Source organism: Flavobacterium anhuiense (assembly GCF_050990855.1).
In the GTDB taxonomy this organism is placed as follows: Bacteria; Bacteroidota; Bacteroidia; order Flavobacteriales; family Flavobacteriaceae; genus Flavobacterium; species Flavobacterium anhuiense_C.
The window spans coordinates 4,922,034-5,037,376 of sequence record NZ_CP158861.1; the positions used below are offsets into that span (position 1 = coordinate 4,922,034).

At 33.7% G+C, this 115,343-nt stretch carries 87 protein-coding genes, 1 tRNA gene and 1 other RNA gene (2 of these 89 cut by a window edge); 43 read left to right on the plus strand and 46 right to left on the minus strand.

Going from position 1 to position 115,343, the window contains the following annotated elements; all coding sequences use genetic code 11:
* Both ABTV69_RS21300 and ypfJ read left to right on the plus strand, forming a co-directional pair.
* Positions 1-2,070 carry the 3' portion of a PAS domain S-box protein gene (locus ABTV69_RS21300; RefSeq protein WP_433832424.1) on the plus strand. Its footprint begins 1,983 nt before the window's first position, so the window shows 2,070 of its 4,053 coding nt (coding positions 1,984-4,053); its start codon lies off the left edge, out of view; its stop codon occupies positions 2,068-2,070.
* Positions 2,071-2,199: 129 nt separating this feature from the next.
* Positions 2,200-3,054 (plus strand): KPN_02809 family neutral zinc metallopeptidase, encoded by an 855-nt coding sequence (gene ypfJ / locus ABTV69_RS21305; RefSeq protein ID WP_433832426.1) that lies wholly within the window; start codon positions 2,200-2,202, stop codon positions 3,052-3,054.
* Between the two features lie 243 nt (positions 3,055-3,297).
* Here ypfJ and ABTV69_RS21310 read toward each other — a convergent pair.
* The 4 genes from ABTV69_RS21310 to ABTV69_RS21325 all read right to left on the minus strand — a co-directional run bounded on the left by ABTV69_RS21310 (position 3,298) and on the right by ABTV69_RS21325 (position 5,756).
* Positions 3,298-3,371: transfer RNA gene (locus ABTV69_RS21310), tRNA-His, on the minus strand.
* Between the two features lie 79 nt (positions 3,372-3,450).
* A complete protein-coding gene (gene bshB1, locus ABTV69_RS21315) occupies positions 3,451-4,167 on the minus strand; it encodes a bacillithiol biosynthesis deacetylase BshB1 (RefSeq protein ID WP_433832428.1) in 717 nt (238 codons plus the stop codon).
* An 89-nt stretch (positions 4,168-4,256) separates the two neighbouring features.
* On the minus strand, positions 4,257-5,321 hold the full coding sequence (locus ABTV69_RS21320) for a chorismate-binding protein (protein WP_433832430.1): 1,065 nt from the start codon (positions 5,319-5,321) through the stop codon (positions 4,257-4,259).
* A 3-nt stretch (positions 5,322-5,324) separates the two neighbouring features.
* Positions 5,325-5,756, minus strand: coding sequence for a PaaI family thioesterase (locus tag ABTV69_RS21325; RefSeq protein ID WP_026730337.1), 432 nt, complete (start codon positions 5,754-5,756; stop codon positions 5,325-5,327).
* 309 nt (positions 5,757-6,065) lie between these two features.
* On the opposite strand from ABTV69_RS21325, the gene ABTV69_RS21330 reads away from it, so the two are divergent.
* The 5 genes from ABTV69_RS21330 to ABTV69_RS21350 all read left to right on the plus strand — a co-directional run bounded on the left by ABTV69_RS21330 (position 6,066) and on the right by ABTV69_RS21350 (position 17,023).
* Positions 6,066-7,577: a hypothetical protein gene (locus ABTV69_RS21330; RefSeq protein ID WP_433832433.1), complete on the plus strand. Its 1,512-nt coding sequence runs from the start codon at positions 6,066-6,068 to the stop codon at positions 7,575-7,577.
* Positions 7,578-8,174: 597 nt separating this feature from the next.
* Complete coding sequence (gene purL, locus ABTV69_RS21335; RefSeq protein ID WP_433832435.1) at positions 8,175-11,828, plus strand: phosphoribosylformylglycinamidine synthase; 3,654 nt, start codon at positions 8,175-8,177, stop codon at positions 11,826-11,828.
* Positions 11,829-12,077: 249 nt separating this feature from the next.
* Positions 12,078-14,489 (plus strand): TonB-dependent receptor domain-containing protein, encoded by a 2,412-nt coding sequence (locus ABTV69_RS21340; protein ID WP_433832437.1) that lies wholly within the window; start codon positions 12,078-12,080, stop codon positions 14,487-14,489.
* Positions 14,490-14,635: 146 nt separating this feature from the next.
* Positions 14,636-15,067 carry a hypothetical protein gene (locus ABTV69_RS21345; protein WP_433832439.1) on the plus strand — a complete coding sequence of 144 codons (432 nt, stop codon included), beginning with the start codon at positions 14,636-14,638 and terminating at the stop codon, positions 15,065-15,067.
* A gap of 177 nt (positions 15,068-15,244) precedes the next feature.
* Positions 15,245-17,023: an AMP-dependent synthetase/ligase gene (locus ABTV69_RS21350; protein WP_433832441.1), complete on the plus strand. Its 1,779-nt coding sequence runs from the start codon at positions 15,245-15,247 to the stop codon at positions 17,021-17,023.
* 270 nt (positions 17,024-17,293) lie between these two features.
* Here ABTV69_RS21350 and ABTV69_RS21355 read toward each other — a convergent pair whose 3' ends face one another.
* The 3 genes from ABTV69_RS21355 to ABTV69_RS21365 form a co-directional block, all read right to left on the minus strand.
* The gene (locus tag ABTV69_RS21355; protein WP_433832443.1) at positions 17,294-17,800 is read right to left on the minus strand and encodes a hypothetical protein; all 507 of its coding nucleotides are present in this window, start codon (positions 17,798-17,800) and stop codon (positions 17,294-17,296) included.
* A gap of 1,567 nt (positions 17,801-19,367) precedes the next feature.
* Complete coding sequence (locus ABTV69_RS21360; RefSeq protein WP_433832445.1) at positions 19,368-24,434, minus strand: DUF4132 domain-containing protein; 5,067 nt, start codon at positions 24,432-24,434, stop codon at positions 19,368-19,370.
* A gap of 133 nt (positions 24,435-24,567) precedes the next feature.
* Positions 24,568-25,002: a hypothetical protein gene (locus ABTV69_RS21365; protein ID WP_433832447.1), complete on the minus strand. Its 435-nt coding sequence runs from the start codon at positions 25,000-25,002 to the stop codon at positions 24,568-24,570.
* A gap of 273 nt (positions 25,003-25,275) precedes the next feature.
* On the opposite strand from ABTV69_RS21365, the gene ABTV69_RS21370 reads away from it, so the two are divergent.
* From ABTV69_RS21370 to ABTV69_RS21390, 5 genes are all read left to right on the plus strand, one after another.
* Positions 25,276-27,081: a type VI secretion system Vgr family protein gene (locus ABTV69_RS21370; protein ID WP_433832451.1), complete on the plus strand. Its 1,806-nt coding sequence runs from the start codon at positions 25,276-25,278 to the stop codon at positions 27,079-27,081.
* A gap of 10 nt (positions 27,082-27,091) precedes the next feature.
* Positions 27,092-27,262, plus strand: a complete 171-nt coding sequence (locus ABTV69_RS21375) for a hypothetical protein (protein ID WP_433832453.1) — start codon at positions 27,092-27,094, stop codon at positions 27,260-27,262.
* Positions 27,263-27,299: 37 nt separating this feature from the next.
* A complete protein-coding gene (locus tag ABTV69_RS21380) occupies positions 27,300-28,676 on the plus strand; it encodes a T6SS phospholipase effector Tle1-like catalytic domain-containing protein (RefSeq protein WP_433832455.1) in 1,377 nt (458 codons plus the stop codon).
* Positions 28,677-28,711: 35 nt separating this feature from the next.
* Positions 28,712-29,770, plus strand: a complete 1,059-nt coding sequence (locus ABTV69_RS21385) for a DUF2931 family protein (RefSeq protein WP_433832457.1) — start codon at positions 28,712-28,714, stop codon at positions 29,768-29,770.
* A 91-nt stretch (positions 29,771-29,861) separates the two neighbouring features.
* Positions 29,862-30,665 carry a hypothetical protein gene (locus tag ABTV69_RS21390; protein ID WP_433832459.1) on the plus strand — a complete coding sequence of 268 codons (804 nt, stop codon included), beginning with the start codon at positions 29,862-29,864 and terminating at the stop codon, positions 30,663-30,665.
* A 227-nt stretch (positions 30,666-30,892) separates the two neighbouring features.
* On the opposite strand, the gene ABTV69_RS21395 is transcribed toward ABTV69_RS21390, so the two are convergent.
* The 6 genes from ABTV69_RS21395 to ABTV69_RS21420 all read right to left on the minus strand — a co-directional run bounded on the left by ABTV69_RS21395 (position 30,893) and on the right by ABTV69_RS21420 (position 38,969).
* Positions 30,893-31,168, minus strand: a complete 276-nt coding sequence (locus tag ABTV69_RS21395; protein WP_433832461.1) for a hypothetical protein — start codon at positions 31,166-31,168, stop codon at positions 30,893-30,895.
* 336 nt (positions 31,169-31,504) lie between these two features.
* Positions 31,505-32,665, minus strand: coding sequence for an HNH endonuclease (locus ABTV69_RS21400; protein ID WP_433832463.1), 1,161 nt, complete (start codon positions 32,663-32,665; stop codon positions 31,505-31,507).
* On the minus strand, positions 32,652-34,976 hold the full coding sequence (locus tag ABTV69_RS21405; RefSeq protein WP_433832465.1) for a hypothetical protein: 2,325 nt from the start codon (positions 34,974-34,976) through the stop codon (positions 32,652-32,654). Before ABTV69_RS21405 ends, ABTV69_RS21400 begins: the two co-directional genes overlap by 14 nt.
* 209 nt (positions 34,977-35,185) lie before the next feature.
* Positions 35,186-35,983, minus strand: coding sequence for a TatD family hydrolase (locus ABTV69_RS21410; RefSeq protein ID WP_433832467.1), 798 nt, complete (start codon positions 35,981-35,983; stop codon positions 35,186-35,188).
* Between the two features lie 242 nt (positions 35,984-36,225).
* Entirely contained in the window at positions 36,226-37,647 is a 1,422-nt protein-coding gene (locus ABTV69_RS21415) for an RtcB family protein (RefSeq protein WP_433832469.1), read from the minus strand.
* A gap of 224 nt (positions 37,648-37,871) precedes the next feature.
* On the minus strand, positions 37,872-38,969 hold the full coding sequence (locus ABTV69_RS21420; RefSeq protein ID WP_433832471.1) for a slipin family protein: 1,098 nt from the start codon (positions 38,967-38,969) through the stop codon (positions 37,872-37,874).
* A gap of 802 nt (positions 38,970-39,771) precedes the next feature.
* Here ABTV69_RS21420 and ABTV69_RS21425 point away from each other — a divergent pair.
* The 8 genes from ABTV69_RS21425 (at position 39,772) to ABTV69_RS21460 (ending at position 49,642) form a co-directional block, all read left to right on the plus strand.
* Positions 39,772-40,395 (plus strand): HD domain-containing protein, encoded by a 624-nt coding sequence (locus ABTV69_RS21425; protein ID WP_433832473.1) that lies wholly within the window; start codon positions 39,772-39,774, stop codon positions 40,393-40,395.
* 143 nt (positions 40,396-40,538) lie between these two features.
* Positions 40,539-41,576: a helix-turn-helix transcriptional regulator gene (locus ABTV69_RS21430; RefSeq protein ID WP_433832475.1), complete on the plus strand. Its 1,038-nt coding sequence runs from the start codon at positions 40,539-40,541 to the stop codon at positions 41,574-41,576.
* Between the two features lie 221 nt (positions 41,577-41,797).
* Entirely contained in the window at positions 41,798-42,256 is a 459-nt protein-coding gene (locus ABTV69_RS21435) for a MarR family winged helix-turn-helix transcriptional regulator (protein ID WP_433832477.1), read from the plus strand.
* Positions 42,257-42,311: 55 nt separating this feature from the next.
* The gene (locus tag ABTV69_RS21440) at positions 42,312-44,702 is read left to right on the plus strand and encodes a 3-hydroxyacyl-CoA dehydrogenase/enoyl-CoA hydratase family protein (protein WP_433832479.1); all 2,391 of its coding nucleotides are present in this window, start codon (positions 42,312-42,314) and stop codon (positions 44,700-44,702) included.
* A gap of 105 nt (positions 44,703-44,807) precedes the next feature.
* Positions 44,808-45,989 carry a thiolase family protein gene (locus tag ABTV69_RS21445; RefSeq protein WP_207295242.1) on the plus strand — a complete coding sequence of 394 codons (1,182 nt, stop codon included), beginning with the start codon at positions 44,808-44,810 and terminating at the stop codon, positions 45,987-45,989.
* Positions 45,990-46,116: 127 nt separating this feature from the next.
* Positions 46,117-46,467: a four helix bundle protein gene (locus ABTV69_RS21450; RefSeq protein WP_433832482.1), complete on the plus strand. Its 351-nt coding sequence runs from the start codon at positions 46,117-46,119 to the stop codon at positions 46,465-46,467.
* A gap of 58 nt (positions 46,468-46,525) precedes the next feature.
* Positions 46,526-48,316: an acyl-CoA dehydrogenase family protein gene (locus ABTV69_RS21455; protein WP_433832484.1), complete on the plus strand. Its 1,791-nt coding sequence runs from the start codon at positions 46,526-46,528 to the stop codon at positions 48,314-48,316.
* 231 nt (positions 48,317-48,547) lie between these two features.
* The gene (locus tag ABTV69_RS21460) at positions 48,548-49,642 is read left to right on the plus strand and encodes a glycoside hydrolase family 18 protein (RefSeq protein WP_433832486.1); all 1,095 of its coding nucleotides are present in this window, start codon (positions 48,548-48,550) and stop codon (positions 49,640-49,642) included.
* 52 nt (positions 49,643-49,694) lie between these two features.
* On the opposite strand, the gene ABTV69_RS21465 is transcribed toward ABTV69_RS21460, so the two are convergent.
* From ABTV69_RS21465 to ABTV69_RS21480, 4 genes are all read right to left on the minus strand, one after another.
* Positions 49,695-50,186: a hypothetical protein gene (locus tag ABTV69_RS21465; protein WP_433832488.1), complete on the minus strand. Its 492-nt coding sequence runs from the start codon at positions 50,184-50,186 to the stop codon at positions 49,695-49,697.
* A gap of 84 nt (positions 50,187-50,270) precedes the next feature.
* Positions 50,271-51,191, minus strand: a complete 921-nt coding sequence (locus ABTV69_RS21470; protein WP_433832490.1) for a transporter — start codon at positions 51,189-51,191, stop codon at positions 50,271-50,273.
* 44 nt (positions 51,192-51,235) lie between these two features.
* A complete protein-coding gene (locus ABTV69_RS21475; protein ID WP_433832492.1) occupies positions 51,236-51,754 on the minus strand; it encodes a DUF4251 domain-containing protein in 519 nt (172 codons plus the stop codon).
* Positions 51,755-51,758: 4 nt separating this feature from the next.
* Positions 51,759-52,187 carry an META domain-containing protein gene (locus ABTV69_RS21480; RefSeq protein WP_433832494.1) on the minus strand — a complete coding sequence of 143 codons (429 nt, stop codon included), beginning with the start codon at positions 52,185-52,187 and terminating at the stop codon, positions 51,759-51,761.
* A gap of 213 nt (positions 52,188-52,400) precedes the next feature.
* Between ABTV69_RS21480 and ABTV69_RS21485 the strand changes: the two genes are divergently transcribed.
* Positions 52,401-52,928, plus strand: a complete 528-nt coding sequence (locus tag ABTV69_RS21485; RefSeq protein WP_433832496.1) for a superoxide dismutase family protein — start codon at positions 52,401-52,403, stop codon at positions 52,926-52,928.
* A 109-nt stretch (positions 52,929-53,037) separates the two neighbouring features.
* A complete protein-coding gene (locus tag ABTV69_RS21490) occupies positions 53,038-54,240 on the plus strand; it encodes an LETM1-related biofilm-associated protein (RefSeq protein WP_433832498.1) in 1,203 nt (400 codons plus the stop codon).
* 41 nt (positions 54,241-54,281) lie between these two features.
* Here ABTV69_RS21490 and can read toward each other — a convergent pair whose 3' ends face one another.
* From can to ABTV69_RS21505, 3 genes are all read right to left on the minus strand, one after another.
* Positions 54,282-54,917 (minus strand): carbonate dehydratase, encoded by a 636-nt coding sequence (can, locus tag ABTV69_RS21495; protein ID WP_184160776.1) that lies wholly within the window; start codon positions 54,915-54,917, stop codon positions 54,282-54,284.
* 120 nt (positions 54,918-55,037) lie between these two features.
* Entirely contained in the window at positions 55,038-56,678 is a 1,641-nt protein-coding gene (locus ABTV69_RS21500; protein WP_433832500.1) for a SulP family inorganic anion transporter, read from the minus strand.
* A 487-nt stretch (positions 56,679-57,165) separates the two neighbouring features.
* The gene (locus ABTV69_RS21505; protein ID WP_433832502.1) at positions 57,166-57,645 is read right to left on the minus strand and encodes a Dps family protein; all 480 of its coding nucleotides are present in this window, start codon (positions 57,643-57,645) and stop codon (positions 57,166-57,168) included.
* Positions 57,646-57,752: 107 nt separating this feature from the next.
* Between ABTV69_RS21505 and ABTV69_RS21510 the strand changes: the two genes are divergently transcribed.
* Entirely contained in the window at positions 57,753-58,700 is a 948-nt protein-coding gene (locus tag ABTV69_RS21510) for a LysR substrate-binding domain-containing protein (protein WP_433832504.1), read from the plus strand.
* Positions 58,701-58,725: 25 nt separating this feature from the next.
* Here ABTV69_RS21510 and ABTV69_RS21515 read toward each other — a convergent pair whose 3' ends face one another.
* Together ABTV69_RS21515 and mnmD are read right to left on the minus strand one after the other, a co-directional pair.
* Positions 58,726-58,923: a hypothetical protein gene (locus tag ABTV69_RS21515; RefSeq protein WP_008468486.1), complete on the minus strand. Its 198-nt coding sequence runs from the start codon at positions 58,921-58,923 to the stop codon at positions 58,726-58,728.
* A 165-nt stretch (positions 58,924-59,088) separates the two neighbouring features.
* Positions 59,089-59,751, minus strand: a complete 663-nt coding sequence (mnmD, locus tag ABTV69_RS21520) for a tRNA (5-methylaminomethyl-2-thiouridine)(34)-methyltransferase MnmD (RefSeq protein WP_433832506.1) — start codon at positions 59,749-59,751, stop codon at positions 59,089-59,091.
* 308 nt (positions 59,752-60,059) lie between these two features.
* Between mnmD and ABTV69_RS21525 the strand changes: the two genes are divergently transcribed.
* The 3 genes from ABTV69_RS21525 (at position 60,060) to ABTV69_RS21535 (ending at position 62,227) form a co-directional block, all read left to right on the plus strand.
* On the plus strand, positions 60,060-61,130 hold the full coding sequence (locus ABTV69_RS21525) for a branched-chain amino acid aminotransferase (RefSeq protein WP_433832508.1): 1,071 nt from the start codon (positions 60,060-60,062) through the stop codon (positions 61,128-61,130).
* Positions 61,131-61,222: 92 nt separating this feature from the next.
* Positions 61,223-61,801, plus strand: a complete 579-nt coding sequence (locus ABTV69_RS21530; protein WP_433832510.1) for a Crp/Fnr family transcriptional regulator — start codon at positions 61,223-61,225, stop codon at positions 61,799-61,801.
* A 69-nt stretch (positions 61,802-61,870) separates the two neighbouring features.
* Entirely contained in the window at positions 61,871-62,227 is a 357-nt protein-coding gene (locus ABTV69_RS21535) for a DUF4406 domain-containing protein (RefSeq protein ID WP_433832512.1), read from the plus strand.
* 45 nt (positions 62,228-62,272) lie between these two features.
* Here the strand turns inward: ABTV69_RS21535 and ABTV69_RS21540 are convergent, their stop codons facing one another.
* Positions 62,273-62,653 carry a nucleoside triphosphate pyrophosphohydrolase family protein gene (locus tag ABTV69_RS21540; RefSeq protein ID WP_198856490.1) on the minus strand — a complete coding sequence of 127 codons (381 nt, stop codon included), beginning with the start codon at positions 62,651-62,653 and terminating at the stop codon, positions 62,273-62,275.
* 418 nt (positions 62,654-63,071) lie between these two features.
* Here ABTV69_RS21540 and ABTV69_RS21545 point away from each other — a divergent pair, with 418 nt between their 5' ends.
* The 4 genes from ABTV69_RS21545 (at position 63,072) to ABTV69_RS21560 (ending at position 65,824) form a co-directional block, all read left to right on the plus strand.
* Positions 63,072-64,262, plus strand: coding sequence for an SRPBCC family protein (locus ABTV69_RS21545; RefSeq protein ID WP_433832514.1), 1,191 nt, complete (start codon positions 63,072-63,074; stop codon positions 64,260-64,262).
* Between the two features lie 79 nt (positions 64,263-64,341).
* On the plus strand, positions 64,342-64,884 hold the full coding sequence (locus tag ABTV69_RS21550) for an RNA polymerase sigma factor (protein WP_433832516.1): 543 nt from the start codon (positions 64,342-64,344) through the stop codon (positions 64,882-64,884).
* 33 nt (positions 64,885-64,917) lie between these two features.
* Complete coding sequence (locus tag ABTV69_RS21555) at positions 64,918-65,337, plus strand: hypothetical protein (RefSeq protein WP_433832518.1); 420 nt, start codon at positions 64,918-64,920, stop codon at positions 65,335-65,337.
* Between the two features lie 31 nt (positions 65,338-65,368).
* Positions 65,369-65,824: a sensor of ECF-type sigma factor gene (locus tag ABTV69_RS21560; RefSeq protein ID WP_433832520.1), complete on the plus strand. Its 456-nt coding sequence runs from the start codon at positions 65,369-65,371 to the stop codon at positions 65,822-65,824.
* 71 nt (positions 65,825-65,895) lie between these two features.
* Here the strand turns inward: ABTV69_RS21560 and ABTV69_RS21565 are convergent, their stop codons facing one another.
* A complete protein-coding gene (locus ABTV69_RS21565) occupies positions 65,896-66,957 on the minus strand; it encodes a WD40/YVTN/BNR-like repeat-containing protein (protein ID WP_433832522.1) in 1,062 nt (353 codons plus the stop codon).
* Positions 66,958-67,204: 247 nt separating this feature from the next.
* Between ABTV69_RS21565 and ABTV69_RS21570 the strand changes: the two genes are divergently transcribed.
* The 3 genes from ABTV69_RS21570 (at position 67,205) to ABTV69_RS21580 (ending at position 71,980) form a co-directional block, all read left to right on the plus strand.
* Positions 67,205-68,515 (plus strand): hypothetical protein, encoded by a 1,311-nt coding sequence (locus ABTV69_RS21570; protein ID WP_433832524.1) that lies wholly within the window; start codon positions 67,205-67,207, stop codon positions 68,513-68,515.
* Between the two features lie 134 nt (positions 68,516-68,649).
* Positions 68,650-70,623, plus strand: coding sequence for a KUP/HAK/KT family potassium transporter (locus ABTV69_RS21575; RefSeq protein WP_433832526.1), 1,974 nt, complete (start codon positions 68,650-68,652; stop codon positions 70,621-70,623).
* Positions 70,624-70,759: 136 nt separating this feature from the next.
* Positions 70,760-71,980 carry an RsmB/NOP family class I SAM-dependent RNA methyltransferase gene (locus tag ABTV69_RS21580; RefSeq protein WP_433832528.1) on the plus strand — a complete coding sequence of 407 codons (1,221 nt, stop codon included), beginning with the start codon at positions 70,760-70,762 and terminating at the stop codon, positions 71,978-71,980.
* A gap of 152 nt (positions 71,981-72,132) precedes the next feature.
* On the opposite strand, the gene ABTV69_RS21585 is transcribed toward ABTV69_RS21580, so the two are convergent.
* Positions 72,133-73,176: an AMP-binding protein gene (locus ABTV69_RS21585; RefSeq protein ID WP_433832530.1), complete on the minus strand. Its 1,044-nt coding sequence runs from the start codon at positions 73,174-73,176 to the stop codon at positions 72,133-72,135.
* A 4-nt stretch (positions 73,177-73,180) separates the two neighbouring features.
* Positions 73,181-74,113 (minus strand): lysostaphin resistance A-like protein, encoded by a 933-nt coding sequence (locus tag ABTV69_RS21590; protein WP_433832532.1) that lies wholly within the window; start codon positions 74,111-74,113, stop codon positions 73,181-73,183.
* A 117-nt stretch (positions 74,114-74,230) separates the two neighbouring features.
* On the opposite strand from ABTV69_RS21590, the gene arsC reads away from it, so the two are divergent.
* Together arsC and ABTV69_RS21600 are read left to right on the plus strand one after the other, a co-directional pair.
* On the plus strand, positions 74,231-74,575 hold the full coding sequence (gene arsC, locus ABTV69_RS21595) for an arsenate reductase (glutaredoxin) (RefSeq protein WP_433832534.1): 345 nt from the start codon (positions 74,231-74,233) through the stop codon (positions 74,573-74,575).
* Positions 74,576-74,667: 92 nt separating this feature from the next.
* On the plus strand, positions 74,668-77,121 hold the full coding sequence (locus tag ABTV69_RS21600) for a TonB-dependent receptor domain-containing protein (protein WP_433832536.1): 2,454 nt from the start codon (positions 74,668-74,670) through the stop codon (positions 77,119-77,121).
* 290 nt (positions 77,122-77,411) lie between these two features.
* Here ABTV69_RS21600 and ABTV69_RS21605 read toward each other — a convergent pair whose 3' ends face one another.
* Entirely contained in the window at positions 77,412-77,585 is a 174-nt protein-coding gene (locus tag ABTV69_RS21605) for a hypothetical protein (RefSeq protein WP_111288649.1), read from the minus strand.
* Positions 77,586-77,925: 340 nt separating this feature from the next.
* Here ABTV69_RS21605 and fumC point away from each other — a divergent pair, with 340 nt between their 5' ends.
* Positions 77,926-79,311, plus strand: a complete 1,386-nt coding sequence (fumC, locus tag ABTV69_RS21610; protein WP_433832538.1) for a class II fumarate hydratase — start codon at positions 77,926-77,928, stop codon at positions 79,309-79,311.
* Between the two features lie 142 nt (positions 79,312-79,453).
* On the opposite strand, the gene ABTV69_RS21615 is transcribed toward fumC, so the two are convergent.
* A complete protein-coding gene (locus ABTV69_RS21615; RefSeq protein WP_433832540.1) occupies positions 79,454-80,656 on the minus strand; it encodes an NAD(P)-dependent oxidoreductase in 1,203 nt (400 codons plus the stop codon).
* Positions 80,657-80,897: 241 nt separating this feature from the next.
* On the opposite strand from ABTV69_RS21615, the gene ABTV69_RS21620 reads away from it, so the two are divergent.
* The 3 genes from ABTV69_RS21620 to ABTV69_RS21630 all read left to right on the plus strand — a co-directional run bounded on the left by ABTV69_RS21620 (position 80,898) and on the right by ABTV69_RS21630 (position 83,707).
* The gene (locus ABTV69_RS21620; protein WP_433832542.1) at positions 80,898-82,100 is read left to right on the plus strand and encodes a serine hydrolase domain-containing protein; all 1,203 of its coding nucleotides are present in this window, start codon (positions 80,898-80,900) and stop codon (positions 82,098-82,100) included.
* 293 nt (positions 82,101-82,393) lie between these two features.
* Positions 82,394-82,791, plus strand: a transfer-messenger RNA (tmRNA) gene (ssrA, locus tag ABTV69_RS21625).
* 169 nt (positions 82,792-82,960) lie between these two features.
* Positions 82,961-83,707 (plus strand): hypothetical protein, encoded by a 747-nt coding sequence (locus ABTV69_RS21630; RefSeq protein ID WP_433832544.1) that lies wholly within the window; start codon positions 82,961-82,963, stop codon positions 83,705-83,707.
* 348 nt (positions 83,708-84,055) lie between these two features.
* Here the strand turns inward: ABTV69_RS21630 and ABTV69_RS21635 are convergent, their stop codons facing one another.
* The 4 genes from ABTV69_RS21635 to ABTV69_RS21650 all read right to left on the minus strand — a co-directional run bounded on the left by ABTV69_RS21635 (position 84,056) and on the right by ABTV69_RS21650 (position 87,170).
* Complete coding sequence (locus tag ABTV69_RS21635; protein ID WP_433832546.1) at positions 84,056-85,189, minus strand: DGQHR domain-containing protein; 1,134 nt, start codon at positions 85,187-85,189, stop codon at positions 84,056-84,058.
* Between the two features lie 4 nt (positions 85,190-85,193).
* On the minus strand, positions 85,194-85,649 hold the full coding sequence (locus ABTV69_RS21640) for a hypothetical protein (RefSeq protein ID WP_433832548.1): 456 nt from the start codon (positions 85,647-85,649) through the stop codon (positions 85,194-85,196).
* A gap of 5 nt (positions 85,650-85,654) precedes the next feature.
* Positions 85,655-86,482 carry a DNA adenine methylase gene (locus tag ABTV69_RS21645; RefSeq protein ID WP_433832550.1) on the minus strand — a complete coding sequence of 276 codons (828 nt, stop codon included), beginning with the start codon at positions 86,480-86,482 and terminating at the stop codon, positions 85,655-85,657.
* A 268-nt stretch (positions 86,483-86,750) separates the two neighbouring features.
* Positions 86,751-87,170, minus strand: coding sequence for a hypothetical protein (locus ABTV69_RS21650; protein WP_433832552.1), 420 nt, complete (start codon positions 87,168-87,170; stop codon positions 86,751-86,753).
* A 189-nt stretch (positions 87,171-87,359) separates the two neighbouring features.
* Between ABTV69_RS21650 and ABTV69_RS21655 the strand changes: the two genes are divergently transcribed.
* A complete protein-coding gene (locus ABTV69_RS21655; RefSeq protein ID WP_433832554.1) occupies positions 87,360-87,617 on the plus strand; it encodes a HigA family addiction module antitoxin in 258 nt (85 codons plus the stop codon).
* A gap of 21 nt (positions 87,618-87,638) precedes the next feature.
* Here ABTV69_RS21655 and ABTV69_RS21660 read toward each other — a convergent pair whose 3' ends face one another.
* The 3 genes from ABTV69_RS21660 to ABTV69_RS21670 all read right to left on the minus strand — a co-directional run bounded on the left by ABTV69_RS21660 (position 87,639) and on the right by ABTV69_RS21670 (position 90,047).
* A complete protein-coding gene (locus tag ABTV69_RS21660; RefSeq protein WP_433832556.1) occupies positions 87,639-88,040 on the minus strand; it encodes a hypothetical protein in 402 nt (133 codons plus the stop codon).
* 437 nt (positions 88,041-88,477) lie between these two features.
* Positions 88,478-89,686 (minus strand): primase-helicase family protein, encoded by a 1,209-nt coding sequence (locus ABTV69_RS21665; protein WP_433832558.1) that lies wholly within the window; start codon positions 89,684-89,686, stop codon positions 88,478-88,480.
* Positions 89,687-89,765: 79 nt separating this feature from the next.
* Positions 89,766-90,047 (minus strand): helix-turn-helix domain-containing protein, encoded by a 282-nt coding sequence (locus ABTV69_RS21670; protein WP_068842921.1) that lies wholly within the window; start codon positions 90,045-90,047, stop codon positions 89,766-89,768.
* 198 nt (positions 90,048-90,245) lie between these two features.
* On the opposite strand from ABTV69_RS21670, the gene ABTV69_RS21675 reads away from it, so the two are divergent.
* Positions 90,246-91,346, plus strand: coding sequence for an IS3 family transposase (locus ABTV69_RS21675; protein ID WP_433832560.1), 1,101 nt, complete (start codon positions 90,246-90,248; stop codon positions 91,344-91,346).
* A 29-nt stretch (positions 91,347-91,375) separates the two neighbouring features.
* Positions 91,376-92,542, plus strand: coding sequence for an IS3 family transposase (locus ABTV69_RS21680; RefSeq protein ID WP_433832562.1), 1,167 nt, complete (start codon positions 91,376-91,378; stop codon positions 92,540-92,542).
* Positions 92,543-92,598: 56 nt separating this feature from the next.
* Here ABTV69_RS21680 and ABTV69_RS21685 read toward each other — a convergent pair whose 3' ends face one another.
* From ABTV69_RS21685 to ABTV69_RS21705, 5 genes are all read right to left on the minus strand, one after another.
* A complete protein-coding gene (locus ABTV69_RS21685; protein ID WP_433832564.1) occupies positions 92,599-93,345 on the minus strand; it encodes a hypothetical protein in 747 nt (248 codons plus the stop codon).
* Between the two features lie 11 nt (positions 93,346-93,356).
* Positions 93,357-94,619 carry a tyrosine-type recombinase/integrase gene (locus ABTV69_RS21690; protein WP_433832566.1) on the minus strand — a complete coding sequence of 421 codons (1,263 nt, stop codon included), beginning with the start codon at positions 94,617-94,619 and terminating at the stop codon, positions 93,357-93,359.
* A 411-nt stretch (positions 94,620-95,030) separates the two neighbouring features.
* Positions 95,031-95,789, minus strand: a complete 759-nt coding sequence (locus ABTV69_RS21695) for a hypothetical protein (protein WP_433832568.1) — start codon at positions 95,787-95,789, stop codon at positions 95,031-95,033.
* Between the two features lie 47 nt (positions 95,790-95,836).
* On the minus strand, positions 95,837-96,355 hold the full coding sequence (locus ABTV69_RS21700) for a hypothetical protein (RefSeq protein ID WP_433832570.1): 519 nt from the start codon (positions 96,353-96,355) through the stop codon (positions 95,837-95,839).
* A gap of 24 nt (positions 96,356-96,379) precedes the next feature.
* On the minus strand, positions 96,380-96,991 hold the full coding sequence (locus ABTV69_RS21705; protein ID WP_433832572.1) for a hypothetical protein: 612 nt from the start codon (positions 96,989-96,991) through the stop codon (positions 96,380-96,382).
* A 521-nt stretch (positions 96,992-97,512) separates the two neighbouring features.
* On the opposite strand from ABTV69_RS21705, the gene ABTV69_RS21710 reads away from it, so the two are divergent.
* Positions 97,513-98,919, plus strand: coding sequence for an alkaline phosphatase (locus ABTV69_RS21710; protein ID WP_433832574.1), 1,407 nt, complete (start codon positions 97,513-97,515; stop codon positions 98,917-98,919).
* 364 nt (positions 98,920-99,283) lie between these two features.
* On the opposite strand, the gene ABTV69_RS21715 is transcribed toward ABTV69_RS21710, so the two are convergent.
* From ABTV69_RS21715 to ABTV69_RS21740, 6 genes are all read right to left on the minus strand, one after another.
* Complete coding sequence (locus ABTV69_RS21715; protein ID WP_433836740.1) at positions 99,284-101,224, minus strand: OmpA family protein; 1,941 nt, start codon at positions 101,222-101,224, stop codon at positions 99,284-99,286.
* 13 nt (positions 101,225-101,237) lie between these two features.
* A complete protein-coding gene (locus ABTV69_RS21720; RefSeq protein ID WP_433832576.1) occupies positions 101,238-102,149 on the minus strand; it encodes a PorP/SprF family type IX secretion system membrane protein in 912 nt (303 codons plus the stop codon).
* A 65-nt stretch (positions 102,150-102,214) separates the two neighbouring features.
* Entirely contained in the window at positions 102,215-110,668 is an 8,454-nt protein-coding gene (locus ABTV69_RS21725) for a DUF7507 domain-containing protein (RefSeq protein ID WP_433832578.1), read from the minus strand.
* Positions 110,669-110,997: 329 nt separating this feature from the next.
* Entirely contained in the window at positions 110,998-112,605 is a 1,608-nt protein-coding gene (locus tag ABTV69_RS21730) for a helix-turn-helix domain-containing protein (protein ID WP_433832580.1), read from the minus strand.
* A gap of 411 nt (positions 112,606-113,016) precedes the next feature.
* Positions 113,017-113,538 (minus strand): DUF3347 domain-containing protein, encoded by a 522-nt coding sequence (locus tag ABTV69_RS21735; protein WP_433832582.1) that lies wholly within the window; start codon positions 113,536-113,538, stop codon positions 113,017-113,019.
* Positions 113,535-115,343, minus strand: partial view of a zinc-dependent metalloprotease gene (locus tag ABTV69_RS21740; RefSeq protein WP_433832584.1) — the 3' portion only. The gene runs 627 nt beyond the window's last position; 1,809 of the gene's 2,436 nt are visible here — the last part of the coding sequence; the start codon falls outside the window, past its right edge; the stop codon is at positions 113,535-113,537. The genes ABTV69_RS21735 and ABTV69_RS21740 overlap by 4 nt, the downstream gene beginning before the upstream one ends.

Here is a 115,343-nt window from a genome sequence, read left to right on the forward strand (position 1 = left end):
CTTTTGTCTGCGCTTTCCCTTTGTACAGAAAAGTTTTTACTGAGCAAAACGACGCACCAAATGTTTCAGGAAACGTACAACATTATCGGAAAAGCAGCCAAGGTAGATCATATGTATTACTACGAAAAAGATGTGATCTACAATACGGTAAGTCAAAAATACAAGTGGTCACGTGACGGCGTTACCCATCAGATTACGCCATTGCGCCATATGACCGAAGAAAATCTTCAAGAGATTTACGATGTCGCATCACAAAGAAAAATATTAAATACAATTACGCGAAATCTGAATGACAGCTTCTTTAAAAAACTTCTGATCGAAAATGAAATTCAGTCTATTCTTATTTTACCCATTTATATTAATGATATTTTCACCGGCTTTATAGGCTTTGATGACTGTACAGCAGAAAGAAAATGGACTGAAGACGAAATTAATATCTTTCAGGTACTAGCAAACAATATTTCATCTGCATTAGAAAGAAATCGAAATGAAACTAAAATTATTGAAAGCGAAGAAAAATTCAAACTGATTGCAAACAACATTCCTGGAACGGTTTATTTGTCAAAATTTGATGCTTTTTCGACCAAAATATTCTTAAATGACGAAGTTTTAAATCTTACTGGATATTCAAAATCCGAGTTTATTGAAAATAATTTATCCTTTCTGTCGTTAATTCATCCTGATGATAAAAATGAAGTAATAAACAATCAAATCGATAATCTACAAAACGGAATGCCATTGCACAATGTATATCGCATTCAGCGCAAAAGTGGCGAGTTTATATGGATAGAAGAATTTGGAGACGTAATTAAGCGAGATGATGAAATTGAATTTGTCGGCGGAATTTATTTTGACATTACCAGTAAAAAAGAAATAGAAGACGCCATAAAAGCCAAACAATTGGCAGAAGCCGCAAACAAATCAAAATCAGACTTTTTAGCTAATATGTCTCACGAAATCAGAACTCCTTTAAACGGAATTATTGGTTTTACACACTTATTAATGAAAACGGATTTGGAAGAAATTCAAGAAAAATACATGACCACCATCAACCAATCGGCGCATTCTCTTCTTGAAATTATAAATGACATTTTGGATTTCTCAAAAATTGAAGCAGGAAAACTAGAACTTTTTATTGACTTATATGATATTAAAAAAATTCTAGGTCAAGTCTTTGACTTAATTGTTTACGAGTCCAATAAAAAAAACCTGGAACTTGAATTAAACATTGATCCTGACGTTCCTAAATACATTTGGACAGACATTGTTCGCCTCAAACAGATTTTAATTAATCTGCTTTCAAATGCAGTTAAATTTACAACTGAAGGCTCAATCAAACTAAATGTTTCCGTTTTAGAAAAGAAACACAACAATAACTCTTTGATACGTTTCGCTGTAATTGACACGGGAATCGGAATTCTTGAAAAAAATCAGAAGAAAATTTTCAAGGCTTTTTTACAGGAAGACAGCTCTACAACTAGAAAATTTGGAGGAACAGGATTGGGTTTAACTATATCTAATCAATTGCTGGCTTTAATGGAAAGCCGTTTACAGCTGCAAAGCAAAATTGACGAAGGAAGCACTTTTTTCTTTGACTTAAATTTAAAAACAAGCAATCAAAGCATTAATGACAAATACAACGCCGAACTTAAAAGCTTAAATATCCATTTGGATTCTGACGAGATTGAAAACAACGGCAACAATATTACTTTTTTAATTGTCGAAGACAATAAGGTAAACATGCTTCTTCTTAAAACAATTATAAGAAACCTATACAATAATGCTTTTATTTTTGAATGCGAAAATGGATATGAAGCTCTTCAGCAATTTGAAGAAATCAATCCGACCATTATTTTCATGGACATTCAGATGCCTATCATGAATGGCTATGAAACGGCAAAAGCAATCCGAAATACAAAAAAAGGACGTGATGTGCCGATAATTGCTGTGACAGCAGGCGCTGAAAAAGAAGAACGAAATAAATGCATTTCTGCCGGAATGGACGATTACATTTCTAAACCCATTATGAAAGGAAGCGTTGAAGAAGCTTTGGTTAAATGGCTTGGGTAATTTCGTTTTCAATCGCAATTACAGTTAAATGCTTTTACTAAAAACTAAATGATGCAATTGAAAAATTTATCATAAAAAATCTATAAATTAGTACAACGTTTTAAATAACAAGTATAAAAACAATTTACTATGAAATGGCAAGGCAGAAGACAAAGTGATAATGTAGAAGACAGACGATCAATTTCTGGCGGTGGAAAAGCACTAGTCGGCGGTGGCGTTATTGGAATTATCATTTTACTGCTAAATGTGTTTGGCGGTGAAACAGGTCAGCAAATAGCCCCAATTTTAGAGCAAATGCAAGGCGGACAATCACAACAAACAGAAGCTGCTGCACCTTTAAGCGAGGAAGACAAAAAAATGGGTGAGTACGTAAGGACTTTACTAGCTTACAATGAAGATACATGGACAAAGATTTTTGCCGAAAATGGAATGACCTATGAAAAACCAAAACTAGTTCTTTTCAAAGGTGCTGTACAAACCGCTTGTGGTGGAGCATCTTCTGCTTCTGGCCCTTTTTATTGCCCAGGCGACCGCAAAGTGTATATGGATCTAGATTTTTTTGAAGAACTGCAAACCAAATTTGGCGCAAAAGGAGGCGATTTTGCGATTGCATACGTTATCGCGCATGAAATTGGCCATCACATTCAAACTTTAACGGGAACATCATCTAAAATGCGTCAGATGCAACAAGGAAAAAGCGAAGCTGAAGCCAATAGATTATCGGTAGCCTTAGAATTGCAAGCTGATTTTTATGCAGGAGTTTGGGCACATGATAACCAGAAAGATCTTGACGTTGGCGATATAGATGAAGCTTTAAGTGCAGCAAACGCAGTTGGAGATGATGCCATTCAAAGCAAAATGCAAGGACATGTTGTTCCTGATTCTTTTACGCATGGAACTTCAGAACAAAGAATGTACTGGTTTAAAAAAGGTTTTAAAACTGGAGATATAAACCAAGGAAATACATTTGAAGAAATTCGATAATACACAAACCAATTATAATAACCAACCAAAAAAGCACAACTTGACAGTTGTGCTTTTTTATTAAATTCCAATATTAAAATTCCAAATTCCAATCTCTTTAAGATAAATTCCAATAAAATAAAAATTCCAAACTGCAGTGAGCTGGAATTTGGAATTTGGAATTTCAAAAAATTGGAATTTGTTTTTTTTTGTTTTCGCCAAAAAACAAAAAAAGCCTTGAATTTCTTCAAGGCTTTCTATCTGGGTGGCTGACCGGGTTCGAACCGGCGACCCGCGGCACCACAAACCGCTACTCTAACCAGCTGAGCTACAACCACCATTTTTCTGCTTAGCGAGTGCAAATATAGAACAAAGGTTGAGTTCTACAAAGAAAAAAATGAAAAATTTTCATAAAAATTAAATCAAATTTTCTAAACTATTGACTGCCAAACATCTTTCAACTGTAAAACCTTCTGCAAAATCTTTACCAACTAGCCTTCCTAAGTCTTGCGCACGATAATTTAAGCTTTCAAAAAAGTTTTTACTCGTAATTGGCGTCGCAGGTTCATTCGAATTCGGATCGTAAAATTGGGTTTTATAAGCCATAATTGCTTCAATCTTCTTTTCTTCAAATCCTGTAATATCTACAACGAAGTCTGGAGTGATATTTTTCCATTGAATATAATGATACACTACCTTAGGTCGCCACGCTTCTTGTTTTACACCATCAATCGAAGTTTCAATTTTCATCAACCCAGATAAAAAGCAAGCATCAGAAACTAATTTGCTTCCTTTTCCATGATCGATATGGCGATCGTCAATTGCATTGCACAATACAATCTCAGGTTTGTATTTTCGAATCATTTTAATGACCTCTAATTGATGTTTTTCATCATTAACGAAAAAACCATCGCGCATCGCTAAATTTTCGCGAGCAACAACTCCTAAAATCTTTGCTGCATCTTTCGCTTCCTGATCTCTGGTTTCCGCCGTTCCGCGTGTTCCTAATTCACCACGCGTTAAATCTACAATCCCAACTTTTTTCCCAAGGGAAACTTCTTTTAAAATGGTTCCAGCGCAACCTAATTCTACGTCGTCTGGATGCACCCCGAAGGCTAATATGTCTAGTTTCATTTTTGTTTTTTGTTTTTTGTTTGTTTTGTTTCAGGTTTCAAGTTTCAAGTTGTCCGCAGAACGTGTAACCTGAAACCTGAAACTTTAAACTATTTCTTCAATACTCTCTTCATCGTCATTGATTTATTGACGCTTTCTTCCCATTCTTTTTCGGGAATACTTTCTTTTGTAACACCGCAACCCATATACAAAATCGCTTTTTCTTCCTGAATTTGCATACATCGTAAATTTACAAATAAATCAGAACTCGAATTATTTCCTGCAAACGTGCTGTTTAATTCGCCTAAAAAACCTGTATAGAAAGTTCGATCGTAATTTTCATTTTCTAAGATAAATGTTTTTGATTTTTTCTTTGGAAGTCCGCACACAGCTGGTGTTGGATGCAAAGTATCGATTACTTCCTCTAAGGTCGAATTCTCTGTTAAAACTCCAGAAATATCCGTTTTAATATGCCAAATCGATCCTGCTTTTAAACTGTAAGGCTCAGAAACTACAACCGAAGCTGTAAATTCACGAAGGCGTTTCACGATAAAATCAGTCACAAACTGTTGCTCGTCTTTTTCTTTTTGCTGCCAAACGATTTCAGTTTGCAAATTATCTTTCTGCGTTCCTGCCAAAGCCATCGTTTCAAAAACATTTCCATTTGCTTTCAACAGCTTTTCAGGCGTTGCTCCCATCCAAAGTCCGATTTTAGGATGAAAAAAACAATAACAGAAAGTTGCAGGATATAACTGAACCAAGTGCTGGAAGGTTTCAATAAAATCGAATGCTGCTAAAGGCACTTCTTCACTTCGGGATAAAACTACTTTTTTAAACTCTTCCTTTTTTATAGCTTGAACTCCTTGCGCTACTAAATATTCATATTGAAATTTCGCTTCAGGATCAAAACTCAAATCATCAATTTCGATTGGCTCAAATGAAGTGTTTTCTTTTTCAGAAGTAATAATCTCCGATTCGTTTTCAGGAATCAGGATTAATTGCTTTTCATCAAAAGAAGCGAAAACAAATCCTTTTTCGCTGTAATCTGAAACCGTGTGTAAAATATTATTTTGCTGTAAAATCCCAATGTATTTTTCTGAATTGGGTTTTGAATAAAGTACAAAAGGTAAATTTTGCTCTTTATGATTTTTAATTTTTAAGAAAAATGGATTCATAATTTATTCACTTTTCTTTCTATCCAAAACCATATTCGTCAATTTGCAAAGCGAAACCAAATTTCCTTCTTCATCGGTAATTTTGATTTCCCAAAGATGAAGGCTTCTTCCTTTGTGAATAATTCTGGCTGTTCCAAAAACATAACCTTCACGAATACTTTTTAGGTGATTTGCCGAGATCTCGATACCTCTTACCTCCTGCTCTTTCGGATTGATAAAAAAGAAAGAAGCTGCACTGCCGACGCTTTCTGCCAAAGCAACAGAAGCACCTCCGTGCAACAATCCCATTGGTTGGTGAACGCTTGGATTTACAGGCATTTTTGCAGTTAAAAAATCTTCTCCGGCGTCAATATATTCAATTTTCAGCGTTTCCATTAATGTGTTTTTTGAAAACTCATTACAGCGTGCCAAAATTTGTTCTTTTGTATGATTCATTTAAACTAAACTTTAAAAACGTAAAATTAAAGAAAGATAATACATAAATCTAAATCCTCTCGAAATTTCGGGACTAAAAATTAAAATTCGACTCCAAACCTGTAGGTTTTTTGTTATTTTTACAAAAACAATCAAAAATAAATCTTTGGCTTACTTTTTTGCCACAGATTACACAGATTATATGGATTAATTTTATGTCACAAATTTCACCAATTTGTACTAAATAAATTCGAGAAATTAGTGAAATTCTTGGCGGAAAATAATCATTTTAATTCCTTTAATCTGTGGCTATAAAAACTTAAATAATCAATGCGTCAATACTTTGCACTCTCCATTATTGGTCTAATTTTAGTTTTCAGCTCATGCCGAACTGACTTTGACACCGTTGCCAGTACTGGAGATTTAAAGTTTTCAAAAGACACTGTTTATTTGGATACTGTTTTTAAAAATATTGGTTCCAGCACTTATCAATTAAAAGTGTACAATCGAAGCAAAAATGACATTTCTATTCCGATTATTCAATTTAAAAAAGGTTTAAGTTCTAAATACCGTATGACAGTTGACGGAATGAGTGGCGCAAATGGAAAAATTTTTAAAGATGTTACGCTTTTGTCGAAAGACAGTTTGTATATTTTTATAGAAACCACAGCCGATATTACTGATGCCAATCCAACTGATTTTTTATATACTGACGAAATTCAGTTTGACAGCGGTGCCAATTTGCAAGAAGTGGCTTTGGTTACTTTAATTCAGGATGCTGTCTTCTTGTATCCAAACCAAAATCCTGATGGAACCAAAGAAAAAATCAAAATCGACGGCAAAGATGTGGATGGGTTTTATTTAAGTGAAAGTGATCCTGTAAATGGAAATGAGCTTCTTTTCACTAAGCAAAAACCTTATGTAATTTATGGTTATGCCGGAGTTCCAGAAAACAAAATAGTTACTTTTGAAGCTGGCGCGAGAGTTCATTTTCACACCAATTCCGGATTGTACGTCGGCAAAAATGCATCGCTACAAATAAACGGAACGGCTTCTTCAACTGATAAACTTGAAAATGAAGTGATTTTCGAAGGAGACCGTTTAGAATCTCTATATTCGGATATTCCTGGACAATGGAAATCGGTTATTTTGGAGAAAGAAAGTGCCAATCACTTTATCAATCATTTGACCTTAAAAAATGCTATAACAGGTTTAGATATCAGAATTGCACAAAATCCGATTGAGATTAAAAACATCCAAGTTTATAATTGTGTGGAATACGGGATTTTAGCTCAAAATGCACAAATTACAGGAGAAAACATTGTTATAAATCGCGCTGGAATATCAAGTTTATCTTGTATTTATGGTGGAAATTATAAATTTACACACTGTACATTTAATAACAATTGGTCGGGCAGTTCTCCGTTTGCGGTAAATTTAAGCAACTCTTTGGCAGGTGCAAGTCCAGAAACCAATCCGCTTACTCAGGCTACTTTCAACAATTGTATTATATATGGTTCGGCTACAAACGAATTTAACTTAGATAAAAATACAAAAGCGCCATTTGTTTATCAGTTGAATAATTGTTTATTAAAATTCAGCAGCACAACCACCGATCCGAATTACCAATTTAAAACCGATACAGCACATTATACCAATATTATTCTGAATGAGAATCCGAAATTCTACAATGTTTCTCAGAATAAATTCAATATCGATAAAACTTCTGCCGCTTTCGCGAAAGGGAATCAGGCATATATAATCCCGACAGATATTTTAGGAATTATGAGAACTTCTCCACCAGATTTGGGCGCTTATCAGAGTAAAGATTTCCCGAAATAGATTGTTTTGCCACGAAGGCGCTAAGACACAAAGGTTTTTTACACAAAGTATATCGTAGAGACGCACTGCAGTGCGTCTACGCAACGAATATCCACAATATGTTAGACGCACTGCAGTGCGCCTCTACGGAATATTGGAACGAAAATCGAATCTTTGTCGATTTTTAAATATGATTTTCTTCGCCAATTCATATCACTCGGGTTTCGCTCCTTGAAATGACAAACTACACTTAAAAACAAGAAAAAACAACATTTTTTTATCCTAAAAACCTCATTTCCCTTCAAAATATCCTTTTTTAATAATTTGCCTATTTCGTAAATTTTGCAAATCTGCTCTTTAAAAAAATCGAAATTTATGCAGTTTCCACTTCACTATTTTCCCTTCTAAAAGTTTAATATTACAGAACATATCAAAAAAGAAATTTTACTAAATCTTTAAATTTTTCAAAAGATCGAAACCTATTGATATTGCGTCTTTTTGGTAGAAAAAATGCAAGAAAAAAGCAATTTCATTTTTTTTGAAAAGAGATGGTTTTCAAATTTGCGCTTACTATTTATTTACACTAAATTTGCACCTTCAAAACAACAAACTACACAAATGATCCATTTCTTTGAAAACCAAAGCAAAACTGTTTTTGCCGTACAAACGCAAAACGAAATTTCAGCTCAAGACATTTCAAAATTAAACTGGCTTTTTGCCGATGCGAGCAAAATCGAAAAATCAGCATTGTCTGGTTACTTCGTTGGTCCGCGCGCTACTATGATTACCCCTTGGAGTACAAATGCTGTAGAAATTACTCAAAATATGGGTATTTCAGGTATTATCAGAATTGAAGAATTTCACCCGGCAACGGAAGATTTCAATGATTTTGATCCAATGCTTTTCCAAAAATTCAACGAATTAGATCAAGAAATCTTCACTATCAACATTCAGCCAGAACCAATTTTGGAGATTGATGATATTGCAGCTTACAACAAAGTGGAAGGTTTAGCTTTAAGCGAAGAAGAAGTTGAATACCTAAATAATCTTTCGACTAAACTTGGAAGAAAATTAACAGATTCTGAGATTTTTGCTTTCTCACAAGCAAATTCAGAGCACTGTCGTCACAAAATTTTCAACGGAACATTTGTGATCGATGGCGAAGAAAAAGAAACTTCTCTTTTCAAATTAATCAAAAAAACATCTCAGGAAAATCCTAACGATATTGTTTCTGCTTACAAAGACAACGTTGCTTTTGTAAAAGGACCAAAAGTGCAGCAGTTTGCACCAAAATCGGCTGATAAACCTGATTTTTACGAAATAAAAGAATTTGATTCGGTTATCTCTTTAAAAGCCGAAACACACAATTTCCCTACAACTGTTGAGCCTTTCAACGGTGCTGCGACTGGATCAGGAGGAGAAATCCGTGACCGTTTAGCAGGCGGACAAGGTTCATTGCCATTGGCTGGAACTGCAGTTTACATGACTTCTTACTCTCGTTTGAAAGAAGACCGTAAATGGGAAAATGCAGTTGAAGAAAGAAAATGGCTGTACCAAACTCCAATGGATATTTTGATCAAAGCTTCAAACGGAGCTTCTGATTTCGGAAATAAATTTGGACAACCTCTTATTACAGGTTCTGTTTTAACTTTCGAACACGAAGAAGAAAACAGAAAAATTGGTTACGACAAAGTAATCATGCAAGCAGGTGGAATTGGTTATGGAAAATTAGATCAATCGATTAAAAAGAAACCACAAGAAGGCGATAAAATCGTTATTCTTGGAGGTGAAAACTATAGAATCGGAATGGGTGGTGCTGCGGTTTCGTCTGCAGATACAGGAGCTTTCGGTTCAGGAATTGAGTTGAATGCAATTCAGCGTTCAAATCCAGAAATGCAAAAACGTGCTGCAAATGCTATCCGTGGTTTAGTAGAAAGCGACAATAATCCAATTGTTTCGATTCACGATCACGGTGCGGGTGGGCACTTAAACTGTCTTTCTGAATTAGTCGAAGAAACTGGAGGCTTGATCGATTTAGACAAATTGCCTGTTGGAGACCCTACTCTTTCTGCAAAAGAAATTATTGGTAACGAATCTCAAGAAAGAATGGGATTGGTTATTGGTCAAAAAGATATCGATACCTTACAAAGAATCGCTGACAGAGAGCGTTCTCCAATGTACGAAGTTGGAGATGTGACGGGAGACCACCGTTTTACTTTCGAATCAAAAACTAATGGTTCTAAACCTATGGATTATGCTTTGGAAGATTTCTTCGGAAGTTCTCCAAAAACGGTTATGACCGACAAAACTATCGACAGAAAATATGCTGACGTTTCGTACTCTGCAAATGATTTCGAAAGTTATTTAAAAGACGTTTTACGTCTAGAGGCTGTTGCTTCAAAAGATTGGTTGACAAACAAAGTGGATCGTTGTGTTGGAGGAAGAGTAGCGAAACAGCAAAATGCGGGTCCGTTACAATTGCCTTTGAACAACGTGGGTGTAATGGCTTTGGATTTCTTAGGAAAAGAAGGAATCGCAACTTCTATCGGGCACGCTCCTATTGCGGCTTTGATTGATCCTGTTGCGGGTTCTAGAAATGCTATTGCAGAATCGTTATCTAATATTATCTGGGCTCCAATCAAAGATCAGTTAAAAGGAATTTCACTATCTGCAAACTGGATGTGGGCTTGTAAAAACGAAGGTGAAGACGCTCGTTTATATGCTGCTGTTGAAGGTTGTTCTGAATTTGCAATCGAATTAGGAATCAATATTCCAACTGGAAAAGATTCGCTTTCAATGAAACAAAAATATCCAAATGATGAAGTAATTGCGCCGGGAACGGTTATTATTTCGGCTGCTGGAAACTGTACTGATATTAAAAAAGTAGTTGAGCCTGTTTTACAGAAAAACGGAGAATCAATCTACTATATTAATTTGTCTCAAGATGATTTCAAATTAGGAGGATCTTCTTTTGCACAAATCAGAAATACAATCGGAAACGAAACTTCTACTATTAAAGATGCAGCTTTCTTCAAAAATGCATTTAATACGATTCAAGATTTAATCGGCGAAAGCCAAATCTTAGCAGGTCACGATATCGGAAGCGGTGGTTTGATCACGACTTTATTAGAAATGTGTTTTGCTGATGTAAATCTTGGAGCTAAAATTGATTTCAGCGCTTTCGCAGAAAAAGATTTGTTGAAAATCCTTTTCGCAGAAAACATCGGAATTGTATTCCAAGCAAAATCAGATGCAGCTGTTGAAGCTAAATTAAATGCTAACAATATCGAATTCTTCAAATTAGGTTCTGTTCAAGAATCGGCAGTTTTGGAATTTGGTACTTATAAATTGGATATTCCAACTTACAGAGATGTTTGGTTTGAAACTTCTTATTTATTAGATCAAAAACAATCTAAAAACGGAACTGCAAAGGCACGTTTCGAAAACTATAAAAATCAGGTTTTAGAGTATACTTTCCCTGCACACTTTACAGGAAAAGCGCCAGTAATTGACAACTCTAAACCAAGACCAAAAGCTGCGATTATTCGTGAAAAAGGAAGTAATTCTGAGCGTGAAATGGCAAACGCAATGTACTTGGCTGGATTTGACGTAAAAGACGTTCACATGACCGATTTAATTTCAGGTCGTGAAACGCTAGAAGATATTCAGTTCATCGGAGCTGTTGGAGGATTCTCTAACTCTGACGTCTTAGGTTCTGCTAAAGGTTGGGCTGGAGCTTTCTTGTACAACGAAAAAGCAAAAACAGCTTTGGATAATTTCTTCAAAAGAGAAGATACTTTATCGGTTGGAATCTGTAACGGATGCCAGTTGTTTATGGAATTAGAAGTAATTAATCCAGAACATGAAGTTCACGGAAAAATGCTTCATAACGACAGTAACAAACACGAAAGTATCTTTACTTCAGTAAAAATTCAGGAAAACAATTCGGTAATGTTATCTACTTTGGCAGGAAGTACTTTAGGAGTTTGGGTTTCTCACGGAGAAGGTAAATTTAATTTACCAATGGGCGAAGAAAACTACAACATTGTTTCTAAATATGCTTATGAAGGATATCCAGCAAACCCTAACGGTTCTCATTATGACGTAGCTATGATGTGTGACAAAACGGGAAGACATTTGGTTACAATGCCTCATATTGAGCGTTCTACTTTCCAATGGAACTGGGCTTATTATCCAAATGACAGAAATGACGAGTACACGCCATGGCATGAAGCTTTTGTTAATGCAAGAAAATGGATTGAGAAAAACTAAGAAATATATTTTTAAGAAAGCGCCCGAATTATTGGGCGTTTTTTTTTGCCACAGATTAAACAGATTGCCACAGATTAAACAGATTTCCACAGATTCTCCTTCCCTTAGCATAAAAAATCATTTTAATCCTTTTAATCCTTTTAATCTGTGGCTAACAAAAACACTATTTAAAACGACTCTAAGATTAATTTAATGGTATCTTAAGACAGTTTAAGCAAGCACAAACTTTCGAGTAAATATCTTTGTCTCATGAAAAAATGGAAACAAAATTTACTCGCTGCAATTCTCTTATTTGCTATAAGCCAATACTCTTTTAGCCAAAAAACAAACTCTATAAACGGAACGGTATCTGATGGAAAAAATCCAATCGAGTTTGCCGATGTAGTTTTAAAACCTGTCATTGATACAACCAAAACAGTAGCTTATGCTACTACTAATTCTTCTGGAAAATTCATTCTTGAAAATATAAAACCCGCAGAATATATTTTAAAATTTCATCTAATTGGTTTTAAAACTTACAATCAGAAAATAAAATATACTGGTTCTCCTATTTCGCTTAATAATATTGTTTTGCACGAAGATGCCAATCTTTTAAATACAGTTGTAGTGCAATCTGAAAAGAAACAGATTCAGAAAACGGCTGAAGGTTTTGTTTTTAATGCGGTTTCAAACATTTCACAATCGGGCGGAACAGCAATTGATATGTTAAAAAGCATCCCGACAGTCTCGGTTGATGCTGATGATGCCATTTCGTTAAGAGGAAAAACACCTTTGATTTTAATTAATGGAAAAAATTCTGCCATTACAGACATGAATCAGATTGCAGCGAGCAGTATTGAAAGCATTGAAATTATTACAAGTCCAAGCGCAAAATATGATGCTAATGCTGAAAGTGGCATCATTAATATCAAACTAAAAAAAAACAATCTAAACGGAATAAATGGTGCCGCAGTTCTAGGCGGTGGTTTTGGTGCCAAAGGAAGATTAAGCAGTTCTGCTCTTTTAAATTATAAAAATGATAAATGGAATGTTGGTTTGGCTTACGACAATCGTTTTGCAGGAAGAACCAAAAGCATAAAAGGCGAAAGAACCAATTATTTTATTGATGATGAACATTACATTCTTCAAACCAGACATGACGAACGAACAGAAGGTTTGCAGAACTTAAAATTCAATCTTGATTTTTCGCCAAACGAAAGAAATACATTTTCATTTGAAGCTTTAGGAAATTTGGAAAACAAAGACAATAATGAAACTTTAAATACGGCTATTTTCAATAGCTCAAATCAGTTTTATTCTGCTAATCAACGTCATTCATTAGAAATACAAAAAGCAAAAGCGGCAGAAATGGCATTCAATTATGACCGCAAATTTTCTGATGATAGAAAAAGTTTAAATGCCAACATTACCACTTCTTTCAATTTTGATAAAGAAAACACGGATATCGACACTAATAATTATGATGAAAATGGCGCTATGACGGGTGATACTTTTTGGCAAAAAACTCATAATTACGAAAAAGAAAATATCTCGAATGCTATTCTAAATTACACTTTTCCTATTTCGCAAAAATCAACAATCGAAACAGGTTACAAAGGAACATTCAGATTTTTTAACTCCGATTTTCAAAGCGCTGATTTAATTAATGGCGATTATGTTGTAAATCCTCTTACGAGCAATATTTTTGATTTTAACGAACAGATAAATGCTTTTTATGGAGTTCTTAATTCTTATTCTGGAACAAAAGAAAATGAGAAATGGAAATATTATTTAGGATTGCGTGCAGAACAGGTTTCAAACAATGGAAAAACAGAAAATGGAAGCGATAATTTTTCTAATAATTATGTGAAGTTCTTCCCTTCTGCATCAATTCAATTAAACTTACAATCTGATGAATTTTTAAAATTTGGTTATAGCAAACGTATCAATCGTCCAGATTTAGATGATTTGAATCCTTTTGTTGATATTACCGACGCTTTAAATCCGCATGGCGGAAACCCATATTTGAAACCTGAAATCATTCATATTGTAGAATTGAATTACAACAAAGAATGGGATAAATATTCGTTGTCTGGAAATGCGTTTTATAGAAATGCAAACAATACAATCAGACAATACTCTATTCTTCAAGACGATGGCTCGGTTTTATTACAACCTCAAAATATCGGACATATGGTTACTTACGGAATTGAAGGTATTTTTAGTCTAAAACCATTTTCTTTTTATGATGCTAATATCAGCTTAACTGCTTTTCAGCAAAATATTGGCGGAACCAATTTGCCAGGATCGGAAGATGTAGTTAATAGCGCCTTCAGCTGGTACGGAAAAGTAATCAATAACTTTATTCCATGGAAAGGCGGAAAATTGCAGATCATTGGAAATTACAATTCTGCTGTAGCCACTCCGCAAGGAAAAAGAATTCCGATCTATAATGTAGACATGGGATTTCAGCAAAAACTTGGAAAAGGAAATGCTCGTTTAGGATTAGTAGTAACTGATATATTCAATACTTTAGAAAGCGGTTATAAAAACAATACAGCATTATTTAGAAATAGCAGAACTTCAAAATCAGACACGAGAGCTTTGATGATTACATTTGCTTACACTTTTAGATCGGATTTTAAAGAAAAACTATTAGAAAATCAGTTTTCAACGGAGTAAAAACGGCTCTTTAATCCTAAAAAAAGAAAAATTTCATTCTTGTATTTTTAAGCGATACTTCTATTGAAAAATTGAGTTATATTCGCCGAAAGAAAATCAGCCCGACGGATTTCCAACGACCCAAAAAACACTTAATCCTACATAGAATGAAATTTTTACATTTATTAGTGGCGACACTATTTTTCACTGCCTTTCAATCACATTCGCAAGTCCACGTTGACCAAATTACTCATAATTCAAAAGAACGCTATATTACCACGACAATCGGTTATCCAGTTCCAGGAACTTATGCTCCATTAAACCAAAAACAGCCCATTACCGTTTTAAATCCAGACGGAACAGGTTTTATTCAAGCCGATGATTTAAGCAAACAAAAAATCAATTGGGGAATTGAATGTACAGACGAAGGTGTTGCTGTTTTTAAAGAAGGATTTAACAGCGCCTCTTATACTTTTTGGTACCGCCCAAATGACAGCGAGGAATGGTACTATTCTCAATTCTCCATTCACTTTGCCAAGAAAAAAATGTTTTTAATGGGCGAAAGAGTAAAAGTCTACGAAGATTATAACGTACAATAACGTTTAAAAAACATCTTCAAATTAAATTTTTCTTGATTTTTTAGAAATTTCACGGCGAAAAAGAAAACGTTTTCGTTGATTTTTAATAGTCTCTATAAATTTTCCCATTAAATTTTATAAAACTGAAAATCATACCCAAATTTTATTTAATTTGCAATAAAATTCAATATATTAAACATGGTTTCAATCACACGCCTTTTTGATTTTCCCTATTATCAACAAGAAACTTACAATCTTCCGGTTGCTCTAGCGACTAAAAAAAACGGAGTCTGGGAAAAAACATCTAGCCAGGAATATATTGCAAAAGCAAATGCTGTTTCGAGAGCATTATTGCGTATGGGCGTTCAGAAAGATGATAAAATCGCATTAATTACTTCGAATAACAGAACGGAGTGGAATATAATGGATATTGGTATTTTGCAGACTGGTGCTCAAAATGTTCCAATTTATCCGACCATAGCAGAAGAAGATTACGAATATATTTTAAACCATAGTGGCAGTATTTACTGTTTTGTTTCTGACGAAGAAGTGTTGCAGAAAGTAAATGCCATAAAAGCCAATGTACCGACTTTAAAAGAGGTATATTCTTTTAATGAAATTTCAGGATGCAAACACTGGACAGATCTTCTTGCACTTGGCGAAGATGAAAGCAATCAAAGCGAAGTTGAAGCTAGAAAAGATAGCATCAAAACGGATGATTTGGCGACTATCATTTATACTTCTGGAACAACAGGAAGACCTAAAGGCGTAATGCTTTCGCACAAGAATATTGTATCAAATGTATTGGACAGCGCGCCAAGAATTCCGTTTGATCCAGGAAAAAGTACTGCCTTAAGCTTCTTGCCTATCTGTCATATTTTTGAAAGAATGATTTTGTACATCTATCAATATTATGGTGTTTCGGTTTACTTTGGAGAATCAATTGACAAAATTAGTGACAACTTAAAAGAAGTACGACCAACTGTAATTACAGCTGTTCCAAGACTTTTAGAAAAAGTTTACGATAAAATTTATGCAAAAGGTGCTGAACTAACAGGAATTAAGAAAAAACTGTTTTTCTGGGCTATTGATTTAGGTTTAAAATACGAACCTTATGGAGCAAATGGCGCTTGGTATGAATTCCAATTAAAAATTGCCCGCAAACTGATTTTCAGCAAATGGAAAGAAGGTTTAGGCGGAAATTTAGATTTAATGGTTTCTGGAAGTGCTGCTTTACAGCCACGTTTAACAAGAGTTTTTGCTGCTGCGGAAATTCCAGTTATGGAAGGATACGGTTTATCTGAAACATCGCCAGTAATTGCGGTTAACGATCAAAGAAACAGAGGTTTCAAGATTGGAACGGTTGGAAAACCAATTCGTAACCTTGAAGTTAAAATTGCTGAAGACGGAGAAATTTTACTGAAAGGACCAAATGTAATGTTAGGCTACTACAAAGATCCAGAAAAAACAGCCGAAGCGATTATTGACGGTTATTTCCACACAGGAGATATCGGAGAAATTGACAGCGAAGGTTTCTTAAAAATTACAGACCGTAAGAAAGAAATGTTTAAAACTTCTGGAGGTAAATATATCGCTCCGCAAATGATCGAAAATGCGATGAAACAATCTCGTTTTATTGAACAGATTATGGTTATTGGGGAAGGCGAAAAAATGCCAGGTGCTTTTATTCAGCCAAACTTTGAATTTGTAAAAGAATGGGCTAAAATCCATAAAATTACAATAGGAAACACAGACGCTGAGATTGCATCAAATAAAGATGTTATCAAACGAATTGATGAAGAAGTAGAAAGCATCAACAAAAAATTTGGTCATTGGGAACAAGTAAAACGTTTTGAGCTAACTCCAGATGTTTGGTCTATTGATGGTGGACAACTTACTCCTACTCTAAAATTGAAACGAAAAATTATTAAAGAGATTTACAAAGATCTTTACGCTAAAATCTACGGGAATAATTAATAAATCAAAATAATATAACCAAAACGAAAAGGCTGTCTCAATGAGACAGCTTTTTTTTATGCTTTTTAATAAAAAAAAACTGCAGATACTTGGTTTACCTGCAGTTTTATACAACTATCAACTATATGATAACTGCGATTTAACAAATTAAATTCTAATTTTATGCAAACTCTAAGTTTAGTTTCACGCCCATTAAACCGTTTCAAGCTGATTTTTTTTATAAATCTTTTATCATTTATCCCGATGGCTATCGGGATTGTGGCAAAATGCCTAGAAGAACATGCTTTTGAAATCTAGAAAGAAACTTCTTTTCTTAGACTTTTTTTCTGCCTTTTCTTTTTTAGCACTGTCCATCTTTTTCTCAAAAACCATTTTAGCTTTCTCAAACTTTTTAATAGGTTTTATTTCTTCTTTTTTAGAAGTTTCATAGAACTTTTTGAAAGGTCTTGGCTCAAAATCAACCAAAATAGCTGCCATGTTGATAGCATCAAGGTTGGAGGGATCTGTTTCACCTTTGAAGAACGTTTCAATAGGACGGAACTTATCTTTTTTCTCCTTAAACTTGTTCTTTTTGCTGTGATCGAAATCTAATCCCAATAGATTCTTGAAAACATTCAAGTCATCTTGAGTTGGGTTGTTTTCGAAAATAAGCCAGCACAAATCACGAAGCTTACCACGAGATGGCTTGTACAAATAATCAAAATATTGACCGCCTTTTTCTATCTCGTATTTTTTTCTAATCTCTTTTTTATATTTATCTAGTGTATTGTTTTGCATGATGTTTTACTTTTTTTTGTAATTCTTGGAATCTCAGGAAATCGAAGGCTTTTCTGGGAAATCCAATATCACAAAAGTTCAAAGCACCCTTGCTTTACCAGAGAAATACCTCTAAATGATATATACCATTTCCCTAAAATTTACCTTTTCATTCCATAGGCTAGTGCATTCTAAATCTGCTCGTTTAATCGAGGCAAAAGAAGATTCACTTAACTCCACTGTATCTGTTTGACCGGTATGAAGACCAGACGAAAATCCTATTTCTTGATTCATCCTTAAATTTTTATTATTAAACTTTATTTTTTTTAAGCTTCTGAGCTGCTAAGATGCTAAGCAGCTATTTTTTTTTAATTTGCTTGCGACTTTGTGCCTTTGTGGCCAGTAATCGGCATAAAAAAAGCACCCGATAAAAGGTGCTTCATAACAAATAAGATATCACTATCCTATTGCTTGTATTGATGCACCAGCATATATAACCATTCACTACCTAGTGTCGAGGCTGCTACTCTTAGGTTATCTATGTTTGATTTAAAACTCATTTTATATATTTTATTTACTAAAATCATTTTGTTGTTGTTGTTGTTGTTGTTGTTATCTGAAACTCATTGTTTCAATTTTGTTTGGCAAAGATATGATGGAAAAATTCATATTTCCAAATTATTTTTAACATTATTTTATTGACAATCAATTAGTTATACCAAAAATAAAAACAAAGAAATTCCTGTCCGCATACTAGTGCAGATTTCTCTTTTGTATCAAATGACTGTCGCTCATCGGGTTACTCTCCAAGACTATATTTCGCTATTTTGATTAATCATTAAACATTTTGTCAAATTATTTTTTTGATTTTTTTTAGTTATGGTTTGATTTTCTATCATTTTCTTGTGCTAGTAAGCGAATTTGAATTCGTTAAAAACAAAAAAAGCGTCCTATAATGAGGACGCTTTTCTATTTTATGATGAGTTTGACTCTATTTTTTTACAATTCGTTTTCATAAAAATACATATCGCATCCTGATACATTAACTGGAAGTTCTCCGGCTAAGTGGTCAAAATATTTTGCTATTGAAATTCTCATATGTATTTTCCTGTTTATTAATTATCGGTACAAATATAATATATTTTCGTAATTTAACAAAAAATGTTAAAAATGTTAAAATTATAATTTCAGAAAAGAGCTGTTTTAAACATGCGTTTTTTATCAATATGCCTTAAAATAAAACTCGAATCAGACGCGGATTTTACTGATTCGCTTTAGCTAAAACGCAGATGTAAACGGATTTTATTTTCTTGATCTGTCATTTTAAACATTTCCCACGATTTTCAACCGTGGGAAACGTTATGTTCTGATTGCGTCTCAATGGTTGAAACCATTGGCTATACTGTACAAACCCGTAAACCTATTATTTTTTTATCGATCAATTTATCAATGTGATTTAAAATGATAAGCCTCAAATCAGACACGGATTTTACTGATTCGCTTTAGCGAAAGCGCAGATGCAAACGGATTTTTTTTCACACCTCATTTAAAAACATTGTCAACGGTTTCAACCGTGGGAAACGTAATATTAAGCATACGTCTTATCAATCTGACTCAAAATCGTCGGATCTTGAATTTCATCGTCTTTTGCAAATAATAAAACTTTAGACATCACCTCAGCCGATTTCGGATCATCATCTGCAAACGGAAGGAACAAACGTCCTCTGTGCTGTGAATGAATAGGAAGAACCGACAAATATTTACCAGGAAGCTGATGCACAACCGCACTTCCTAAATGCACGCTGTACTCTCCCAGTTTGCCTTTTATGATGGCGTGGTTTTCTTTGATTTCAACATTTTTAACTTTAAACAATCGCAATGTTTCTCTCAATAAAACGCCTCTCATTTCTATAGAAGAATGGCTCGCTTCTGGATCTACTCCACCAACATGGGCAACGCTTACCACTAAATCAATATCGCGCATTACTTCTGAGAAAATTCTCGGATTGATATCTTCAAAAGCAATGTTTTTATAATCTTTTAAAGAATGGAATTCAATAGTTTCTAAAGTCGGACTTTCTACATCTGCTGGCGAAAACCAATCGGCCATGGCATACATTTTTACCTGATAGCCTTCTTTATGGAAGACTTTCTGCAATCCTTCTTCGTAATCTACTTTCCAGCCTCTTGTTTTCAATAAAGCCAAAGTTTGATTCGGCTGGACTTGATGTCCTGCATAACGTCTTGAAATAGATTTCTCTTTCAACTCGTCTGGCGTTGGAACATACAATTCTCTGAAAACTTGCTTGAATGGTTGCTGTAATTTAGTATCAAAACAATATTTCTGGTAATCTACCCAAACATTATTTTTATGCAAATCAAAACAGTGAGCGATTCTAAACGTTTGTTTTTCGTTTAACGAAATCATTTCTCCTAAACCAGTCACCAAACTTCCATCTACATAAAAACCAATTTTATCGTCATTCGAAATAAAAACTAATTTTTCCAGATGTTTTGAAATAATGGGATGTTCAAAAAGGTTTTGCATTTCTGCGAATAAAAACTCATCGCCACGAATCATACTTTCTTCCAAACCTTTTCTAGAACGTGTCCATTGCTCACGCATGGTTTTTCTATAATTCGTTAATTCCAAAATACCTTTGTCTTTTTTGTATTTCGGCGGAATCGATTTTAACTCTTTTCCAGCTTTGTACGTAACCAAATCGGCTTTTCCTTCATTATTAATAACCAAACTAATCGTCACATCATCTAAAACCACTTCGGTTTCTTTTGATAAAATATTTTGAACTTGCTTCGTTTCCATTGCCCATGTCAAACGAACAGGATCTGGATAACCCGCATTTCTTGCTAAGTTTTCTAAAGCCACACGAATCGCCAAAGCTTCGCTCGCCTGTTTCATCGAACCGAATTCTTTACTTTCTTTTTTAAACTGCTGTAAATATTCGTAGCGCGCCAAAATATCTTTTTCTGGACTCGCTTTACTTAACGGAACCAACCCGTAAACTCTTAAGTAATCCTGATCGCGTTTGTCTTTTACTTTGGCCGTAACTTCTCTAATTTTTAAATCTCCTGTAATCGTATCAGCGTACAATCTCGCACGTCTGTGTCCGTTTCCATCTGTTACGTATTTCGCAGATTCGTATAAAAGTTCCCATTTTGCTTTTCCTAACTTTTTGTAAGCCGATGTAAACCAATCTTTATCCACAGCTCCATCTTTAAAATCTTGCAAGTCTAAAGTCGAAAATCTCGCTGCTTCACTTTCTAATTCTGAATTGGTAGCGCTGTAAGACGCTGTTTTGGTATGCGCGTGAAACCACCAAATTCCTTCATCTAGACCATTCCAATCCAAATAACTGCTGATGAACTTTTGCCATTGCGGCGCGTAAATCGCAGTCTGAATCAATCTTTCTTCAGAGATTTTAGCTTTTTTAATTAAGGCATTAAAACTCTCCTGCGTATCTGTCGCTACAGGATAACATCTTTTCAGTAAGAAACTGAATAATTTCTGCTTCGTTAAATCTGTGTAGCTCCATGAATAAATATAACCTTTGTACAAACTTGCTTTTCCAAGTGCTGTAATCAATTCGACCAAGCGGTTGGCACCAAAAATCTTCTGGAAACTCTGTACCAAATGCGTAACCGAAGTATTAGAATCTCCTCTTTTAACCTCAACATCCAAAAACGTTTCTCTGATTTTATCAATCATCGGAACTAGGAACGGAAACTTCTTAATTAACTCCTCACTTCCAAAATGTCTGTAATGTTTGGTTTCGCTGGTTAAAACAGAAATTCTTTCGCTTTCCAAAATACCTTCGTACAATTCGCCTTCGGAAATTAATTTTTGTTCAAAGGCAACGCAATACAAATGAATTGGCGGTTTCGCAAACGATCTGTTTTTTTCCAATCCGTTCAATTGTCTCCATCTGTACAGATTCCAAACTTTAGCATTTTGTTCTTCCGTTAAATCAAGCAAACCAATTTTATTCAAATAAATATCAAAAAAGCCTTGACTTTGCCAACCGTTTCCGTTGTTATTGTTGTAATAATATTCATTTTTACCTGGCACATATTCAAACTCTTTTACAGAATCTGGAAGATCTGCATACAAAGTACTGCACGCATCGATTAAGAAATCGGCTTTTTCTTCAAAAACGTATTTTATCTGCAACGCATTCAGAATATTCAAAATCGCATTATCCCAATCGTACCCCCTTTTGTTTGGATGAGGCAATAATTCTTTAAAGTAAAAAACATGTTTTTCTAGAAAATCTCTCCATATTTTTCGATCGCAATTGTTTATCATTGTCATCAAAAACAAATCTCTATTGGCAAGACCCGATTTTGTAAACCATTCTTCCCAAACTTCGTACAACGGATAATTAGTTGCTGCTAATTCTGAATTCTTTTCCTCTTTCAGGTTTTTTAATGGTCTAAAAGAATTTCCCAATAAAACAGTCGATCTGCTGTTATCGTAATTTTCAATTTCGTATTCGTAATTTCTGTTTTCTTCAAACAATTTATAAAGCTTCGCAATTTCATCTTTAATATGCGACATCGATTTGGAGAAACCGTATTGATGTTCTTTTACCGCTTTTGCATATAAAGAACTGGCGTTTGGTTTTGGCAATTCATAAGCCGAAATTTCGTTTGGCGTAAAAAATCCGTAACCGTTTTCTGCGCTTAAAAGATCTTGTTTTTTTGAAGGTTCTAACTGCTCAATAAACTTGATTTCTTTCTCGGTAATTTTGGGTCTTTTTAGATATTCTTTTACCCAATCGTTAACCTTATCCGTCAGTTTATTGTTTTTCTGAAGCTGCAGCATAACATCCAACATAGACATACGCTGTTCCAAATCGCCTTTTTCTATAGTTTGGTCAACGAAATTAACTACTTTTTGATCTTCTTGTTTAACAAGAATCGCCGTTAAGTTTTTCTTTAAATTAGAATTTTTACGTTTAAATAATTCCTGAAAAACAGCCAATTCCTCTTCCGTTAAACTCAAATCTTTTAAAACATTAACCGCCGAAGCCACAAGAGATTCTCCCCTATCTTTTATAATTCGTAAGGCAAAATTTCTTTGAAATTCAGTCGGTTCTGTTTTGTTTTGATTGTTTTGATTGTTATAGTAAGAATAGCTGTAAAAATTACCCAATAAATTTCTGGTCAATTTCTCTCTTAAGTTGATTGAGAAACCTTCAAAATGCTGTAAAACAGCTTCTAATCTTTCGTTGTTATCGCCAACCAAATTAATGGCTGCGGAGTAAAGCGTATCTCTTTCGAACTTCGCAGTCATCCATGAAAATACTTTACCTTCAAAAGATTTCTCTTTCTCGGTAATGCTTTGTGCAAGATTGTAAACTTTATCAAAGAAGTTCGGATAATCTGCATTTTCGATATAGAATTTCGATTTTGCATTCGCTTCTAGCAAAGCATCCATTCTCGGAGCCGCAAAGGCTAAAACTTGCAGATTTGCATCGTCTAATGCTTTAAAATAAAGAGGCATCTGAATGTATGGATCACACGTTTCTCCAGCAAATTTCAATGCCAAAGATTTCTTTTCGGCCGAACCTTTTTCTAATAATTCGTGCAGATACGGAACCGTTTTCTCCACATCCAAAACACCTTGAACCCAAAGTGCCATGTAGACTTCGTTGTTGTTTTTGCTTTTTACGCCTGTCGGAATCGTTTCTGGTTTTGAAAAATAACCCGAAGCCAATTCAATAATATTACGAACAACCGTTTCTTTTTCTGAATCCCAACCCAAACCTGTCCACGTATCGATCGCTCTTACGACAGATGAAAAACGAGTTAGTTTGTTATCTATAAGCACTTTGATCATGTATTGCAAAGCGCCAATACTTGTTTCGTCTAAAGCTTCTAGAATCGTCTGGCGCAGACCTTCCTGACGTTGCGCAGCCAAAAGCAGTTTTTCTACTAACTCCCAATTCTGCTGTTTTTCGCTGTTTAAAAGCGCTTTGATGATATTTCTAGAAACTTTTCCGTGTGAGTCTTTATTGAAAACAATATCTTCAAATAATTGATAAAGTCCTTCTTTTCCAGCATCTAAAGCAGCAGACCAAACCATAAATTTATTAATGCCGTTTGAAATCTCGCTATCGTATCGAATTTCGTCTTCAATACTCAAATTATAGTAAAAAGTACTGCTATCCTGATAATTGTATTTATAAGGTCCGTTTAGCAGAGAACGCAGAAAATTGATCTGATTGACCAGCAAATATTTCTGATGATTTGGTGCTCTAAAAGCTCTTCGCGTATAACCCGTCTGATACATTTTTTGAGGCAGTCTGTTCCAAGCTTCTTTTACGTACCCAGCGTTTTCTTCGCCAAAAAAGTAAAGCAAAAGATCGTAGTAATTTTTATCTTCCCATATATTCTCTTTTACCAAAGCCGCAAACTTTTCGGCTTCCGCAGAACCCAAAGAAATATAAGTACTATAATAATTGTCTTGAAGTTTCAATAGTTCCAGACCAAACTCCGCCACTTCTTTTTTTAGTTTCGATCCAGAAAATAATTTCGTAACCAAGCTGCTGTTTACAATTTCTTCCAGTTCTTTTTTAAATCTCTTAATTGGATTTTCAATTACTTTACTTTTTAAAAGATCTTCTATCGTCATAATTATTTTAGATTTTAGATTGTAGATTTTTGTTGAGAAGTGAAATGTTAGAAGTGAAATGTTAGAAGTGAATTGTAAAAAGTTCTCACATTTCACATTTTACAATTAACAATTCACCATTAACAATTTACAATTACCAATAGCTTCCCGCCAAGAAAGTCAGCCTGATAAAAGTGAGGTTTTTATTTTGAGATAAATCGATTTGTTCGGTTAGTGTTTCCAGCTGGTCGTCTCCGTAGAAAACAGCGTACATTCCGTCTTCAAAAGCTTGGATGGCATTTTCCTGCGCTTTAGCCAAATCGACTTGATTGTGGTTGTACAGCGCGCCGAAACCTACTTTTCCGGTATCGGTCAGAATGGGTAAATAATGTTCTTTTGGAAGATGAATTTTGTCTTCGTCTTCAAACTCAAATGAAGCAGAACGGAACAATTGTACCTGATGATCCACAATCGATTCTATGAGTTTTTGTGTGGTAATAACAGGGCTTTCTAGCGCTAAAGCGATATTTTTTTCCTGAAGAAGCGGATGTTTTTTTCCTAATTGTTTAACTGAGATGCTTAGATTCATCTTTACTGGCTTTTATTTTGAAGCTGTAAAATAGGAATTTTACATTATTTTTTTCTTAAAATAACATCTTTTAACTGTTAAAAAATCTTGCGAATTAAAAGTACGATTTGATTGCAAAAAAAACACCTTAACAATTCGTATTGGCAGAGTTTAGGTTTTATTGGTTCCTAGATAAAAATTGTCTTATTGTAATAGATTAATGACTTTTAAGGATGGAGTATCTAATACATATAAATGTACTTTACAAGCATTAGAAACTATAAGCCAAAAAATATGTCAAAATTCTCAGAACAAGTTCATATTTCGATCAGTTCTTTCGAAAAAAATATCATTTATTACGATTTTAAGCTTTCGCAGAAAATGGCCGATCACCATTATTTTTCGTTTACTTGGCAGTACACCGGAAAAGCGATAATTGACCCAGAAGATCAGGAAAAAGCCATCAGCAAACATATTGGCAGCGAAGTCATTTTTACATTCAAAGTCGGCAGCATCAGACTGATGTCAAAAGGAATTATTAAAGGATTAAAATCAGTCGATCTTCATGGAAGTCCGGCGGGACTTCATGTTTACGGAATAAGCCATACCGTTTTTTTGGATGATAATGAAAAATCCAGAATTTTTCTCAACCGAAACCTTCAGCAGATTGCGCTGGAAATCTTTGCCGAAACCAACTCAGGAGAGTTTTATCAGCGTGAAGCAATTGTTCCCACTTATAAAAAAGAGTTTTCGAATAAGCCGCAGTATAACGAAACCAGTTTTAATTTCTTAAAAAGGCTTGCCACGCGATACGGACAATGGTTCTATTTTGACGGAATGCGCATGCAGTTCGGCCAGACTAAACAGAGCCAAGTAAAGCTTATTAACGGATCATCGCTCCATCAATTTACGATTGAAACCAATTTAGTTTCCCATAAAACCTCTTTTGGCGGGTATGATTACAGTACAGCATCTAGTATCCGCAATTCAGAAGAAAAGACCAATACTGGAAGCCGTGATAGATTTGCCGTTTCAATGAGGTTCAACCAATCGTCTGTCGCGCCCCGAAATCGTGGCGTTGGGAGCTATACTAACAACGCAAATGACAAGGAAGAGATTGAAGAAATGGTCAGACTGCAGACTCAGGCTAAAGATGCAAACAGCGTATTCTATAGTGGCATTTCATATTATCCAATTGGCGTTGGGCAGGTTTTTACGCTTCAAAACAAAATAGTCGAACATGAATTGATTGCCATAGAAGTGACACACCATTCTGAAGTAAACGGAAATTACAGCTGTGAATTTAAAGCTATTCCCGAAGATGTGGCAGTGCCGCATTATACTAATCCAAAAACAAATGCAAATGCTGAAAACCAGTCTGCAAAAGTAACTGACAATAATGATCCCGAAAAATTAGGACGTGTAAAAGTCGATTTTTATTGGAACGGCTGGGGAAATAGCAGTGATTGGATGCGTATGATTCAGCCTCATTCTGGCTCAGGGAAAGGATTTTATTTTATCCCCGAAATTGGTGAGGAAGTACTTGTAGGGTTTGAAGGTGGCAATGTGGAACGTCCTTATGTGATGGGGACGCATTACAATGGTGAACAAATTCCCGATTTTTTTGAGGAGGACAACAGCATTAAAGGTTGGAAACTTCGTTTTGGGCAGTTATTCAAATTTGTAGAAAAAATTGGCATTTGGCTTTCTGATCCTAGTGGAAATGAAATTCAACTTGATGAGGAAGGTAAAAATATTAATGTGACTTCTCCTGAAACTATAACGATTCGCGCTAAAAAAATTGTTTTTGAGGCGAGTGAGAGTATTACATTAAAAGCGGGAACTGATATTGATATCATTGCAGACAACAATATGACGCAGGAAATAGGAAATAGTATTTTTATCAGTGCTGAAGGAAATATTTCTGAAAGAAGTGACAACAAGACAGAAACAATAAGAGACAACTATACTAGAAGCTCACACGAATCTACACAGTTTGCTGAAGAAGTTACAATCACCAGTACAAGTGAAAATATGCTTTTAGAAAGTTCACAAAAAAGAGTTGATATAAACAGTGCGGAATCCTCTAATTTATTTTAAAATCATTCATATGGCAATTTATAAATCAGCTAAAAATTTGAATATAAAAATCAAAAACACATATATCTCTTTTGCAAAAGTAATGGATGAAACAAGCGGAAAAGTAGAGATTGTTGCTACAAAAGAAAACTTGACTTTGATTTCAAACAAAAAAATAAACATAAGAGGTAATAAATCATAATAGTATGTCAAATATAGCATTTGGAGAACCACGTTTTGTGCCTCCTAAAGAAGATGATAAAGAAGTTTACAATGTTTATATAGGCGTTTTTTTTGATGGAACCTCAAACAACAGAGAAAACATCGAAGGGAGACGAAAAAACCCGAGCTTAAAAAATACTTATGCATCCAACAAAGACGGTTCGAATACCAGCTATGGGAACGACAATACCAATGTAGATAGATTAGAAAAAGCTTATTTGAAGGATAAAGATAAACACTATTACTCTGTTTATGTTGAAGGTATTGGCACTAAAAATCCAGACAAAAATAAGGATGGAACACTCGATTATTATGGTGATTTTACACGCGGACAGGGATATGGTAAAGGGGAAACTGGGCTTTTTGAGAAAGTAGAAAAAGGATGTTTTGATGTTGTTGCAAAATTACAAGAGAAAAAAGAGAAAAAGATAAATACTTTATATCTAGATGTTTTTGGTTTTAGTCGTGGAGCTGCTGCGGCGCGAATTTTTGTAAATGAATTGAACCAAAAAAAAGTTGTAAGCAATAAAAAAAGCTATAATTGGGGCGGTTTAGGCAAAGCTTTTAAAGAACTGAATTACAAAGAAAAGCCTAATCGAATAATAGTTAGGTTTGTAGGTATCTTTGATACGGTATCCTCCTATGGAAACAATGTTTTTGACGATGTTGACAAAGATAAAGTCCCTCTTACCATTCCAAATGTGGGTTTTACTGTGCACTTGACCGCTGAAGATGAATTCCGTAAAAATTTCCCATTGACCACTATTGCCAGTGCAGGAGTTAATAGCATAGAATTAACATTGCCTGGTTGCCATTCAGACATTGGCGGAGGATACAAAAGCGGATCAGAGACAGTAAGTCTTACAGAAACAGCCTCTAAAATTGCCGAAGAAAAAAAATATTTGCTTGAACAGGGCTGGTTTGTGCCTAGCGAATTAAAAGAATTACCGAGTTTGATTCCTTATTATTTACAAGGAGATCGAGTTCTTAGTAATGGATACACTTTTGTTATTTTACATTTAATGGCTGAGTTTGGAAATCTTAAATGTAAAATTCTTTGGAATGAAAAAATGTTAGAAAAAGATTATGCTATTCCTTCACCGAATGATGATATACTTGAAACGATTAAAAAAAGGATTCATGCCTACGCATTTGAAGGCAAGCAAAAATTAAAATTTTATACCAATAAAGAAATTGAAGCAAAAAGGAAAAAGATATGGCAAACCCAAAAAGAAGTAGATGATTTTAATACTATGGTGGGAGATCATAATATCTTATTAAAGTTACGAAACAAGTACTTGCATTACTCTGCCAATATGGATGGTGTAGGTATGGAACCTCAAATGGACAATCAAAGTAATATTATTAGAAAACGACTAACAATAAGAGGATAATTATGGACAAATATTTTAAATTATCGATACTAATAATGCTGTTAAACATAACACTTACCTCATGTCAAAATAAGATGAAAGAAAAACAATATTCTTGGGTTGCCGCAGTCTGCACTCCTAAAAACTACCCAGCTGAAATTTTTTCGGGACATTTAATAGTTGGGAATACCCCTAAAAGCGACTATGTTTATATGCCATTTGATAATATCATTAATAGTTATGACTTAGGTGACAATGATGGCTCTTCGTCAGGTACTGCAGAAGGTATATCTCCTAAAATGCTAGATATCACTTGGATGTCTTATACAGAAAACAAAAGCTACTCAGGAATTTTCAAACTCGATTCAGATAAAATAGAATCCTTAATGATAAAAGGCAGTGAGCGCCCTTATTGGGATGAAGAAACCAAGAAAATTGGAGTAGTTGTAGATAAGCGTTTTGTTGTTAACGCTGGCTTGTTTCCTGGGGGAATGGTTGTATTATATGTTTTTAGTCAATCTAACATGACTATTGTTGGGCGTTATCAGGCACATGAAGATAATAATGTCGACTGGAAAATTGCACACCCTTCAATGAAAGATAAAGCTGGCATTAAAGATTATGTTGACTATATGAATGAAGATTTGCCAAAAGAAATATTAGATCAGATTAAAAATGGCACAATTCCATTTGGGTATTGGGAAACTCTTTTTAGAGAATATAATTTAACTCCTCAGGTTAAAGCAGAGGATAAAGTAGAAACGATTCTTGTAAATTATATTAATGGAGAATTTGAGTCTATTTTCTTGAGTTTAAATGGAAATATAATGCCCGTAAAAAAACGTGCTATTCCACGTAAAGTAAATATCGTTTGGCACGATGTAAACGATAGACGCATGGAAAGTGACGTGTTTTTTGATGAGAAGAAATCAAAAGCCATATTTGAGAATCTTAAAGAAGGAGAAAAAATAAGTTTCATAATTGGAATAGACCGAAACACAAAACCAAGAGAAACTAAAGGGATTACTGTAAAACTAAAAACAGCATCCTGCGAAATTGATATGAAAGATGCAATTGTGTCGCAGGAATCATTTACTAAATCTAGACCATACTAGGAAATGAAAAATTAGCATCCGTAAAAATTAATATAAAACAAACTATCGTTTTGCTGAAATAATTACAAAATCAAACCCTATTATATTTAAAATGAAAAAAATAAAATTCTATTTCACTGCAATATCATTACTACTTTTTATTAGTTCAATTGCTCAAAAAAAAACAAACATTGTTGGGAATTATAACGAAAATGGAGCAACTTACTTTATACAAAATGACAACACATTTATTATTGTTGGATATGCAACTTTAATAACAGGCAAATGGTATGTTGAGAACAATTTATTAAAACTTATTCCAAAAAATCCTGATTTTCCTTTTATTTTATATGGATATCATAATCCATCTGTAAAGGGCACAAAAATAATGTTTTCAGGATTTAACAATGATGACACTTTTGTAGGACTAAATGAGTCTCACGCCATTCAAAGAGTTTTTAATGAAGATGTAAATTGTACAACCTTTCCAAATGTTCATCTATTTAATCAATCTGCGTCACAAATATCTTTTTCTTATGGATCGGAAAACACTGGAGCCAAAGGCAGAAAAATGTATGTATATAATAACAATAATAATTTTAATGACTTTGTCGCATGTTATATTTCACAATCAAATTTTCGCGAACCAATTGTAATTACGATAAATGGAAATCGTCTTAGAAATCAATTTGATCAAGAATTAACTAAAATTGAAAAATTAAGCAATGAAGATTTAGAGATGATAAAAGAGATAAATAAAGCTTCTGACATAAAAACAGATGTGGTATATTATAACCCATCTTATAAGTATATTTCTCTAAATGAAGCTAAACTTGATGAATATAATTTTAACGAATCTAAAAACGCCTATTTGTTGAAAAAAAACAAACATTTGATAATTCGTATCATGATGTAAATATACTTTATCAGTATCATAAAGTTCAAAATTTGCAAATTTCCAATGAGAAAAAGACAATTTTAAAAAAACCGCTATTCCATTTTCAATGTAATGACCAAGAAAATGAAATTTGGGTTAAGTGATGCTTAGCAATTAACCCTTTTAGTATAAGCTTCCTGTCAAACAATATTTTAATAAAATATAAAAAACCCTGCAAATACCAATTCGCAGGGTTTTCTATTTTATTAATTTATTTTTAAATTGGCGCAAGCCTTATGAATTTGCTTGTCTGAAAACGGAGCTAGAGTTTCTGCCAGATTTCTGCTTGTTCGTAAACAGCTTAGCATTTTTTGCCTTAAATGTTGATCGTCGCCAAATTCTGTATGCATGAGGAGCTCGAAGATTTCCTGCAAATACATGGGCTGTTCTTTGTAATCTCCATCAAACATTTCGTCTGAAAGGAAATTAAGTACGGATGGCACTACATCACGATGTGTTGGTTTTTGATTTTCTTTTGACATTTTCGAAAATATTTAAACGCACGAAGCCCTCATCTTCGGTTGTGTCAAAACACTACAAGGAGTGGAATTAGGGCTATCACTAGCTCCAGCAACGTGAATGAGGGCTCGTTTATGTTAACTTATTTACTAAGTTTCGGATTTCTCCTTGTATTGTATTTTGACATTACAAAGGTATTCTTTTATTTTAAAAAGAAAGAAAAAACTTACTTAAATAGAATAAAAATATTAAATCAAAGTTGGAAAGCAAAGATAGGGATTATTATTAGTGCGCTAATTACTCTAACTAAGTTGTATGTATTCCAAAAATGAAACACACTTTTTGTTTCTTACAATAAATTATTTAATTAGTCCTAATTGTCGGGCTATATCTCTTTTATATTTTTCAAATGGAGCATTATTCTCTTCAAATAATTCTTTTCCAAAAATATCTTTTTTTAAAGAATCGACACTCTTTAATATTCCTTTCTCTAAAAAAAAATCAGATATTTCTTTTATATTTGAATCAGAATACAACTTTCTATTTTCTATCATTTCTAAAGAAATATATTTATGAAATTCATATCTTGATTTAAGTTTAAATATTTCTATAAATTCATCAACACCTAACAAAGAGTATGTATTATCAATCTTGATTTCTATATCTTTAACTTCCTTAATTTCGTTAATTTTTCTTTCAAATTCTGGATCATTTATGTCAAATTTTAATTTAAAATTCACTAAATCATCCCATTCAAAATTATGAGACGAAGGACAAATTTTGGCTAATTCATTGTTTACAGTAAATTCTTTTTGGTGTTTAAATTTAGAATTACAAGAATTACAGGATGGAACTAAATTGAATATACTCAATGAAAGAAAATTATATTCACTTTTTGGCAAAACATGATCCAAAGTAAAATGATTTCTCTTAATAATAATATTTCTTAAATCTAGGCCTTGACTCTTTCTTGTCTTATACATTTTGTAAAGTCTATCATAAATAGAATCATTAAGTAAATTACTCCATTTTATAATATGAGAACGTTTTCTATATTTAATTATTCTTTTGGCCGTATCCTTTTTAATTTCTTTTATTAACATCAATACATCATATGGAGCATAAAGCACGAAATCTTTTATAGAATTAAATTGATAGTGTTCTTCAGTAATATTTATAAAATCAATGTTGCAATAATGACATGTATTCAATTCCATATTTTTTTCCATTAAAAATGAAGAAATCTTTAATTGGCAATTATCATACAAGTACTCACTCTTTTTAGTAAAAAAAGGTTTTATTTTTTTTTCATATTTAGAATTTTTAATTTTTTTACTAATGGTCATTAATTCTGGAAAATCATCTGTCAAAATCTTTTTTAATGTGTAATCACTATCAATCTTTTTTAAAATAGTATCAATTTTTACCACATCAAATTTATTCTTTAAAAGATCATAATAATCATCTTTGAATTTGTCTTTTTGTATATTATCACTGTAAGGATATTTAATTCTTCTCATTTTCAATTTTTTTCTTAATTGCATCTAGCTCATTTTCTAAAAGAGCCCTTTTTTCCTCAAGTTCGATTACTGATAATTCTTTCTCAAACACAATTTCAAAATGATTATATAATTCTTGCAATTGATTTTCTAATATCTTTCTAACAAAGTCTTCTCCTACTAAACAAATTAAATTTTTAAAAAAAGGTCCCTTTTCTCTTTCAAAAACTTCCTCTTCACTTTTATATTTTTCGGTTCCTTTTTTTAATTGAATTGCAATTCTATAATATTCCAAAAATTCATTAATCTTTGATATGGCAAATGCACTTTTAGTAGATTCCATAAAAAAGCCATTTGTTAGCATTTCATGAATATTTGCCCCAAAAGTATTATCTCCTTCATAAATACTAGGCTTAGATTTTCCTGTTTCATCTTCAATTTCTAGAAACAATATATTTTCTTTTGGAATATCTGATAATATAAATGGAGAATGCGTAATAAAAATAATATTTAAAAAATAGCCTTTTAAATTCAAGGTTTTCAATGAATACAATAAATCATTTACAAAAATTCTTTGAAAATCTGGATGGGCATATAATTCAATTTCATCAAACACTATATTAATGTTTTGATAAGTGAGTAATTTCTGAATTTCATTTTTTAATCCAACCACATTATTTTCTGCAACAGATATGAGATTTCTCAAATGATATATTACAGAATGTATACTGAAAATCTTTTGTTTTTCACCTGAACTACAATTTGAAAAATTATTATCTGTTATTTCATTTTGAAAATAAAATTCTGTTTTAAAAATAGAAGGCAATGAATGTTGTAAGCTAAATTTACCCACATGTAAATCCTCAAATAATTTCTTTTTAAAAATTTCATCTTCTGTTTTATCAAATTTTTCGATTGCTCGTTCTAATGATTTTTTATATGCTAAGTTTATCCAATTATAAAGTTCATCAAGATCAATCACTTTGATTTTATCATTATCTGAAATATCGCTTTTATCTAAATAACAATATTGCAAAAAGAATAATGTCTGTTTAAGTTTATGAGTAACATGACTAAAATTTGACATTAGTGAATCTAAATAACTCACAAACAAATCATTAGCTATAATCTTAAACTGCTGTATTTTTTCTCCTTGAAATTCAATTACACTTTCTTCAAAACAACTCCGATATTGATTGTAAATTTGATAATTACTAATTTTTCTTAATTTTATCAAAAGATAATCAAATGCGAACCAAAAAAAATAATTCTCTTTATTTTTAGTTACATCATTGTCAATATAAAATCTTTCAAAAATTAGTTTAAGAATTAGATCTTTTTCTTCTCTTGTATTATTTATTCTTTTGTCACCATAACTGCGCATATCCCACAAAAATTTGGAATGATCCAATTCGATAGTAAGATGTGTAATAATTTTATTTGTCTGGATAGTACGTAATTTTTCTTCTTGTAAAATATTTACAAGAAATCGTGATTTAACAAGCTCTTTTTCAATATTAACATCAATATTTCCTTTATGTCTATATGGATTTATAACAACCGGTAATTGATAACCGTCATTTTTATGAAAAATTCCTTTTACCCATTCACCAATTTCATTAGTGTTAAATCCATAATGAGAATAATTGATTACCATTGTATAGAATAGATCTTTTAGGAAATAAAAAAGCTCCTGACTAATTTGCTGATTATATGGATTTAAATCATCTAAATCATTTAGAGAAAAAAAATTAATTGATTCATTAATTTGATCATAAATAAAAATTTCTTCATCAATTAATTGAATACATCTAATTTTTAGAATGTTTCCACTATTATAAGTTTTAACTTTTCCAGATTTATTTATTCCTGCAACTTCTGTTTTATGCTGATAATAAATTTCAGCTCTTAAATTACTTAAATCATACTTAAAACTATTATTGAACCTTTTTACATCATCTTCAAATCTATTATTGTTTTCGTCCTTATAATACAATTCTTCAGAATTAATAAAACCTTTGTCCACAATCATAGAAACCTTAGCAATAGTTGCAATAAGTAATTCTATCAAGGCACTTTTCCCACTACCATTTTTTCCAACTATTGCAGAAACATTGATATTATCCCCATACAAGTTTTCAGGGACATTTGTTTCTTTTTTTTTGACCAATTTTGCATATTTCGATTCTGGATAATCTTTTATTCTCGTAGCTATTCCATCAACAAATTCGTAATCATTATAAAATTTATAAATTTGATTCTCTTTTAGGTTCTTCAACAACTTTTTGTTACATCTCTCAAGCGGTCTAATTGCTAATAGTTTAAAACTCATATTTTTTTATTTTTTGTATCAAATTACTTAAATGGATTAATTTTCATTCTTTAGTCGAAATTGGATAAAAATCCGCAGTATATTTTACGGTTTTCCACAATTTTTACTATTTTCTAGTTATTAGTCTCAAATATATATAAACAAAAAGCCCTCAAACCAAGTACAAACCCCTGATTTAAAAGCCAACAAATAATCTTTATAATTAAGATCTAAATCCCAAAAAAGCTCTTAGCATTCCTCGTCGTTTCCTCTGCAACTTTATCCAAAGCAATACCTTTAAACTGTGCGATAGTTCCCGCTACATAAGGCAGAAAAGACGGTTCGCATCGTCGTTCGTGGCATTTCTTCAAAAGGCTGTTCGGGACATTTTTAGGAAGCATAAAAGGCGCATCGGTTTCAATCATCATTCGGTCGAGCGGTACGTACTGAATGACTTCTTTTAAATGGCTGAAACGTTTGGCATCTGAAATCGCTCCGGTAAAACCCAGATAAAATCCGTTATCGAGATAGGTTTTGGCTTCTTGCAGACTTCCTGTAAAACAATGTACAACGCCTTTGGGCAGTTTCGGCAGATAGTCTTTTGTGATATTCATAAAAGAACTAAAAGCGGCTCTTTCGTGCAAAAACAAAGGTTTCTGAACTTCAATTGCCAATTCTAACTGGGCTCTATAACATTCTTCTTGTTTGTTTCGGGGCGAAAAATCACGATCAAAATCGAGTCCGCATTCGCCAACAGAAACTACGTGTTTCTGCTGTAATAAATTCTTTAGTTTCGAAATGCTCTGCGCATCAAAACTCTTCGCATCATGCGGGTGAATTCCTGCCGTCGCATACAACACGCCTGGGTATTGTCGCGCAATCTTTGCGGATTCTTCGCTATTTCGTACGCTCGTGCCTGTAAGTATCATCTGCGATACATCTGCATCGATTGCGTCTTGTACGACATCGTCTATGTCGTTTTGGAATTGTTTGTTGGTCAAATTAATCCCGATATCTATATATGTCATTTTCTTAAAGTTGTTAAGGTTCTGAGAAGCTAAGATGCTAAGTTTTTTCCTCTCAGTTGCCTTAAAATTATTTTTTTAGATTTTGTAGAAGAAAGAAGCAAGAGGCAAGACTTTTTATCTTTCTTCTTTTCTCTTGTCTCTTGCTTTTCTCTCTTGCTTTTCTCTCTTTTCTACACATTCATAAAATTTCAGAAGAAGAAAACAAAATCTTAAAAGTCTTGCCTCTTGCTTCTTTCTTCTCCTTAGTCTTCTCGGCTCCCATCATCCGCCATTCTCACTAACTTCGGTGTAAACTTGGCTACAACATCCACTAAATCTTGTTGGGCTTCCATGACTTGATTGATATCTTTATACGCCATTGGGGCTTCGTCTAGTCCAGCACCGATAAGCGTAACGCCATGATCTCTCAAGATGGATTTCATCTCGGTTTGTGTAATGTTTTTTATGGCTTGCGTTCTGCTCATTTGTCTTCCTGCTCCATGCGAAGCGGAGTTTATTGCATTTTCTTGGCCTTTTCCTCTCACCAAAAATCCTGGTGCGGTCATACTTCCTGGAATGATTCCCATAACGCCTTTTCCGGCTGGAGTTGCTCCTTTTCTATGTACGATTACTTCTTCGCCGTTCCAGATTTCTTTCCAAGCGAAATTATGGTGGTTTTCGACTTTAGCTAAAATCGTTGCTCCTAAAGCTCTTTCCATTTTGTTATGGATAATCTCGTGGCAAGCCGAAGCATAATCTCCCGCCAAATTCATCGCCAACCAATATTCCTGACCTAATTGTGAATTCATATCCAAATAAGCCAAATTTCTCGCCACTTCTGGAAGTTTACATTCGTCTTTGGCAATTTTAGTGTAATGTCCAGCGATTGTTGCACCCATTCCGCGTGAACCAGAATGCGTCAATAAAGCCACGTATTTTCCTTTTGGAATATTCAAAACCGCATCGTCTTTAGAAAATTCCATAATTCCGAATTCCACAAAATGGTTTCCACCACCCGAAGATCCTAATTGCGACCAAGCTTTATCTTTCAAATTCTTCACAAACGGATTCATATTGAAAGTCTCGTTCTCCAAAACCGCATGATCTGATTTGTACTGACCGTGAAATCCGTGGCCTGCTCCAAAAATCGAATTCGCGATTAATTCTTTTTTGAATTTAGCTTCGTTTTCAAAGTAAAAATCTTCTGGAATATCGTAAACCGACAAAGCCATTCTACACCCAATATCAACTCCAACTCCATACGGAATAATAGCGTTTTTAGTGGCTAAAACTCCGCCAATCGGCAATCCGTAACCTTGATGCGCGTCTGGCATTAAAGCGCCCGCAACCGTAACAGGAAGTTTCATGGCAACCTCCATTTGTTTTCTCGCACCGTCTTCGATATGATCCAATCCGTAAGCCGAATACGCATTCGGATTTTGGTTTAAAGCAATAAAATCTTCTGGTTTTTCATTCGATTTTTCGATTAAAGCCAAAGCCAATTTGTTGAATACTTTATCGTCTATATAATTTTCCGGAGCTTCCAAAACGTTTTTATAATTCTCGATCATTTCTTCTCGCGTAAATCCGTTTCTTTTGCTGTTTATTTTTAAGGCAATCCCAATTATTTTTCCTTCAGGAAATCCTAATTCTAATATATCTATTCCGTTTATTTGTGTTTTCATTTTTCTTTTTTTAGGGACATAGGTCCAAAGGCTCATAGGTGCAAAGGTTTCTTACTGCTGCGCAGTTATTTTGCGTAGATGTTTTTTTCTCGCAAAGTCGCTGAGTCGCGAAGTTTTTTGTTTCTCGCAGATTTAGCAGATTAGGGTGATTTTTCTTCACTACTATATCTGTATAATCCGCTAAATCTGCGAGAACAAATTTTTTACTTTTATAAAAATACTTTTTATTTCACGAAGATTTCTTTCAATTGACTGATTACGTTTCCACCGCCCGAAATCGTAATTTCACCAATTTTATCAGCAATTTTTTCTACATATTCCATCTCCTTCAATTTCCACAACATTTCATTTTCTTCCATCAATTTTGCTGTGTTTAACAAACTTCTTGTTGCCGCAGTTTCCTCTCTTCTCATAATGCTATTGGCTTGCGCTTTCTTCTCAGCAACCAAAACTTGGTTCATGATTTCTTTCATATCACCTGGTAAGATAACATCTCTAATTCCTGCATCAGAAATTACTAAACCTAAATCTTCGATTTTAGTTTTTGCATCTTCTAAAATGGCATCTGCAATGGCATCTTTTCTAGTCAATAATTCATCTAAAGTCAAACCTCCAATAAAGGCTCTTAAAGCCAATTGCATCGTAACATACAATTGTTTTTCGAAATCTTTATTATCAACCAAAGCTTTCAAAATATCTACAACTTGGTATCGTACAAAAAAATTGATTCGCAATCCAGCCTTATCTTTGGTTAACAATTCCTGACCCGAAATTTCAACTTGTTGCTGTCTTGTGTCTACAGTTTTAACTTCGATTGTGATTGCATTATTCCAAAAATAATGAGTTCCTGATTTTAATTCTTTAACGAAAGTGCCATTTACAAACAACAACGCTTTGTCATTGCTTGATACAACGTATTTTCTTGTAAAGAATCTCATTTTAGCATTTTCTAATAAATTAACTCCAATGTCTTCAGTAATTTCGATTTTAGATAAATCTGCTTTTTTGAACTCATTTTTTACAATTCCTTTCCAAAAAGCGTATTTTCCAGGCACTAAAACTTCTTTGAAATTTCCTTTTACGAATTGCAAAACAATTTCGTTATCGGCAACCTCAACAATTTCTAAAAGTGAATTTAATATTTCATTTTGCAATAAAATATCCAATTCAAAAGGCGCTTGAAAAGATCCGTTTAAATCGTAAATCATCACATTTTTGTTTCCAACAATCCAGTGCAATCCTTCTTCAATTACTTTTACTAATTTTCTGTTTTCGAACACCAAGCCCACTTGGAATGCTTCGATTTTTATTCTTTTAATCATGGTTATGTTTTTATTTTTTTGTTTTGTTTGATTCGTTGTTTTGTTTCAGGTTTCACGTTTCATGTTCTGAAATCTGTAAACTTCTATTTTTTTACTTCTTGTTTCTTTTTCTTTTAATTCTAAATAAAAAAACCTCATTGTCTTTCTCCTCTGAGAAAAACGGACGAATAGTTTGTTCTTTGGTTGTCTGAATTGTTTACGATTTCATTTTATTGAGAGAATCCTTAAATTCTCTTAACAATCAAACCGAAAAGAAAACAAACATTTCAAAACACATTGCTACTCGCACAGGCTTTATCAGAGTGTGAAATTCCAGATTCGAAAATCTTGATTGCACTGACAAAGACAAATCAGTTTTTTTCCTAATAGTCATCTTTTTAAGAGTGATGGTCTCTGGAAATGCAGATTTTAGTCTGCTGACTTACCAATTCGTCCAATCAACCTAAGTTGATGCAGGATTCGAACCTGCAGATTTCTATTACTCTAACCGGACTGAGTTACCGCATTACTGCGAATGGGATTCGAACCCATGACACATAGATGGTGGATAATTTTTTGGAAAACTACCAAAACCTCCAAACCAAGCTGCATAGCAAAACATAATACGCTTTCGCGAAAAGTCTGCTACAATGGTGCTATACAGAAACACCCAACAAGGCTTGTTTGATATTTTCTTCAAAGTTTCCTTTGATCATTTCAATTTGTAAAAGAACTTGTTTTATTTCTTGAGCAAAGATTTTAAAACAACTACGCAATTATTTTGCGCAGTAAAAAAAGAATTTTAAATTTGAGAAAAAACAAGATGAATCTGAATAAAATTTATACCGATTTACTTCTTATTATTGGTTTTCAAAATCAAGAAATTCAGCAGAATTGGGATATTTTAGAAAAGGCATATTCCAAAAAATCAAGATATTATCATAACCTGACACATTTAGAAGAAATGATCGCCAGTTTTGAAATATATCGAAATAGACTTCAAAATCCGAACGAAATATTATTTTCTATTTTTTATCATGATGTGGTGTATTCGGCTTCAAAAAAAGATAATGAATTGAAAAGTGCCGAGTTTGCTTTGTCTATTTTATCTGAAAAAATCAAATTAGATAAGCAATTCGTTTTTGATGCTATTTGCGCTACACAACTTCATGCGTATAATGAAAATGAAGATATTAATTGGCTAATTGATTTCGATTTGAAAATTCTTGCTAAAGATTGGGACGATTATAAAATCTATTTTGAACAAATAAGAAAGGAATATCGCATTTATCCTGATTTTCTATACAAGCCTGGAAGAGCCAAAGCGTTGAAACATTTTCTGGAATATGAATTTATATTTCAAACGGATGAATTCAGAAGTTTATACGAAGAGAAAGCGAGAAGAAATATTGAAAAAGAAATAAGTCTTTTAGAAAGCAAAAAATAATCTCGCAAAGACGCGGAGTCGCAAAGTTCTTTTTTTAGCCACAGATTAAAGGATTAAAATGATTAAAAAAATCTGCTTAAATCTGTACAATCTGCGTGAAACAAAACTTTGCGTCTTAGTGCCTTTGTGGCAAAACAAAAAATATGTCACAAAACAAAAACGCCTTAATACGCTATAAAACAATCGACAAATGTCTGCAGAATAAATACAGGCAATGGACATTGGAAGATTTAATCGAATGCTGTTCTCAGGCTTTGGAGGAATATGAAGGCCGTAAAATTCCGATCAGCAAGCGAACTATCCAAATGGACATTCAGATGATGCGAAGTGAAAAATTGGGTTATAATGCGCCAATAGTAGTTTACGACAAAAAGTATTATAAATATGAAGACGAAGATTTTTCGATAACCGATATTCCGCTGACGGAAACGGATATGAATGTTTTGACTGAAACAGTTTCGATGTTGAAGCAGTTTAAAGATTTCTCTTTATTTAGTGATGTGTCGGATATTTTACAGCGATTGGAGGATAAAATCTATTCTGAGAAATCGCATACCAAACCAGTTATTTATTTGGATAAAAATGAAAAACTAAAAGGGCTTCATTATTTGGATGAAATTTATCAGGCAATTATCAAAAAAATGGTTTTGATCATTACGTATAAATCTTTTAAATCGAGAGAAGAAACTGTATTCCATTTTCATCCTTTTATATTAAAGGAATTCAACAACCGCTGGTTTCTTATTGGAAGGAAAAAAGCGTCACAACCCATTACGAATTTAGCTCTAGATAGAATTGTAGCTATAGACTACGATTTTAATCTACCTTATATAGAAGAAGATTTTGATGCTGAAGCTTATTATAAGAATGTAATAGGCGTTACAGTCAATTCGGGTTTGCAACCAAGACGCATCGAACTTTGGGTTGATGCCAAAAATGCACCTTATGTAATCACTAAGCCCTTGCATTCGTCACAGCGTTTGATTAAAGAAAATGAAGACCAAAGCATTATCATACATATTTTTCTTTTACCCAATTATGAAATGGAACGTGTTCTATTAGGTTTTGGAGATTCTATCGAAATTTTGCGCCCTGAAAGTCTGAGAAATCGTATGAAAAAGATCTTACAACGAGCTATTTCAAGATATGAAAGAGATAACAGTACTGAAATAAACTCATAGTTTTTTGAATAATCCAAAATTAAAATCAAAATAAATACCACAAAAAGATTTTTACTGTATTAAAATTGTTAAAATCCCAAAAAAGAATAGTATATTTCAAAATAAAAAAACCACAAACCCCAGTAAATCAGGGATATTATTTAACTAACCAAAAATTTATGAAAAAATAATATGCATGCATAGTATTTTTTGATTATATTTGAAATCGATATAGTTACCATATGAAAGATAAAACGATAGATTATATTTTGAGAGCAACATGGCAAGCTGTTTCAAGAATGTATAATGAAGAGGCTGCAAAATACGATGCCACAATGGCAACCGGGTTTGCGCTTTTAAGTATGGACAAGGAAGAAGGAACGCCATCAACCGCTTTAGGGCCGAGAATGGGCATGGAAGCAACGAGCTTGACGAGAACATTAAAATCTATGGAAGAAAAAGGTTTGATTGTTCGCAAGAAAAACCCAAGTGACGGAAGAGGCGTTTTGATTTACCTAACCGAATTTGGAAAAGAAAAAAGAGATTTATCTAAAAATACTGTCCTGAAGTTTAATGAAACCGTTAGAAAACACGTTTCTGAGGAAAAGCTGAAACACTTTATCGAAGTATCGGAAATCATTAATGAATTGATTCACGACAAAAACATATTTAATCAAACAGAAAACGCAGAAAACGAATAGCATTTCGCAAGACAAGAAATAATTCGAAAACTGCAAAAAACAAATTAACTAAAGTATGAAACGCACAATTAAAAAAGTTGCTGTAATTGGATCCGGAATTATGGGTTCAGGTATAGCTTGTCATTTTGCCAACATTGGTGTTGAAGTTTTACTGCTTGACATCGTTCCTCGCGAGTTGACAGAAGCTGAAGCTAAAAAAGGATTAACTCTTGAAAGTAAAGCCGTTCGCAACCGTGTGGTAAATGACCATTTGGCGAACTCATTAAAATCGAAACCCTCTCCTATTTACAGTCAGAAATTCGCTAGCCGAATCACTACTGGAAATACGACAGACGATATGGCAAAAATTGCTAATGTGGACTGGATCATCGAGGTCGTAGTGGAGCGTTTGGATGTTAAGAAATTAGTATTCGAACAAATCGACAAATTCCGCAAACCGGGAACTTTGGTTACTTCTAATACTTCTGGTATTCCAATTCACTTTATGAGCGAAGGAAGAAGCGAAGATTTCCAACAACACTTCTGCGGAACGCACTTTTTTAACCCTGCGCGTTACTTAAAATTATTCGAAATTATTCCTGGTCCAAAAACTTCTTCTGAAGTATTGGATTTCTTAAACGAATACGGTTCTAAATTCTTAGGAAAAACTTCCGTTGTTGCTAAAGATACTCCAGCATTTATTGGAAACAGAATTGGTATTTACGGAATTCAGAGTTTATTCCATTTGGTTAAAGAAATGGGATTAACGATTGAAGAAGTTGATAAATTGACTGGACCAGTAATTGGCCGTCCAAAATCGGCTACTTTCCGTACCGTTGACGTTGTTGGTTTAGATACTTTGGTGCACGTTGCTAATGGTATTTATGAAAACTGTCCAAACGACGAGCAACACGAATTGTTCAAACTTCCTGACTTCATCAACAAAATGATGGAAAATAATTGGTTAGGAAGCAAAACTGGACAAGGTTTCTACAAAAAAGTAGATAAAGATATTCTTTCTTTAGACTTAGATACATTAGAATACCGCGCTGCAAAAAAAGCAAATTTTGCCACTTTAGAATTAACTAAAACGATCGACAAACCAATCAATCGTTTTAAAGTTTTAGTAAAAGGAACAGACAAAGCAGGAGAATTCTACCGTAAGAGTTTCGCTGGAATGTTTGCTTATGTTTCAAACAGAATTCCTGAAATTTCAGACGAATTATACAAAATTGATGACGCTATGAAAGCTGGTTTTGGATGGGAAAATGGTCCATTCGAAATCTGGGATGCTATCGGTGTTGCAAAAGGAATTGAAATCATGAAAGCTGAAGGTTTAGAACCTGCTGCATGGGTGAACGAAATGTTGGCTTCTGGAAGCGACAGTTTCTATACTGTTAAAGAAGGTGCTACTTATTTCTATAACCTTCCAACAAAATCTCAAGTAAAAGTTCCTGGACAAGATTCATTTATTATTCTGAACAACATTCGCGAAAGCAAAAAAGTTTGGAGCAATAGTGGAGCAATTATCCAAGATTTAGGAGACGGAATCTTAAACTTAGAATTCCAATCTAAAATGAATACAATTGGTGGTGATGTTCTTTCAGCGATCAATAAAGCGATTGAATTAGCCGAAAAAGAACACCAAGGTTTAGTTATTGGAAACCAAGCTGCGAATTTCTCTGTTGGAGCTAATATCGGAATGATTTTCATGATGGCAGTTGAGCAGGAATACGACGAATTGAACATGGCTATCAAATTGTTCCAAGACACTATGATGCGTGTTCGTTATTCTTCAATTCCAGTAATCGTTGCGCCTCACGGAATGACTTTTGGTGGTGGATGCGAAATGAGTTTACATGCTGATAAAGTAGTTGCTGCTGCAGAAACTTACATGGGATTAGTTGAATTTGGTGTTGGAGTTATTCCTGGTGGTGGTGGTTCTAAAGAATTGACTTTAAGAGCTTCCGATTTATTCCGCAAAAACGATGTGGAATTGAACGTTCTTCAAGAATATTTCTTGACTATCGCAATGGCAAAAGTATCAACTTCAGGTTACGAAGCATTTGACACTGGACTTTTACAACATGGTAAAGATATCATTGTAGTAAACAAAGATCGTCAGATTGCTGAAGCTAAGAAACATGCCTTGCTAATGGCAGAAGCAGGTTACACACAGCCAATCAGAAGAAACGATATTAAAGTTTTAGGAAAACAAGCTTTGGGTATGTTCTTAGTTGGAACGGATCAAATGGAAGCTGGAAAATACATCTCTGAACACGACAAGAAAATCGCTAACAAACTGGCTTACGTAATGGCTGGAGGTGATTTATCTGAAGCAACTTTGGTTTCTGAACAATACTTATTAGATATCGAACGTGAAGCTTTCTTGAGTTTATGTACAGAGAGAAAAACCCTTGAGCGTATTCAGTATATGTTAACTAAAGGAAAACCGCTTCGTAACTAGAAAAATAGATAAAAAGAAGAAAGAAGCAAGAGAAAAGAAAAAACTCTGTTTTGAAATCTTGCTTCTTGCATCTTTCTTCTACCAATCTTAAAAAAAACAAAACAAATGAAAACAGCATATATAGTAAAAGCATATAGAACAGCAGTTGGAAAAGCTCCAAAAGGTGTTTTTAGATTTAAAAGACCTGATGAATTGGCTGCTGAAACCATTCAGTTTATGATGAATGAACTGCCTGATTTTGACAAAAAACGTATTGACGACGTTATGGTTGGAAATGCAATGCCAGAAGCAGAACAAGGACTTAACGTTGGTCGTTTGATCTCTTTAATGGGATTAAAAGTAGAAGACGTTCCTGGAGTTACAGTAAACCGTTACTGCGCATCTGGATTAGAAACTATCGGAATGGCAACGGCTAAAATCCAATCAGGAATGGCAGATTGTATCATTGCTGGTGGTGCAGAAAGCATGAGTTATATTCCGATGGGAGGTTACAAACCAACTCCAGATTATAAAGTTGCTGCTGCAGGTCACGAAGATTACTACTGGGGAATGGGTTTAACTGCTGAAGCGGTTGCCAAACAATACAACGTTTCTAGAGAAGATCAGGATGAGTTTGCTTACAATTCTCATATGAAAGCTTTAAAAGCACAAGCAGAAGGAAAATTTGACAAACAAATCGTTCCAATTACTGTCGAGCAGACTTTCATTAATGAAAATGGTAAAAAAGAAACAAAATCATACGTAGTTAATAAAGACGAAGGGCCAAGAGCTGGAACTTCTAAAGAAGCTTTAGCAGGTTTAAGACCGGTTTTCGCTGCTGACGGAAGTGTAACTGCTGGTAACTCTTCACAAATGAGTGACGGTGCTGCTTTCGTTTTAATCATGAGCGAAGACATGGTAAAAGAATTAAATCTTGAACCAATTGCACGTCTGGTAAACTTTGCTTCTTCTGGTGTTGAGCCAAGAATTATGGGTATCGGACCTGTAAAAGCGATTCCGAAAGCCTTAAAACAAGCAGGATTAACATTGAACGATATCGAATTAATTGAATTAAACGAGGCTTTTGCTTCACAAGCTTTAGCGGTAACTCGTGAATTAGGTTTAAATCCAGATATCGTAAACGTAAACGGTGGAGCAATTTCGTTAGGACACCCTCTAGGTTGTACTGGTGCTAAACTTTCTGTTCAGTTATTTGATGAGATGAAACGTCGTGGTAACAAGTACGGAATTGTTTCTATGTGTGTAGGTACAGGGCAAGGAAGTGCTGGGATATACGAGGTGTTGTAAAGACTTTTTAGAGGAAAGAAGCAAGAGGAAAGACTTTCTATTGGAATAAAAATACAGTCTGAAAATATTTTTAAAAAGTAGTAAAAAACTTACTTTTAATTTTTCTTCTTATCTTGCCATAAAAAACATGAAACACAATTTTAAGAATTTGAAAATTTGGATTATTGCTATGGAGATCACAAATGATATCTATAAACTAACTTCCTCTTTTCCAAAATCTGAAACCTATAGTTTGGTAAGTCAAATGAATCGATGTTCTGTTTCAATGCCTTCTAATATTGCCGAAGGTTCGAACAGAGGAAATAAACATTTTCAACATTATCTGAATATTAGTTTAGGATCGTCTTTTGAATTGCAGACACAATTGTTAATAGCTTGTCAGAACGACTATCTAACAAAAGAAAAAACAGAAAAATTAGAAAACAAAATAATTGAATTTCAAAGGATGACATCAGGTTTCATAAGCAAGTTAGATTAAATCTTTCCTCTTGCTTCTTGCTTCTTTTCATCTATAAAATCTAAAAAACAAAAAAGTCATGAGCGACAAAACAAGAGGAGGTCAATTCCTAGTTAAAGAAACAAAATGTGAAGATATCTTTACTCCAGAAGATTTCTCAGAAGAGCAGTTAATGATGCGTGACTCTGTAAAAGAGTTCGTAGACAAAGAATTATGGGCGCATAAAGATCGTTTTGAAAAGAAAGATTACGCTTATACCGAATCTTCAATGCGTAAAGCAGGTGAATTGGGACTTTTAGGAGTTGCAGTTCCAGAAGAATACGGCGGATTAGGAATGGGGTTTGTTTCTACAATGTTAGTTTGTGACTACATTTCTGGAGCAACTGGATCTTTCTCTACAGCTTTTGGTGCTCATACTGGAATTGGGACAATGCCAATTACACTTTACGGAACTGAGGAACAAAAGAAAAAATACGTTCCGAAATTAGCTTCTGGAGAATGGTTTGGTGCTTACTGTTTAACTGAGCCAGGCGCAGGATCTGATGCTAATTCCGGAAAAACAAAAGCAGTTTTATCTGATGACGGAAAATACTACTCTATTACAGGTCAAAAAATGTGGATTTCGAATGCAGGTTTCTGTAGCGTTTTCATCGTTTTTGCTCGTATTGGAGATGATAAAAACATTACAGGTTTCATCGTAGAAAACGATCCGTCAAACGGAATTTCTATGAATGAAGAAGAGCATAAATTAGGAATCCGTGCTTCTTCTACTCGTCAGGTTTTCTTCAATGAAACAAAAGTTCCAGTTGAAAACATGTTATCTGAAAGAGGAAACGGTTTCAAAATCGCTATGAATGCTTTGAACGTTGGACGTATTAAACTAGCTGCAGCTTGTTTAGATGCTCAAAGAAGAGTTACTTCTGGCGCTGTAAAATATGCAAACGAAAGAATTCAGTTCAATACTTCTATTTCATCTTTTGGAGCAATCCGTTCTAAATTGGCTGAAATGGCAACAAATGCTTACGCTGGAGAAAGTGCTTCTTACCGTGCTGCAAAAGACATCGAGGACAGAATTGCTGCTCGTGAAGCAGAAGGAACTTCTCACCAAGAAGCAGAATTGAAAGGTGTTGAAGAATACGCTATCGAGTGTTCTATCTTGAAAGTAGCGGTTTCTGAAGACGTTCAAAACTGTTCTGACGAAGGTATTCAAGTTTTTGGTGGAATGGGATTCTCTGAAGACACTCCGATGGAGAGCGCTTGGAGAGATGCTCGTATCGCTCGTATTTACGAAGGTACAAATGAAATCAACAGAATGCTTTCTGTAGGTATGTTGATCAAAAAAGCAATGAAAGGACATGTTGATTTACTTGGACCAGCAATGAAAGTTCAAGAAGAATTAATGGGAATTCCATCTTTTGATACTCCAGATTTCTCTGAATTATTCTCAGAAGAAAAAGTAATCGTGGCTAACTTGAAAAAAGTTTTCTTAATGGTTGCAGGAAGTGCTGTTCAAAAATATGGTCCAGATTTAGATTCTCACCAACAGTTATTAATGGCTGCTGCTGATATCTTGATCGAAATTTACATGGCTGAAAGTACCATCTTGAGAACTGAGAAATTAGCAAAATCTCAAGGTGAAGACAAAGTGCAAGAGCAAATTGCAATGGCAAAATTATACTTGTACAAAGCTGTAGATATCGTGAACTTAAGAGGAAAAGAAGGAATCGCTTCATTCTCTGAAGGAGACGAACAACGTATGATGTTAATGGGACTTAAACGTTTCACTAAATATACCAACCTGCCAAATGTTGTGGCATTGAGAGAAAAAATCGCAGAAAAATTAGTTGCAGAGAATTCATACTGCTTCTAATCTCAAAATAGTTTTTAGCTTTTAATTTGTTTAAGCCCGCGCAAGTCCGAAACTGCGCGGGCTTTTTTTACTTGTTTTTTTTTGTGAAAGGTATGACTTACAAGACGCAATAATTTTGCAACTATTTGCAAAATATTCGTTAAAATTGGTGTTCTAAAAGTGGCAGCATAGCTAAATATTAAATGTATTACAGTATATTTAACGTTCTAAAAACTATAAAAAAACAAAATAATGAAACAAATTACCCTAATCGCATCCTTTTTGCTGTGCTTTGGTCTTACCTCTACTTTCGCACAAAAAAATAAAAAAATGGATATTATCGCTTATTACACTGGCGACTCAGAACTTATTGACAAATATGAAGTCAACAAATTAAATCAAATCATTTTCAGTTTTTGTCATTTAAAAGACGGAAAATTAACTGTTGATTCAGATAAAGATTCTAATACAATTAAACATTTAGTGTCGCTTAAGGCTAAAAATCCACAGCTTAAAATTATTGTATCACTTGGCGGCTGGGGTGGTTGCGAGCCATGTTCTGAAGCTTTTTCTACAGCTGAAGGGCGCTTAAAATTTGCAAAATCGGTAAAAGAATTAAGTGATTCTTATAAAGTGGACGGATTAGATTTGGATTGGGAATATCCTGCAATTGAAGGACTTCCTGGGCATTTGTATCAAGCGGTTGATAAACAAAATTTTACTGAATTAGTAAAAATCCTGCGTTCGACATTAGGTAAAAAATACGAGTTAAGTTTTGCTGCTGGAGGATTTCAAAAATACTTAGACGAATCTATCGACTGGAAAGCAGTAACACCATTAGTTAATAGAATTAATATTATGAGTTATGATTTAGTAAACGGATATTCTCAGGTTACAGGTCATCATACACCTCTATACAGCACAAATCCAAAAGAAGAATCTACAGATCGAGCGGTTGAGTTTTTATTAAAACAAGGCGTTCCTGCAGAAAAATTAGTTATTGGGGGTGCTTTTTATACTAGGCAATGGATTAACGTAGAAAACATTAACAATGGTTTATATCAAGCTGGAAAACACGTTGAAGGTGTAAATTTTAAAGATTACGCGAAAACATATACAGAAGCAAACGGCTGGAAATATTTCTGGGATGATAAAGCAAAAGCTCCATACTGGTACAATGCTCAAACTAAAACTTTTGCAACATCAGATGATTTAAAATCTATCAAAGCAAAAGCAGAATATGTAAAAGCTAAAAAACTAGGCGGAATTATGTTCTGGGAACTTACTCTAGATAGCTTCCGCGACGGAATGGTAAATGAGATTTACAAAGTGAAAACTGAAAAATAAAAAAATAGGGAATCAAATTGATTCCCTATTTTTTTATTTATAAACCACTATTTTACATCGTTTTAGTTTTAGTCTTATCCATTTCGCCAATAAACGGAATGGCTTCTAAAATTTCGCTTCTAATTATTGTTTGAAGATAAACTTCCAGCTGAATAAATTTTGCCGCATTTATAGATCCAATTGCTTTTTTAGCCTGATTGTATGTTTTAGAGTAAAGCTTCTCGTAGTCAACATGATTTTTTAATGTAGCTTTAGCCAATTCATCAGCTTTAGCATCCGTTAAAGTTTCATAATTTGCCGCATAATCATTTAGCAATTGAAACTTTGTCTGCCCTAATGCTTTACGAGCTACTTCGTAATCATCATAAACTTTGGTAAAGGCTGTTGCTTGAGCATCAGATAAATTCATGTATTGTTTTACCAGATCACTTTTAGATTTTCCGTAAACACTTTGTACTACTTCTAAATCTTCTTTATATGAAGACTGTGCATAAGATGAAAATGAGGCTGCCGCCAAAATAAGAATAAGACCTAATTTTTTCATAGTTTTAATTTTAAATTTGTTTTTAAAAAATATATGCATACTCAAATATACTGATTTTAAACGCATTAAACCACTATACAACCTTTAAAAAAAAGAATACTGGTAAACTGCAGAGAGGGCATAATAATTTAGTCCATTGTTGGTATATGCCCCAACGTGATATTGAAATCTAAGAGATTGTCCTTTTGCAATTGGAGTAGAAAAAGTCGCTCCGACGCGCCAATTGTCAATTTGGCTATCATCGGCAACGCCATCAATAATTGTTTTTCCTCCAAAAAACCAAGTGGTATTAAAACCAAGCCACATCTGATTTTTAAAATAATAACTAGCATGCGCCTGCAAACTATACGTAGATTTTTGTTCCAGTTTTTTACCCATATAATCATTATTATCAGTATAAAACCAAACTCCAGCATATGCTTCAGCATAAACATGCCTAAATAGCTTGGAAACTCCTATTTCTGGTTTAAATCCCCAACGGTTTGTACCTATATTAACTTGTTTGTCGTCGTAATATCTTCCTGTAGGAACTGAAGTAACCAAACTTACCCCAAGAATCGTTTTCTGCTGAAAAGATCTAAATTCTGATTTGTCTAAAGCAGGCGAGCCCAAAAGATTAATTCCAACTCTAATTTTCATATCGGCAAAACCTGTTCTAGATCCTGTGAGAACATCGCCACTTGTTCGTGTTACCTCTCCATCCATAAAAGAATAAGGCAACGCCACCTGAACACGCGCCAGTTTATTATACATCCCAAATGTCCTGATATAATTTACAGCCAGATTATGACTTCGAAGAGTGAAATCGGCAATGGGCAAAGACGGATCTGTGAGCACATTTCCATTCATGAAAACGTATCCCGCTGCAATTACATTTAAATCTTTGGGAACATTAGCATACGCCCGAGGTTCCAAATCCTGACCAGACACAGAGAAAATACCAAAAGAAAAAAACAAAACCGAAAACTGCCACTTTTTTAATAACCAAAAAAACTTTCTTACCATAGATATTCAGACGAATTTGTGACAAGTTTGTTAAATGAATTATATTATTTTTTCTCCGTTGTTTTTGGAGCATATACTATTCCATCGTAATTAATTGGGGCTCTATTATTACTATTGATTGAAAGCGTTGCGCTTCCGTTATAAAAAATAGAAAACAGCAAATCATAAACATCACTCTTACCTCTTACTGTCGCTCTTAAAATTGTATTATTCTTTTTCGCTTCAACTTTAATATTTTCGGGCTTTCCTTCAAATTTTATTCCGCCATCGCCATTATATCCAACGCTATACGCTCGTCCGAAAAAAGGAAGATCACAAGTTGTACTATCGGTTTTAAACTTCAAAAAATAAGTATTATAATCTAGCTGAAGTAATCTTCCGCCTTGTGGTGTTGCTTTTTGAGCTTCAAAAACAAAATTTTGCGAATCTACAAGTGCTTTAATTTCATTTTGCTTCTTTAACTCTCTTTCTTGTTTGAGTTCTTTTTTTGATTTTTCCTGTGCATAAACCGAAAAACTAACAACATTTATCAGCAATAACAGAACAGATAATGTAGTTTTCATAACTTTATTTTTTAGTAAAACGCATCATTGCAATATCGCCAGAGATAAAATTCAATGTCTTACCATCATCTGTAATGTCGTAAGAAGTTATTTTTTGCAGCGTGTTCAAATAAGTTTGTTCACCTTGCAATCCATCCAAGCACATCATTTTAGTAACCGCCATTGGTTGCGTAAAATCTATTTTATTTCCTTCCACCACCAATTTTCCGGTGTAGGAATTACAGCTAGCATTGCCAGAAACCTGATTCTCTTTAGTATTAAATTTAATGTTAGGCTTTTTATTAGGATACAATCCTTCGAAAGCAATTTGAGGACCAGAAATATAATTCAGTTCCCAATTTCCATCAAGTTTAGAAACAGCATCCGTTTTTGCGCATTTGCAAGAAATTAAAAACGAACTAAAAAAAACGAGGGCAAAAATCTTTTTCATCATAACATTAAGAATTAAATGTGAGCGAATTAGATAAGATGGCTTCAGAAATTATTCGTTAAAAACCTATACGAATTTAAACAATATTTTCGGTTTTTAACCCAATCGATATTAATTTATAACGTATAGTTTGACTTTTTTTTAACTTTTAGAGTTAATCAATTCCGTTATTTTATGTTAAATTTACTTAATCTTTAATTAAAAATGCCCGTAGATATGAAAAAACTAATTGTTTCTTTCGCTATAATTACAGCCTTAATCGTTGGCTGTAAAACAAATAACAAATCAAATGATGCTAAAACTCTAACTGTTGCATTAGAGCCAAAAAGCAATAGTAAAGTTGCTGGAACTGCTACTTTTGTCGAAAAAAATGGCAAGGTGACTTTTACAGCAAAAATTACAGGATTAGAACCTGGAGTTCACGCCATCCATATTCATGAAAAAGCAGATTGTAGTTCGGCAGACGGAAGCTCTGCAGGAGGACACTGGAATCCAAAGTTCAAAAAACATGGAAAATGGGGAGTTGGAGAATACCATGCAGGTGATATCGGAAACTTTACTGCTGACGCAAAAGGTAACGGATCTATCACTCTTACTACTGACGAATGGTGTATTGGCTGCGGAGATGCTAATAAAGATGTTTTAGGAAAAGGTTTAATTGTTCATGCTGGAACAGATGACTTTACCACTCAGCCAACAGGAAATGCCGGAGGAAGAGTTGCTTGCGCAGGAATCATTAAATAAGAAAAATTTGAATAACCACTATTTTTAACAAAATCTAGTGGTTATTTCATTTTAAAATGAATTCTAAAACAAGAAAAAGACCTAGCTTTGCATCAGCAAAATTAAGTCAATGATTAACCCATCAGCACCAGGCTGGATCGACAAGTTCTTTAGCGAACAAAAGTTTTCAGAAGCCATTCCTTTTGAAACTGTGGATTCTTTCTACTATAAAGTGAGAGAAACGGGATTTATCTATGGACACATTATTGCTTTAGACACACCAGTTCCGATTACGATAAAAGGCTGGTTTAAAACCGAAATTTCCAAAGTAGCTTTACTAAATACGCTCTATCATGTTTTTTGTTTAGAGAAAAGAAGTTCGGAACCTAACAATTTCATTTCAGAAGTTTTAAAGTTTTACAAGCAAATGAATCCAGAAGGCTTTAATTTGCTGAAAATTTTATTACCAAAAGACACTCCTTCCATATCTCTGGAAAACATCATTGACCAAAGAGTTCAAACTAACGACAGTATCATTAGCAAAAACTTTTCGCATTTGGTCACCAATGCTTTATTGTTTATTGATGTCCTAGCTTTCAGACAATACTTGGAGCATGGAGAAATTCCTGATAAATATTTAAAAAGAATTGAAGAAACTGTTCTCGGAATTGTTGGTTTGGCTTTAAAAACCAAAACCGTAAAATCACAGCACGATGATTTATTGATCAAACTTTTTGAAGCATCAATACGTTATTCTAAATTTTCTAAAGTTACAGTTGAGACTTTAGAAACTCTAAATTTAGATTACTTCAAAAACAGACTTGAACAATATTATCTAATCGATATGGCCGGAATGGCCCTATGGAGCGATGGAGTTGTAGAAAATGAAGAATCGTATTTTCTTTATGCTTTAGGTTCAACAATGGGAGTTGGCGACGATTTTGTAACCAAAAGTATGGATACAACCAATGCTTTTATTACTACCCATAAAAAGAAGATTCCGTACTTTAATTATTCAAATCCTGTTAAGCATTTTTATGACCAAATGACACATAGTGTAGTCAAATTAATCATAAGAAACAAAAACAGATTAATTAAAGAAATTGTTCAAAGTAAAGAATTAATGGTGCTTCTCGCCTATTCCACAACGCGAGATTTGGATGCGAAAGAAAAGAAGAAAGTAAAAAAACAGCTTTTGGACATCTGCAAAACGATTCCTTCGTTAACCATCTTTTTACTTCCAGGAGGAAGTTTATTACTGCCGATATTAATCAAGTTTATTCCAACGATGCTACCTTCAGCATTTAATGAGAATTTAGACGAAAATGAATAAAAAAAATCGCCCTTTTATAGGGCGATTTCTATTTCTCAGTATTAAAGATCTAATTGGTAAACTTCATCTAGCTCATCGTTTGAAGCAATGTTTACATCTAGGTCAGTCACAAAACCTGAATTCAGGCCGTAAACCCAACCATGAAGCATTAAATCTTGTCCATTTTTCCAAGCATTTTGAACAATTGATGTTTTTGCTAAGTTGTAAACTTGCTCTTTTGTATTGATTTCAACAAAAGCATTAAAACGCTCTTCTTCGTTTTCAATCGAATTTAAATATTTATCATGTAGACGATATTCATCTTTAATGTGACGAAGCCAGTTATCTATAATTCCAACAGATTGGTGTCCCATCGCCGCCTTTACACCACCACATCCGTAGTGCCCGCACACGATAATGTGTTTAATTTTCAAAACATTTACAGCGTAATCCAATACACTCAACATGTTCATATCAGAGTGCACCACCATATTCGCAATGTTTCTGTGCACAAAAACTTCACCTGGTTTTGCACCCACTATTTCGTTTGCAGGAACACGGCTATCAGAACAACCAATCCATAATAATGGCGGCTGTTGTCCTTTAGCCAAATCAGCAAAATAATTAGGATCTTTTGCCAATGAAGTTTCAACCCACTTCTTATTGTTTTCTAATAACTGCTCATAAAATTTTCTCATTTCTTTATTTTTTGTGTGGTAATTTCTAATTCTAGGAATGTCTCAAAAAAGAACTTGAATGTAAAGTTACCTAAAATTTGACATTTCTAGGGCTTTAAAAACACCTATTTTTAATTATTCTTATCTAATAACTTCTTTTTGAACCACTTCCCTTTTTGCCACATCATAGTAATGTTCTATGGTTACATGATTGTGATTTTCGGGAGTATTTTCTAATTCGTAAGCTTCTTTAAACCCTTTAAGCTTTACTTTGATGTTTTCATCGATTGCTCTGGTATCTTTAAATTCGCGAATTAAATCTAAGACATCGTGCGAAATATATTCTGTATCATGAGCATTAATGATAACTTTAGAATTCTCTGGAATTTCAGATAAAGTTTGTTTAATAGCCGCTTTATTCAAAAACGAAACTTCTTGAGCTAAATCGATATGAATAATATCTCCATCCTCGTATTCTTCTTTTTTGAAGTTGTACGCTCTTTTTAAGTTTCCTCTTAAAACGAAAATGATACTAATCACAATTCCCAGCGCAACACCTTTTAGCAAATCTGTCGCAACGACAAAGACCAAAGTTGCAATGAAAGGGACAAACTGGTATTTCCCCTTTTTCCAGAAATGCATAAAGGCTGCTGGTTTTGCTAATTTATATCCTACCAAAATCAAAACAGTCGCCAATGTTGCCAATGGTATTTTGTTTAAAATTGCTGGTATAGACAACACACTTATTAATAAAAGTACACCATGAATGATGGCCGACATTTTAGATTTTGCTCCTGCATTGTTGTTAGCAGAAGATCGCACCACTACAGAAGTCATTGGCAAACCTCCCAAGAGAGAACTTACAATATTACCAACACCCTGTGCTCTAAGCTCTACATTGGTATTGGTATAACGTTTTTGCACATCCATTCTATCAGTAGCTTCAATACATAAAAGCGTTTCAATAGAAGCGACAATGGCAATTGTAATAGCAACTACCCAAACTTGCGGATTTGTAACAGCGGTGAAGTCTGGTGTAATTATAATTGATTTAAAGTCTTCAAAAGATTTTGGAACTGGCAAAGAAACCAAATGTTCTTTTGCAATTGCCAAAGTGCTTCCAGTAGATACAAATATTTCGTTTAAAACTACTCCAGCTATAACAGCAACCAAAGCTCCAGGAACCAGTTTTATCCTTTTTAAGAACGACACTTTATCCCAAGCTAATAAAATTACCAATGAAACTGCAGAAACCACTACAGCACCAAGATGAATATGATTTAAAACATCAAATAGAAATGAAAATGAATTACTTCCATCATTTTGAATAAAAGCTTGATCACCTTCATAATCTGCATCATAACCAAAGGCATGAGGTATTTGTTTTAAAATGATAATAATTCCGATACCGGCTAACATTCCTTCAATTACGTTTGTTGGAAAATAGTTTGATATACTCCCAGCTTTTAAAAATCCTAATGCTAATTGAATTAATCCAGCAATAAATACAGACATTAAAAATACATTGAAAGCTCCCAAATCGGTAATTGCGGTTAAAATGATAGCTGTTAACCCAGCAGCTGGACCTGATACACTAATATGCGATTGGCTCAAGTATCCTACTACGATACCACCAACAACACCAGCGATAATTCCAGAAAATAATGGTGCTCCAGAAGCCATTGCAATACCTAAACACAACGGAAGAGCTACCAAGAAAACCACTAAACCTGAAGCAAAATCAGATTTAAGGTTGGCAAAAAGATTGATTTTTTTTGTCATAATATAATACTAAAAAAATTATTCATTAAAGATTTACCACATCTCGATAGAAATGCAGCTAAAGTTCAAAATAATCGGGAAGTATTATGCTATGTTAGGTGGTGGAGCAAAGATGCTCGGAGAGATGTTGTCTAGTTTGACAATGTTTTCAGAAATGATTGTTTTTTTCTCGATGCAAACCGGAATTAAAACTTCGTGCTCAAGAATAGTGGGATGAACTATATTTTTAAGTTCTTTGTGCACTTCTTCTTCAGCAATGCTAATAGATATAGCCGCGCTATTCCCTTTCTTTAACGCCTGAACAATTGTTGGGGTCGATAAGAAGGCAATGAATATGAATAATAATATGCGAGCTACAAATTTCATCAGAACAAAAATAGCGTTAAACAAATAAAATCAAAGAAAATTCATAGAAATTTAACACAAACAAAAAAGCAGAATGCAATTTTTATTCCATTCTGCTTTTAATTATTTAAAAAACAAGTCTTTATAAAGTTTCTTCCAGCCAAGCGTTCATCATCCAAATTGTCTTTTCTTGTTCAGAAATGAAGTCGCTCATCATAGAATTGGTTCCTTCATCATTAATTTCATCCGATTTGTTCAATATTTCTCTTTCGATTTTTAATAAATCTGATAGCGAATGAACAATTAACTGAACCGCTTTCTCGTCGTTAGAAATATTTTTTCCAATCGCTAATTTATTATTCTGAATATAATCTTCAAAAGTATGCAATGGCGTTCCTCCTATTGTCAGAACCCTTTCAGCAATCATATCGATTTTTAATTGCGCGTCTGTATATAATTCTTCAAATTTTACATGTAAATCAAAGAAACGTTTTCCACGAATGTTCCAATGAATTCCTCTTAAGTTTTGGTAATACACTTGAAAATTTGACAATAATACATTCAATTCTTTTACTAACAATTCTGATTCTTTTACAGGCAACCCTAAAATATTCGTCTTCATAATCTATTTTTTTACACTAATTTACTACAAATTTAGCCTAACTTTACCAAAATAAATATAAATAAAAATTATATTTTCTTATTTTTGCATCACAAATTACTATCAACATGACTATAACTCAATTACAATATGTGTTAGCGGTTGCTGAGCATAAAAATTTCACACTTGCCGCAGAAAAGTGCTTCGTAACACAGCCCACCTTAAGTATGCAAATACAAAAAATCGAAGAAGAACTTAATATTTTAATTTTCGACAGAAGCAAAAAACCCATTCAACTTACTGATATAGGCCAAAAAATTGTAAGTCAGGCAAAAAATATCGTAAACGAAGCGGATCGAATCAAGGATATTGTAGAACAGCAGAAAGGTTTTATCGGAGGAGAATTTCGTTTGGGAATAATACCGACGATTATGCCGACTTTACTTCCAATGTTTTTGAATAATTTCATTAAAAAATATCCAAAAGTAAAACTCTTAATTGAAGAGTTGAACACAGAAGAAATTATCTTAAAACTCAAAAACGGACATTTGGACGCTGCCATTGCTGCAACACCTCTTGAAGACGAAAAAATCAAAGAAATTGTTTTGTATTTTGAACCTTTCGTAGCGTATATACCAGAGCATCATGCTAGTTTTCAAAAAGAAGAAATTGAAGTTGCCGATTTAAATTTAAATGAAATTCTGTTATTACAAGACGGACACTGCTTTAGAGACGGTATTTTAAATTTGTGCAAAAATGTCTCAGACGCCGATCAAACTAATTTCCAGATTCAAAGCGGGAGTTTTGAAACCTTAATTAAATTGGCAGACGAAGGCCTTGGTACAACGCTACTTCCGTACTTGCACACCTTAGACTTAAAAGAATCCGACAAACTGAAACTCCGTAATTTTAAGGAGCCAAAACCTGCTCGAGAGGTAAGTTTAATCTACCCAAAGAGCGAATTAAAAATGCAAATCATTGATGCACTAAGATCTACAATTGCAGGCGTTGTGAAAGGCGCAATTGTTTTTCAGAATGTTCAAATCATTAGTCCGCTACAAAAGAAAGCACAATAAAAAAGGAGCCAATTGGCTCCTTTTTTTATACTTTAATTAGCTGTAGACTTTGTTTTAATTCTGGTTTTCCAACTACGAAATTTAGTAACCATTCTTGTAATTGTTCCATTTCGTAAGGTAACAGTGTTTTGATAGCTTTTTCTAACTCTTTGCAGAAAAGTACCGGGTCGAAACTAACTCTTTCAAGTATTGATTTCGTGTAATCAAACATCATTTTTGACATAATAAAATAAGATTTTCGGGGGTTATCTAATTTTTAAACTCGAGCCAAATTTAAACAAATAACCGAGATAAATTCTATTTTTAACTTATTTTTTTAAAAACTTTAGCAACGAATACGTTTTCTTAAAACATATAAATCAATATAGAATTTTTCTAAATAACTCATTTAAACCTTTTTAAAAGCTCTAAACATTTCTCTTTTTCCTGGAGGTCCTGCCAATTTTTCTACAGTAAATCCAACCTCGATCATGCTCCTTTTAACAACTCCGCGAGCGGCGTAGGTAACAAGAACTCCGTCTGGCTTTAAACTATTATACATTTTCTGAAAAATCTCAGTACTCCAAAGTTCTGGTTGCACTCTATAACCAAAGGCATCAAAATAAATCAAATCAAAAATTTCAAAATCGTTGATTTCATGAAAAAATTGTTTCCTTTTGGTTAACGAGAACAGATCGCAAATTTCTATTTTTACATCCCATTCCGATTTATGCATTTTTTCAAAAATGTTATAAAATTCCGATGCTTCTAATTCATCCGCATAATTCATTGCTAGAATCTCTTCTGCATCAACGGGATACGCTTCTACTCCAACATACTCAATATTTTGCTTTTTTCGAACAGATTCCAAAAAAGTAATAAAAGCATTTAATCCTGTCCCAAAACCAATCTCTAATATACTTATAGGACCATCGAATAACGAAAGTCCATTTTTGATAAAAACATGTTTTGCCTCTTGAATTGCACCATGTTTAGAATGATAGCATTCGTCCCACTCTGGCAAACGAATTGTAGTTGAGCCATCTAGCGTTTTAATTATTTCTCTTTTCACCTTTTTAAGAATTTATCAATAGCTTTTTATTGATTTTCAAGCCATTTTAATATTCAAATTTAGTCAAAACAAATGCGTAAAGCCTTAAAAATCGATAGTTTTTTCATAAATTCTTTATAAAAATCAACTAAATATTTGAGTTTATTATAGGATAAATAAATCTCAGTCAAAACGAGTAAATAATGAATTTTCATTAAGTATTTTACAGATTTTTACGTAATTTTGCATTCAATAAATTTCATTTTACACGATATCATCACTTTAGTTTTCTGATAGTGAAGAATATCTCACAAAAAACTTACATAACTATGAGTACAACTCAAACGAGCAAAATTGAAATCATTAAAGCTACTTCTACAAAAATCAACGAAGTAGATTTTGACAACTTAAGTTTTGGTGCTGTATTTACAGACCATTTATTCGAATGCGATTTTAAAAACGGGCAATGGCAAAATCCTGTCATTAAGCCTTATGCTCCAATTTTGATGGATCCATCTTCAAAAGTTTTCCACTACGGACAAGCTATTTTTGAAGGAATGAAAGCTTATAAAGATGAGAATAATGACATTTGGTTGTTTAGACCAGATGAAAACTACAAACGTTTTAATAACTCTGCTGTCCGTATGGCTATGCCAGAAGTTCCAGAAGCTATTTTTATGGATGGTTTAAATGAATTATTGAAACTTGATCAAGAATGGATTCAAAGAGGAAACGGAGCTAGTATGTACATCCGTCCTTTTATGATTGCTACAGGTCCTGGAGTTATCGCAAATCCTTCTGATGAATATAAATTTATGATTTTACTTTCTCCTGCAAAAGCTTATTATGGAGGTGAAGTAAAAGTTATTATTGCTGAACATTTCAGTAGAGCTGCAAATGGTGGAATCGGAGCTGCAAAAGCTGCTGGAAACTATGCTGCTCAATTTTACCCAACTAACTTGGCAAACAAAGATGGTTTCCAACAAGTTATTTGGACAGATGATGCAACACACACAAAACTAGAAGAGGCGGGAACAATGAACGTTTTCTTCAGAATCAACGATACTTTATTGACAGCCCCAACAAGCGAAAGAATTTTAGATGGTGTTACTAGAAAAAGTTTGATCGCAATGGCTGAAAAAGAAGGATTAAATGTAGAAGTTCGCCCAGTAATTGTTTCAGAATTGGTTGAAGCTGCTAAAAACGGATCTTTGAAAGAAATCTTCGGAGCAGGAACTGCTGCGGTTATTAGCGTAATCAAAGGATTCTCTTATAAAGATGAATATTTTGAAATGGCTCCAATCGAAAATTCGTATGCTTCTTTCTTAAAAGAAAAACTAACAAGTCTTCAAAACAAACTTTCTGAAGATACTTACGGATGGACCGTTAAAGTTCAATAATCCAAAACCATACTAGAAGAGAGTCCGATATTTCAAAAAAGAAATATCGGACTTTTATTTTACACCTATAATTATACCATACATCTAGCGAAATGGATCCCGATTCGGTTTTAAAAAATATAGCCAAACATATTGAACTTGACGAGAATGAAAAATCTTACTTTCTTTCTCTTTTAAACGAAAAGAAATATTTAAAAAAAAGTATGCTTTTAGAAGAAGGAGAAATTTGCCGAACCATCAACTTTGTGCAATCAGGCACTTTAAGATCCTTTTTTAGAGATTCTGCCGGAAAAGAATCTACCATTATGTTTGCCATATCAGACTGGTGGATTACCGATATGGCTTGCTTTCTCAATCAGCAACCTGCCATGCTCAACATTGAAGCAATTGAAGACAGCAACATCCTTTCCTTGAAAAAAGAAGATCTTGATGATTTGTATATTAAGATTCCAAAATTTGAACGATTCTTTAGAATTATCATGCAAAACGCTTACGTAAGAGAACAAATTAGAGTTATTCAAAACCTTTCGCTTACTGCAGAACAGCGTTATCACATTTTCTTGGAGAAATATCCCGAAATTTCCAAACAGGTCAAACAAAAACAAATAGCTTCTTATTTAGGAATTACGCCTGAGTTCTTGAGTATGATTCGGGCTAATAAAAGCAAGTAAGCCATTTTCTTAAACTACATTATTTTTTCCTTACTTCTTTTTTGTGTGCTTTGCTAAAAAATAAACATTATGCTTATACTTATCGCAGGACCTTATAGAGGTGGGACAAATGATGATCCTAAATTAATTCAACAAAATTTAGAAAAATTAGAATCTGTAGCATTGCCATTATTCCGAATGGGACATCTACCCATAATTGGCGAATGGCTTGCGTTGCCTCTTCTTCATTTAGCCGGTTCAAAACAGATTGGCGATAGCTTTTGGGACGAAATTCAATATCCAGTCGCACACCGACTTCTCGAAAAATGCGATGCTGTATTAAGACTTGAAGGGGAATCTAAAGGTGCTGATAACGATGTAAGAATTGCAAAAGAAAGAGGCTTAAAAATTTACTATCGATTAGAAGATGTTCCTAATGAACTTTAAAAAAAGAAACCCGATAAATTTTATTTTATCGGGTTCTATTTTTTATTAGAATAATTTCGAAAAATCTGGCTTAAAGTAGTTTGGTCCTTTCATTACTTTTCCATCTTCACGATAAATTGGTTGGCCGTCTTCTCCTAATTTACTCATATTGCTTCGTTGGATTTCGTCAAAAACAGCTTCAATTTTATCTTGAAGTCCGTGTTCAATGATTGTTCCGCACAAAATATACATCATATCTCCAAGAGCATCTGCAATTTCAACTAAATCATTATTCTGAACCGCTTCATAATATTCCTCATTTTCTTCCTTCATCAAATTATAACGAAGCAATTTTTTCTCCGCTCCTACATCGGCCTTTGGAGTAGTACTGTGGCCAATTCTAAAAGCAGTGTGAAATTCTGTAACGGCGTCAAGTTGTTTTTTCATATAGTAGTTTTCTTTTTTGGGCTAATTTAAGTCACTTTCTGATAAATATGAAAATTTATTCAACGAAATGAAAAGGCAATTTAGCAGCAAATCGTTTACAAATGGCTAAATTTGCTAAAAAATTTTTATCACTATGTTCAGTCAAGGTCAAATACTATTTGGAGTCTGCTTTTTTATCGCTTTTGTAATTATTATGATATTTGCTTATCGAAAAGACCTAAAATTACACAAAGTCTTTTACAAAGGAAATTACAAAGTATTGCTTGCCTTTCTACTTTTCATTGTCCTTTTGTTTGTAATCAAGATCTTTTTAAAAAGATAATTTTTCTGGTTGCAATAAAATAAAAACTAATAATTATAGGTTATTAGTAAGACTCATAATAAAATTTATAACTTTACCGAAACCAATCAATCTACCATGAAAATTCTAAAGTATTTATTTCTTTTCGCCCTATTAAGTTTCGTCGCCCTTACTGTTTTTGTTGCTACTCAAAAAGGCGATTTTTCTGTAGAGAGAAGTAAAGTTATTAATTCGCCACGTACGACGGTTTATAACTACTTAAACGACTTTAGAAATTACGAAGATTTTGAATCTTGGTCTGTTGAAGATCCTTCCATCAAAATGACATACGCTAATAAAACTAGCGGAAACGGCGCGGCCTTTTATTGGGATGGTGCTGAAGGTAAAGGAAACTCGATCATTCTTAAAACCAAAGAAGGCGAAAGCATTGACCAAAAAATGCAATTTGACGGAACGGAAGCTGATGTAAATTGGACTTTAAAAGATACTTTGAACGGAAAAACAAAAGTTACTTGGAAAGGAAAGGGAACTATGAGTTTTCTATTTAAAATATATACAGCTCTTCACGGAGGTTCTGATAGAGTGATTGGAACCATTTACGAGAAAAGTTTAGCTAATATTGATAAAAACTTAGATTACGAAACTAAAACTTACGCTGTCACAGTAGACGGAGTGGTAAAAAAAACTGAAACACCTTATATCAAACAAACTTTTACTAGTGAAATTGCCAAAGTAAATAAAAACGCTAGAATTGTAATTCCGAAGCTTATTCATTTTAGCGAAACAAACGGTTTGTCTGCAAGTGGAAAACCCTTCATTATTTATCACACCTATGACACCAAAACTGGTTTAGCTAAAATTTCAATTTGCCTACCTATTAACAAAGAAATTTCAACCAGTTCAGGAAGCGATATTTTATCTGGAAAACTAAATGGCTTTGATGCTGTAAAAACCACTCTTAACGGAGATTACTCACATAGAAGTGAAGCAATTGCAAAAACAACTGCTTATATAAACAACCAAAAGATCATTCCTGATTTGAGCTGGTCACATCTTGAAATCCTGACTTTAAGCAAACTGGACGTAAAAGCTTCTTCAAAATTGGTGACTGAAATTTATTTTCCAATAAAACCAAAAGTAGTTCCTGTTGTTGCTGAGCCTGTTTATGCTCCAGAAAGTACTGGCGAAACTACAACAAGTGAACCGCGTACAGAGCAACCGCGCACAGAGCCTGTAAAACGCAAACCGGCAGCACCTGCTCCTGCTCCTACGCAAACGCCTGCGCAAGAAGAAGATTCAGAATTTTAAATAATTTCGTAAGTGCATTAAACCTTTTGCACTAAATTCTGTCTAACTTCTATTAAAGAAAGTTTACAAAACAAAAAGTTTGATAGACGAGAAAGAATTTATAAAACAATTATTAAGCCCTGAAACGCAAAATATTGCGTTTCAAAAACTCTTGTCTGATTATCAGAAACCTTTGTATTCTCATATTCGAAACATTGTTTTGAATCATGATGATGCCGACGATGTTTTACAGAATACTTTTGTAAAAGTCTTTCAAAATCTAAAAAACTTTAAAGGAGAAAGTAAACTTTTTTCCTGGATGTATCGCATTGCAACCAACGAAGCTTTGACTTTTTTGTCGCAAAAAGCAAAATTAAGTGGGATTTCGTCTGAAGATCTGCAGAATAAAACAATCGACAATTTAAAAGCTGATCTTTATTTTGATGGAGACGATATTCAAATTAAACTTCAAAAAGCAATTGTAACGCTTCCAGAAAAACAGCAATTGGTTTTCAAAATGAAATATTTTGAAGAATTAAAATACGAAGAAATCGCAGATATTCTTGGAACATCCGTCGGAGCTCTAAAAGCCTCTTATCATCACGCAGTAAAAAAAATTGAATTATATGTTACATCAAATTAAACCTTTTGTAACCAAAACTATCTTATAAGTATTATGAAAACATTTAAATTAGAAAACGAACCCAAAATAAAATCTGGCTTTAAAACTCCAGAGCATTATTTTGATACTTTTTCAGAAAAGGTTTTACAGCAATTAAACGAAAAAGAAGTTAAAGTAATTCCTTTTTACAAACGTAAAAAAATCATTTCTCTGGTAGCAGCTGCAGTAATTGCTTTTGCATTATTAATACCAATTGTAAATAATTACAGAGCCAATTCTAACGAACTTGATGAAGCCACTTTAGAAACTTATTTATCGTATCACTCTAATATCAGCCAATACGATTTAATTCAAACCTTAGACGACAGTGATATTGAAAAATTAGGCAACGATGTTACTCTAGAAGACGAAACACTAGAAGACATTCTAGCCACAAGTCCAAACATAGAACACTTAATTTCAGAACAAAATTAAATCAAACTTAACTCAACAACTTAACTTAACAATGAAAATAAAAAACATTTTACCGCTATTGCTCTTTCTGACAAGTTTTTCCTTTTTTGCGCAAAATGGAAAAATTGATGAAAAGCGAGAAAAAATTAAAGCTTTTAAAGTGTCATTTTTAACAACAGAATTGGAATTAACTTCAACTGAAGCCGAAAAATTCTGGCCAATTTATAATGCTTACGACGATAAGCAATATGAATTAAAGTATCTGAAAATGAAAACTTATATTAAACAGCTAAAAGATGAGAATTTAAAAAATCTTTCAGATAAAGAGGCCGCAACTTTATTATCTCAAATCGAAAGTACCGATAAAGAAATATATCAGCTTCGTGAAAAATACATGAGTAATCTAAAAAAAGTACTTTCTGCCAAGAAAATATTATTGCTTAAAAAATCGGAGGACGATTTTAATCGAAAATTATTACAGCAATATCGCGATAAAGGCAAAGACTAAACTTAACGAAACAACAGCGATAAGAACCCTATATAATAATACTTACTTTATTATTTAGGGTTCTTATTTTTTTATTTAAAGTGAATACGAAGCATTTTATTATATCCGGCCGCAATTGCAGTATTTCTATTGATAAAACGAATCGTAAAAAGTTTAGTGTCTTGTGACAGCATTGTCCAAGTCTCACCTCCATTTTGCGAATACTGAATTCCGCCAGAACCTACGCAAACCAATTCTTTTCCTCCGCCACCAGGCACATATTGTACGCAAGAAGCATATCCAAAACCTTGATTCTGACCAATTAACTCCCAAGTTTTCCCTCCGTCTTTAGTGACAATTTTATTATCCGTTTTTACCATTGGCAACTCATAATCTCCACCAGCAGCAAAACCGTGTTTGGAATCGTAGAAATCGGCTGTAAAAATACCAGTCATTTCTTTTCCTTGCACAATTGGAGTTTCTACCGCTTTCCAAGTTTTTCCTTTATCGCCAGAATAAAAAACTCGAGACCTTTTTCCGCCAGAAACCAGCCATGTGTCATTTCCTTTAATGACAATATTCGAATTGCTGGCTGCAAAAGCGGCTTCGCCTTGCGCATTTGTGGGAAGTTTATGAGACAACACTTTTGTCCATGTTTCTCCACCATCTCTGGTAATAATAACAGAAAAAGCATCTTCGGTAGGATCACCAATCGCAATTCCTTCTTTATCATTCCAAAATTGCATGCTATCATAAAATACTTTTGGATGCACTTCTTTGTAAACCAATTTTACTTTATTGGTTTTCTTAGAAACTTGATAAAGCAATCCAGGATTTCCGACACTTAATAGAAAAATATTTTTTGAATTTTGAGCAATACTTCTGAATTCAAGCTTTAAAGTATCCTTATAAATATGCTCTTGGAACTTTTCTTTTTTCTCCAAATCAAAATATCCAAAACGAGAATTATCTCCTCCGTACCAAACTTTATTTTTATCGATCACGATAGCGCGAATGCTAATTTTATCTTGAAACAAAGTATCGACTTGTATTGCTATAAAACCATTATCAAAATTTGCTTTATTCTTATTTGTGATTGTTTTAAAAGATACAAACAAAACAAACATGCAAAAAAACAGCGTTACTTTTCTCATATAAATAAAATTTAGGGTGTTGCTAAAATACGATTAATTCCCACATAGAGAATTAATTTTTGTCTTTTTTCGACAATAATATTTTACGTTTCATTTTCAGTTCTTTGCGTTAAAAAAGAGCAAAAGCATTTTAAATAAAAAATAAACAACTAAAAATCAACAACTTAAACGCAAGTGAATAGCCACTTAATTTTATGGCACAATAATTGGATATCTCATAAAACAAATAATTTAATATGAATTAGCCATGAAAGCGAATTTACTTTTAATAGCGATAACTGCCTTAGTTTTTGGTTCTTGTGCTGTACAAGGTCAAACTACAGTTTATGCAAAAAACTCAGATATAAGCGATAACTTAGATTTAAGAGCTGTTGCTTCGATGTTTGGAGAATCGGCAAATCTTCAAGATTTTGAAAGACGCTTAAACGATCCTAAATATCAAATTTCAAACCTAGACCTTAATGGCGATAACGAAGTAGACTATCTTCGTGTTATTGAGAGTGTAGAAAACAGAACACACGTTGTGATTATTCAGGCGGTTTTAGATCGTGATGTTTATCAAGACATTGCCACTATTGATGTAGAGAGAGACAATTACAACAAAGTAAGTGTTCAAGTTGTTGGTAACACCTATTTGTACGGAGCAAATTACATTTATGAGCCTGTTTATAGTGTAGTTCCTGTTATCTATTCTTCTTTCTGGGTTACAAATTACAGACCATATTGCTCAACTTGGTATTGGGGTTATTACCCAACCTATTACAGAGCATGGAATCCGTATCCTGTTTACAGATACAGAAATAATGTTAATGTTTACATCAATGTAAACAACCATTACAACTATGTAAACGTAAGAAGAAGCTATGCAGCTCCTGCAATCTACGAATCAAGACGTACCTACGGTTATGAAAGAATGCGTCCTAACTATAGTTTTGCCGAAAGACATGCTAACACAACAAACAGATACGAATTGGACCAAAGACGTGTTGCAAGTCGAGAAACTAATAGAAATACGTACAACACAAACAGAAATTATACTGGAAGAACAACATCTAACAACGGAGTTTCTAATAGAACATATGCAGAAAACAGAAGTACAACAAACAGACCTTCTGTTGATAGAAATAGCACTAGTTATGGCAACAGCAACAGAGGTTACAACACTACAGGGAGAAGTACTGAAACTGTAAATACGGAGAGAAACGCAAACCGCAATTATTCTAATAACACCAACAGTACTCCCAGAGTTGAAAACACTCAGAGAACACAAAATACTCAAAGAGTAGATTATGGAAGAAGTAATTCTTCTAACGCATCAAGAGGAGGCTATTCTAATCGTGAAACAACTTCTCCAAGAGCAGAAAGAAGTTCAAGAAGTTATTCTGAAAACCAATCGAGCAATTCAAATAGAGATTATTCTGCTAGAGCACAACAAACTCAACGTTCAGAGTCTCCAAGAATGAGTCAAGAATCTTCTAGAGGAAACCAAGAATCTAGAGGTGGACAAGCCCAAAGAGAAAACGGATCAAGTTCTAGAGGGAATGGAAGACGAGGTTAATTTTAGAAATAAATAATATTAAAAAAAAGAAAGCACAATTTTACGATTGTGCTTTTTTTTATCTTTTTAATTATAATTGCCGCTAATTTGTTTTAAAACAGTAAATTTGCAACCGTCTTTTTATAAAATTATACATGAGCGCATCGCATAAAAACTTACATAGTAAGTTGTCTATTGGGGGTTTATTGATTACTTTAGGGATTATTTATGGAGATATTGGTACTTCTCCATTGTACGTAATGAAGGCCATTTTAGGCGATCACACCATAAATGCCGATATAGTTTTAGGAGGTATTTCTTGTGTATTTTGGACATTAACATTACAAACCACCATTAAATATGTACTTATTACCTTAAGTGCAGACAACCATGGTGAGGGAGGAATTTTTGCCTTATATGCATTAGTCAAGAAAACAAAAATCCAGTGGCTCATTGTGCCCGCGATTATTGGCGGTAGCGCCCTTCTTGCCGACGGAATTATAACTCCGCCCATTTCGATATCATCTGCCGTAGAAGGAATTAGAGCATTCTACCCTACTATGGAGACTCAAACGATCGTTTACATCGTAATTACCATTTTATTTGTTTTATTCACCATTCAGCAATTCGGAACTAAATTGGTTGGTAAATTCTTTGCCCCAATGATGTTAATTTGGTTTGCGATGTTGGGAACTTTAGGTACAATTCAAGTATTGAATTACCCAGAAGTTATCAAAGCAATTAACCCGTATTACGCTTATCATTTATTATCAATACATCCTGATGGTTTCTTTGTTCTTGGTTTCGTATTCTTATGTACAACTGGAGCTGAAGCTTTGTATTCTGACATGGGTCACTGTGGTAGAAAAAACATCAGAATTAGCTGGATGTTTGTAAAAACAACGTTAGTTTTAAACTACTTCGGACAAGCTGCTTATTTAATTCACCATGAAGGAAGCACTTTACAGCAATTAGGTGGAGAAAACGGAAATCCATTTTACTTAATTATGCCACATTGGTTCTTACCATTCGGAATTGTAGTGGCGACTCTTGCTGCCGTAATTGCTTCACAAGCACTTATTTCTGGTTCATTTACTTTGATTAACGAGGCAATGCGTTTGAATTTCTGGCCAAAGGTAAAAATCAAATATCCAACAGAAGTAAAAGGTCAATTGTATATTCCGTCAATCAACTGGCTATTGTTTTTTGGTTGTGTTGGAATTGTTTTACACTTCGAAAAATCAGGAAATATGGAACATGCTTATGGTCTTGCCATTATTTTGTGCATGATTATGACCACCATTTTATTGAATTACTACCTAATCATGAAACGTGTTAAATTGTATTTCATGGTTCCGTTAATTACAATTTATTTATTGATTGAATTTAGTTTCTTATTTGCTAATATTACCAAATTTGCTGAAGGCGGTTATGTAACCTTAATCATCGCAAGTTTACTGATTTCTGTAATGACAATCTGGTATCTGGCTAAGAAAATCAATAAAAACTACACCAAAGTGGTTAAAATTGATGACTACAAACAAGTTTTGGTTGAGTTAAGCCAAGATTTATCAATTCCGAAATATGCTACCCATTTGGTTTATATGACCAATGCTAATCGTGTTGATGAATTGGAGGAAAAAATTATTTATTCTATTCTTCAAAAACGTCCGAAAAGAGCTGATATTTATTGGTTTGTTCACGTTAATATCTTGACAGAACCTTACAAAACACAATATAAAGTTACAGAAATAGCTAAAGATGATATTTATAGAATTGATTTCAATTTAGGTTTTAGAGAGCCAACCAAAATCAATTTAATGTTTAGAGAAGTTATCAAAGACATGGTAAAACGTGGCGAAGTAGATATTACCAGCCGTTACGAATCTTTAAACAAAAACAATATCATTGGAGATTTCAAATTTGTTTTATCCGAGAAATTCTTATCAAACGACAACGATTTAAGATGGCATGAAAACATTATCATGAATTCGTACTTCTTCATAAAAAAATTGAGTTTGTCTGAAGAACGAGCTTTTGGACTAGATAGCAGCTCTGTTAAAATAGAGAAATTCCCAATGGTGCTTCATGCACCAGAAAATATTGGATTAACGCGTATTACGAAATAATACCCTTTTAAATAATTCAAAAAAACACTCTAAATTAGAGTGTTTTTTTCTTTTAATGAGAGTTAGAATAAGATTCACTATTAAAAATTTAACTTTCAATCAATTAATAGTACCTTTGCACCTTCAAATAAATAAAATGAGATTACACAGAAATTTAGTTTATACGACAATCGATTCTTTGAATGCTATTTTCAACGAAGCAGAATATGCTGACAAAGTTGTAGCCAGAGCCTTAAAAAAAGACAAACGCTGGGGAAGTTCTGACCGAAAATTTGTTGCTGAAACCATATACGAAATTGTTCGCTGGAAACGATTATATGCTGAAATTGCCGAAGTAAAAGAACCGTACGACAGAGACAATCTATGGCGAATGTTTGCTGTTTGGGCTGTTTTACGCGGTTATCCAATTCCAGATTGGAGACAATTAGAAGGAACACCTGAAAGAAAAATAAAAGGTCGTTTTGACGAATTATCTAAAACTAGAGCAATTAAGGAATCTATTCCAGACTGGATGGACGAATTGGGAGTGAAAGAATTAGGTGAAAAAGTATGGGCAAAAGAAATTGCTGCTCAGAATCAGCCTGCAAAAGTTATTTTGAGAACAAATACTTTAAAAGGAACCAAAGAAAGCCTTAGAAATACTTTAATGGACTTAAATATTGAAACGGAATATTTAAAAGACCAGCCAGAAGCTCTTGTTTTAAAAGAAAGAGCAAATGTATTTTTAACAGACGCTTTCAAACAAGGTTTATTCGAAGTTCAAGACGCCAACTCGCAATTAGTTGCAGGATTTTTGGATGTAAAACCTGGAATGCGCGTTGTAGACACTTGCGCTGGAGCAGGTGGAAAAACATTGCACATGGCTTCCTTAATGGAGAATAAAGGACAATTGATTGCAATGGACTTGTACGAAAGTAAATTAAAGCAATTAAAATTACGAGCTAAAAGAAACGGCGCTTTTAATATTGAATACCGTATTATCGACAGCACAAAAGTGATTAAAAAGCTACACGAAAAAGCCGACCGTGTATTAATCGATGCCCCTTGTAGCGGATTAGGAGTTTTAAAAAGAAACCCAGATTCTAAATGGAAATTGCAACCTGAATTTATCGACAACATCCGAAAAGTTCAGAGTGAAGTATTAGAAAGTTACTCTAAAATTGTAAAACCAGGCGGAAAATTAGTGTATGCAACTTGTTCTGTTTTGCCATCAGAAAACCAAGAGCAAGTAGAAAAATTCTTAAAAACAGAAATCGGAAAACAATTTACTTTTATTGAAGACCGTAAAATGTTAGCTTCAGAATCTGGTTTTGACGGATTCTATATGGCGCTTTTGGAACGTAAAGCTCAAGTTTAAATTCCAATATAGAAAATCCCAAATTCCAATTTTGGATGATTCAATAAAAAAATACCAAATTTCAATTAGTTATTGAAATTTGGTATTTTATTTTTTATTAGAACTTTTTCAAAGTATAGCAATTTGGAATTTGGAATTTCAAAATTGGAATTTTAATCCTGAAGGCTTGGCTTACGAAGTAATTTTCCGTTTTCGTTTTCTTTGAATTTTGAAACAAAAACAATCTCTTTTGGTTTTTCATATTTACCTAAAATATCAAAGAAATTTGGTTCAAACTCTTGTTTTTCTCCTTCAATAACCAAAACCAATTTTTCTCCCAAAGTAGTATCCGGAAGTCCGGTCACGAAAAATCTGTTTGCGATTTTCCCAATCAGTTTGGCTTCAATCTGTTCAGGAATCAGCTTCACTCCTCCACTATTGATTACATTATCTATTCTTCCTAAAAATTTAAACTGCTGTTCATTCAATAATTCAACCAAATCATTCGTCACAATTGGTTCATCTGAAACTGTAGCCACATTAATAACCAAACATTGGCGATCGTCTTGAGAAATTTTCACATTTGGAAGAACAGAAAAAACAGAATCACCTAAACGCTTTGCAGCGATATGCGTAATGGTTTCAGTCATTCCGTATGTTTCATAGATTCCTGTTTTGAGAGGCAATAATTTTTCTTCTAAAGCCGAATCCAATTTAGCACCACCAATAATCAATTTACGAACTTTAGAAAGCCCCTCAATTGAATTTTGAACTTGCAACGGCACCATTGCAACAAAATCGTAAGTCGTTGCATTTAATTCTAACGGATGAAGACTTGGCGAAACAACATCCAATTCTAACCCTAGAATTAAACTTCTTACCAGCATCATTTTTCCCGCAATAAACTGCGTTGGAAGGCATAATAAAGCTTTATCTCCAGGCTTTAAATCAAAAAAATCTCCTGTGGCCAATGCCGATTGTATCATTGCCTGTTTTTTTAATCTCACTACTTTTGGAAGTCCTGTTGTTCCAGAGGTGGTCATTTCGATAAAATCTTTTTTATCAAACCAATCTAAAAAGAACTCTCCAATAGATTGTTCGTAAGCATCACCTTCTTTGATAAAACTATAAGCGACACGGCACAGATCTTTGGCATTTAAATGATATCCATTTAATTTGAAATAATTGTGAACGTTATTTTGAGTTAAGTTTAGCATATTCTTAAGCTTTTAATTCGACATTATTAATGTTTCCTGTTAGTCTTTCTTTCCAATTGGTCCATCCGTATTTTTTACTAAAAATAAAAAGTAAAATAGGATAAATCACTACAACAGGCAGAATTACATCTATTCCTGCAGAAGGTTCTGAAAGATCTTTAAATATAGAATTAGTTTGAAAAACGGTCCAATCTGAGGTAACTAACAATGCTCCGACAAGATTATTTGCCGCATGAAATCCAAGCGCCAATTCCATCCCTTCATCCATCAGGGTTACAACCCCTAAAAACAAACCCGTTCCGATATAATATATCATAATAATATTTCCCATTTTACCCACTTCTGGATTTGTCCAGTGCATTGAACCAAATACCACAGACGTCATCAAGAGCGGAAACCATCTGTTCTGCGCTAAATTGGCAAATCCTTGCATTAAATAGCCACGAAAAACATATTCTTCAGTAGAAGTTTGAATCGGAATTAAAATAGACCCTACTACCACCAATATTAAAAACGGAACTAATTTAAATTGAAATACAAATTGTTCTGGAGCTCTCAAATAGACAAACAAAAAACTAAGCAGCGAAAAAAATGCCCAAAGGAAAAAAGAAAACCAAATTCGTTTCCAATCTACTTTAAGTCTCGAAGTAGTAACTGATAGTAAAGTTTGATGATGAATAAATTTTATCACAAAATATATCCCAGCAAAAGCAAAAACAAAAGAAACCATTACCAGAAAAAGTGTCATATTCGATTCGAACATTGTCATAATTTCCTCATTAGTCGTTGGGAACGCAATATGATCGGTATATGTTTTAAAAAATACGGCTGCCGTAAGTGGAATTTGCCCGACAAAAGACGCGGAAATAATAAAGACAGATCCTAAAAGATATTTCCAAAATTTATTTTCAGGTTTAATTCCTTGTTCTAAAAACATAAATTTAAAATTTAAAAAAAATGAGAATTCAAATTCGATAAGTTAATCTTACTTTTGGTATTGCGAAAATACCCCTTTTTTATTTTACGACTATTTGAAACGTTTAAATATAACAAAATGATACAAATTTACCACAATCCGAGATGCGGAAAATCACGAAACTGCCTTGCTTTTATAGAAAAATCCAATCAAGATTTTGAAATCATACCTTACTTAACTGAAACTCCAACTTTTGAACAGCTTAAAACACTATTGAGTCAGTTAAATCTAGAACCTATACAGCTCATTAGAACCAAAGAAAAAATTTGGATTGAAAACTTTAAAGACAAAACGTTAAGTGACGATGCGATTATCAATGCCATGGTAGAAAATCCTATTTTAATTGAACGTCCAATTGTGGTAAAAGACGGAAAAGCTATAATTGGTCGAGATCCAGATCTCGTTGCTTCTTTTTTAGATTGATTCTAAAATATACTATTAACATTTTTTTGTGATTTCTCTCTTTAAACCAAAAACTACATTTGCCGTCTAAAGGATTAAAGAAAAACCAGAAAATGAAAAAATTCAAATTTGCAGTATTACTTGTATTCTTGTTTACAAGTTTTTACAATTACTCTCAACAAGGAAGCCCAGGTGGCAAAAATAAAGTAAAAGTCACTGGAAAAGTTTTCGAGAAAGTAAGCAAACAGCCATTAGAATACGCTACCATTTCGATCACCGCCCCAAATGATACAAAAGTTGTGGCTGGAGGTATAACAAACCCAAAAGGAGAATTTGAGGTTGCTGTTGCACCTGGAACTTACGATATTAAAGTTGAGTTTATTTCGTTTAAATCAACTGAAATTAAAGGTAAAAGCATTCAGGATGATACCAATTTAGGCGTAGTAAATTTATCAGAAGACGCAGCTCAATTAAATGAAGTTGTGGTACGTGCCGAAAAATCGAGTGTTGAGATAAAACTTGATAAAAAAGTATACAACGTTGGTCAAGATATGATTGTAAAAGGCGGAAGCGTGAGCGATGTTTTAGACAACGTTCCTTCTGTTTCTGTTGATACCGAAGGAAACGTAAGTTTAAGAGGAAGCGACAATATTCGTATTTTAATTGACGGAAGACCTTCGCAAGCTATAAATATGGCAGAAGCTTTAAGACAATTACCAGCAGATGCAATTGATAAAGTAGAAGTAATCACAAATCCATCAGCGCGTTACGATGCAGAGGGAGGTTCTGGAATCATCAATATTATTCTTAAAAAAGGTAAAAATCAAGGTTTCAACGGAACTTTTATTGCTTCAACTGGTTTGCCAGAAACTTACGGTTTAAGCGGTAATTTAAACTATAAGACAGAAAAGTTAAACTATTTCACAACTGCTGGCTACAACTACAGAACTACAGAAGGAGCTGGTAAAACGAACTCTGAATATTTTAATACAGATGGTACAACAAAAAGCTTCTTAGACGAAAATAGAGATACACAGCGTATTAGAAAAGGTTTTAACGGAAGAGCTGGTGTAGAATGGACCATTACTCCATCTACATTCTGGACCAATGCTATCAATTACCAAAAGAATACCGGTGATGATAGAGATTTAATTAATTACTACAATTACGATGCTGACCGTAATTTTACAGGAACAACGTACCGTTTAAACAATGCAGATACGGGTAGCGAAAACGTTGAATTCACTTCTAATTTAATTAAAAACTTCAACGACAAAGGCCACAAACTTACTGCAGATTTTTCTATTTCAAGAAATACTGATGACAGTAACAGCGTAATTGAAGATTCACCAAGATTTGACACTACCTTAAATGATCAGATTCAGAAACAAGTTCTTTTTCAAGCAGATTATGTATTGCCTTTAGGAAAAGGCGGTCAGTTTGAAGCGGGTTACAAAGGAAGTTTTGGAGATTTAAACAACGTTTATAATGTTACTGACGATTCTGGAAATGTAAATCCTAATTTATCAAATACTTTAGAGTACAAAGAAAACATTAATGCGCTTTATACACAGTATGGTTTTAAAGTAAACAAGTTTTCTTACTTATTTGGTTTAAGATGGGAAGACACCAATATCCATGTTAACTTGTTAGACAATAACGATTTCAACACAAAAAAATACAACAATTTATTTCCAAGTGCATTTATTAGCTACGAAATCTCAGATCAGAGCAACTTCTCTGCAAGTTATAGCAAACGTTTGTCTAGACCTAGAGGGCGTTTCATGAACCCTGCGGTAAATTATGCTAGTAACATTAATATTTTCCAAGGAAATCCAGACCTAGATCCTTCTTTGACAGACAAATATGATATTGGTTATATCAAAAAATGGGACAAGGTGACTTTCAATACATCAGCTTATTTTGAAGACACAAAAGATGTTTTCAGCTTTGTGCGATCTCCTACTGGTGATGAAGTTAACGGAATCCCAGTTATTAAAAGTTCACCTATCAATTTAGGTAAAGAGCAAAAATTTGGTTTTGAATTTACATTCAATTACACGCCATACAAATGGTGGAAATTAAACAGTAATTTCAATTTCTTTAACGTAAAAACTACTGGCGAACATAGCTATACAGATACACAAGGAAACGAAATTGTTCAAAATTTAGACAATCAGGCTAATTCTTGGTTTGCGAGAGTAAACTCTAAAGTGACCTTGCCATACAAAATCGACTGGCAATTAACTGCAATGTATAACGGAGAACAGAAAACAGCTCAAGGTAAAAACTTAGGCCAATTCGGAATGAATACTGCATTTAGTAAAGACGTTTTAAAAGACAAAGCAACAATTGCTTTCAACATTAGCGACGTTTTCAATTCAAGAAAAATGAGATCTTACACTTATTTAGATGATGTAACTTCGTATAGCGAATTCCAATTCCGTAAACGTCAGTTCAATTTATCATTCACTTATCGTTTCAACAAACCAAAAGGAGAAAGAGATAAGAACGCACAGCCTAAAAATGATGGCGGCGGAGAAGGCGGAGGAGATTTTCCTGGATAACTTCTGTTAAATTCCAATATCAAAAATTCCAAATTCCAATACTTGGAGAAAATTCTAAAATGAAAAATTCCAAATTCCAATTTTTAAAGTTGGAGCTTGGAATTTTTCATTTACAACGAAACCTCTCGTGTTTAATTACGTTCCATTTTTCGAATTTGGCCCCGAGTAATAGCGAACAGGCGAAGCAATTTCAGAGTTGGAATTTGGAATTTCAAATATTGGAATTTCCTTTTTTTTGGAACAAAAAAAAAGAACCTTTTGGGTTCTTTTTTTATGACATCAATCTAAAATTAAATAGATTGTTCTTCTTGTCTTTTTCTGGCTCTTTTTTCTTTAATCATTTCCCAGCTTGCTCCCGTAACCCAGTAAGATACGAAACCAACTAAGAAAAACATTAACCAAAACCCTATAGTTAGTATGGTTAAGAAAAGTAAAAAGCCTAAGTACTGTGAAAATTCAAACATGTTTTCCGGAATTTTTGAATGTTACGACAAATGTAGGGTATATATTTTTTCTCAGCAATAAAATCTAAATCAATTTTCGTTAAATAACATTTATCCGTATATTTATACTCATTTTAAATAAGCTTTTTTAGAACTTGAAATCCTTTTGAATAAAGAGCTCAGACAATTTCAATAATTTTTAGGAGCTATTTCCTGCTGTCCGCTATATCTTTTGTAGTGAACCCCACTACTAAAGGATGCCGCTCCCATCAGGGCTAGGGCACTCATTTTCAAAAGATGCCTCATTTTATTTCACAAATAACATTTTACAGTTTACATATAACATTTTACAAACAACATAATGAAATACAGAATAGAAAAAGACACCATGGGCGAAGTTCAAGTCCCAGCCGATAAATATTGGGGTGCACAAACAGAACGTTCCAGAAACAATTTCAAAATCGGGCCAGTTGCCTCAATGCCAAAAGAAATAATAGAAGGTTTTGCATATTTAAAAAAAGCCGCAGCGTATGCCAACTACGATTTAGGTGTTCTACCAATCGAAAAAAGAGATGCCATCGCAGCAGTTTGCGATGAAATTTTAGAAGGCAAACTAGACGATCAATTTCCGTTAGTAATTTGGCAAACAGGTTCAGGAACACAAAGCAACATGAACGTGAATGAAGTAATTGCTAATCGCGCTCAAGTTTTGAAAGGTTTTGAAATTGGCGAAGGTGAACAATTCATTAAAGCCAATGATGATGTCAACAAATCACAATCATCAAACGATACTTTCCCAACCGGAATGCATATTGCGGCTTACAAAATGGTTGTAGAAACCACAATTCCAGGAGTAGAAAAACTTCATGCTACTCTAGCAAAAAAGGCAGCAGAATATAAAGACGTTGTCAAAATCGGACGCACGCACCTAATGGATGCAACACCTTTAACTCTCGGACAAGAAATTTCGGGTTATGCAGCGCAATTAGCTTTCGGATTAAAAGCTTTAAAAAATACTTTAGCCCATTTATCTGAAATCGCTCTTGGAGGAACAGCAGTAGGAACAGGATTAAACACACCAAAAGGTTATGATGTAAAAGTGGCTGAGTATATTGCTAAATTTACTAATCATCCTTTCATAACAGCAGAAAACAAATTTGAAGCGCTTGCAGCACACGATGCTATTGTTGAAACACACGGCGCTTTAAAGCAATTAGCTGTTTCTTTAAATAAAATTGCTAATGATGTGAGAATGTTGGCTTCGGGTCCACGTTCTGGAATTGGCGAAATTCATATTCCTGAAAACGAACCTGGTTCTTCTATTATGCCTGGAAAAGTAAATCCGACGCAATGCGAAGCTTTAACAATGGTTTGCGCTCAAGTGATCGGAAACGATATGGCAATTGCCGTTGGAGGAATGCAGGGACATTACGAATTGAATGTTTTTAAACCAGTAATGGCAGCCAATTTTTTACAATCAGCTCAATTGTTAGGAGATGCTTGTGTTTCTTTTGACGAACATTGCGCACAAGGAATCGAACCAAACCATAAAAGAATCAAAGAATTGGTAGATAATTCACTAATGTTGGTTACAGCCTTAAATACTAAAATCGGATATTACAAAGCAGCAGAAATTGCTCAAACCGCACACAAAAACGGAACTACGCTTAAAGAAGAAGCTGTTCGCTTGGGTTATGTAACTCCAGAAGATTTTGATGCTTGGGTGAAGCCGGAAGATATGGTGTAAATTAGTTTTTTTGTTTCAAGTTTCAAGTTTCAAGTTGGAAATACGGAACGGATAAAAACTACATCCTATAAATAAAAAAAAGGAGAAAATTTTTAATTTTCTCCTTTTTTATAACTTGAAACATGAAACTTGAAACAAAAATTTACTTTCCATCTACATAATCCTGCAGATAACTAAATCTTTCCGTCAGTTTTCCGTTTTCTGTGATTTTGGCGCGTTTTAAGATTCCGTTTTTGTCTCCGTTGAAGAAAGCTGGAATTACGTGTTCCATAAATTGTTCTCCAAAACCTTCGCTAGCATCTTTAGGAATTTCGCATGGCAAATTATCTACGGCCATAACTGCAACTGCTGCAGGATGAAAGAAATCTACTTCTCTATCTTCTAAAGGAAAATAACCATACAAAGGATCTTCAATGGTTGAAGAACGAACGGTACACGCAATTGGCCCATTCACATCGCAAGAAATATCAGCTACAACTTTCAATTTGCAATCGCTTGCATTCAACATTTCTTTTGTTAAAATCATTGGCGCATTGTTTGCATGAAAATGCCCTGCAAAATAAATATCAGACACTTTTGTGAATCTTTCAAAATCAGATTCGTATGCTAATGGATGATTCACAAAATTAACAAAATCCAAAACCTGACCGTCTTTTCTTTTGTTGTATTCTAAAACGTCTAATTGCACATAAACCGCTTGAGAGTATTTTTTTGTCAAATAATTATCTATCGTAATTTCTTTGATTTTTATAGCATCCAGAATTTCTTTTGCTCCGCTTCCCACCTTTCCTGTTCCCGTTACTACAAATTTTAAAGCTGGCATTGTAATTCGCTTTAAATGCTTGATTAAATCGTCTTTTCCTGAAAGTGTTTCTGCTTTAGGAAGTTTAAACAATTCAAATTTAATTCCGAAGGCACGAATTCCATTATAAACTCCAACCATTCCAGCATATCTTCCGAAACCTATTAATCGATGGTCATGTTCGTTTACAATAGTTTCGTGATCGTACAAGTCAATATTTTTTTCTAAAATAGCTTGAAGCAGTTTTCTATTATGAGGCTGTTTTTTAATCGTGTGAGAAAAAAAGAAATACGCTTTATTTGGAATTAAATCCTCTACAGGAACTTCCTTTACGCCAAATAAAACGTCACAGTCAGAAACATCATCTGTAACCGTGATTCCCATATTTTTATAATCATCATCAGAAAAAATTCTAATATCTGAACTCTCCACTTTTACAGAAGCATCATGATATTGTTGTTTTAATTTTGTCAATTCATTTGGCGAGAATACTACTCTTCGATCCGGCGGATTTTTCCTTTCTTTTATAATTCCAAATTTCATCTAAACTGATTTTTTAATATTTTAAAATATAACTTTTTAAACAGTATTTGTTTCAAATATAACAAATTTAGTTAAAATTTTGTTTCTAAAATTCTATTTAAAATACCTAAAAACCGTTAAAAGCTGAAAAACAAACAACTAATTTTTTAAGTTCTTAAAAATATGTTAAAAATCACAAATTAGCGCCTCAGAATTAAGGAAACAACAAAATTGAATTCGATATATTTGTTTTTAAAGAACGATGCAAATGATTTTCCTTAAAAAAACAAAGATACCACAAATACTTTTTTCTATACTAGTTTTAAGCTCTTGCGGCGAAAACAAAAAAACTACAGCAGACACAACTCAGACAGTCGAAGATACCTTACCAAAGATGAAGCCTTTAGGTGCAGAAAAAAAAGTTTCGGAAACCTACAAAAACTCGGTTATTGGTAGAATAAATCACTTTTATAATAAAAATTGGCCAAACAATACCATGAACGGAAGCTTCTTGGTCGCCAAAAACGGACAGATTTTATTTGAACGATATAATGGTTTTGCCAATAAAAACGAAGGCACCAAAATAACACCAGAAACACCTGTACAAATTGCTTCTGTAAGCAAGGTTCTAACCGCTACAGCAGTTTTAAAATTGGTTAATGCAGGTAAAATTGATCTAGACCAAAAGGTAAATACGATTTTAAAAACTTTCCCATACGAAGATTGTACGATTAGGATGTTATTGGATCACCGTACAGGAATGCGTAATTATGCTTATTTTACAGATCGCGACAAATCTATTTGGGACAGGCACAATCAATTGACTAATAAGGACATCTTGAATATTCTGGCAACAAAAGACATTGGATTAGAATCTAGAACAGGAACACGTTTTAGCTATTGCAATACCAATTATGCAATGTTGGCGCTTATTATCGAAAAAATTACAGGTTTAAGTTATAAAGAGGCTATGTCTGAAATGATTTTCAAACCGTTAGGAATGAAGAATACTTATGTTTTTGATGATGATAAAGACAGAAAAAAGATTGTTCCTTCTTATAAAGGTAACGGTGTAGAAATTGGTTTTGACTACTTAGATAATGTTTACGGTGATAAAAACGTTTTTTCTACCGCTAGAGATCTTTTAAAATTTGATAGAGCAAGACAATCTCCAGATTTCTTAAAACCTGAATTATTAAAACAGGTCTATGTTGGTTACAGCAATGAACGTAAAGGAACTAAAAATTATGGTCTTGGAATTAGAATGATTAACTGGGAAACAGGTCAAAATTTCTATTTTCACAATGGATGGTGGCACGGAAATACTTCATCTTACATTACTTTGATGAATGAAGGTGTAACAATTATTGCCTTGTCTAATAAAATGACTAGAAATACTTATGCTGTTCGCAAACTAGCTCCAATCTTTGGAGATTACCCTTTTAATTTTAAAGACGAAGAGTAAGGCAACAGTAATAAAGTCGAAAGTCGAAAGTCCAAAGTTGAAAGTCGAAAGTCGAAAGTCGAAAGTCCAAAGTCGAAAGTCGAAAGTCCAAAGTCGAAAGTCGAAAGTCGAAAGTCTTAAAGTCTTAAAGTTTACTGATATTACTTTGCGGTTTTAGGTTACACCAAATGGTGAAAATACAAAAGTATTGGACTTTAAGACTTTGGACTTGCGACTTTCGACTAACAAGAATTTTTTTGAAAATTTTAGCAGAAAGTAATTTCAAATAGGCTACATTTGCAGACTTATTTTTTGGGGTCGACTGGTTTTGACAGCGAGTCGAATTGAACAGTAAGCACGTCGAGCATTGAGACCTTGCTCGTAAATATAAGATCTCAAACTTTTACACGGCGAAAATAATTACGCTTTAGCTGCATAATCCGAATCATAGTACGATTACGCCACGTCTCTACAAGGTAGAGAAGCTGGATTCTCCTGGAAAGCCTTGGTTTGTGGCGTTCCGTTCAGGGGAACCGTAAAAATAAACCTAGATTTCCATGAGCTTCGGGTGGATTTCGAAAATTAAGAAGATAAGTGTTCGGTGGCTGTTTCTGGCCTAGCTTAACATCGAAAATCTAATCAGGAAATAAGCGTGTAGAAAGCTCTTTAGTTGCTTGTTTGGACCCGGGTTCGATTCCCGGCGACTCCACAAAAAAGCCTGTAAACTCTTTGTTTATAGGCTTTTTTATTTTTAGTTGACAATTTCGTTGACACATTTTGATGTTAATAAATTTAATTTATAACAATAATCCATTAATAGAATCAAAACAATTATACATAGGAATGCCATTTAAGTTTAATATCTTTAAAAAAAACATTTCATGAAAAAAATTACACTTATCTATTTTTTTATATTATCGATTTTAAGTAGCGGATTTTCGAATACTAATGGTAAAAACATTCCAAAAGAAAGTATCTCCAATGAAGTCTTAAAAAATAAAATTGATTCTTTAATTAGTTTACAAAATAAAAATAGAGATTTAGTATACGAACAAAGGATACAGCAAGCAAATGAAACGATAGCTAATCAAAACTCTTTAATATCGGGCTTTTCAACTATGTACACGGTGATAACTATTATTTTAGCCTTAATAGGAGTTTCGTTACCAATTCTAACATATCAATTTGGAATTAAGCCTTCGCAACAAGCCCTTGAAAAGTTTCAAGAGAATGCAGATAAACAAATTGAGCTTTTTTTAGTTAATAATAGAAATAAGCAAATTGAACAAGCAATTACAAACGTTAAAAGCAGTAGCCAAGAATTAAAAAATAATGCTCTTAATTATTTATCATTGACGGCTTATGAAGGTTTTACGAATCTTCAAATTGACGAAATGATTATTTTACTTCATTCAAACGATATTGACTCTACAACAAAAAATTCTATTGCTCATACCATATCAGGCAAAAAACATCCATCTACAACTAATTATTTCAGAAAAGTTTTTGAAGAAAACCTTAAGGATCAGTTTAACTCTGCAATTACATATTTCAAAAACGTACATTCAACTGAATATTTTGAAGCGTTCAAAAAAAATCATTCAACTTTCCCAAGATCAATCTGGTGAATTTCTTTCATTAGCTCTTAGTATATCCTTTGTAGACAAAAATACATTAATAAATTATTTAAATTACAAGCCTCTCATAGATGAATTAAGCAATGATTCTTTGGCATCATTAAAGGAATTAACACATATCTACAATCAAAACACCTGGAAAATTAACGAGCAAGAATTTTTAGACCTTTACTTACTAAAAAAAATAAATGCATCTTAAAGATCGAATACCAATAAGACATGGATATGTATTTTTAATAAGTAAGCTCTAAAAAAACAAATAATAAAGATAAAAAAAGCAATAAAGACTTAAAATTAAGTCCTTATTGCTCTTAAATAACGTCTATCTGTTATATTAACTTATAAACCGCTTTGAGTTTTTAAATCTTTATATAAAGCACTTATCCCTTTACCACCTGGCAAATATCTTGTTGTATTAAAATCAGTTTCTTCTAAATCAATATTTTCAAAAATTGATATAAATTCATCTTTCGTTATTACATCCCCTATTTTCCCAAAACTTAAATATGCATCTCTAAAAAATTTCATCAATGCAACAAATCCTGTAGATTTATTTAAGATATTATCGTTTTTTGCTTCATTCCAAGCTGAAGGCCATTTTTGCTGAACTGCATAAAAATAATTCCAAATGATTTGGGCTATTTTTATATCATTGAAGTCATCAATAAAAATATTTCTTAAAAAATATCTTTGCAATTCATTACCTTCAACATGAGGTAATTTTGCATGCTTATCATTTTTATTTCTTTTATAAAAATCTCTATCAGCCTGTTTATCTTTTGTTATATAGTCCAATAATGCTTTTACAAAAGTATCTTGAGTAATAGTCTGATTCAATGACTCAGCTTTACCTAGTATCTTTATCTTATTAAACAGTGGACTTCCCTCTTTTTTAGTCAAGGCACGAGCAATATTATGACCTGTTTTTTGCGGACTTCTACTTTCTGCAAAAGCAAATAAATCTGCGACCAATGAATTTGAAACGCTTTTTTGTTCTTTGTTAATAGTTGAAAAAACAATCGCTTGATCTTCAAGTTCCATATCTATATAAATAGAAACAACTAATTGAAAAGTAGTGGAATGGCTATTATAATGTCTTAGACCTGCAATTCGATGTTGCCCATCTAAAACTTTTGCGATATCGTCTTTAAAATCGATTTCCATCATACTATTTTCAGCATTGTAAGTAACATATTCAGACGATATTGCTATTATAATACTGTTGGGAAAAGTTGCATCAACTAAATTAACGTACTTTCCAATTTCTTTTTCTCTCCTTGGATCCAGATGTCTTTGAATTCCTATATAATCCTCAACCTCTCTATTGTCATTTCCAAGTTCTAATCTTCTAACATCTGCATAAGTAATCGTTTCTAAATCTGCGCAGTCCATTGCTCCTACATACATAGTACCAATTGGTTGAACAACTTCAAGACATTTAAAGGTGATCGTTTGTTTTGTGATTGGTTCCATTTTCTTAATTTAATGCGTCTTCTATTTGTTGTTGTTCACTTCTTCTTTGTGCTCCTATATCAGGTGAATGTTTATTCGAAATAACTTGCGAGTAATAAAATATTGGAACTGAAAAGATGAATGCTAAAATAGATGTCATTTTAACTCTTTCAATGTTTGCTTCATTTGAATTTGCAATAATCGTATATGCCAATGAAAAAATAACGATTAACACTATCGTTCCAGAGCTAAACAAACTATTTAAATCACTCTTTTTCACTTTGAAGTGATTATATACTAAATACGATGAACTTAATAGACCTACAGCGTATAGAAAAAATTCACCTGATTTATATAAACCATCTGAGGAGTTTGAAGTAGGAAAAAAATATATCTTTAGAAATCCTAAAATTGTTGGAAGTGTCGAAAATATTAGCACAAAAATTGTTTCATTTAGCGCAGCCTTATGATATTCCTTCATGTTAATTAAAAATTTGTATAAATTAATTCTTTGTATTTAGTCCTATTTGCACCAATTCCTCCGATAGTGCTTGCTCTTGATAATATCGTTTTCTTTCCTTTATCATTATAGAGTTCTTCTATACTAGCATGAGACGCATTAGTCATTATATAATTTGCATTTTTATTTTTTATATCGACTAACATTTTTGAAAGTTCTACTTGATTTTCCCATGAAAATAAGGATTGGTTATAATGTATAAATCCATTATTCTCATGTGCTACAGTATATGGCGGATCTATAAATACGAGATCGTCTTTTTCGACTTTGTAGATTACTTTTTTAAAATCTTTTACTGTAAAAAAACAATTTTTAAACAACCCTGATACTTTCATTAAATGTTCAAAATCATATAACTTCACTAGCTTTCTATATCCGAATGGGACATTGTATCCTCCCTCCTTATTTACTCTATAAATACCATTAAAAGATGTTCTATTGAGAAAAATAAACTTAGATGCTCTTTGAATATCATCAGTATAAATTGTGGATCTAATCCTATAATATTCTTCTTCAGTATTAGAATGCTCTTTTAAAAGTTCAAATAATTCTGACGGGTATTTTTTAATTACTTTATAAGTATTGATTAGTTCTTCATTACTATCAGATAAATAACATTTACCGGTTATTAGTCCTTTAGATTTTAAATAAAAAAATATTGCACCACCGCCTAAAAAAGGCTCATAATAATTATTTATTTTTTTTGGCAACAATTCTTCTATGTGGTTCGTTAACCAAGTTTTACCGCCAGCCCATCTAAGAAACGGTTTTACTACTGATACTTCTTTATTCATAGATAATTTTGACTCGAGTTACATCTTTTTCATTAAAAACATAGAAATTAATTGTTATAATTTAATTAGTAAAGTTTTAGTAACTAGATATAAATTTATTTGGAGCGAAGATATAATTTATTATTAATAATCATTTACGGTTTTCCATAATAACACAAACATCGTCAATATGTTCAATACTTTTACAGGTAAAAATACCTGATTTACTTTTTATATAAACATTAATATTTGAGTTAAATGTAGTAGTCGATATAAGTATCCTTTTTAATTAAAAGTTCTTAAAATCGTAAGTTTTTTTTTCTAATTCTTGATTAAAAAAAGTATCATACAAATCATTATACCTAAAATCAGTAAGATATTCATCTTCTAATTCTTCTTCAAATTCGGCAGTAAATTTTTCTAAAGTATTGGTAAAAAAAATAGATTGATACTGCATCTTATAACGTTCATAATCTTCAGCTACACTTAGATATATCTGAGTTAAAGATTGTTTATTCAATTGGTCATCTCGTTTCTCTAAATTGCATTGGCTTAAAAAATTTATACTATCAGATATAAATTCTATTGCAGTTGTCCCCAATCCTTTATTACTCTTCCATTCGGGAAATGAAATATCCATGAAATGAATTAATTCTTTAAATAGCTCCGTGTCTGAATGTTCCTCCATTAGGGTTTTATATGTGTCCATGGTAAAGAATTGATTTAAATAAAAATATACAATTATACTTTTATATTTATAAATAAGTTAATTTATAAATTCACTAACTTATTAATTATTAAACAAAAGATTTATAATTTATGAGAGAAAAATAATCGTAATTTTGGAAATATAAATCTAATAAAATCTTTTAGATTTGTCTTAAAAAACTTAATAGATATGACTGATAAGAATCGAAAAATGAAAATACTTCATCCTGGAAAAATTCTTCACATGGAATTAATTGATGGTCGCAAATTATCTATTGAGGAAATTGCAGAAGCTCTAAAAATAGCCCCTCATTCAGTCGAGAACTTATTTGAGGGTCTTATTCCTATTTCTTCGGAAATTGCAATGAACATTGCTTCAAATTATGGCGGTAGCTCAGACCATTTTATGAGATTACAAAAAAACTATGATTTAACTATTACTCCATAATACAGACCTTTTTCCATACACTTATGTGATTGTGTTTTTATGAACTGGCCGTAAATTATGTTCTCTTGCAGATTCTTCAATTTTTATATACACTTCTTTTATATCAAGAATATTCTTCATTAAAAGTTTTCTCTCTTCCTGCGAAAAATTGTCAAGTTTTTTTTGATGAAAACTCTTGATTAGTTGATTGAAGTTGCTACCAATTCTTCTTACCTGTTCTATCAAAATGGATTGCTTAACAATAGATTCTGTATCGAATGAAACAACACGATATTGTTTATTAAACAAAACATCTCTAATCATTTCATTCATGTTTTGGTAATCTGAATCCTTAAACAACAAATTCAATTTCTCAAATTCATTTTCAGTAAAAAGAATTTCTTTTCTAAATATTTTTTTTAAATCTTTTTTTGGTCTACTCATAATTTTATAATAGTAATCAATAAATTGTTTTTAAATTAAAATACGACTTTGGAGTATTTACTTCCCAACGGGTAAGAAAGTTGTGAAACGTAAAAACTTCAAATCTTCGATTTTAAGTTTTTATACGTATCATAACACACCTCGCTAAATACTTTGTGTTCAAAAAATTTTATTCCCTTTGGTTTATTTCGCTACCTGAACCAAAGGGAATAAAAAATGTGTTCTTTTAATTGTTTTAGATGGAGCACAAAATTGTCCTAAAAACCGATGAATTGATGACAAATCTATCGTAGCTCCTTTATTTAAAGGGATTATTCAATCATCAAACTGTCATCGATTCATCAGTTTCAATTTTACTCTCATCAATATTTCTCATCACTTTTATTTTTGATGACAAATTGATGACAACTTAAATCATTATTAAATAAAGCATTAAACTATCTTGTCATCAATTCATCAAAATTTTGCTCTAAAAATTTTCTTGAAATTGAATAATATCTTCCTTTTGCTAGGTTCTGATAAAAATCTAAATCATTAGTTACTGTGATTTTCTGATATTGATTTGAATTAGGCTGTTGTTTTAACTTCCAGTTTTGCTTAATTATCTTTTTAATTTCTGAGGCATCGTATTTTATTTTGTACTTATTTAAAAAATTAAGTAGATCAGAAAAACAAAATTGAACTTCATCAACATCCACACTATCCATTATATTAATTAGAACATTCGCTACAACTATTTCATTTTTACTACTGTTATGCTTTATTAAATTCTGTAGAGCTTTTGTGTGTATCTGTTGCGCAGTAAACCACATTCTTGACTTATTCTCAGTAGACAATTTGCGAGTAGATAAAAAATGAAGAAAAGCTGGAATTTCAGCTATTAACTTATTCAAAAGATTTACATCTTCATTTTCAAATGGATGAAGTTTACGCACCCAAAATCTAATTTCTTCAGAATCTATCTTTATAAATGAAGTTTCATTATTTGAAGCCAAAATAAATTTCCCAAAAAAGTGACCTTCTTTTTTATCCTTTCCTTTAGCCTCCGTTTTATGTGTATTTGTAGTAGACAAATACTTTATTCTTTCTGTTAACTCATCTGTCTTAAAAAGCACTTCATCAATTGCTATAACTAAACGATTTGTCCAATCGCTATTAAATTGTGATGTAAAGTCATTGTTTGTTAGAAATGTCATATTGTATTCAAACAACTCTTTTAACCATTTTAGCAAAGTCGTTTTACCAGTCGATCTTTCTTTACTTACCACACAAAGAATAGGCAGTATTTGAGCCGGTTTTAAATACAAAAGCTGAATGTAATCTAATCCCATCTCTGCTTGATCACCAAATATGTGAGATATAAATTTTAGGGTATTCGCTACACTTCCCTCTTTTGGTTCTTTACTTATAGCATGGTAAATATTGTAATAGTCCTGAACTCTCTTTTTATAATGATTTGAGCGATGTTCTGGAATGCAAACAAATCCATCATATTTTTCAATATTAGAAAGAAAATTTTTGCCGTGATCTTGACGAATTAATTCTGGGCTCCATTGGACTAAAATCTCAATAGGATCTCCAAAAAGTGTTGGATACAACGATTTTTTATAGTAGCTCGTTCCTACTCTAACATATTGATCTTTCATTTATACAATAGAGATTTAATTGTATATTTGCCATATACAATAGGTTAATAAAAAAAGACAAACATAGAAATTGCACTTTCTATGCTTGTCTTTTATATTTTAAGGATTTAACTTCATTAAGAGAATCGAATAACTCTTCATGATTAATTAAAATTCTTCTTCCAATGAAAGAAGCTTTTATATTTCCTCTTTCAATATGATTTCTAATAGTCTGACTATCCACATGCAAAAGTTCAGCAGCTTCTTTGATAGTATAAATATTATTAGATAAGTCTTTTTCAGGCTTAGTTAAAAGTTGAGTAACTAAACCTTTTAGCTCTTTCAATTCAGATTGAATTGTTTCAAATGGATTTTGCATCATAACGTTGTCGATTTAAATTTCGAGCAATGTTATAGCTCTTTAGCACTTGATTTACTTGATAAAGTGTAATAAAGTTAGATAAAGCAAATACTTATTAGTATCATGCTATATGAGGTATTAAATTATCTTTCGTTATTTATAAATTGACATTCTTAAATTTCTTAAATTTATAAAAGAACTTAATTTGAAATTTATGAAATGGAAAAGCCAAGAGTTTTTGATAGGAATTTTAAAGAGCAAGCAGTCAAATTAGGATTTGAAATAGGTCTCACAAAAGGAGCAAGACAACTTGGCATTTATCCTTCCTATATGGGTAGATGGAGAAAGGATTTTCTTGAATTTGGTTCATCAAGTTTTTGCGGTCGTGGTTCAACAAAATTAAATACGGAGCAAATAAAATTTTGTAAACTAAAAAGAAAGCTTAAAAATGAGCTTAAAGAGTCTGAACTTAAGCTTGAAATTTTTAAAAACGGAGGTAAATATATTTCGCAAGGGAGATTAATGCTTTATCAATTTATGGAAAATAATGCAGAAAAGTATACGATCGGGAAAATGTGTAAAGTTTTTGGAATCTCATATCTAGCATATACGAAATGGAAAAATCAGATTCTCTCTCCAAGGCAACGTAGAAATCAATTATTAAAGCAAGAAATAAGCTCTATTTTTTATGAATATAAGGAGCTGTATGGTGTTCCAAGAATTACGGCAGAACTCCAAAGTCGTGGCTTTAAAGTAAAGGAAGGACGAATTTATATGTATATGAAACAACTAGGCCTGATTAGTAAAATCAGAAAAAATCGCCGACTCAAAACAAGTATATGTTATAATCCTTATGCTTTTCCTAATATTTTAAATCAGCAATTTACTATTGAAGAATCATCAAAAGTTTGGGTATCGGGCATAAGACGAATCAAAACGGCAAATGGACTCTTAGCCTTAACAATTATTATGGATTTATTTGACATGAAAATTATAGGATGGAGTTTGAGTGATGGCCAAACCATTAAAGAGACTACTATTCCGGCATGGGAAATGGCTGTGAAAAATACAAAAATAAAGAAGGATTTAATCTTTCATTCTAATCACGGTGCTCAGTATGCTAACAAGATGTTTACTCGCAAATTAGAAGCCTATAAATTCATCAAGATAAGTATGAGCGAAAAAGGTAATTATTCGGATAATTCTATAACTGAAAACTTTTTTAATACCTTAAAATCTGATTTATTAGATTTAAATCTGCTTTTGTCAAAAGAACAGATGAGTGAAAAAATATTAGAATATCTGGATAATCTACACTAAACTAAAGTCCTATAATCAAACTTCAAGCTATGAAAACATATGAACGAAGTTTTAAAGAGAAAGCTGTAAAATTAAGCTATAAGTGTGGGAAACGCCAACTAGCAAGTTTCGCAAGAAAATTGGGAATTGCTCCGGGTTATTTGTATAGCTGGCGACAAGACTTTAAAACTTATGGATCTGGAAGTTTTTGCGGGAGAGGACATCCAAAGTTAACTCCAGAGCAAGCTGTAATTTCTAATCTTGAAAAGAAAATTAAAAATTCCAAAATTGCACTTGAAATTTTAAAAAGAGGAACTAAATATGTTTCTCAAGGGAAAGCAATGACTAAACAATTTATTGAAAATAATAAATCTGAATTTTCAATTGCAAAAATGCTAGCTGTATTAGAAGTATCAGAAACCACATATTACAGAAGAAAAAAACAAGAGATAACAGATACAGAATCTCGAGTGATATTGATTAAACAAGCAATTACATCTGTGTATTATGAATTTAAGAGAAGATATGGGTGTACAAAAATTACGAAAGAACTTCAAGAAAGGGGATTTAAAATAAAAAACTCGTCAGTAAAAAAGTACATGAGGATGTTGGGCCTTCGTCGAAAAATTAAAAGGAAATATATAATCACAACTGATTCACGTCATAATCATTATGTAGTACCTAATATTTTGAATAAAGAATTTACTGCTAGTGAATTTGGTAAAGTCTGGGCTTCAGATATTACATATATACAAACAATAAAAGGCTTTATGTATCTCACAGTTGTTATTGATTTATTTGATAGGAAAATTGTAGGATGGAATTTAAGTTCTAAAATGAGTACTCAAGAAACTACTCTTCCTGCGTGGCAAATGGCAGTTAAAAACAGAAAAATAAATAAGGAACTAATCTTTCACTCGGATCGAGGTGTTCAATATGCTAATAAAGCTTTTACTGAGGTACTAGACTCTCATAATTGTGTTAGGAGAAGTATGAGTCGAAAAGGAAATCACGGTGACAATGCAGTCTGTGAGAGTTTTTTCACTTCTTTCAAGAGTGAATTGCTTGTCGGCAATAAATTATTAACTAGAAAAAAGATGAAAGAGGAAGTTCAAGAATACATTGAAAACTGGTATAATAAAAAAAGGAGGCATTCATTTTTAGGCTACAAAACAATCGAAGAGTTTGATAAAATCCACTTCATTTCACACCAATAAAAAGTAACTTTATAGCATTACTATTTGTTAATTTATTTAAAAACGAAAATACAAATTTAGATATTTTCAAATATAAGAATTTTTCTAAACTCATTATATAATTCAAAATATTCTGATTGGCTGTTTACGCTAACAATCTTACTAAAGTTCATTTTATCAAATTCGAACAAAGATTTTTTAATGTTCGCTGAAAAATAAGAATCTGAGAAATCTATCTCTTCTTTGAATTTTTGATCATCTAAACAATAATGCTTTTTAAAATGTTCTTTAAAGCTTTTTAAAAAGACCTTTTGATTTATATTAGAAAACTTTTTACTGTGTGAATCAAACATTATCAAATTTAGCAAAACAGCTAATTGGGTTTTACTTTTAAACCTATAACCTGACAAACCAAATTGTCCGTTAGTTATACCATAAACTTTATGTTTTTCAATGATAACAAAAAGCTTTTCAAGAAATTCAATATCAAAAACTTTTAACTCTTCATTAGCACTGATACTCTTTTCAGTTACTTGCAAAACTTTTCCACTACGTAATTCTGGAAATTTATCCGAATATGCAGTTACCATAAATATGATTGCGAAGAAAAACAGTAATATGCCAACAATAAAAAAGAATATTTGAATTGAATTTGATCTATTAATAAAACCTTGATATATAAAAAAGAATGAAACGAAAAACAATGCAAAACTCAATATAAAGAAGCTAAATTGCTTGTTTCCTGTTACTGATTGAATAAATAAAAACGTTTCGTCAAATTGTTCTTTAAATCCTCGTAGATATAAGATTGGGTGTTTTTTCATAATATAGCAAACTAGTTCTCTCCAACTATTTTTAGTGGTATTTCAACATCAAAAACTTGATCCATAGCTTCCTTTTTCTCAGGCTCACTTATTTGATAATACTGGTTCAATGTTTTCATATCATTATGCCCAGTTATTGAAGCAATCAATTTATCACTTTTACCCTGTCTTTTCATCATGGTAATAAAAGTTCTTCTCGCAGTATGTGTACTTATCCTATCGTAAAAGAACATTTCTTCCTTGATGTTTTCTTTCCCTTTGGTTGTTACTTTCTGAACCTTGTTGTTGTATTCCATCACTTCAAAAACTTCTTTTATATACTTGTTTTGTTTTTGATTTGCTATTAATGGAAGTTTATAATCGTATTTTGTTAAAATATATCTTGAGATACTGGTTAAAGGTATTTCTCTAGTTTCTTTTGTTTCGTCTTTATCCTCTTTGAGTAAGATAAAATCGTTAGTTACAGTACTTCTTTTTACTAGAGAAAGTTCTCCAAAACGCATTCCTGTAACACATGCAAATACAAAAACATCCCGAACTCTTTCATGTTTTGCACTCTTAAATTCATGTTGCATTAACTTATTTAAATCCTCAATAGTTAACGCAATTTGATTCGTAATTACACGCTCAACCTTTTTAAATTGTATAAAAGTATCATTGTAGGTAAATTTATTTTTCTTCGCCCAAAACATAAAAGTTTTAAAAAGCCCCAAATTCCTAGCATAAGTATTGTTTATATGCTTCAAATCATCCATACAGTAAGAAGTAAATTCTCTATGAAAAACTTCATCAATCTTGCTAAATGTCAATTTAAATTTTCTAGCTTTTTCGAAGTTTTCGAGAATGTTCTTGATGTTTTTATATCGCTTAATTGTTGCTTCCGACCATTCCTTTCCTTTTTCTTTTTCTTCCCGAAATTGATCATACGCATCAAAGAATATATTTTTCCCTGCAGGAGTTTTTTTGAACTCTTCTTCAAATATCTTTTTTAAATTCTTCGAAGTAAAAGATTCATTTATTCTTTTGTATAAGCTTTCTGTTTCAAGAAATAAATCTGAATAACGGTTCAACTGAAGTTTTATACTTTGGACAAACTTTGATTTCTTTTTACCATTTACGAAAGGGAATCTGTTTTCAAAATCCCAGTTTTCAGGAAGGATTTTTTCTCCAGTAGAAAAAACAAATTTTCTGTTTTCATTTTTGAAATAACATGAAAATAGAATCAATGTTTCCTTATCGCTTTTAGGCTCTTTAAGATTAAAAGTGTATTTCATTCAGTTGACAATTTAGTTGACAATAATGTTATAATTAGTTATAAAAACTCATTATTAACAAATATAATAATTCCAATAAAACAGGGCGTTTTTACTGAAAATCACTTATCAACAACCAAATGAAATATAAATAGCTCAATACCCGGCGACTCCACAAAAAAGCCTGTAAACTCTTTGTTTACAGGCTTTTTTTTTAATTAACTTTAATAAAGACTTCTGTACGCAAGTCTAGGCACTTACATTTTTTAACAACTATTAAGTAAAGCCAAGAGACTTCTTAGAAGATTAAAATTTCTGATTCACATAAAAAGTATGTAAAGTCAAAGACATTTAGCACTGCTCCGCTCCTATCTAACAACTCTTTGGAGAGCTAAGAAGAGTAAGCTAAATCTAAGCAACATTTTATTCCTATTAATTACAAACTGCAATATCTACTAACAGTACATTGTCCGATTTCCATTTTACATTTCCACTCATAGCTTGAAAAGAACTTTCTTCCCCAGAACAACTTTTTGATGATGTAATTTTTATTTCGTCCCCTTTGATTTCATCTATTGTAAAAAACTGATCTTTGCTTTTCTGATTAACATTTCCTTGTTGATCTGTAATCAGATTGCAACTTTTAAGTTTTATGGATTGTTTTTTAATATAATCCTGCCAAGTTGAAAACGTATATTTAAGATCAGACTTTTTAACTTTTCGCTTTTCCTTATTTACATAAATTAAAAAATAATCTCGATTTGCAGCTACATTTTCGCAATCAAAATCGAAAGCGGCAAAATCATAAGTCGCTATTACTTTGCGTGCCACAACTTTTTTAGGCATCGTAAGTGCAAAAAAGGTCAAATCCTCATTCAGTACGATTTCACCAAAATTGCTGTCATCTTCATTTAGAATATCCAGCCTGTCATTTACTTCCAGTGTGAAAGATAATACTCCTGTACCTCTTATTTTATCTTCTGTATATGATGCAAAACTTTCGCCTTCCCATAGCAATACTTCGCTTTCCTGACATGCTGTTGCAGCCGTTTTTAGGTTTTTTCCAGAAGCAGTGTTTGATTTTCCACTAGTTATGGTATCAGAAGTGTTGGAACTATTATCACCTGTTGTTTTTTGACAAGCGGCAAACACTGTTACTAGCGCAAGGCATACTAAATAACTTTTTTTCATTGTTTCGTCTTTAAAATCCGGATCGATAATTAACTATTCGCTACAGCTCAATTGTTATAAAAGGCAGTAAATTTTTGTTTTTCCACCGTTTGCGTGCGTTCATCAGCAAAAAAATTGTCGCTTGGAAGTAACTCAATTCCTGTATTTATTTCCTTTTCACTTATTCCAAGATAAAAGGCAGTTATTACATCATTTTTTTTGACCAATACTATTTCATTTACAGCTTTCCCTTTTAGTTTTTGATGCAGGTTGTCCATTTCTATATTACCAAAGTATTTGTTTTGATAGGAAACATATATCTTGTAACGCATAACATTCGAATTATCAATAGCATAACTTTTACCATCATAATAAGCAGTCGAGATTCTCTTACCATTTTCTTTAAACATTTCTATATTTACCTTAATGTCTTTTGTAACTATCGGATTTCCTTTTATAATAAAATCAGGCTCCTTTTCAGAACAATTAACAGTTAAAAACAGCACAATCAACATACTAGCCATTTTTATTATAACGGAACCAAAAGTCCTATATCGCTTTTTTATAGCATTTATTTTTAAAATCATTTCTTTAGTCTTTAAGCGTTTTTCTTACCATTGCGGTTCACTAGTTCGGTCTATTGGCAATGACTTAAAAACATAATATTCTTTATAGTAATCCGTGTAATTTACAGCATCAAATGTCCCTTTTCGGTGTGTTGCTGCTTTGACAATTATCAAGCTGTCTTTTTTAACATAACCATATTTATATTCAAATTGTTTGCGTGGCAGTACTCGGCTTTGTATTATAATTTTTTCATCAGACAGTTTATAGTAACCTTGAAAAAGGGTATGTTGCAGAGCAAGAAAATCCTTTTCTACTGCTTTGACATAATCCTGATCTGTTTTAATTTTAAGCTCTGGATCCAACGTTAAATTGCATTGCCCAGTGGAATAAAATTTATAAAAACAATGGTCGTTCGTCTGCTTTACTACTCCCCCATTTTCGTTTGTCCAGATTGAGCTTAAAATATAAATTCCATCCGTTCTCAGCAAAGAGGAAGGATCAATCTTAAAAGTTTTATTGTAAAAACTATAATCTTCTTTTTGATATATCTTTTCAGAACAAGAGTTTAATAAAACACCAAGCGTTACTAATAACCCTTTGATCAAGAAAAAATGCACTCTTAAACTCAATTTAAAATGGCTAAATTTACTTTTCATTAAAACTACTTTTTATAAATATACAAAAACTTTTCCTAAACCATTCATTTATAACACAATGCTATTTCAGCTGTATTTTAATTTTCTATCAAAAATTTTAAAGATAAATATAGCAACAGGTCAAAAACTCCAACTCACATAAAAAATTTGCAAAGTAATAGACTTTTATACCGATTTTTATTTAAGAAAATCTTTAGAAGCGACAAGCATTCTAATTACTTGTTTGCCCAAGTTAGATTACCGTGAAAGAAGTACTTCGTTAACAGCTGGCGCATATGAAATCAACGTTAAAGTGCTAAGAACAAGTGATTTTAAATTTTTAACCGCTTTGACCTTAAATATGTCAAAAGCGGAATAAAATTACTAATCGTATCTTTTTTTTAAGAAATACCAGCTCTAAATGAGCTGGTATTTTTTACCAATAAACTCCTGTTTATCGAAAAACAAAACAATTATTTAATGCAATAAAACTGCATTATACATAGAAATACTTTTATTTTACTTTTATTAATTAAAGCACAATGAACAGACGCAGATTTTTAAAAGGCTCATCAGTTTTAGCGGGACTATTTACTCTTAGTCCATCCGTTATTCTTTCAAATGATTTAGAGGCAATATCTAAAAAAGGGAAAAAAGCAAAAAACATAATTTTTCTGATAAGCGACGGAATGAGCTCCGGAACGCTTCAAATGGCAAATCTTTACTCGCAAAATATCCTAGAAAAAAATGGAAACTGGATGAATCTATATAAAGAGAATAAAGTTTCGAGAGCTTTAATGGATACCGCATCTGCAAGTTCTGCTGTGACCGATTCTGCTGCGGCAAGTTCTTCTTTTGGAGGCGGTCACCGCGTTAAAAATGGAGTTTTGAATATTGGTCCGAATGGCGAAAAATACCTTCCGATCTGGCAAAAATTTAAGAATGCAGGAAAAAAAGCGGGCTGTGTTACTACAGTTACTATAACTCATGCTACACCAGCAGGTTTTTGCGTGAATTCGGACAGCAGAAATGCCGAAAATGAAATTGCCGAAATGTATGCCAATCTTGGACTAGATGTAATGATGGGAGGTGGCGATGAATTTTTTAATCCTTCTAAAAGATCTGATAAAAAAGACGTCTATAAGATTTATGAAAATAAGGGATATCAGGTTTTAAAACAAAAATCGGATTTAGAAAAAATTAAAAAAGGCGAGAAAACACTAGGAGTATTTGCCTCTGGAGCACTTCCTTACACAATTGATAGAAACAATATCGAAGCGTTACAGCAATCACCGACTCTTGCAGAAATGAGCGCCGTGGCGATTGACCAGATGAAAGACCATAAAAATGGTTTTGTATTGATGATTGAAGGCGGAAAAGTAGATTGGGCTGCACATGCAAATGATATTGCGGCTCTGATTCACGATCAGCTTGCTTTTGATGAAGCGGTTAAAACTGCAATTGATTTTGCCGAAAAAGACAAAGAAACGCTGGTAATTATAACAACCGATCACGGAAATGCAAATCCTGGTCTTATATATGGTGCTGATGCCGTGAAAAATTTCAACAGCATTGCAGATTATAAATACACCAATGAATACATTTTAAACTCCATTCATGCCGATTTTAATCTACAGCAAGTGAAAGACTGGATTAAAGAAACTAACAAAATCAGCCTTACAGACGATGAAGCCAAACATTTATTGAATTTCTATTCGGGACTAGAAAAGCAAGAAGATGGTCTTTATAATTATAAAAAACTGCCTTTTAAAGCCTATTCTGAAATTCAGAAAAAGCATAATAATGTGGGATGGATCAGTATGGATCACTCTGGAGATTATGTAGAATTGGCGATGTTTGGTCCAGGAAGTGAATTATTAAAACCTTTTGTGCAAAACATAGATCTTCATTATTTAATGCTTGAGGCTGCTGTTGAAAAGGAATCTTAACATAAATATCAAAGGAACTTGTTTCCGTTTTTAAATTTAGATTTTTAATTTCATAAAAAAGTCTGTAAACTCTAGTTTACAGACTTTTTATTTTTTAGCTGACAATTTTATAATCGATATACTAAATCTTAAAATAAACTCCTGAACGTTAACTGCATTATAAAAGCAATAAAATGCTAAGTCAAATGACATTAAATCTTATACAATTTTAAATAAAAACAGACATATAGATGTATGTATTCATACCTTTTTTTCGACTGAATATCAATTACTTAATACAGTGAAATCAAATAATTAACTCATTCATTTCCTTCTTTTCAATAAAAAAAGCCTTTTCTAAAATTTCTAGAAAAGGCTTTTTTTACTACTCCATCGAAACGATAATAAACTCGCTGCGACGATTAAGTTGGTGTTCTTTTTCAGTGCAAGGAACATTGTCAGCGCATTGGTTTACTAACTGACTTTCGCCATATCCTTTTCCTGTTAATCTGTTTTTGTTGATTCCGTTTTTCACTAGCCAAGCTATAGTCGATTTTGCTCTTCTATTTGACAAATCCATATTGTATTGGGCTGTTTGTCTGCTGTCGGTGTGCGAACGAACGTCGATTTTCATTTTCGGATATTGCTGCATTACTGCAATGATTTTCTCTAATTCGAAAGTCGCTTGTTTCGTAATTGTCGCTTTATCCAAATCAAAATAGATAATCGGAATGTTTAGTGTTTTAGCTAAATCGGTTCCAACATCAATTGGTTTTATTCGCTTTTCTAACGGAATTGCTTCTTCAGTTTTTCCTGCCGTTTCTTTTGTGGTAACAGGAACTTCTTTGGTCTCGTAATTTTCTTTTATTGTTCGAACGTGATACGTTTTATTACATTCTACGTTGAAATTATAAGTTCCCTCAGAGTTTGTCGTTACCTCATCGATTTGCTTAAATTCTGCATCCAATAAAACTACTTTGGCATTATCTATTGGCGCATTGTTTTCTGAATCGGCAATTGTTCCAGAAAGCGTTTGCCCGCAAGTTAATTTTCGGGTTTCGGTAAATTTGTAAATATCATCATTCCCAACTCCGCCTTCTCTGTTTGAAGAGAAAAATCCTTTTCTACTTTTATTATCGATAATAAAAGCAAAATCGTCTTGTTTTCCGTTTACAGGAGCACCAACATTTTGCACAGCAGAAAAAGTTCCATCAGAATTAATTTTAAAAACATAAACATCCAATCCGCCTAATCCTGGTCTTCCGTCACTGGCAAAAAACAATTCGTTATCTGCTGATACGAAAGGAAACGTTTCTCTTCCTTCTGTGTTAATTCCCGCGCCTAAATTTTCTGGTTTTCCAAAAGTATTATCTCCATTAATGGTTACACTATACAAATCAGATTGTCCTAAAGTTCCTGGCATATCTGATGCAAAAAAGAGTTTCTTTTCGTCTACGCTTAATGCTGGATGAGCTGTACTATACTGATCACTATTGAATGGCAATTCAGTTATATTGGTCCATTTTCCGTTAACCAATTCTGCTTTGTATAATTTTAGCAATGTATTTCTTTGATCGTCTCTTTTTCGTTTTCCGCCTAAGAAATTGTTTCTAGTAAAATACATTGTTTTGCCGTCTTTAGTAAAAACAGGAGTCGATTCGTTAAATTTAGAATTGATTTTCTTTTCGAATCTTTCTGGCTTGCCAACTGTCCCATCTGAATTTAATTCTGCTCGGTATAAATTGGTAAACGATTTATTGGTCCATTTAAATTTCTTTCTGGCAATACCCCCTGTATCTCTTGCAGATGCAAATACTAATTTATTATCTAAAAAAGTACTTCCGTAATCAGTTTGAGTAGAATTGATTCCTGCATCTGTTATCTCAAATCTTCCCGAATTAAGATTAATCTGCTCTAAATAGTTCTTATTATTTTCGAACAATATTCCTCTTTGATCGGTTGCGATTTTGTTATGAAAAGCTTTCAGGATTTCATCGGCTTTAGCATATTCCCCTACTGCCTTCAAAGATTGAGCATAACGATAAAGATATTCTGGTTCCTGATTTTTATTCATTTCAAAAAGTTCGTTATACCATTTTACCGCTTTGACTAATTCGCCATTAAAGTAATAGGCATTTCCTAACCTCTGAAACATTTCCTCATTTTTATACCCTTTATTGGCCACTTTTTCATAAGTGTCAATTGCATCAATATAAGCTAAATGAGCATACTCTTTATCGGCTTTGTTCTGTTTTTGGACTTGTGCATTTCCTTCTAATGCCAATAGCAAAAGAAAGGCTGAAGCCATTATATTTTTAATTTTCATCATTCAATCGGATTTAGAAGAATCTTGGTGAAGTTATCTGGTCATAGCTATTAAACAAATCGAATCGAAGGAATATCTCATGTGATCCAGAATTAAAATTATTCAATCTTGTAGTTTCACGATCGTAAGCATATCCTGCGAAAAGTCCGTCTGTGATTTGGAATCCGACCATTGCACTTAGAGAAGCGCTCCATCTGTAAGATGCACCAATTGTAAATTTATCATAAAACATAAAGTTCGCAGAAAGATCCACTTGCAATGGTGCTCCTTCCACCATTTTGGTTAAAAGGGCTGGTTTAAATTTGATGTATTCATATTTATCCAAATTAAATACATAACCTGCAATCAAGTAATAATTGATTTTTTCTTTGAAAATGGCAACATCTGCATTATTATATCGATTGCTTTCGATAAAACTAGGAATCGACAAACCGATATAAGCTTTATCTGAATGGAAATAAATTCCCGCTCCAACATTTGGCGTAAATTTATTATTCAGATCCTGCAACTGTGGATCACCTTGATCTTTTACATCCAGTTTATTAATGTCAAGATTAAATAAATTGGCAGTTGCTTTAATACCAAACGATAGCTTGAAAGTTGCCGAAGTCGGAACGGTATAAGATAAATCGGCTGAGAAAGTATTCTCATTTGTTGGTCCAATTTTATCATTTACAACAGAAACTCCTAATCCGAGATTACTATTGCTTAATGGCGTATTTACCGAAAAACTGCTAGTTTCTGGCGCTCCTTCAAGTCCAACCCATTGCGTTCTGTATAATCCAAAAATACTTAAAGCTCCACGCGAACCGGCATAGGCAGGGTTAATATTAATGGTATTGTACATATATTGGGTAAACTGCGAATCTTGCTGTGCAAAACCCGCAACGGAAAAAAATATAAAAACGAAGACTAATTTTCTCATTTATTTTTTCTTTTTATGATGGCTTAGCTATAAAAGCTAAGCCATTTTAAATTTTGCTTTAACTGTTATTTAGTAAGGTATAGGTATCCTGCTTTCTGATGCACATTTGAATCGCTATCCTTATATTTCAGAACATAATAATAAGTTCCAACAGGTAAGCTTTCTGATTTTTTAATCGTCGTACGTCCTTCAGAAACTCCAGTAAATGCACGATCTTGATTGTTGTACTGTTCGCGCTCGAATACTAAAACTCCCCAACGGTTGTAGATTTCCATTGTATTATCTGGGTAACATTCTATTCCTTGAACGAAGAAATTATCGTTTAGAGAATCTCCGTTTGGCGACAACACATTGAAGACTTTTATATTACAGCCATTTAATGATAATACTGTTGGGTTGTCTCCTGCTATATCAGCATTATCAGACGCATCTTTTACAGTTGCTCCCAATGGAGTTTGAGCTGTTACGAATGCTTGATTAGAAACACCTCCGCCGTTAATATCACTTTGTTTTATAGTATAGATTCCTTTAAAAGTAGTGCTATCACTTTCTCCTGGAGCTAATGATATTGGGCTTCCTGTCATTACAATTCCAGGAAGTGGATCTTGAATAGTAACATTCGTCAATCTTACATTTCCTGTATTTACAACCGTAAAACTGTATGTAATTGTCTCTCCAGCATCGGCATTATTGTTGTTGTTTTCGTCATTGAAAACAGCATTTTTAATTAATGCAATACTCGATTTTTGCTGTAAAACAGTCACACTACAAGTAGGGCATGTTGGCTCATAGAATTGATCTCCTGGGCTTAACGGCGAAGGATCTTCAGAATCTACATCTACATTATTCCCTTTAGAATCTTTTCCGCTTACGAAAGCCAAATTGTAAACTGCCCCCAAATCAATATCTGCTTGAGTCAAAGTATAACTAGCTGTAAAAGTTGTTTCATCAACAGCTAATGGCAACAATGCTGGAATAGGCCCGCCATTTACAGTAACCATTGGATCTGTGACCACGATATCGGTCAATGTCACATTTCCTGTATTTAATACTCTGAACGTATAATTAATACGATCTCCTGCATCTACAGTTCCATTACTATTTGCATCTTGATATAATCCTGTTTTTAGCAGTTTCATACTTGGATTCTGAGTAAGTGTAGTTACAGTAGGAGTATCATTATTTAATGCTGTTCCAGAAATATCTGTTATTGGCGCATTATTTGGGTCTGTTCCTGTAACAGTTGCCGTGTTACTCACACTTCCTGCATTTAAGTCAGCTTGAGTGATGATGTAAACTGCCGTGATGCTTCCTGTAGTTCCAGGTGCAAGCGTTGACGGGCTTACAGCTAATGCTGCACTTCCTGTCTTAGCATCATCAATTATAACATTGCTTAATGTTACATTTCCTGTGTTCGTTACATTGAAAGTATACGTAATCTGATCACCAACTTTTCCTGTTCCGCCAACTGAAGCTGTTTTCACAACTGCAATTGCCGGACTTTGAGTAAGTGCAGTTACCGTAGGAGTGTCATTGTTTAATGCTGTTCCAGAAATATCTGTTATTGGCGCATTATTTGGGTCTGTTCCTGTAACAGTTGCCGTATTGCTCACACTTCCTGCATTGAGGTCAGCTTGAGTAATCGTGTAAACTGCTGTAATACTTCCTGTAGCGCCAGGTGCAAGCGTTGACGGGCTTACCGCTAATGCTGCACTTCCTGTCTTAGCATCATCAATTATAACATTGCTTAATGTTACATTTCCTGTGTTCGTTACATTGAAAGTATACGTAATCTGATCACCAACTTTTCCTGTTCCGCCAACTGAAGCTGTTTTCACAACTGCAATTGCCGGACTTTGAGTAAGTGCAGTTACCGTAGGAGTGTCATTGTTTAATGCTGTTCCAGAAATATCTGTTATTGGCGCATTATTTGGGTCTGTTCCTGTTGCAGTTGCCGTGTTCGTTACGCTTCCTATATTTAAATCTGCCTGAGTAATCGTGTATTCTGCCGTAATGCTTCCTGATGCTCCTGGAGCTAAAGTTACTGGACTTACAGCTAATGCTGCGCTTCCCGTTTTTGCATCATCAATTACAACATTACTTAACGTTACGTTTCCTGTATTGGTAACGTCAAAAGTATAGGTGATTTTATCGCCTACTGCTCCTGTTCCGCCAACTGATGCTGTTTTCACAATCGCAATTGCTGGACTTTGGGTCAATGCTGTTTCTGTCGGATCGTCATTATTTAATGCAGTTCCAGAAGTGTCGCTCACTGTCGAAGCATTCGGAGCTGTTCCTGTTGCTGTCGCAGTGTTGGTTACGCTTCCTGCATTTAAATCGGCTTGAGTGATCGTATATTCTGCCGTGATGCTTCCTGATGCGCCTGGCGCTAAAGTTGCAGGAGATACGGCTAGTGCTGTGCTTCCTGTCTTTGCATCATCAATCACTACATTGCTTAACGTTACGTTACCTGTATTGGTCACGTCAAAAGTATACGTAATCTTGTCGCCTACCGCTCCCGTTCCTCCAACTGAAGCCGTTTTTACAACCGCAATCGCTGGACTTTGGGTCAATGCTGTTTCCGTCTGATCGTCATTATTTTGAGCTGTTCCAGAAGTGTCGCTAACTGTCGTAGCGTTCGGAGCTGTTCCTGTTGCCGTCGCAGTGTTGGTTACGCTTCCTGCATTCAGATCAGCTTGCGTGATCGTGTATTCTGCCGTGATGCTTCCTGATGCGCCTGGCGCTAAAGTTGCAGGAGATACAGCCAATGCCACACTTCCCGTCTTCGCATCGTCAATCACTACATTGCTTAGCGTTACGTTTCCTGTATTGGTTACGTCAAAAGTATAGGTGATTTTATCTCCAACTGCTCCCGTTCCTCCAACCGAAGCCGTTTTCACAACTGCAATCGCTGGACTTTGAGTCAATGCTGTTTCTGTCGGATCATCATTATTCAATGCCGTTCCAGAAGTGTCGCTCACTGTCGAAGCATTAGGAGCTGTTCCTGTTGCCGTCGCCGTGTTGGTTACGCTTCCTGCATTCAGATCAGCTTGCGTGATCGTGTATTCTGCCGTAATGCTTCCTGATGCGCCTGGCGCTAAAGTTGCAGGAGATACGGCTAATGCCACGCTTCCCGTTTTAGCATCGTCAATTATTACATTGCTTAACGTTACGTTTCCTGTATTGGTTACGTCAAAAGTATAGGTGATCTTATCGCCCACTTCGCCCTTTCCGCCAACTGAAGCAGTTTTTACAACCGCAATTGTGGGGCTTTGCGTCAATGCTGTTTCTGTCGGATCGTCATTCGTATTTGCTGTTCCAGAAGTGTCGCTAACTGTCGAAGCATTCGGTGCCGTTCCTGTTGCTGTCGCCGTGTTGGTTACGCTTCCTGCATTCAGATCAGATTGCGTGATCGTGTATTCTGCCGTGATGCTTCCTGATGCGCCTGGCGCTAAACTTGCAGGAGATACGGCTAGTGCTGTACTTTCTGTCTTGGCATCATCAATCACTACATTGCTTAATGTTACGTTTCCTGTATTGGTCACGTCAAAAGTATAAGTGATCTTATCGCCCACTTCGCCCTTTCCGCCAACTGAAGCAGTTTTTACAACCGCAATTGCGGGACTTTGCGTTAATGCTGTTTCTGTCGGATCGTCATTCGTATTTGCTGTTCCAGAAGTGTCGTTAACTGTCGAAGCATTCGGTGCCGTTCCTGTTGCTGTAGCCGTGTTGGTTACGCTTCCTGCATTCAGATCAGATTGCGTGATCGTGTATTCTGCCGTGATGCTTCCTGATGCGCCTGGCGCTAAAGTTGCAGGAGATACAGCCAATGCCACGCTTCCTGTCTTCGCATCGTCAATTATAACATTGCTTAGCGTTACGTTTCCTGTATTGGTTACGTCAAAAGTATAAGTGATCTTATCGCCTACTGCGCCCGTTCCGCCAACTGAAGCCGTTTTTACAACTGCTATCGCTGGACTTTGGGTCAATGCTGTTTCTGTCTGATCGTCATTATTTTGAGCTGTTCCAGAAGTGTCGCTAACTGTCGTAGCGTTCGGAGCTGTTCCTGTTGCCGTCGCCGTGTTGGTTACGCTTCCTGCATTCAGATCAGCTTGCGTGATCGTGTATTCTGCCGTTATGCTTCCTGATGCGCCTGGCGCTAAAGTTGCAGGAGATACGGCTAATGCCACGCTTCCCGTTTTAGCATCGTCAATTATTACATTGCTTAACGTTACGTTTCCTGTATTGGTTACGTCAAAAGTATAGGTGATTTTATCTCCAACTGCGCCCGTTCCTCCAACCGAAGCCGTTTTCACAACTGCAATCGCTGGACTTTGGGTCAATGCTGTTTCTGTTGCATCATCATTATTTAATGCCGTTCCAGAAGTGTCGCTAACTGTCGAAGCATTCGGTGCCGTTCCTGTTGCTGTCGCAGTGTTGGTTACGCTTCCTGCATTCAGATCAGATTGCGTGATTGTGTATTCTGCCGTAATGCTTCCTGATGCGCCTGGCGCTAAACTTGCAGGAGATACGGCTAGTGCTGTGCTTCCTGTCTTTGCATCGTCAATTATAACATTGCTTAGCGTTACGTTTCCTGTATTGGTTACGTCAAAAGTATAAGCGATCTTATCGCCCACTGCGCCCGTTCCGCCAACTGAAGCCGTTTTTACAACTGCTATCGCTGGACTTTGGGTCAATGCTGTTTCTGTCGGATCGTCATTTGTATTTGTTGTTCCTGAAGTATCGTTAACTATTACCGCATTTGGAGATACCCCTGTTACTGTTGCTGTGTTTGTTACAATTCCTGCATCTAAATCAGCTTGAGTGATTGTATAAGTAGCCGTAACATCCTCTGACGATCCTGGCGCTAGAAATTGCGAAGTGATTGCAAGCGAACTTCCTATCAGGGCATCATCAATTGTAATATCCGTTAAAGTTACATTTCCTGAATTCGTTACACTGAAAGTATACGTAATCTCATCTCCAGCTTTTACGGTTCCGCTTACTGAAGCTGTTTTTACAAGTGTAATAGCAGGACTTTGGGTAAGTGTCGTTACTGTTGGCAAATTATTGTTTTGCGCTGTTCCAGAAATATCACTTACGCCTACATTATTTGGATCTGTTCCTGTTGCAGTTGCCGTGTTCGATACACTTCCTGTATTTAGATCAGTTTGGGCAATTGTATAAACTGCCGTAATGCTTCCTGATGCACCAGGTGCAAGCGTTGACGGGCTTATCGCTAAAGCTACACTTCCTGTCTTAGCATCATCAATAACCACATTGCTTAATGTTACATTTCCTGTATTGGTTACATTAAATGTATAGGTTATATCGTCTCCAACTGCTCCTGTTCCGCCTACTGAAGCTGTTTTCACAAGTGCAATAGCTGGTCTTTGATTAAGCGTTGTCTCTGTTGGAGTATCATTATTTTGAGCGGTTCCCGAAATATCACTCACCGATGTAGTATCAGGTGCTGTTCCCGTTGCTGTCGCCGTGTTGGTTACACTTCCTGCATTTAAATCTGCTTGAGTAATTGTATATACTGCTGTGATGCTTCCTGTTGCTCCAGCTGCAATTGTTGATGGATTTACAGGCAATGCAACGCTTCCTGTTTTCGCATCATCAATTACAACATTACTTAAAGGCACATTTCCTGTATTGGTTACCGTAAATGTATACGTAATTTGATCACCTGCTGATACCGTTCCGTTTACTGAAGCCGTTTTTACAAGTGCCAAACTAGGATCTTGCGGCACTCTCAAAAGAACTTCGTCTGAAATTACAACACATCCAATGCTGCTTCCAGAATGAGAAGCAACCACTCTATAAATATATTGATCGTTTACTAGCTGTACGTTGTTTAAAACCAATGAAGCATTTGTTTCCGATGGCAAACTCGTAAACGATGTCCCGCCATCTGTACTTACAAACCATTGATAAGTCAATTCACCTGTTGCATCTGCTTTGGTAACAGGAGTTGTGTAGTAATTAGTTACTTTTTCAGCCGAAATATCAGAAGTAAAAGTAACATTTTCTCCTAAAGTTGCTGTTTTGTCTACTAATGGAGTGGCAACTGTCATACTAACCGCCGCAAAAACTGGAGGCAAAACACCTGTATAAGTTGCGGCTGGATTTGATACTCTTCCGTTTGGAAAAGTAGCTACAGGATCTGGGCCAATTCCAAACTGACCTCCATCTCCTCCATCTGCATTTGGATCTTGATAATATTCATTAGAATCAGGACATCCATCATTATCGCTATCTAAATCGTAAGCGTCAATAATTCCGTCGCCATCTGTATCAAAAACATCTGCAATTCCGTCGCCGTTTGCATCTGTATAATCTGTTAAAGAACCATCTCCTGGTCCTGGCCCTCTGTTAACATCTTGAAAGTTTAAAATTCCGTCTCCATCTTCATCTCCGTACATATCATATCCGTGAGATTCATCCACATTCAAAATTCCGTCATTATCAGCATCTTCGTCAATCAAATCATTTTTTCCGTCACCATCTGTATCATAAACTGGAGGAACAATAGAGGCAATATTGTTTAAATAATCGCATTCTACAATTCCTGTTGAAGGAAAATCTGTCGATAAATTAAAAGGCGTTGGAATAGAACCGTTATCATTTACAATAGCATACAACCTATAACTTTGAACTGTTGGAATTGTAATCGTAATCGTTTGTGTAGTTCCCGATGCTATTATCGTACTAGTATAACCAGTTCCTACGACAGCTGCAGGTCCAGTAGTCGGATTTCCGTTATATACTGTAATTGGAGTTCCCGCAGGCAAACTTAAGTTTCCTAGAACACTCACATTAAGTGTTAATTGTCCTGTCGTTAAATCAAAATTTTGCAAGCTGTTCAGCTGCACGTCTGCAGCTGCAACAGTTCCCGGTTCTAACAACAAGTTTGTTGGATTAAATTGTACGTTATATTGATTTAAAACTTTATATTTGGTAGAACCTGCAGGCATAAAATTAGTCATTTTAGTTTCCTGCTTTGGCACCGTTAAATCGTCATTAATATTGATAACATGATAACCACGTTCGTTCCATATTTTTCTTGCTGGTTGCCAGATCGTTCCTCCATCAGACTTAAAAATATTGATTCGACCTTCGTTTGACCTTGCCCCTTCCTTTCCTGTAAAAGCAATCATCTCTGCCTGTCCATCATTATCGACATCTGCTATTACAGGATGCTCCATCCAAGTTTCTGTACCAGAATCGAATACGGCCAAATTAACTGGAGGAGAAACATTTCCATTAATAATTCTAATATGGGTCTGATCATTATAAACCAATTCCTGAATTCCATCTCCATTAAAATCAAAGGATGAAATACCGGTTTCTCCTGAAGTATCTGTAGTTGGCAATGTCCATGCTACATTTCCTGGAATCTGTAGATTATAGGCTTTTATCATATTACGATAACCCACAAGAATCTCTGGATAATCAACTGCCATTCCGTTATTCGTAACATCATTATAGGCATACGAAATTGTCGGTATACCTCTTCTAGAATCTGCTCCCGTAGGAACATTTAATAACACCTTGCGTTGAACAGGATCCCAAGCATACATACGACTTTGAGCAGAAGAATAGACAATATCTAAATCTCCATCTAAATCAACGTCGGCTACAGCAGTTGGTCCATCACTGGTAACAGCCACTCCGCTACCTGCAATGTCACTTAAAGTTATAAATTTCTCAGGACCTGTAATCATATTAACTTTATATACCATACTTCCTGCCACAATCTCTTTTCCTGGATTGGAAGGAATAATATCCACCACCACTGGATCTGCTCCCCAATTCACTCCATCACGCCCAATAGGTAGTGTGGTATCGGTAAGTATTGGTAATCTTTTTAAAGTATTATTTATTAAATCAAATACAAATACCTGGTTTCCAATAACAATCTCTGGAACCCCATCTTCATCGATATCTGCAATTCTCGGAGAACCTGCCACATAGCTTGTCGGCAAATCCGATTTAAATTTATATGTTGTAGTATTTCCACCTGTATGATTAAACACATAGACGAAGCCAGAATATTCTACACAGACCACTTCCGCTTTTCCATCACCATCAATATCCGCAATGGCAGGCTGAACTACTGTACCATAAACAGGCGCTTGTGTCTGCAGTTGAAAATTAATGCCAGCGTTCTGAAGCACTCCTCCAACTACACGATAGGTTATGTAACCCAAGTTACTATTTCCATGAGGTGCAATAATTTCTGGTATTCCATCGCCATCAAGGTCACCAATAGAGGGAGATACAGATGTATCTAAAGTATTCTCTGGCCCTTGAAGTGCCAATCGTATTTGGAAATTAGGTGCTGGCGCTGGAGCAAAACACGTAGGTGCTGGGCCTGCATTACAATCAGGGTCGTATTGGTCTACGTAACCATCGCCGTCATCGTCAATTCCGTTATTACAAATTTCCTGAGCTAGCATATTTCCTGAAATCAGGAAAAACAAGACAGTAAACAATAAGTAAAGTTTCTTCACGTTTTTTGGGTATAAATTAATAATCGGTTAAAGAGACAGAGAACATAAAAAAAGTCTTTTCTACCTCTATGAAAAATCTGTCAAAAATAACCTGATAAATACCCCTGTTAAACGCTATAGCTGTACACTATCGTGAAAGTGAACAGCACAAACTCAACCTTAAAAAACTGATTATCAAATAGAAACAACTCATTTTAGAGTCCTCAAAAGTGAAGCAAAATATATCCGCAATACATACCTAATGATGTAGTAATAAAGGGGTAAAAATACCTGGTTCAACAAAAAAGTCCTGTTAAAACACAGGACTTTTTAAATGCATTAGAAAGCTATCACGCCTTTATTTTATTATTTTTATCAATAGCACATTGCATAAAAACAGATGGAGAAATTCCCATTTCTGCTTTAAAAATAGCAGTGAATTTACTGTGCGAAGAGAAACCGCATTCTTCGGCCAAATAGCTAATTTTATAACTTAAATAGACAGGATCGCTTTCCATTTTTCTTATGATGTAATAAATTCGAAGCGCATTGATGTAATTATTAAAATCTTTTCCTTTATGCTTATTGATCACATAAGAAAGGTATTTGCTGTTGATTTCAAATTTTGCGGATAAACTTGAAAGGCTTATATTTCTATTGATATACCCATCTTTATTTTCAAATTTTTTCAATTTCTTCAATATCAATTGTTCCGTTTCTTCGGTCATTAATACCTTTTTCTCTACTTCTTCTTCAACAGCTTTTTCTTCTTTATATTCTGGTTTAAAAGAACTGTTTTCTATTTTATTGATAATTTCTTCAAACTTTCGAATATCAGCTTTTCTTCTTCTAATTATAATTATGATTCCTGTTATTAAAAGCACCGCAATTACTAGGCTCGATGCTATTATTATGCCTTGCATTTGAGACAATTTTGCTTCTTTGTTCTGTAATCTATTTACAATGCTATTTACGCCTTGTTTGTGCGAATCCATTAGCTTAAGCTGCGTTTTCTCGTAAAGCTTGCTAAAATGCGCATAGTTTTTTACATCCTTTTGATCATCATAATAAACAGCTAGATTGTAATAAACCTCTTCTTTTAACTCTAAAAAATCAGACTGTTCGGCCACCAAAAGCGCTTTATTGTAATACAGCAATGCATTTTTTAAGTCTTTCAGCTCCGTGTATATTTCTCCTATATCGCTGTATACAAACCCGCTTAGAATAGTACCTTCTTTCGCTATATCATTTTCAAAAAGAAGCGACAAAGACGAATTGTAGTATTGAAGTGCTTGTTTGTAGTCTTTAAGTCCCAAATAAGCTTGACCAAACATATACTCATTTGTAGCATAATGAAAAAACTTCACTTTGGTATTTCTTGTTTTATCTAAGTACGTTTTTGTTATTTTAAGATAAGAAATGGCCTGTTTAAAATCTTCGTCTTCAATGGCATATTTAGCAATTTGCTGATTTGTGATGGCCTGCAGCTGATCTGAAATTTTTGGATTATCGATTTTGGGAATAATTTTCAAAACTTTTTTTAACGACAAAATACTTTGCTCTTTTAAACCAAGCGTGCGATATTGAGACGACAAAAAACCAGCTATTCTAACCTGCCATTCATACAGTTTATTAGTCTCTGCTATATTTTCGGCAGTTACGGCATGGTTAATCGATTTCTCAAGATCTCCTATATTCTTTTGCAAATCAGCCATCAGCATGATTGATTTCACTTTATGAATAGGCTCTGTCGAATTCTGATAAAGAGAATCTGCTGTCTGAAGCGCTTTGTTAATATCCTTACTCGCTAGATCGACCGCGGTCCGGTACATTATAATATCAAAAGAGTCTTTTTTTTGTGCTAATCCTATTTGAGCTGTAAGTGTTATGCTTAGGATTAAAAAATGAGATTTTAGCGCCTTTTTAAAATTGGCACCTGAGGTAATTCTGGTATTCATTAGGGGGATTTATTAGGTGTAGAAAAATAAAGGAAATATTCCTTTGCTCATTTTGGCTTAAAAAAGTGGTGTTTATAAATTATTTTTGGGAAGAGATTCAAGCACAAAATGAATCTTCTTGAAATTAATGGTTCAAAATTTTAACCATATTACAAAAATAGGTAATCCAAAAAAGAAATTTTGTTAACGCTAAAGAAAGAAACAAAAAAACGCTTGCAGGAAAATTTTATAACATTCTAATTAAATGTTTTACAAATCGCTTTCAATAAAAAAGCCTTGGAAATTATGACTTCCAAGGCTCTTTATTTCAAATCAAAAATTCGGTCACAAAACGGTGTATTTCATAAACGACAAATACGGCTTCCCTACAAAGAATACCGCATTTATCAAACTAATTCAAAATTAAAAAAACTATAAACTTGCTTTTACTTCACCGCAAGTCAGCATATTTTTAGGATAGTATGGATTTTTGATTTCCTTGCTATCACTTGTCCAAACTGCACCTGTCATTGGGCAAACTTGTAAATATAAAGTTTCATCTGCAGGTTTGAATTTTGAAGCCTGATCCCAGTATTTTACAGAAAGGGTTTCAAAAATCTTGCGCTGTTTGTTGATGTTTTTTGTAGCTGTTAATGCTGTTGCCAATTCGATTAATTCTCTTCTCGAAGTGGTCGCTGCATTCATATTTTCTAAGCTTAATTTTTTAAACTTGAAGTTTTTTAAAGAACCTTTCAAAGCTTCCGCATTTTTAACAACCGCTAAACTGTCAGATGTTAAAAAGCTATTTTTTAAAGCCAAATAACTTTTTGTAATTTCTTTTTTCTCTGCTTCACGTTTTGCAACTAACTCAGGAGCCACTTCTTCTTTTGAAGTTAATTGTGCTTGTGCTAAAAAGCTAAAGAAAACAAATGCTATAACTAATAAATTTCTCATGATGTAGGTTTATCTAATTTTGTAATGATTTTATCGATGTCAATCAAAATGCTTTCGTAGTGATCTTTATTGATTCCTGTTGCTGAAGCTTTTAATTTTTCAATATCTGTTTTTAATTTTAAAAGATGCTGTCTTGCGTACAATTTCACATCGCTGCGTTGTGCCGTATTTGAAGCTTTTCCTGGCTCTAGTTCTTTTGGCAATAAAAGCATTCCCATTTTCTCGATGTAGCCACGCTGAAAACTTCTTCTGTAAAAATCTTGCTTTTCGTCTCCGCTAAATTTCACCCAAACCGTTTGCTGCACATCGTTTAAAAATTCTGGAACTGTGTATGCTCCTTCCGATTGCATTGATTTAAGATTAATATTATAAAGCATACCAGAACTCAACAACATATTTAAAACTTGATTCTGCTGATCTGAAATTTGGTCTTCTCTTTTTAAAGCAATCAAATCATCAATTTCCTGTGGATACATCCAAAGTGGAGAAACGAATAATTGTCTTCCTAAATAATCTATTGCTGCTTTTACTTTTGCTTTAGGAACTGGTTTATAAACTACTCCTTTTTCATCAACAGTTCGTTTTGTAACGTAATTGTTTCCAATATTTTTTAGAACATGATATAAATACAAACTATATTGTCTTACTACAGCTTTATGCATATCTGCTAAATTATCATACGGATCGTTTGGCTGATACGTCCATTCGATAAGATGGGGCACAACGCGTTTTAGGTTTTTAATTCCGTAATCGCTGGCAAGTACTGAATCGTCTCCAAGATCTTCAGACTGGCTTCTCGGATCTTCGTCTTTACCTTCTCCTCCAAACCATAATTTTGGATTTGCCGTTAAACTATCAGTCGTTAATTTGGCTAATAATTTTTCTTCTTCAAACTCATCTTTTGTGTCTGAATAATATTTGTAACCCCATTGAACAGCCCATTTATCATAACTTCCAATACGCGGATAAAGACCTTTTGGACTAATATTATCTTCTGGCTGTGCTACGTAATTAAAACGAGCATAATCCATAATAGAAACCGTATGTCCGTTTGCTTCTACCCATTTTTTATCGCGAAGCTTTTCTACCGGAGTTGCACTGCTCGCTCCCATGTTATGACGTAAACCAATCGTGTGTCCGATTTCGTGAGAAGAAACAAAACGAATTAATTGTCCCATCAATTCATCGTCCAAATGCATTTTTCTAGCTCTTGGATCTAAAGGTCCAGCTTGAATCATGTACCATCTTTGCACCAATTTCATCACATTATGATACCAGCCCACGTGGCTTTCCATAATCTCACCGCTTCTTGGATCGCTAATTCTTGGTCCGTATGCGTTTGGCGTTTCAGAAGCTAAATATCGAACTACAGAATATCTAGCATCTTCCAAACTCATTGTTTTATCGTCTTCTGGCCATTCTTTACCAACAATCGCATTTTTAAAACCTGCTGCTTCAAAAGCTTTCTGCCAATCGTTGATTCCAGCAATCAAATACGGTCTCCATTTTTTTGGCGTTGCAGGATCGATATAATACACAATCTGCTTTTTTGGTTCAACCAATTCGCCTCTCAAATATTTTTTAATATCCTTGTCCTTTGGCTCTAAGCGGTAACGCTGCACAATAAATTTCTTTTGAGCACGCTGTTCGTCATCATCAAATAAAACATATTTGTTGGCAAAATAACCTACTCTTTCATCAAAGAAACGTTTGCGCATTGGCGTTTTCGGAAGCAATACAATCGAAGTATTTAATCGTAATGTGATACTTCCGCTGCTTGCTGTAGAACTTGTATACGTTTTTGT

Coding starts and splice junctions, on each gene's coding strand:
- purL (WP_433832435.1), top strand. CDS start 8,175: ATGATCCATTTCTTTGAAAACCAAAGCAAAACTGTTTTTGCCGTACAA.
- ABTV69_RS21605 (WP_111288649.1), bottom strand. CDS start 77,585: ATGTTTGAATTTTCACAGTACTTAGGCTTTTTACTTTTCTTAACCATA.
- ABTV69_RS21455 (WP_433832484.1), top strand. CDS start 46,526: ATGAGCGACAAAACAAGAGGAGGTCAATTCCTAGTTAAAGAAACAAAA.
- arsC (WP_433832534.1), top strand. CDS start 74,231: ATGATACAAATTTACCACAATCCGAGATGCGGAAAATCACGAAACTGC.
- ABTV69_RS21720 (WP_433832576.1), bottom strand. CDS start 102,149: ATGAGAAAATTAGTCTTCGTTTTTATATTTTTTTCCGTTGCGGGTTTT.
- ABTV69_RS21525 (WP_433832508.1), top strand. CDS start 60,060: ATGAGTACAACTCAAACGAGCAAAATTGAAATCATTAAAGCTACTTCT.
- ABTV69_RS21420 (WP_433832471.1), bottom strand. CDS start 38,969: ATGATTAAAAGAATAAAAATCGAAGCATTCCAAGTGGGCTTGGTGTTC.
- ABTV69_RS21730 (WP_433832580.1), bottom strand. CDS start 112,605: ATGAATACCAGAATTACCTCAGGTGCCAATTTTAAAAAGGCGCTAAAA.
- ABTV69_RS21640 (WP_433832548.1), bottom strand. CDS start 85,649: ATGAAGGAATATCATAAGGCTGCGCTAAATGAAACAATTTTTGTGCTA.
- ABTV69_RS21685 (WP_433832564.1), bottom strand. CDS start 93,345: ATGAAAAAACACCCAATCTTATATCTACGAGGATTTAAAGAACAATTT.
- ABTV69_RS21485 (WP_433832496.1), top strand. CDS start 52,401: ATGAAAAAACTAATTGTTTCTTTCGCTATAATTACAGCCTTAATCGTT.
- ABTV69_RS21435 (WP_433832477.1), top strand. CDS start 41,798: ATGAAAGATAAAACGATAGATTATATTTTGAGAGCAACATGGCAAGCT.
- ABTV69_RS21695 (WP_433832568.1), bottom strand. CDS start 95,789: ATGAAAAAAAGTTATTTAGTATGCCTTGCGCTAGTAACAGTGTTTGCC.
- ABTV69_RS21365 (WP_433832447.1), bottom strand. CDS start 25,002: ATGAATCTAAGCATCTCAGTTAAACAATTAGGAAAAAAACATCCGCTT.
- ABTV69_RS21390 (WP_433832459.1), top strand. CDS start 29,862: ATGAAAAAAATAAAATTCTATTTCACTGCAATATCATTACTACTTTTT.
- ABTV69_RS21400 (WP_433832463.1), bottom strand. CDS start 32,665: ATGAGAAGAATTAAATATCCTTACAGTGATAATATACAAAAAGACAAA.
- bshB1 (WP_433832428.1), bottom strand. CDS start 4,167: ATGAAACTAGACATATTAGCCTTCGGGGTGCATCCAGACGACGTAGAA.
- ABTV69_RS21665 (WP_433832558.1), bottom strand. CDS start 89,686: ATGAAAGATCAATATGTTAGAGTAGGAACGAGCTACTATAAAAAATCG.
- ypfJ (WP_433832426.1), top strand. CDS start 2,200: ATGAAATGGCAAGGCAGAAGACAAAGTGATAATGTAGAAGACAGACGA.
- ABTV69_RS21395 (WP_433832461.1), bottom strand. CDS start 31,168: ATGTCAAAAGAAAATCAAAAACCAACACATCGTGATGTAGTGCCATCC.
- ABTV69_RS21580 (WP_433832528.1), top strand. CDS start 70,760: ATGAGATTACACAGAAATTTAGTTTATACGACAATCGATTCTTTGAAT.
- ABTV69_RS21545 (WP_433832514.1), top strand. CDS start 63,072: ATGAAAATTCTAAAGTATTTATTTCTTTTCGCCCTATTAAGTTTCGTC.
- ABTV69_RS21645 (WP_433832550.1), bottom strand. CDS start 86,482: ATGAATAAAGAAGTATCAGTAGTAAAACCGTTTCTTAGATGGGCTGGC.
- ABTV69_RS21370 (WP_433832451.1), top strand. CDS start 25,276: ATGTCAAAATTCTCAGAACAAGTTCATATTTCGATCAGTTCTTTCGAA.
- ABTV69_RS21505 (WP_433832502.1), bottom strand. CDS start 57,645: ATGAAGACGAATATTTTAGGGTTGCCTGTAAAAGAATCAGAATTGTTA.
- ABTV69_RS21630 (WP_433832544.1), top strand. CDS start 82,961: ATGAAAAAAATTACACTTATCTATTTTTTTATATTATCGATTTTAAGT.
- ABTV69_RS21560 (WP_433832520.1), top strand. CDS start 65,369: ATGAAAATAAAAAACATTTTACCGCTATTGCTCTTTCTGACAAGTTTT.
- ABTV69_RS21660 (WP_433832556.1), bottom strand. CDS start 88,040: ATGAGTAGACCAAAAAAAGATTTAAAAAAAATATTTAGAAAAGAAATT.
- ABTV69_RS21585 (WP_433832530.1), bottom strand. CDS start 73,176: ATGCTAAACTTAACTCAAAATAACGTTCACAATTATTTCAAATTAAAT.
- ABTV69_RS21430 (WP_433832475.1), top strand. CDS start 40,539: ATGTCACAAAACAAAAACGCCTTAATACGCTATAAAACAATCGACAAA.
- ABTV69_RS21360 (WP_433832445.1), bottom strand. CDS start 24,434: ATGACGATAGAAGATCTTTTAAAAAGTAAAGTAATTGAAAATCCAATT.
- ABTV69_RS21375 (WP_433832453.1), top strand. CDS start 27,092: ATGGCAATTTATAAATCAGCTAAAAATTTGAATATAAAAATCAAAAAC.
- ABTV69_RS21475 (WP_433832492.1), bottom strand. CDS start 51,754: ATGAAAACTACATTATCTGTTCTGTTATTGCTGATAAATGTTGTTAGT.
- ABTV69_RS21355 (WP_433832443.1), bottom strand. CDS start 17,800: ATGCAAAACAATACACTAGATAAATATAAAAAAGAGATTAGAAAAAAA.
- ABTV69_RS21575 (WP_433832526.1), top strand. CDS start 68,650: ATGAGCGCATCGCATAAAAACTTACATAGTAAGTTGTCTATTGGGGGT.
- ABTV69_RS21500 (WP_433832500.1), bottom strand. CDS start 56,678: ATGACAAAAAAAATCAATCTTTTTGCCAACCTTAAATCTGATTTTGCT.
- ABTV69_RS21535 (WP_433832512.1), top strand. CDS start 61,871: ATGCTTATACTTATCGCAGGACCTTATAGAGGTGGGACAAATGATGAT.
- ABTV69_RS21325 (WP_026730337.1), bottom strand. CDS start 5,756: ATGAATCATACAAAAGAACAAATTTTGGCACGCTGTAATGAGTTTTCA.
- ABTV69_RS21345 (WP_433832439.1), top strand. CDS start 14,636: ATGAAATTTTTACATTTATTAGTGGCGACACTATTTTTCACTGCCTTT.
- ABTV69_RS21320 (WP_433832430.1), bottom strand. CDS start 5,321: ATGAATCCATTTTTCTTAAAAATTAAAAATCATAAAGAGCAAAATTTA.
- ABTV69_RS21450 (WP_433832482.1), top strand. CDS start 46,117: ATGAAACACAATTTTAAGAATTTGAAAATTTGGATTATTGCTATGGAG.
- ABTV69_RS21530 (WP_433832510.1), top strand. CDS start 61,223: ATGGATCCCGATTCGGTTTTAAAAAATATAGCCAAACATATTGAACTT.
- ABTV69_RS21405 (WP_433832465.1), bottom strand. CDS start 34,976: ATGAGTTTTAAACTATTAGCAATTAGACCGCTTGAGAGATGTAACAAA.
- ABTV69_RS21700 (WP_433832570.1), bottom strand. CDS start 96,355: ATGATTTTAAAAATAAATGCTATAAAAAAGCGATATAGGACTTTTGGT.
- ABTV69_RS21460 (WP_433832486.1), top strand. CDS start 48,548: ATGAAACAAATTACCCTAATCGCATCCTTTTTGCTGTGCTTTGGTCTT.
- ABTV69_RS21490 (WP_433832498.1), top strand. CDS start 53,038: ATGATTAACCCATCAGCACCAGGCTGGATCGACAAGTTCTTTAGCGAA.
- ABTV69_RS21675 (WP_433832560.1), top strand. CDS start 90,246: ATGGAAAAGCCAAGAGTTTTTGATAGGAATTTTAAAGAGCAAGCAGTC.
- ABTV69_RS21600 (WP_433832536.1), top strand. CDS start 74,668: ATGAAAAAATTCAAATTTGCAGTATTACTTGTATTCTTGTTTACAAGT.
- can (WP_184160776.1), bottom strand. CDS start 54,917: ATGAGAAAATTTTATGAGCAGTTATTAGAAAACAATAAGAAGTGGGTT.
- ABTV69_RS21710 (WP_433832574.1), top strand. CDS start 97,513: ATGAACAGACGCAGATTTTTAAAAGGCTCATCAGTTTTAGCGGGACTA.
- ABTV69_RS21705 (WP_433832572.1), bottom strand. CDS start 96,991: ATGAAAAGTAAATTTAGCCATTTTAAATTGAGTTTAAGAGTGCATTTT.
- ABTV69_RS21465 (WP_433832488.1), bottom strand. CDS start 50,186: ATGAAAAAATTAGGTCTTATTCTTATTTTGGCGGCAGCCTCATTTTCA.
- ABTV69_RS21690 (WP_433832566.1), bottom strand. CDS start 94,619: ATGAAATACACTTTTAATCTTAAAGAGCCTAAAAGCGATAAGGAAACA.
- ABTV69_RS21515 (WP_008468486.1), bottom strand. CDS start 58,923: ATGTCAAAAATGATGTTTGATTACACGAAATCAATACTTGAAAGAGTT.
- ABTV69_RS21480 (WP_433832494.1), bottom strand. CDS start 52,187: ATGATGAAAAAGATTTTTGCCCTCGTTTTTTTTAGTTCGTTTTTAATT.
- ABTV69_RS21715 (WP_433836740.1), bottom strand. CDS start 101,224: ATGAAAATTAAAAATATAATGGCTTCAGCCTTTCTTTTGCTATTGGCA.
- ABTV69_RS21670 (WP_068842921.1), bottom strand. CDS start 90,047: ATGATGCAAAATCCATTTGAAACAATTCAATCTGAATTGAAAGAGCTA.
- ABTV69_RS21445 (WP_207295242.1), top strand. CDS start 44,808: ATGAAAACAGCATATATAGTAAAAGCATATAGAACAGCAGTTGGAAAA.
- ABTV69_RS21415 (WP_433832469.1), bottom strand. CDS start 37,647: ATGAAAACACAAATAAACGGAATAGATATATTAGAATTAGGATTTCCT.
- ABTV69_RS21385 (WP_433832457.1), top strand. CDS start 28,712: ATGCTGTTAAACATAACACTTACCTCATGTCAAAATAAGATGAAAGAA.
- ABTV69_RS21555 (WP_433832518.1), top strand. CDS start 64,918: ATGAAAACATTTAAATTAGAAAACGAACCCAAAATAAAATCTGGCTTT.
- ABTV69_RS21425 (WP_433832473.1), top strand. CDS start 39,772: ATGAATCTGAATAAAATTTATACCGATTTACTTCTTATTATTGGTTTT.
- ABTV69_RS21340 (WP_433832437.1), top strand. CDS start 12,078: ATGAAAAAATGGAAACAAAATTTACTCGCTGCAATTCTCTTATTTGCT.
- ABTV69_RS21655 (WP_433832554.1), top strand. CDS start 87,360: ATGACTGATAAGAATCGAAAAATGAAAATACTTCATCCTGGAAAAATT.
- ABTV69_RS21565 (WP_433832522.1), bottom strand. CDS start 66,957: ATGAGAAAAGTAACGCTGTTTTTTTGCATGTTTGTTTTGTTTGTATCT.
- ABTV69_RS21635 (WP_433832546.1), bottom strand. CDS start 85,189: ATGGAACCAATCACAAAACAAACGATCACCTTTAAATGTCTTGAAGTT.
- ABTV69_RS21570 (WP_433832524.1), top strand. CDS start 67,205: ATGAAAGCGAATTTACTTTTAATAGCGATAACTGCCTTAGTTTTTGGT.
- fumC (WP_433832538.1), top strand. CDS start 77,926: ATGAAATACAGAATAGAAAAAGACACCATGGGCGAAGTTCAAGTCCCA.
- ABTV69_RS21590 (WP_433832532.1), bottom strand. CDS start 74,113: ATGTTTTTAGAACAAGGAATTAAACCTGAAAATAAATTTTGGAAATAT.
- ABTV69_RS21440 (WP_433832479.1), top strand. CDS start 42,312: ATGAAACGCACAATTAAAAAAGTTGCTGTAATTGGATCCGGAATTATG.
- ABTV69_RS21680 (WP_433832562.1), top strand. CDS start 91,376: ATGAAAACATATGAACGAAGTTTTAAAGAGAAAGCTGTAAAATTAAGC.
- ABTV69_RS21735 (WP_433832582.1), bottom strand. CDS start 113,538: ATGAGAAATTTATTAGTTATAGCATTTGTTTTCTTTAGCTTTTTAGCA.
- ABTV69_RS21410 (WP_433832467.1), bottom strand. CDS start 35,983: ATGACATATATAGATATCGGGATTAATTTGACCAACAAACAATTCCAA.
- ABTV69_RS21615 (WP_433832540.1), bottom strand. CDS start 80,656: ATGAAATTTGGAATTATAAAAGAAAGGAAAAATCCGCCGGATCGAAGA.
- ABTV69_RS21540 (WP_198856490.1), bottom strand. CDS start 62,653: ATGAAAAAACAACTTGACGCCGTTACAGAATTTCACACTGCTTTTAGA.
- ABTV69_RS21650 (WP_433832552.1), bottom strand. CDS start 87,170: ATGGACACATATAAAACCCTAATGGAGGAACATTCAGACACGGAGCTA.
- ABTV69_RS21620 (WP_433832542.1), top strand. CDS start 80,898: ATGCAAATGATTTTCCTTAAAAAAACAAAGATACCACAAATACTTTTT.
- ABTV69_RS21510 (WP_433832504.1), top strand. CDS start 57,753: ATGACTATAACTCAATTACAATATGTGTTAGCGGTTGCTGAGCATAAA.
- ABTV69_RS21470 (WP_433832490.1), bottom strand. CDS start 51,191: ATGGTAAGAAAGTTTTTTTGGTTATTAAAAAAGTGGCAGTTTTCGGTT.
- ABTV69_RS21330 (WP_433832433.1), top strand. CDS start 6,066: ATGCGTCAATACTTTGCACTCTCCATTATTGGTCTAATTTTAGTTTTC.
- ABTV69_RS21350 (WP_433832441.1), top strand. CDS start 15,245: ATGGTTTCAATCACACGCCTTTTTGATTTTCCCTATTATCAACAAGAA.